The organism is Sphingobacterium kyonggiense, from assembly GCF_039536825.1.
GTDB classification, from domain to species: domain Bacteria; phylum Bacteroidota; class Bacteroidia; order Sphingobacteriales; family Sphingobacteriaceae; genus Sphingobacterium; species Sphingobacterium kyonggiense.
In genome coordinates this window covers 1,808-117,150 of record NZ_BAAAZI010000010.1, presented here as the reverse complement: position 1 = coordinate 117,150, position 115,343 = coordinate 1,808, and the positions used below count along the sequence as shown (strand labels likewise).

The 115,343-nt window shown below is 38.5% G+C and carries 97 protein-coding genes, 1 tRNA gene and 2 pseudogenes (1 of these 100 cut by a window edge); 54 read left to right on the top strand and 46 right to left on the bottom strand.

Annotation, left to right across the window (positions count from 1 at the left end; all coding sequences use genetic code 11):
• The 7 genes and pseudogenes from ABD676_RS12190 to ABD676_RS12170 form a co-directional block, all read left to right on the top strand.
• On the top strand, positions 1 to 326 hold the 3' portion of the coding sequence (locus ABD676_RS12190) for a hypothetical protein (RefSeq protein WP_344674969.1). It extends 145 nt beyond the left edge of the window; 326 of the gene's 471 nt are visible here — the last part of the coding sequence; its start codon lies beyond the left edge, outside the window; the stop codon is at positions 324 to 326.
• A 29-nt stretch (positions 327 to 355) separates the two neighbouring features.
• Positions 356 to 505: pseudogene (locus tag ABD676_RS18245) on the top strand (RHS repeat domain-containing protein); the annotation flags it as partial.
• Positions 506 to 595: 90 nt separating this feature from the next.
• Complete coding sequence (locus ABD676_RS18240) at positions 596 to 1,042, top strand: HNH/ENDO VII family nuclease (protein ID WP_425565290.1); 447 nt, start codon at positions 596 to 598, stop codon at positions 1,040 to 1,042.
• Between the two features lie 3 nt (positions 1,043 to 1,045).
• Complete coding sequence (locus tag ABD676_RS12180) at positions 1,046 to 1,441, top strand: hypothetical protein (protein WP_344674967.1); 396 nt, start codon at positions 1,046 to 1,048, stop codon at positions 1,439 to 1,441.
• Positions 1,442 to 2,073: 632 nt separating this feature from the next.
• On the top strand, positions 2,074 to 2,322 hold the full coding sequence (locus tag ABD676_RS12175) for a hypothetical protein (protein ID WP_344674966.1): 249 nt from the start codon (positions 2,074 to 2,076) through the stop codon (positions 2,320 to 2,322).
• Between the two features lie 284 nt (positions 2,323 to 2,606).
• Positions 2,607 to 2,657 (top strand): annotated as a pseudogene (locus tag ABD676_RS18235) (hypothetical protein); the annotation flags it as partial.
• Between the two features lie 39 nt (positions 2,658 to 2,696).
• Entirely contained in the window at positions 2,697 to 3,293 is a 597-nt protein-coding gene (locus ABD676_RS12170; protein WP_425565291.1) for a hypothetical protein, read from the top strand.
• Positions 3,294 to 3,945: 652 nt separating this feature from the next.
• On the opposite strand, the gene nrdF is transcribed toward ABD676_RS12170, so the two are convergent.
• From nrdF to ABD676_RS12150, 4 genes are all read right to left on the bottom strand, one after another.
• Positions 3,946 to 4,932, bottom strand: a complete 987-nt coding sequence (gene nrdF, locus ABD676_RS12165; protein ID WP_344674964.1) for a class 1b ribonucleoside-diphosphate reductase subunit beta — start codon at positions 4,930 to 4,932, stop codon at positions 3,946 to 3,948.
• Between the two features lie 124 nt (positions 4,933 to 5,056).
• The gene (gene nrdE / locus ABD676_RS12160; protein WP_344674963.1) at positions 5,057 to 7,162 is read right to left on the bottom strand and encodes a class 1b ribonucleoside-diphosphate reductase subunit alpha; all 2,106 of its coding nucleotides are present in this window, start codon (positions 7,160 to 7,162) and stop codon (positions 5,057 to 5,059) included.
• Positions 7,122 to 7,529: a class Ib ribonucleoside-diphosphate reductase assembly flavoprotein NrdI gene (nrdI, locus tag ABD676_RS12155; protein WP_344674962.1), complete on the bottom strand. Its 408-nt coding sequence runs from the start codon at positions 7,527 to 7,529 to the stop codon at positions 7,122 to 7,124. Before nrdI ends, nrdE begins: the two co-directional genes overlap by 41 nt.
• Before the next feature lie 22 nt (positions 7,530 to 7,551).
• Complete coding sequence (locus tag ABD676_RS12150) at positions 7,552 to 7,785, bottom strand: glutaredoxin family protein (protein WP_344674961.1); 234 nt, start codon at positions 7,783 to 7,785, stop codon at positions 7,552 to 7,554.
• Between the two features lie 480 nt (positions 7,786 to 8,265).
• Between ABD676_RS12150 and ABD676_RS12145 the strand changes: the two genes are divergently transcribed.
• Positions 8,266 to 10,659 (top strand): alpha/beta hydrolase family protein, encoded by a 2,394-nt coding sequence (locus ABD676_RS12145; RefSeq protein ID WP_344674960.1) that lies wholly within the window; start codon positions 8,266 to 8,268, stop codon positions 10,657 to 10,659.
• Between the two features lie 109 nt (positions 10,660 to 10,768).
• Here ABD676_RS12145 and ABD676_RS12140 read toward each other — a convergent pair whose 3' ends face one another.
• The 19 genes from ABD676_RS12140 to ABD676_RS12050 form a co-directional block, all read right to left on the bottom strand.
• Positions 10,769 to 11,290 carry a DUF2911 domain-containing protein gene (locus tag ABD676_RS12140; RefSeq protein ID WP_344674959.1) on the bottom strand — a complete coding sequence of 174 codons (522 nt, stop codon included), beginning with the start codon at positions 11,288 to 11,290 and terminating at the stop codon, positions 10,769 to 10,771.
• Between the two features lie 337 nt (positions 11,291 to 11,627).
• Complete coding sequence (gene ilvA, locus ABD676_RS12135; RefSeq protein ID WP_344674958.1) at positions 11,628 to 12,881, bottom strand: threonine ammonia-lyase IlvA; 1,254 nt, start codon at positions 12,879 to 12,881, stop codon at positions 11,628 to 11,630.
• A gap of 56 nt (positions 12,882 to 12,937) precedes the next feature.
• The gene (locus ABD676_RS12130) at positions 12,938 to 14,098 is read right to left on the bottom strand and encodes a 2-isopropylmalate synthase (protein WP_344674957.1); all 1,161 of its coding nucleotides are present in this window, start codon (positions 14,096 to 14,098) and stop codon (positions 12,938 to 12,940) included.
• Positions 14,099 to 14,131: 33 nt separating this feature from the next.
• Positions 14,132 to 15,205 carry a 3-isopropylmalate dehydrogenase gene (leuB, locus tag ABD676_RS12125; RefSeq protein WP_344674956.1) on the bottom strand — a complete coding sequence of 358 codons (1,074 nt, stop codon included), beginning with the start codon at positions 15,203 to 15,205 and terminating at the stop codon, positions 14,132 to 14,134.
• A 3-nt stretch (positions 15,206 to 15,208) separates the two neighbouring features.
• Positions 15,209 to 16,672: an ATP-binding cassette domain-containing protein gene (locus ABD676_RS12120; RefSeq protein WP_344674955.1), complete on the bottom strand. Its 1,464-nt coding sequence runs from the start codon at positions 16,670 to 16,672 to the stop codon at positions 15,209 to 15,211.
• A gap of 6 nt (positions 16,673 to 16,678) precedes the next feature.
• Complete coding sequence (gene leuD / locus ABD676_RS12115) at positions 16,679 to 17,269, bottom strand: 3-isopropylmalate dehydratase small subunit (protein WP_344674954.1); 591 nt, start codon at positions 17,267 to 17,269, stop codon at positions 16,679 to 16,681.
• 34 nt (positions 17,270 to 17,303) lie between these two features.
• On the bottom strand, positions 17,304 to 17,585 hold the full coding sequence (locus tag ABD676_RS12110; protein WP_344674953.1) for an antibiotic biosynthesis monooxygenase family protein: 282 nt from the start codon (positions 17,583 to 17,585) through the stop codon (positions 17,304 to 17,306).
• Between the two features lie 34 nt (positions 17,586 to 17,619).
• Positions 17,620 to 19,017: a 3-isopropylmalate dehydratase large subunit gene (gene leuC / locus ABD676_RS12105; RefSeq protein WP_344674952.1), complete on the bottom strand. Its 1,398-nt coding sequence runs from the start codon at positions 19,015 to 19,017 to the stop codon at positions 17,620 to 17,622.
• A 96-nt stretch (positions 19,018 to 19,113) separates the two neighbouring features.
• Positions 19,114 to 20,595: a ketol-acid reductoisomerase gene (gene ilvC, locus ABD676_RS12100; RefSeq protein WP_344674951.1), complete on the bottom strand. Its 1,482-nt coding sequence runs from the start codon at positions 20,593 to 20,595 to the stop codon at positions 19,114 to 19,116.
• A 44-nt stretch (positions 20,596 to 20,639) separates the two neighbouring features.
• The gene (locus ABD676_RS12095; protein ID WP_344674950.1) at positions 20,640 to 21,110 is read right to left on the bottom strand and encodes a DinB family protein; all 471 of its coding nucleotides are present in this window, start codon (positions 21,108 to 21,110) and stop codon (positions 20,640 to 20,642) included.
• Between the two features lies 1 nt (position 21,111).
• Entirely contained in the window at positions 21,112 to 21,489 is a 378-nt protein-coding gene (locus ABD676_RS12090; protein ID WP_344674949.1) for a glyoxalase superfamily protein, read from the bottom strand.
• A gap of 20 nt (positions 21,490 to 21,509) precedes the next feature.
• Positions 21,510 to 22,100 carry an acetolactate synthase small subunit gene (gene ilvN, locus ABD676_RS12085; protein WP_344674948.1) on the bottom strand — a complete coding sequence of 197 codons (591 nt, stop codon included), beginning with the start codon at positions 22,098 to 22,100 and terminating at the stop codon, positions 21,510 to 21,512.
• 3 nt (positions 22,101 to 22,103) lie between these two features.
• The gene (gene ilvB / locus ABD676_RS12080; protein WP_344674947.1) at positions 22,104 to 23,846 is read right to left on the bottom strand and encodes a biosynthetic-type acetolactate synthase large subunit; all 1,743 of its coding nucleotides are present in this window, start codon (positions 23,844 to 23,846) and stop codon (positions 22,104 to 22,106) included.
• A 184-nt stretch (positions 23,847 to 24,030) separates the two neighbouring features.
• Positions 24,031 to 25,731: a dihydroxy-acid dehydratase gene (gene ilvD, locus ABD676_RS12075; RefSeq protein ID WP_344674945.1), complete on the bottom strand. Its 1,701-nt coding sequence runs from the start codon at positions 25,729 to 25,731 to the stop codon at positions 24,031 to 24,033.
• Positions 25,715 to 26,605 carry a branched-chain amino acid transaminase gene (locus ABD676_RS12070; RefSeq protein WP_344674944.1) on the bottom strand — a complete coding sequence of 297 codons (891 nt, stop codon included), beginning with the start codon at positions 26,603 to 26,605 and terminating at the stop codon, positions 25,715 to 25,717. Before ABD676_RS12070 ends, ilvD begins: the two co-directional genes overlap by 17 nt.
• 368 nt (positions 26,606 to 26,973) lie before the next feature.
• Positions 26,974 to 27,222, bottom strand: a complete 249-nt coding sequence (atpC, locus tag ABD676_RS12065) for an ATP synthase F1 subunit epsilon (protein WP_344674943.1) — start codon at positions 27,220 to 27,222, stop codon at positions 26,974 to 26,976.
• 100 nt (positions 27,223 to 27,322) lie between these two features.
• Entirely contained in the window at positions 27,323 to 28,825 is a 1,503-nt protein-coding gene (gene atpD, locus ABD676_RS12060) for a F0F1 ATP synthase subunit beta (RefSeq protein WP_344674942.1), read from the bottom strand.
• Positions 28,826 to 29,021: 196 nt separating this feature from the next.
• On the bottom strand, positions 29,022 to 30,281 hold the full coding sequence (locus ABD676_RS12055; RefSeq protein WP_344674941.1) for a hypothetical protein: 1,260 nt from the start codon (positions 30,279 to 30,281) through the stop codon (positions 29,022 to 29,024).
• Positions 30,282 to 30,308: 27 nt separating this feature from the next.
• Positions 30,309 to 32,657: a TonB-dependent receptor gene (locus ABD676_RS12050; RefSeq protein ID WP_344674940.1), complete on the bottom strand. Its 2,349-nt coding sequence runs from the start codon at positions 32,655 to 32,657 to the stop codon at positions 30,309 to 30,311.
• Between the two features lie 192 nt (positions 32,658 to 32,849).
• Here ABD676_RS12050 and ABD676_RS12045 point away from each other — a divergent pair, with 192 nt between their 5' ends.
• The 10 genes from ABD676_RS12045 (at position 32,850) to ABD676_RS12000 (ending at position 44,723) form a co-directional block, all read left to right on the top strand.
• Complete coding sequence (locus ABD676_RS12045) at positions 32,850 to 33,971, top strand: alpha/beta hydrolase (protein WP_344674939.1); 1,122 nt, start codon at positions 32,850 to 32,852, stop codon at positions 33,969 to 33,971.
• Positions 33,972 to 33,981: 10 nt separating this feature from the next.
• On the top strand, positions 33,982 to 35,028 hold the full coding sequence (locus ABD676_RS12040; RefSeq protein ID WP_344674938.1) for a YncE family protein: 1,047 nt from the start codon (positions 33,982 to 33,984) through the stop codon (positions 35,026 to 35,028).
• Between the two features lie 129 nt (positions 35,029 to 35,157).
• Positions 35,158 to 36,123, top strand: a complete 966-nt coding sequence (locus tag ABD676_RS12035) for an ABC transporter permease (protein ID WP_344674937.1) — start codon at positions 35,158 to 35,160, stop codon at positions 36,121 to 36,123.
• Entirely contained in the window at positions 36,120 to 37,073 is a 954-nt protein-coding gene (locus ABD676_RS12030; protein WP_344674936.1) for an iron chelate uptake ABC transporter family permease subunit, read from the top strand. The genes ABD676_RS12035 and ABD676_RS12030 overlap by 4 nt, the downstream gene beginning before the upstream one ends.
• The gene (locus ABD676_RS12025; protein WP_344674935.1) at positions 37,046 to 37,828 is read left to right on the top strand and encodes an iron ABC transporter ATP-binding protein; all 783 of its coding nucleotides are present in this window, start codon (positions 37,046 to 37,048) and stop codon (positions 37,826 to 37,828) included. Before ABD676_RS12030 ends, ABD676_RS12025 begins: the two co-directional genes overlap by 28 nt.
• A 1-nt stretch (position 37,829) precedes the next feature.
• Positions 37,830 to 38,786 carry a siderophore ABC transporter substrate-binding protein gene (locus ABD676_RS12020; RefSeq protein ID WP_344674934.1) on the top strand — a complete coding sequence of 319 codons (957 nt, stop codon included), beginning with the start codon at positions 37,830 to 37,832 and terminating at the stop codon, positions 38,784 to 38,786.
• 4 nt (positions 38,787 to 38,790) lie between these two features.
• Positions 38,791 to 39,603, top strand: coding sequence for a siderophore-interacting protein (locus ABD676_RS12015; RefSeq protein WP_344674933.1), 813 nt, complete (start codon positions 38,791 to 38,793; stop codon positions 39,601 to 39,603).
• 435 nt (positions 39,604 to 40,038) lie between these two features.
• The gene (locus tag ABD676_RS12010; protein ID WP_344674932.1) at positions 40,039 to 40,401 is read left to right on the top strand and encodes a hypothetical protein; all 363 of its coding nucleotides are present in this window, start codon (positions 40,039 to 40,041) and stop codon (positions 40,399 to 40,401) included.
• A 901-nt stretch (positions 40,402 to 41,302) separates the two neighbouring features.
• Positions 41,303 to 42,931 carry a M14 family metallopeptidase gene (locus ABD676_RS12005; RefSeq protein WP_344674931.1) on the top strand — a complete coding sequence of 543 codons (1,629 nt, stop codon included), beginning with the start codon at positions 41,303 to 41,305 and terminating at the stop codon, positions 42,929 to 42,931.
• A 13-nt stretch (positions 42,932 to 42,944) separates the two neighbouring features.
• Positions 42,945 to 44,723 (top strand): M14 family metallopeptidase, encoded by a 1,779-nt coding sequence (locus tag ABD676_RS12000; protein WP_344674930.1) that lies wholly within the window; start codon positions 42,945 to 42,947, stop codon positions 44,721 to 44,723.
• Between the two features lie 102 nt (positions 44,724 to 44,825).
• Here ABD676_RS12000 and ABD676_RS11995 read toward each other — a convergent pair whose 3' ends face one another.
• Positions 44,826 to 45,413, bottom strand: a complete 588-nt coding sequence (locus ABD676_RS11995) for a hypothetical protein (RefSeq protein ID WP_344674929.1) — start codon at positions 45,411 to 45,413, stop codon at positions 44,826 to 44,828.
• A 486-nt stretch (positions 45,414 to 45,899) separates the two neighbouring features.
• Between ABD676_RS11995 and ABD676_RS11990 the strand changes: the two genes are divergently transcribed.
• Genes ABD676_RS11990 through ABD676_RS11980 form a run of 3 tightly spaced genes read left to right on the top strand, consistent with a single transcriptional unit; the run spans position 45,900 to position 48,425 of the window.
• Positions 45,900 to 46,622 (top strand): CoA transferase subunit A, encoded by a 723-nt coding sequence (locus ABD676_RS11990; protein ID WP_344674928.1) that lies wholly within the window; start codon positions 45,900 to 45,902, stop codon positions 46,620 to 46,622.
• A complete protein-coding gene (locus ABD676_RS11985; RefSeq protein ID WP_344674927.1) occupies positions 46,615 to 47,793 on the top strand; it encodes an acetyl-CoA C-acyltransferase in 1,179 nt (392 codons plus the stop codon). The genes ABD676_RS11990 and ABD676_RS11985 overlap by 8 nt, the downstream gene beginning before the upstream one ends.
• Positions 47,794 to 47,795: 2 nt before the next feature.
• Positions 47,796 to 48,425 carry a CoA transferase subunit B gene (locus tag ABD676_RS11980; protein WP_344674926.1) on the top strand — a complete coding sequence of 210 codons (630 nt, stop codon included), beginning with the start codon at positions 47,796 to 47,798 and terminating at the stop codon, positions 48,423 to 48,425.
• 108 nt (positions 48,426 to 48,533) lie between these two features.
• Here the strand turns inward: ABD676_RS11980 and lolA1 are convergent, their stop codons facing one another.
• Positions 48,534 to 49,172 (bottom strand): outer membrane lipoprotein periplasmic chaperone LolA1, encoded by a 639-nt coding sequence (gene lolA1 / locus ABD676_RS11975; RefSeq protein ID WP_344674925.1) that lies wholly within the window; start codon positions 49,170 to 49,172, stop codon positions 48,534 to 48,536.
• A gap of 10 nt (positions 49,173 to 49,182) precedes the next feature.
• Positions 49,183 to 51,786, bottom strand: coding sequence for an FtsK/SpoIIIE family DNA translocase (locus ABD676_RS11970; RefSeq protein ID WP_344674924.1), 2,604 nt, complete (start codon positions 51,784 to 51,786; stop codon positions 49,183 to 49,185).
• 202 nt (positions 51,787 to 51,988) lie between these two features.
• Between ABD676_RS11970 and ABD676_RS11965 the strand changes: the two genes are divergently transcribed.
• Positions 51,989 to 52,684, top strand: a complete 696-nt coding sequence (locus tag ABD676_RS11965) for a DUF4397 domain-containing protein (RefSeq protein WP_344674923.1) — start codon at positions 51,989 to 51,991, stop codon at positions 52,682 to 52,684.
• 77 nt (positions 52,685 to 52,761) lie between these two features.
• Here ABD676_RS11965 and tyrS read toward each other — a convergent pair whose 3' ends face one another.
• Positions 52,762 to 54,045, bottom strand: coding sequence for a tyrosine--tRNA ligase (tyrS, locus tag ABD676_RS11960; protein WP_344674922.1), 1,284 nt, complete (start codon positions 54,043 to 54,045; stop codon positions 52,762 to 52,764).
• A gap of 88 nt (positions 54,046 to 54,133) precedes the next feature.
• On the opposite strand from tyrS, the gene ABD676_RS11955 reads away from it, so the two are divergent.
• Together ABD676_RS11955 and ABD676_RS11950 are read left to right on the top strand one after the other, a co-directional pair.
• Positions 54,134 to 54,817 (top strand): ACP phosphodiesterase, encoded by a 684-nt coding sequence (locus ABD676_RS11955; RefSeq protein ID WP_344674921.1) that lies wholly within the window; start codon positions 54,134 to 54,136, stop codon positions 54,815 to 54,817.
• Positions 54,818 to 54,860: 43 nt separating this feature from the next.
• Entirely contained in the window at positions 54,861 to 56,555 is a 1,695-nt protein-coding gene (locus tag ABD676_RS11950; protein ID WP_344674919.1) for an amino acid permease, read from the top strand.
• A gap of 81 nt (positions 56,556 to 56,636) precedes the next feature.
• On the opposite strand, the gene ABD676_RS11945 is transcribed toward ABD676_RS11950, so the two are convergent.
• Positions 56,637 to 58,580: a KUP/HAK/KT family potassium transporter gene (locus ABD676_RS11945; RefSeq protein ID WP_344674918.1), complete on the bottom strand. Its 1,944-nt coding sequence runs from the start codon at positions 58,578 to 58,580 to the stop codon at positions 56,637 to 56,639.
• Between the two features lie 207 nt (positions 58,581 to 58,787).
• On the opposite strand from ABD676_RS11945, the gene ABD676_RS11940 reads away from it, so the two are divergent.
• Positions 58,788 to 59,246 carry a T9SS type A sorting domain-containing protein gene (locus ABD676_RS11940; RefSeq protein WP_344674917.1) on the top strand — a complete coding sequence of 153 codons (459 nt, stop codon included), beginning with the start codon at positions 58,788 to 58,790 and terminating at the stop codon, positions 59,244 to 59,246.
• Between the two features lie 860 nt (positions 59,247 to 60,106).
• On the opposite strand, the gene ABD676_RS11935 is transcribed toward ABD676_RS11940, so the two are convergent.
• Complete coding sequence (locus ABD676_RS11935; protein WP_344674916.1) at positions 60,107 to 61,393, bottom strand: citrate synthase; 1,287 nt, start codon at positions 61,391 to 61,393, stop codon at positions 60,107 to 60,109.
• A gap of 310 nt (positions 61,394 to 61,703) precedes the next feature.
• Between ABD676_RS11935 and ABD676_RS11930 the strand changes: the two genes are divergently transcribed.
• Complete coding sequence (locus tag ABD676_RS11930; protein ID WP_344674915.1) at positions 61,704 to 62,066, top strand: BlaI/MecI/CopY family transcriptional regulator; 363 nt, start codon at positions 61,704 to 61,706, stop codon at positions 62,064 to 62,066.
• A gap of 4 nt (positions 62,067 to 62,070) precedes the next feature.
• Complete coding sequence (locus ABD676_RS11925) at positions 62,071 to 63,837, top strand: M56 family metallopeptidase (RefSeq protein ID WP_344674914.1); 1,767 nt, start codon at positions 62,071 to 62,073, stop codon at positions 63,835 to 63,837.
• A 91-nt stretch (positions 63,838 to 63,928) separates the two neighbouring features.
• Here the strand turns inward: ABD676_RS11925 and ABD676_RS11920 are convergent, their stop codons facing one another.
• From ABD676_RS11920 to pth, 3 genes are all read right to left on the bottom strand, one after another.
• Positions 63,929 to 64,714 carry a prohibitin family protein gene (locus ABD676_RS11920; protein ID WP_344674913.1) on the bottom strand — a complete coding sequence of 262 codons (786 nt, stop codon included), beginning with the start codon at positions 64,712 to 64,714 and terminating at the stop codon, positions 63,929 to 63,931.
• Positions 64,711 to 64,902 carry a hypothetical protein gene (locus ABD676_RS11915; RefSeq protein WP_344674912.1) on the bottom strand — a complete coding sequence of 64 codons (192 nt, stop codon included), beginning with the start codon at positions 64,900 to 64,902 and terminating at the stop codon, positions 64,711 to 64,713. The genes ABD676_RS11920 and ABD676_RS11915 overlap by 4 nt, the downstream gene beginning before the upstream one ends.
• 122 nt (positions 64,903 to 65,024) lie before the next feature.
• Complete coding sequence (gene pth, locus ABD676_RS11910) at positions 65,025 to 65,588, bottom strand: aminoacyl-tRNA hydrolase (RefSeq protein WP_344674911.1); 564 nt, start codon at positions 65,586 to 65,588, stop codon at positions 65,025 to 65,027.
• A gap of 199 nt (positions 65,589 to 65,787) precedes the next feature.
• Here pth and azu point away from each other — a divergent pair, with 199 nt between their 5' ends.
• A complete protein-coding gene (gene azu / locus ABD676_RS11905) occupies positions 65,788 to 66,321 on the top strand; it encodes an azurin (protein WP_344674910.1) in 534 nt (177 codons plus the stop codon).
• 60 nt (positions 66,322 to 66,381) lie between these two features.
• Positions 66,382 to 67,107, top strand: a complete 726-nt coding sequence (gene ric / locus ABD676_RS11900) for an iron-sulfur cluster repair di-iron protein (protein WP_344674909.1) — start codon at positions 66,382 to 66,384, stop codon at positions 67,105 to 67,107.
• Positions 67,108 to 67,330: 223 nt separating this feature from the next.
• On the opposite strand, the gene ABD676_RS11895 is transcribed toward ric, so the two are convergent.
• Positions 67,331 to 67,927 carry a 50S ribosomal protein L25/general stress protein Ctc gene (locus ABD676_RS11895; RefSeq protein WP_344674908.1) on the bottom strand — a complete coding sequence of 199 codons (597 nt, stop codon included), beginning with the start codon at positions 67,925 to 67,927 and terminating at the stop codon, positions 67,331 to 67,333.
• 482 nt (positions 67,928 to 68,409) lie between these two features.
• On the opposite strand from ABD676_RS11895, the gene ABD676_RS11890 reads away from it, so the two are divergent.
• Positions 68,410 to 68,559: a hypothetical protein gene (locus ABD676_RS11890; protein ID WP_344674907.1), complete on the top strand. Its 150-nt coding sequence runs from the start codon at positions 68,410 to 68,412 to the stop codon at positions 68,557 to 68,559.
• Between the two features lie 303 nt (positions 68,560 to 68,862).
• Here the strand turns inward: ABD676_RS11890 and ABD676_RS11885 are convergent, their stop codons facing one another.
• Complete coding sequence (locus tag ABD676_RS11885; RefSeq protein ID WP_344674906.1) at positions 68,863 to 69,819, bottom strand: ribose-phosphate pyrophosphokinase; 957 nt, start codon at positions 69,817 to 69,819, stop codon at positions 68,863 to 68,865.
• A 458-nt stretch (positions 69,820 to 70,277) separates the two neighbouring features.
• Between ABD676_RS11885 and ABD676_RS11880 the strand changes: the two genes are divergently transcribed.
• The 3 genes from ABD676_RS11880 to ABD676_RS11870 all read left to right on the top strand — a co-directional run bounded on the left by ABD676_RS11880 (position 70,278) and on the right by ABD676_RS11870 (position 75,600).
• Entirely contained in the window at positions 70,278 to 70,595 is a 318-nt protein-coding gene (locus ABD676_RS11880; RefSeq protein ID WP_344674905.1) for a hypothetical protein, read from the top strand.
• Positions 70,596 to 70,969: 374 nt separating this feature from the next.
• Positions 70,970 to 74,011: a SusC/RagA family TonB-linked outer membrane protein gene (locus ABD676_RS11875; RefSeq protein ID WP_344674904.1), complete on the top strand. Its 3,042-nt coding sequence runs from the start codon at positions 70,970 to 70,972 to the stop codon at positions 74,009 to 74,011.
• A 5-nt stretch (positions 74,012 to 74,016) separates the two neighbouring features.
• Positions 74,017 to 75,600, top strand: coding sequence for a SusD/RagB family nutrient-binding outer membrane lipoprotein (locus ABD676_RS11870; RefSeq protein ID WP_344674903.1), 1,584 nt, complete (start codon positions 74,017 to 74,019; stop codon positions 75,598 to 75,600).
• Positions 75,601 to 75,880: 280 nt separating this feature from the next.
• On the opposite strand, the gene ABD676_RS11865 is transcribed toward ABD676_RS11870, so the two are convergent.
• Positions 75,881 to 75,951 (bottom strand) — tRNA-Gln (locus tag ABD676_RS11865).
• A gap of 259 nt (positions 75,952 to 76,210) precedes the next feature.
• Here ABD676_RS11865 and ABD676_RS11860 point away from each other — a divergent pair.
• From ABD676_RS11860 to ABD676_RS11815, 10 genes are all read left to right on the top strand, one after another.
• Positions 76,211 to 79,231, top strand: a complete 3,021-nt coding sequence (locus ABD676_RS11860; RefSeq protein WP_344674902.1) for a glycosyltransferase family 117 protein — start codon at positions 76,211 to 76,213, stop codon at positions 79,229 to 79,231.
• A 165-nt stretch (positions 79,232 to 79,396) separates the two neighbouring features.
• A complete protein-coding gene (pyrR, locus tag ABD676_RS11855; RefSeq protein ID WP_344674901.1) occupies positions 79,397 to 79,942 on the top strand; it encodes a bifunctional pyr operon transcriptional regulator/uracil phosphoribosyltransferase PyrR in 546 nt (181 codons plus the stop codon).
• Between the two features lie 21 nt (positions 79,943 to 79,963).
• The gene (locus ABD676_RS11850) at positions 79,964 to 80,899 is read left to right on the top strand and encodes an aspartate carbamoyltransferase catalytic subunit (protein ID WP_344674900.1); all 936 of its coding nucleotides are present in this window, start codon (positions 79,964 to 79,966) and stop codon (positions 80,897 to 80,899) included.
• Between the two features lie 344 nt (positions 80,900 to 81,243).
• The gene (locus ABD676_RS11845; protein WP_344674899.1) at positions 81,244 to 84,273 is read left to right on the top strand and encodes a tetratricopeptide repeat protein; all 3,030 of its coding nucleotides are present in this window, start codon (positions 81,244 to 81,246) and stop codon (positions 84,271 to 84,273) included.
• Positions 84,274 to 84,285: 12 nt separating this feature from the next.
• Positions 84,286 to 85,992, top strand: a complete 1,707-nt coding sequence (locus ABD676_RS11840; RefSeq protein WP_344674898.1) for a TonB-dependent receptor — start codon at positions 84,286 to 84,288, stop codon at positions 85,990 to 85,992.
• Between the two features lie 37 nt (positions 85,993 to 86,029).
• Positions 86,030 to 87,196, top strand: a complete 1,167-nt coding sequence (locus tag ABD676_RS11835) for an SPOR domain-containing protein (protein WP_344674897.1) — start codon at positions 86,030 to 86,032, stop codon at positions 87,194 to 87,196.
• Between the two features lie 35 nt (positions 87,197 to 87,231).
• Positions 87,232 to 87,930 (top strand): MotA/TolQ/ExbB proton channel family protein, encoded by a 699-nt coding sequence (locus ABD676_RS11830; RefSeq protein ID WP_344674896.1) that lies wholly within the window; start codon positions 87,232 to 87,234, stop codon positions 87,928 to 87,930.
• A gap of 33 nt (positions 87,931 to 87,963) precedes the next feature.
• Entirely contained in the window at positions 87,964 to 88,371 is a 408-nt protein-coding gene (locus tag ABD676_RS11825; protein WP_344674895.1) for an ExbD/TolR family protein, read from the top strand.
• Between the two features lie 58 nt (positions 88,372 to 88,429).
• Positions 88,430 to 89,251 (top strand): energy transducer TonB family protein, encoded by an 822-nt coding sequence (locus tag ABD676_RS11820; protein WP_344674894.1) that lies wholly within the window; start codon positions 88,430 to 88,432, stop codon positions 89,249 to 89,251.
• A 12-nt stretch (positions 89,252 to 89,263) separates the two neighbouring features.
• Positions 89,264 to 90,565, top strand: a complete 1,302-nt coding sequence (locus tag ABD676_RS11815) for a bifunctional folylpolyglutamate synthase/dihydrofolate synthase (RefSeq protein ID WP_344674893.1) — start codon at positions 89,264 to 89,266, stop codon at positions 90,563 to 90,565.
• On the opposite strand, the gene ABD676_RS11810 is transcribed toward ABD676_RS11815, so the two are convergent.
• The 5 genes from ABD676_RS11810 to ABD676_RS11790 all read right to left on the bottom strand — a co-directional run bounded on the left by ABD676_RS11810 (position 90,552) and on the right by ABD676_RS11790 (position 97,269).
• Positions 90,552 to 91,574, bottom strand: coding sequence for an asparaginase (locus tag ABD676_RS11810; protein WP_344674892.1), 1,023 nt, complete (start codon positions 91,572 to 91,574; stop codon positions 90,552 to 90,554). The two genes, ABD676_RS11815 and ABD676_RS11810, sit on opposite strands and share 14 nt — an antisense overlap.
• A gap of 3 nt (positions 91,575 to 91,577) precedes the next feature.
• Positions 91,578 to 92,372, bottom strand: coding sequence for a TatD family hydrolase (locus ABD676_RS11805; RefSeq protein WP_344674891.1), 795 nt, complete (start codon positions 92,370 to 92,372; stop codon positions 91,578 to 91,580).
• A 120-nt stretch (positions 92,373 to 92,492) separates the two neighbouring features.
• On the bottom strand, positions 92,493 to 93,470 hold the full coding sequence (locus ABD676_RS11800) for an FKBP-type peptidyl-prolyl cis-trans isomerase (RefSeq protein WP_344674890.1): 978 nt from the start codon (positions 93,468 to 93,470) through the stop codon (positions 92,493 to 92,495).
• A 27-nt stretch (positions 93,471 to 93,497) separates the two neighbouring features.
• The gene (locus tag ABD676_RS11795) at positions 93,498 to 94,505 is read right to left on the bottom strand and encodes a DHH family phosphoesterase (RefSeq protein ID WP_344674888.1); all 1,008 of its coding nucleotides are present in this window, start codon (positions 94,503 to 94,505) and stop codon (positions 93,498 to 93,500) included.
• A 118-nt stretch (positions 94,506 to 94,623) separates the two neighbouring features.
• Positions 94,624 to 97,269 carry a hypothetical protein gene (locus ABD676_RS11790; RefSeq protein WP_344674887.1) on the bottom strand — a complete coding sequence of 882 codons (2,646 nt, stop codon included), beginning with the start codon at positions 97,267 to 97,269 and terminating at the stop codon, positions 94,624 to 94,626.
• A 131-nt stretch (positions 97,270 to 97,400) separates the two neighbouring features.
• Between ABD676_RS11790 and ABD676_RS11785 the strand changes: the two genes are divergently transcribed.
• Together ABD676_RS11785 and priA are read left to right on the top strand one after the other, a co-directional pair.
• Positions 97,401 to 97,790: a DUF423 domain-containing protein gene (locus tag ABD676_RS11785; RefSeq protein ID WP_344674886.1), complete on the top strand. Its 390-nt coding sequence runs from the start codon at positions 97,401 to 97,403 to the stop codon at positions 97,788 to 97,790.
• A gap of 808 nt (positions 97,791 to 98,598) precedes the next feature.
• Positions 98,599 to 101,079 carry a replication restart helicase PriA gene (gene priA, locus ABD676_RS11780; protein ID WP_344674885.1) on the top strand — a complete coding sequence of 827 codons (2,481 nt, stop codon included), beginning with the start codon at positions 98,599 to 98,601 and terminating at the stop codon, positions 101,077 to 101,079.
• A gap of 26 nt (positions 101,080 to 101,105) precedes the next feature.
• Here priA and ABD676_RS11775 read toward each other — a convergent pair whose 3' ends face one another.
• On the bottom strand, positions 101,106 to 101,447 hold the full coding sequence (locus ABD676_RS11775; protein WP_344674884.1) for a cupin domain-containing protein: 342 nt from the start codon (positions 101,445 to 101,447) through the stop codon (positions 101,106 to 101,108).
• A 155-nt stretch (positions 101,448 to 101,602) separates the two neighbouring features.
• A complete protein-coding gene (locus tag ABD676_RS11770) occupies positions 101,603 to 102,259 on the bottom strand; it encodes a protein-L-isoaspartate(D-aspartate) O-methyltransferase (protein WP_344674883.1) in 657 nt (218 codons plus the stop codon).
• Between the two features lie 281 nt (positions 102,260 to 102,540).
• Here ABD676_RS11770 and ABD676_RS11765 point away from each other — a divergent pair, with 281 nt between their 5' ends.
• The 3 genes from ABD676_RS11765 to ABD676_RS11755 all read left to right on the top strand — a co-directional run bounded on the left by ABD676_RS11765 (position 102,541) and on the right by ABD676_RS11755 (position 105,711).
• Positions 102,541 to 103,398, top strand: coding sequence for a DUF4886 domain-containing protein (locus tag ABD676_RS11765; protein ID WP_344674882.1), 858 nt, complete (start codon positions 102,541 to 102,543; stop codon positions 103,396 to 103,398).
• A 69-nt stretch (positions 103,399 to 103,467) separates the two neighbouring features.
• On the top strand, positions 103,468 to 105,288 hold the full coding sequence (locus ABD676_RS11760; protein WP_344674881.1) for a MutS-related protein: 1,821 nt from the start codon (positions 103,468 to 103,470) through the stop codon (positions 105,286 to 105,288).
• A 21-nt stretch (positions 105,289 to 105,309) separates the two neighbouring features.
• Entirely contained in the window at positions 105,310 to 105,711 is a 402-nt protein-coding gene (locus ABD676_RS11755) for an acyl-CoA thioesterase (RefSeq protein WP_344674880.1), read from the top strand.
• Positions 105,712 to 105,726: 15 nt separating this feature from the next.
• On the opposite strand, the gene ABD676_RS11750 is transcribed toward ABD676_RS11755, so the two are convergent.
• The 3 genes from ABD676_RS11750 to ABD676_RS11740 form a co-directional block, all read right to left on the bottom strand.
• Entirely contained in the window at positions 105,727 to 106,791 is a 1,065-nt protein-coding gene (locus ABD676_RS11750) for an NADH:flavin oxidoreductase/NADH oxidase (RefSeq protein ID WP_344674879.1), read from the bottom strand.
• A gap of 289 nt (positions 106,792 to 107,080) precedes the next feature.
• The gene (locus ABD676_RS11745; RefSeq protein ID WP_344674878.1) at positions 107,081 to 107,455 is read right to left on the bottom strand and encodes a DUF779 domain-containing protein; all 375 of its coding nucleotides are present in this window, start codon (positions 107,453 to 107,455) and stop codon (positions 107,081 to 107,083) included.
• Between the two features lie 63 nt (positions 107,456 to 107,518).
• Entirely contained in the window at positions 107,519 to 109,021 is a 1,503-nt protein-coding gene (locus ABD676_RS11740; RefSeq protein ID WP_344674877.1) for an aldehyde dehydrogenase family protein, read from the bottom strand.
• A 181-nt stretch (positions 109,022 to 109,202) separates the two neighbouring features.
• Here ABD676_RS11740 and ABD676_RS11735 point away from each other — a divergent pair, with 181 nt between their 5' ends.
• Entirely contained in the window at positions 109,203 to 110,129 is a 927-nt protein-coding gene (locus ABD676_RS11735; RefSeq protein WP_344674876.1) for a helix-turn-helix domain-containing protein, read from the top strand.
• On the opposite strand, the gene smpB is transcribed toward ABD676_RS11735, so the two are convergent.
• A complete protein-coding gene (gene smpB, locus ABD676_RS11730; RefSeq protein WP_344674875.1) occupies positions 110,116 to 110,571 on the bottom strand; it encodes an SsrA-binding protein SmpB in 456 nt (151 codons plus the stop codon). The genes ABD676_RS11735 and smpB overlap by 14 nt on opposite strands.
• Positions 110,572 to 110,869: 298 nt before the next feature.
• Between smpB and spt the strand changes: the two genes are divergently transcribed.
• The 5 genes from spt to ABD676_RS11705 are packed head-to-tail and all read left to right on the top strand — an operon-like array spanning position 110,870 to position 115,329.
• Positions 110,870 to 112,078, top strand: a complete 1,209-nt coding sequence (spt, locus tag ABD676_RS11725) for a serine palmitoyltransferase (protein ID WP_344674874.1) — start codon at positions 110,870 to 110,872, stop codon at positions 112,076 to 112,078.
• 24 nt (positions 112,079 to 112,102) lie between these two features.
• A complete protein-coding gene (locus tag ABD676_RS11720) occupies positions 112,103 to 113,224 on the top strand; it encodes a hypothetical protein (RefSeq protein ID WP_344674873.1) in 1,122 nt (373 codons plus the stop codon).
• The gene (locus ABD676_RS11715; RefSeq protein ID WP_344674872.1) at positions 113,221 to 114,219 is read left to right on the top strand and encodes an NAD-dependent epimerase/dehydratase family protein; all 999 of its coding nucleotides are present in this window, start codon (positions 113,221 to 113,223) and stop codon (positions 114,217 to 114,219) included. The genes ABD676_RS11720 and ABD676_RS11715 overlap by 4 nt, the downstream gene beginning before the upstream one ends.
• Before the next feature lie 15 nt (positions 114,220 to 114,234).
• Positions 114,235 to 114,939, top strand: coding sequence for a CDP-alcohol phosphatidyltransferase family protein (locus tag ABD676_RS11710; protein ID WP_344674871.1), 705 nt, complete (start codon positions 114,235 to 114,237; stop codon positions 114,937 to 114,939).
• Positions 114,940 to 114,942: 3 nt separating this feature from the next.
• Positions 114,943 to 115,329 (top strand): GtrA family protein, encoded by a 387-nt coding sequence (locus tag ABD676_RS11705; RefSeq protein ID WP_344674870.1) that lies wholly within the window; start codon positions 114,943 to 114,945, stop codon positions 115,327 to 115,329.
• The last annotated feature ends 14 nt before the right edge of the window (positions 115,330 to 115,343 follow it).

The window sequence follows — 115,343 nt, the reverse complement described above, 5'->3', positions numbered from 1 at the left end:
ATGGTAAAATTATGTTTTGGGGATATTTGGGTAGATGTAATGAAGGGTTCAAACTGGTGATATGTAATAATATGTATAATAAGGATTCTGAAAACAATTTCTTGAGCGAGTTAAAAAGTAACACCAATCGATTTCTGCTTATTGATAATCGCAAAATTCCTCTCATTTTTGACTATGATAGTATTTTCTCCACACCTAAAATATCCTCAATAGGAGGCCTGGGACAGCGAGAAGGTAACGTTTTGAGAAATAGATTTATTCTTGATTGTTTTACAATAGTATTTAATGAATATGGAAAGATTGTTCAAATTATTAATAAAAGATAAATAGTCTCTGAAGGGGCTTTTTGTCCTTTCAATGCGATTACGGGGCGAGGTTCTACGACGCGGAGATAGGTAGATGGAATGTCGTGGATCCGCTGGCGGAGCAGATGCGCAGGCACTCTCCGTACAACTATGCATTCAATAATCCCATACGATTCATCGATCCGGATGGTCGAAACCCTATCATTCCTTGGATTCTTCGGACACTTGCTACTCAGAAAGGAAGAGAAATAGCTCTTACTGCCTTGGTAACCGCGACAGGCGTTGGCATCGTGGCTGTTAATTCAGATAATATTCCTGAAATACATCTTCCTGTTAGAAGAGATAATATACCTACATTTGAGTATAATAATCCGATTCTAAAAAATGAGGGTAAATTAGATGGGGATTTATTAAATGGAGGAAATAGGATAGATAATGACAAAATAAAATCTCCTCCATTAGAAAGAGGTAAAGCGCCTACTGGTGAGGATGGGAAACCTGTCGAGCTCCATCACAGGGATCAAACACCGGAAGGGCCAATTGATGAGATGACCAGAAAGGACCATCGTGGGGGTGAAAACTACAAGAAGAACCACTCAAATACGGGTCAGGAAAAATCAAAAATTGATAGAGGGGATTTTAAAAAACAAAGAGAGAGCCATTGGAAAAAAGAATGGGATTCAGGAAGATGGGATAAAATTGTAGATGATTTAATGAAAGGCACGAGTAAACAATAAATAATGGGATATTTTGATCAGTACATCAACGAGGAGGAACCTGCGTTTTCTGTTGTCATTGAGGATGATGATAAAGTGTGTTATGCATATTTATTGGAAGGTGACCAGATCGTAAGTGACGTTTGGCTCTATAATAGCATAGAAACCCCTGAATCGGTAGATTGGAGCAATAAGGAAGATCTCCCTTTTGTAAACCCTAAAGTGTTTGTTAAAAAAAATATCCCACCATTTGACGAATCTACACATGTAGATGTGCGGTGGGGGGTTAACAATAGTAAGATCTATGCAGAGCTCTATTCCTCTGATACCTTATTGGTGAGGCTTGAGGTAGGAGCACTTCCTGGATGGTCCACTCTCGTTGAAAGGGACGGCCCCCTAGCTCTTGTTTATAGGGTGTAGCTATCATTAAAATGGGAAAAGCCCAATCTTTCATCGGATTGGGCTTTGTTATTTATTGCGCATACGTTTTCCTGGCCTTGTATTCCCTTATGAATGCATCGAGTACAAGGAACACCTGTTTTTTGTCATCTTTCGGCATGACGGATATATCCTTTATTCTTCTGAGTGTTGCCCAGTGATACCTCTAGAACTCTTCAATGCTTGATATTTGAACCTAAAATTTTTGAACCCTTAACTTGGGTGTATTTCAATGACAATTCCGATAGTTTCTAATTTTACAATGGCAAGAAATTCCAATTGGAGTTGAACATCCCCTTTTTTACTATGATGCAAAAAGAAAAAGCCCGCTAGAAATGTTCTAGGACTCTTAGCTATTTGAGAAGAAAGGATCTATATTAACAGTCGGAATTATTTGTTATTTTTAGAATGGTAAAGAGTATAATAAATAAAAAAAGTTATCGATGATGGGGACAACAGTGTTTATCAGCATGGAAAGAATGCAGATGGAACTATAAATAATAATATTGATAAAACAATAGGTACAGGTAAGAAAGTGAATAATTCTCCATTCAATTTCGGTAGTGATGCTTTAAGGATCTGGGGCATAGGTGGAACACCAAAAAATTAACAACATGAGGAAGCAGTTTTTATTAGCAGTTTTAATTTTCATATGGTTCAGGAGTTTAGCACAAAATGTGGATAGTATAGTTTATGTTTTGCATTTTGATAGTGTGGAAACTAAAGTTGATCAGCATTTAAGAGCTTTAGAAAGAAGTGATGGTAAAATTATGTTTTGGGGATATTTGGGTAGATGTAATGAAGGGTTCAAACTGGTGATATGTAATAATATGTATAATAAGGATTCTGAAAACAATTTCTAGAGCGAGTTAAAGAGTAACACCAATCGTTTTCTGCTTATTGATAATCGCAAAATTCCTCTCATTTTTGACTATGATAGTATTTTCTCCACACCTAAAATATCCTCAATAGGAGGCCTGGGACAGCGAGAAGGTAACGTTTTGAGAAATAGATTTATTCTTGATTGTATTACAATAATATTTAATGAATATGGAAAGATTGTTCAAATTATTAATAAAAGATAAATAGACTCTGAAGGAGCTTTTTGTGCTTTCAATACGATTACGGGGCTAGGTTCTATGACCCGGTGATTGGGAGGTGGAATGTTGTTGACCCATTAGCCGAGAAGTTCCAAGGGTGGTCACCATACCATTACGTTCATAATAACCCTATTAATATGATCGATCCTACCGGAATGGCGGCTGAGTGGATACCCGATAAGAATGGAAATTTAATAGCTGAAAAAGGGGATAATGCAAAAACACTAAAAACGTATTTAAATAAGAATTACGACAATGCGAAAGTTAGTAAATCTGCTGCCAATACACTTTACGCAACGCTGGAAGATGGCAAGGTTAATATTGACCAACCAAATCCGGAAACATTAAACCAAAACTTATTCGGGTACAATTATCCCGGGCCGGATAATCCAAGAAAATATAATGGTAAATCTGATTATTCAGTTCCGCCTACTGAATTTGAAAAACCGGCCTTTGTGCACGACCAAGATTACGATAAATTGGGAGCAGTCGGCGCGGGCGGTCTTTTCCTTGATAATAAAACTGCCGCTGCAGATAGAAAGTTTGTAGGAAGTATGGATAAATTGGTTACTAAATACAAAGAGTCCGGAGAAATCAAAATGATGATGAAAGCTATAATTGTTAGAGATGGACTTAATGCTGCTTCTCAACCTAAACAAATGATGCAAAATTTAAAGAATACTTTTAAACACGCTATAACGCCACCAACAGGTTTAACAATACCGAGATTTTAGTATGAAAAATAAGATTAAACTTATATCCTTTATAATAAGCCTGGTATATGTACTTATAGGGACTTTTGTTGTAATGGTTAGTTTTCCCAAGTATGAAATGATGGGATTTGACCATAATCACCCTTTGTGGATACCTCTTGTTATAATAACCTTTCCTGTAACCATATTGTTGTTTGGATTGGTAATGGTAGATAATTCTATTTCGTCTATTATTATACTACAAACCATCGTACTTTGTTTGTTTTGGTTTGTTTTGTACAAAATTTTGATTAGAATATATAAACAATAACAAAAAATCCCAGGCTTAACAGCTTGGGCTTTTTTATTTATTGCGCATATGTTTTCCTGGCCTTGTAATCCCTTAAGGAACACCTGTTTTTTGTCATCTTTCGGCATGACGGATATATCCTTTATTCTTATGAGTGTTGCCCAGTGATACATCTAGAACTCTTCAATGCTTGATATTTGAACCTAAAATTTTTGAACCCTTAACTTGGGTGTATTTCAATGACAATTCCGATAGTTTCTAATTTTACAATGGCAAGAAATTCCAATTGGAGTTGAGCATCCCCCTTTTTTATGGCGATGTAGAAAGAAAAAGCCCGCTAGAAATATTCACTAGCAGGCTTTTAATTAACAAAGAGTTTTTTTATTAAATATCCACCACGGCATCCATATTGAAATCTTCGTTCATTAGATGCACGATTTCAGTTGCCTTTTCGTAGTTGGTTGATTTTTTCGAGAAGAAGTCATGTTGCGTAGTTTCCGTATTCAATCCGTTTAATACAATTGGATTTACTTGCTTCACTTCAAAGATCGGTTCAAAGCCTAAGTTCATCAGAGCTTTGTTTCCGTTATAACGCACGTATTCTTTAACCTCAGCCGTTAATCCTACTACGGTGTACAATTCTTCGGTGTATTTGATTTCATTCTCGTACAAGTCATTTAACAGGTTCAAGAAACGTTGCTTCACTTCTTCTTTGTTTTTAAGACGAGCAAATACTTCTTGACCGATTAATCCTACGAATACACCGTGGATAGATTCATCGGCGATAATCTTTTTGATGATATCAGCAGATGCAACCATTTGACCTTGTCCACATAACCATAATGGCAGGAAGAATCCAGAATAGAAAAGGAAAGATTCTAACAATACGGAAGCTGCAAGTGCCATGAATAATTCTTCATCAGACACATTTTCTTTATCGATGGCACGGTAATGCGTATCGATAGTTGCGGCCTTATATTGTAAGAATTTGTTTTGTGACACCCATCCGAATACGTCATTGATCTCATTGGTCGTAGATACAGTCGTAAAGATGGTGGAATAAGACTTCGCGTGGATCGCCTCCATCATACACATGTACGACAATACGGCTTTGTTTTGCAAAGAGTCGATATGATCGATGATCTTAGGCATACCGGTATGGCTTTGTAGGGTATCCAATAAGGTAAGTCCACCTAATGCTTTTTTATAGCATTCTTTCATGTCCCAACTAAGGCCTTTCCAGCTGTCAATGTCTTTTGAAGGGATATATTCTGTATCGATCCAGAATTGGCGGATATTTTGTTCCCAGAACATCAGCGCATAATCATTGTCTGGTGTATTCCAGTTTACGGCTGTAAATAATTTACTCATGAGTTTTAAGTGTCTTTTGGTAAAGAGAGCTGAATTGGAAGGTATTCAATCATGCCCCAATTCAGCTCCTTTAATTTTTATATATTTTTTTCTTTAGGTATATCCTGTATTTAGGTTCTTAGGCTTATGCCGAACAGGAGATACATTCTTCAATTGTCGATTTACGCGTACGGGTATAGTACAATGACTTCAATCCTAATTTATGCGCGTAGATATAGTACTTCGCTAGATCACGTGTAGAATCTTTGGAATTGGTGTGAAGAATAGTAGATACCCCTTGGTCAATGTGACGTTGGATAACCGATATCAATTTCAACACTTTCATTTGATCCATGTCGTAAGCCGACTTGAAGTAGAAGTAATTATCATTTGTCAAGTAAGGCATAGGGTAGTAGGTTGTACTATCTCCATACTCTCTTACTTCGATGATATCCACGATTGGCATCACTGATGCAGTAGCATTCATGATATAAGAAGTGGATTGGTTAGGAGCAATCGCCATACGGTAAGCGTGGTAAATTCCATGTTCTGCTACCTGCGCTTTAAGATTAGCCCAATCTGCACTTGTAGGGATATAAATATCACCGAATAATTCTTTTACTTTATCTGTTTTAGGCGCATACTCACGCTCTAAGTATTTATCGAAATAAGTGCCATCTGCATAAGCTGATTTTTCGAATCCTACGAAAGTACGCTGGCGTTCTTTTGCGATCTCCATAGATGCTTCTAGGGAGTAATAGTTCATCATCATGAAGAAGGTATTGGCGAAATCCAATGCTTCAGTTGATTCATACATGATAAAGCTCTTCGCCAGATAACCGTGTAAGTTCATGGCACCAAGACCTACCGAGTGTAATTCGCGGTTAGCTTTAGCAATGGAAGGAACCATTTCGATGTCCGTTACGTCAGTAACTACTGTTAATGCACGCATAGCAGTTTTTACAGCTTCTTTGACACGCTTGTTGTCCATCACCGTAGCAATGTTTAAAGATCCCAAGTTACAAGATATTCCGTAACGGATAGTATCTTCTTTACCGTAGATGTTGATGTCCGATACTTCGGAGATCTGCATGATCTCTGTACATAGGTTCGAGAATTTCACACGACCTAGACCATTTAATGCATGCGCACGGTTGGTGTTCTCCTTGAAGAAGATGTATGGATATCCCGATTCTTTTTGCGTTTGAGCAATTTTCACCAATAGGTGACGGGCATTGATTTTTTTCTTTTTAACGTTAGGGTTGGTGATTAATTCATCATACATCACATCCATATCCATTTCATCCAAGTATTTACCATACTCTTGCATCACGGTATGCGGGTAGATTAAATAGCATGGTTCGTCTTTTTCAGCCAATTCCATGAATTTATCAGGTACGATGATACCAATAGAAAGGGATTTGATACGCACTTTCTCATCCACGTTGATTTTCTTACAGTCTAAGAATTCCTCGATGTCTGAGTGGAAGATGTTTAAATATACAGCACCAGCACCTGGGCGTTGACCCAATTGGTTAGCATAAGAGAAAGTATCTTCCATGATCTTCATGATAGGCAATACCCCACCAGCACGACCATCGACACCTTTGATTGCTTCACCACGAGCACGGATTTTCGAGATGTTGAAAGATACACCACCACCGATAGATGAAAGTTTCATAGCAGAATCAACCGCATAACCAATACCGTTCAGGTTATCACCGATTTCATCTAAGAAACAGGAAACTAATTCTCCGGAGCGTTTTTTACCAGCATTCAAAAACGTAGGAGTAGCAGGTTGGTATTCCTGAGAGATCATGATTTCGGCATATTCGATAGCTTTTTCTACACCTTCTTCACGAGCTAAGAATAGGGATACAGCAACAACGCGGTCCTCATAGCGCTCTAAGAACTTCTCGCCGGAGTCATCACGTAAAGCGTAACTCTGGAAGAATTTAAATGCAGCCATAAACGATTGGAAACGGAATTTTTTAGAGAATACAAAGTTGTACACCTCTTCCATTTGCTCAAAAGTGAACCATTGGTAGAAATCAATGTAATAGTTGTTTTCGATCAAATAATCGATTTTCTCTTTCAATGTGTAGAAGAACACGGTGTTCTTGTTCACATATTCCAAGAAATAGGCGCGCACAGCCTCTTTGTCCTTATGTAGGCTGTACTCGTCATCATGTTTGATCATGATTTCGTTGTTAAGCAATATCCAATTTTTCGCTACCTCGTTTGCTATCATAGTACTGGTTTTTAATGATGTCAATAAATTGATTGATGTCTTCCAAAGTGCCTGAAAGTTCAAATTTCATGGCCGTTGGTATTTCAAATTCTTCCGTGATTTTATCCGCTGCTACCGCGTAGTTTCTTCCCCAATTGCGGTTTCCACTCGAGGTCACTGAATGAATCAGGTGACTTTGCATGGTTAAGAATTGAGCTGTTTTCTCCGGCACTTTACCAAAGTTAGTGGTATAAGTGATGAGATGACCAGGCTCGGTGATTTCCATGTCTTCTTGAATGCGGATGGCAGTCCATCCGGTAACTTGAGTCACTTTAGTGATAAAGCGGTCAACATTACCTGTTCGAGAATCGTAATATAAATTGATCATGGTCTTCGGTTTTAGTGCAGTTTTACAATGCAATTTGGTCTAATTCCTCAGGTTTAAACCCAATGATCCGATTTTTGATTTCATCGTTGTCAACAACGATGACAGTAGGCACGGTACGAACTTTAAACTTAACGGCTAATTCCGGCTCATCAAAAGGATTGATAGTTTCGTAGGCAATACCTTTATTGTCTAGGTAAGCCGATACCTGTGCGCATGGTGCACAGTCATTTTTTTCGAATTTAATGATTCTTGCCATGTTATATTAAGTTGAGAAAGAAGTTGAGCTGTTTTAAGCCTTGGTTCTTTGTTAAATAAAAAAACGATTGAAATGAGTGGGTGTTTCACTCATGTTGAACAAATATCTCACATTTTTCGGTGGAGCAGGTAATGATACTTTTCCACATTGATGTGGATTAGTTGGTTAAAACACGCTTGGTTAGGGTGATTAATTGCTAAGCTATTCGTTTTCAGTAATCTGCCTATGTGGATAACTTTAAATTACGCTTCTGTAGCGCTTTATTGACAAGCAATTTGATCCTCTTTTTATTGTCAAATTAGGCTATAATTTTTGCTAATTTATAACAAATTGGTTATATATAAAGCTATTCATTTTTTCCATGAATAAATTGTTAAATTTGGGATTGCCAAACATAGGCGTTTTGTAAAAACAGCCCAGTTAACAGTAAAAATCATCCTACATGAGGGTATTCCATACCGAGAGAACAAGCAATTGATTATGAAGTATAAATTTTTAATTCCCTTTTTATTTCTTTGTACGCTTAGGCCAGGCCAAGCTCAAGAAAACCTGACATTTCAAAAACCGCCAGCGGAGATTTTGAAACTTGCCGATTTTCAAAGACCTCCTGTCATCCGTATCAGCCCGGATAAGAAATGGGTTTTGTTTCAATATAGACCTACTTATAAAACCTTATCGGAATTAGGGGTGGAAGAAACCAAATTAGCAGGGTTGCGAATTAATTCCCTAGCAGGTATCTCCAGTACAGAAACCTATTATGATGGGTTAAGCATACAATCCGTTGATGGTAAAGAAACATTTAAGATCAATTTGCCCGTAGAAGCTTTGATCTCCAATATCGAGTTTTCACCAGATTCCAAGAAAATAGCATTTACAAACACCAAAAATTATGGTGTTGAACTGTATGTTTTTGATGTTATAACTAAACAATTGACGAGAGTAGTACAAGAGAATTTGAATGCTGTGCTTCATGCACCTTTTACTTGGTACAAAACATCCGATCGTCTATTAGTAAGCTTTAGAGCATCGACTAAGGTTAGAAAAGATTCGGAAGATATACCTAAGGGGCCAATTATTTCAAGTTCTGATGGTCAGATCTCTCAGTTACGGACCTATCAGGATTTACTGAAGACTCCTGCTGATGAAGAGCAGTTCCAAGAATTGGTTTCTTCTTCCTTAGCTTGGGTAGATTTAAATGGAAAGATTACCAAGTTCAAGGATGAAGATATGTATTTGAATTCTTCCTTTTCTCCGGATGGTCAATATGTGATGATCAGCACCTTGAAAAAGCCATTCTCGTATGTGGTTCCTTTCAATAGTTTCCCGCAAGAGGTAAACGTTTATGACCTTCAAGGAAATTTAGTGAAAAAAGTAAATGAGACTCCACTAATGGAAATTATGCCTAAGGGCTTCTCATCAACTAGACCTGGAAAGCGCTCGATGAACTGGCGCTCTGATAAAGCTGCGACACTGACCTTTGTGGAAGCATTAGATGGGGGAGATGCCAATAAACCTGCTGAATATAGGGATGAGTTATTCGTTTGGGAGGCACCATTCCAAGCAGCTCCTAAATCGCTTATGAAAATTAAGGATCGCTATGCCGGTGTGAATTGGGGAAATGATGAATATGCATTGGTAAACAGCCAATGGTATGATACCCGTAATAGCAAAACCTATTTATTAAATCCTACAACTGGTGCAAACAAAGTAATCTATGATCGTAATAACCAGGATATTTATTCTGATCCGGGATCTCCTTACCGCGACAAGAATGAATTTGGAACTTACAATATGTATATCAAAAATGGTAAAAGTTATTGGGTAGGATCGGGATTTACAAAGGAAGGTGAGTTTCCATTTATTGAGGAGTACGACTTTAAAACAGGTAAGAAGAAACGCCTTTATACAGCAAAGGAATCTGATATGCAAGAGCGTATAAGCTCGATTGTGGATATAGAAAAGGGAGATATTTTAGTTTCTCTTCAGTCAGCTACGCAGTTTCCGAATTACTATACCAAGAACATTAAATCTGGAAAGCAAAAGGCCGTAACGCAGATTGAAAATCCATTCTCTTCTTTGGATAAAGTACATAAAGAGGTGTTGAATTATAAACGTAAGGACGGTGTTGAACTATCTGGAACTTTATATTTGCCGGCAGGATACGATAAAACGAAGAAAGAGAAATTGCCTTTGTTAATTTGGGCTTATCCACGTGAGTATAAGGATAAATCTACAGCAGGACAGAGTACGGCGAATCCGAAAGAATTTACATTCCCAAGTTATGGTTCATTTATCTATTGGGTAACTCGAGGTTATGCGGTATTGGATAATGCGGCATTCCCAATCGTAGGAGAGGGCACGCAGGAGCCTAATGATACCTTTATTCCTCAACTTGTAGCCAATGCAGAAGCTGCAATCGATGCGGTAGATCAATTGGGTTATATTGATCGTAAGAAAGTAGCGGTAGGAGGGCACTCTTATGGTGCATTTATGACGGCTCACTTATTGGCTAATTCCAATTTATTTGCAGCTGGTATTGCTCGTTCTGGTGCTTATAACAGAACATTAACGCCATTTGGCTTTCAATCCGAACAACGTAATTTCTGGGATGATCCACAATTGTACATGACGATGTCTCCATTCATGAGTGCGAATCGTGTTAAAACACCAATCTTATTGATACATGGTGCTGCGGATAACAATCCAGGGACTTTTACACTACAAACAGAGCGTTATTTCCAAGCATTGAAGAACCTTGGCGGAACAGCTAGGATGGTTATCCTGCCTCGTGAATCGCATGGTTATGCAGCCAAAGAAAATATTTTCCATGTACTTTGGGAACAAGATCAGTTCTTAGAGAAGTATTTGAAATAAGACCGCTTTCTGAGTAGTATTTAGTAGAAAGTATTTAGTATTTAGACCTATGTCCTAAATAATTGAGTTTAGGTCCAAATACTAACTACTAAATACTAACTACTATTTTTTATTTCGCCGCCTTCACCATCATGCTTAAGCCGTAAGTACCCCAGATGATTTGAATCTTTCCGGATTTATCAGCGGTTATTTTAAAGCGTTCTTGAGAGGTAGTGCGCGTTTCGTTGTCTACTATAAAGCGTAAAGCATCATCTTTTTCATCGTATTTTGTTCCCCACTGTTTCCAGGTTTTATTGAAGATAATGACTGTTTGATTTTCTCCGGGGATGGTATGAAGACCGTATTTTCCAGCCATTAGGTTTTCCCCATTGATAGTTACATTTTTGTCAAAGGAGATGGTGGTTGTTTCATTCGCACCGGTACGCCATCTTTGACCTACTTGCGCGACGTCAATACCAATTTGGCGGCCTTTTAATGCGGGACTAGAATATTTGATTTCGATGGTTACACCATCTGTGGTGGTTACTTTGCTGCTGTCCGGTGGACTTGCCTTTTGGGTTGGTGCTTTTTCTTGTGCGAAGCCTAGTCCGCCAATAAGTAAAAAGCAAATGAGAATCAGTTGTGCTTTCATGTGTTCTTTATTTGTGTTTACATTGTTTCGTACTAAAAATAAGAAATAGCCAATAAAAAATTTAATGAAGGTCAGGCATTTCAAGATTCTCCATGGCAGATCTCTTTGTTATGAACAATGTTCTTCTTAAAAAGTTAGCTTATTGATGATTATAGTTAAATCCACTGAAAATAAAGGTGAAAGTACTTAGATGTGCAAGCAGTTTATCGTGTAACAAAAGGGAGGTTTTTTATTGAAATGTAACAAAGAATGCCTTGAATTTCAAGATTTAAAAAGCAACGGCCGACCATTTGGTCAGCCATTGCATCTACTTTATTGTGGAGGGTTAGTTGCGTTTTTAAACCAAATATTCAAATAATGTTTGGTCTTTATTGACTTCAATGAAGTCAAATTTGTAAGCTTTTAAGCGTTCTATTAATGAAATATAATCATTTGGATTGTTTAATTCAATACCTATTAACGCTGGACCTCTTTCTCTTTCTGTTTTTTTGATATACTCAAAACGGGTGATATCATCTTTTGGGCCAAGTACTTCGGTCACTAAAAGACGTAATGCACCTGGTCTTTGAGGAAAGCGAACAATGAAATAATGTTTGAATCCTTCGTATAACAAAGACATCTCCTTAATCTCACTCATTCTGTCAATATCATTGTTTCCACCGGAAACAATACAAACGACTTTCTTTCCCTTAATCTCTTCTTTATGGAATTCAAGAGCGGCTATGGAAAGTGCACCTGCAGGTTCTGCAACAACAGCATCTTTGTTATAAAGTTCTAAGATCGTGGTACAGATCTTCCCTTCAGGAATGGATTTTACGCTGTCCAATAACTGCGAACTAATATCATAATTGAGTTTGCCCACTTTCTTAACAGCAGCACCATCTACAAATTTATTGATATGAGCCAATTCTATTGGTCCACCTGCTTCTAGTGCAGCTTGCATAGAAGGTGCTCCTTCAGGTTCCACACCAATGCATTTTACATTAGGAGCATGTTTGTTCAGGTGATAGCTCACTCCAGAAGATAATCCTCCTCCACCAATTGGAATGAAAACCACATCAACCTCTGGCAGATCCTCTAAGATCTCAACAGCGACTGTACCTTGTCCTTCAATGACCTTAAGATCGTCAAATGGTGGAATAAAAGTCATGTTGTTCTGAGAAGTGTATTCCAATGCTGCACGTTGGCAATCATCAAAAGTATCGCCGGTTAAGATGATTTCAATATTGCCATTTCCCCACATTTCTGTCTGTGTGATTTTTTGTCTTGGAGTAGGACCGGGCATAAAGATGACACCTTTAATGTCTAATCTTTTGCAAGATAACGCAACTCCTTGAGCGTGATTCCCAGCACTCGCACAGACAACACCTCTGGAAAGTTCTTCCTCCGATAGACTGCTAATCTTATTAAATGCCCCACGCAATTTGTAAGAACGTACGACTTGAAGATCTTCTCTTTTGAGATAAATCTCCGCATTATACTTCTCAGAGAGATGGATATTGTATTGTAAAGGCGTTCTTGTGATTACGTCCTTTATGCGCTCTTTCGCTTGTACAGAGTCTATGGTTAGGGTAGATAGGTCCAAACTCATCTGTTGTTTTTCAAGTATTTTAGAGATTAAAAAGGCTGGATACCCAGCCTTTTAATTTAATTATTTTCAACTAGGGTCAATAGGTCGTCGTCACAGATGTCTTTTTTAGCATCTGCAAGCACTAAAAAGCGTTGGTAAGTATCAGCTAAGCTGTCCTTGTCCAAATGATAACCTAGGCGCTCTAAATGGTGTTTTAAGGCATGACGACCAGAGCGTGCTGTTAGGATAATATCTGCTTCTTCTAAGCCTACATCTTCCGGACGAATGATCTCGTAGTTTTCGCGGTGTTTAAGGAAACCATCTTGGTGGATTCCTGAACTGTGTGCAAAAGCATTGCGTCCAACAATAGCTTTGTTAGGCTGTACAGGCATGTTCATCATTTCACTTACCTTACGGGAAATGTAAGTGAACATTTTGCTGTCGATATTGGAGCTTACATTTCCAAATGCTTGGTTATGTACTTTTAAAATCATAGCTACTTCTTCTAAGGAAGTATTTCCAGCACGTTCGCCAATACCATTGATGGTACACTCTACTTGTCGAGCACCATTCTGAATGGCTGCAATAGAATTTGCTGTTGCTAAGCCCAAGTCGTTATGGCAATGTGCAGAAATAATCGCTTGATCAATATTCTTCACATTTTCTTTCAAGTATTTGATCTTAGCACCGTATTGATCGGGAAGACAGTATCCATTAGTATCAGGAATATTTACGACAGTCGCACCAGCACCAATAACCGCTTCAATCATCTTTGCTAAGAATTGTAAGTCAGCACGGCCAGCATCTTCTGCATAGAATTCTACATCTTCTACATAAGATTTAGCATGTTTTACAGCTGCAACAGCACGTTCTAGAATCTCTTCACGTGTACTATTGAACTTGTATTGGATATGCATATCTGAAGAGCCAATTCCAGTGTGAATACGTGGTCTTTTAGCATATTTAAGGGCTTCAGCAGCTACATCAATATCGTTTTTGTTTGCACGGGTTAATGCACAAATCATGACATCGTTTACAGCTTTAGAAAGCTCCACAACCGATTGGAAATCGCCTGGACTAGATACAGGAAAGCCAGCCTCAATAATATCTACGCCTAGACGTTCTAAGTCCTTAGCAATTTCTACCTTCTCAGAAGTCGTTAATTGACATCCGGGAACTTGTTCACCATCGCGTAGGGTGGTATCGAATATGTATAAATGATTAGGATCGTGTAACATGGCAATCTATTTTATGTTTATACCTTGGTTAATTTACTTTAAGAATTCTAATACTTTGGCACCCATTTCTTCGGTTCCAAGTATTTTATCACTAGCTGTATCCGCATTGGCAATATCGCCGGTTCTCCAGCCTGCTTTTAGGGTTTCTGCAACAGCATTGGTCACCTCTTTGGCTTCGTCTTGCAAGCCAAAGGCTATATCCAACATTAATGCTGCTGAAAGAATTGATGCTAAAGGATTTGCTTTGTTTTGTCCTGCGATATCATGTGCAGAACCGTGAATAGGTTCAAAGAAACCTGTGCCATCACCAATGGAAGCTGATGCCAACATACCCATAGAACCTGCAATCTGAGAAGCCTCATCCGTTAGGATGTCACCAAATAGATTGGCAGTTAAAACCACATCAAATTTCTTTGGATTCTTCACTAATTGCATAGCAGCATTGTCAATGAACATGTGCTCTGTTTCTACATCTGGAAATTCTTTAGCGATCTCTTGCACCACTTCACGCCATAGCCTTGAGGTTTCTAACACATTGGCTTTATCTACAGAACACAGTTTCTTATTACGGGTTCTAGCGGCATCATACGCTTTACGAGTGATTCGCTCTACCTCGTAACGGTGGTAGTTCATTAAATCGGAAGCAAATGTGTTGTCTTCATTGCGGTTTTTCTCACCGAAATAAACATCCCCAGTAAGTTCGCGGAAGAAAAGAATATCTGTTCCTCTTAATACTTCAGGTTTTAAACTGGAAGCGTCTAATAGCTCATCGAAGAGAAGGATAGGGCGTAAATTAGCATATAGGCCCAGTTCTTTACGTATTTTCAACAAACCTTGCTCCGGGCGTACCTTTGCAGAAGGGTCATTGTCATATTTAGCATGGCCGATAGCACCAAAAAGGATTGCATCAGATGCTTTTGCTTTTTCTAATGTTTCATCAGGAAGAGGGTTGCCGGTTGCCTCAATGGCTGTATGCCCCATAATAGCTTCGTCAAATACAAACTCATGATTGTATTTCTCAGCAATACGGCTTAATACCTGCTTACCCCAGGTGGTCACTTCTTGTCCAATTCCATCTCCTGGAATTATAAGAATGTTCTTCTTCATATATTATAAAACGTTTTCTACTTTATGTTCAATGGCTTTCACTTCGCCATGCGATAATTCAATTCTATGGTCAATGCAACTTGGCAATTGACTTTCATAATGACCTACATAAATGAGGGTTTTGCCATGTTGGCAAAGCTCATCCAGCACATCATTAAAATAACTTGCCTGTTGGCTATCCAAGCCCTGGCAAGGTTCATCCAACACCAATAGGGGAGGATTTTTGATAATGCTTCTAGCTAACATAGCCAAGCGTTGTTTTCCCAGTGGAAGGGTATAAAGAAGTTGATCTTTATGCTCCGTTAGATCAAAGAATGCCATAAGCTCTTCAATCTGTTTCTTTTCATGGAATTTTACATCGATAAACCAACCGATACTATCGTAAAATCCAGATGCTAATGTATGCCACACCGTCGCTTGTTGGTCAAAATACCAATGCATCTCAGGAGATACCATACCTATCTTTTCTTTAATATCCCAGATACTCTCACCCGAACCTCTTTTACTACCGAAAAGCGTAATGTCCAATCCATAGGATTGTGGATGATCTCCATTGATCAAACTCAATAGGGTCGACTTTCCAGAACCATTTGGCCCTTGTAATAACCATTTCTCGCCCACCTTTACTTCCCAGTCAATTCCTTTTAATACCTCTTTCTCACCATATCGAACACGAACCTGATTCATCTTCACCATAGTATCATAGTCGGTTTCAGGTATGGCTTTAAGGAATTCTGGTAGATTCTTTTTTGCTCGAACAGCATCTTTGCTCAAGTCATCTTGGTTGCTTTCCTGCACTAACTTACCATCTACAATATGTGCGTAGCGGTTAATGCAATTAGGCAAATGCTTATCATCACTGATTAACAATAATTGAACACCATCATTTGCTAATTCGTCCAACCATTGGTTTAATACAAGTCTAGATTGCTTATCTAAGCCAGTATAAGGCTCATCAATGATTAAGAATTGTGGTTTCAACCACAAGCCCTTGACCAATTGTAATTTCTTATGTTCACCACTGGAAAGCTCTATCAATTGCGCATCCAATACCCCCTCATAACCAAAGTCTACTAACTTCTGTTGAATAGAAGCTAAATCAAGATTTTCCTGTTTGGCAAAGTGTTCTAACTCTGCACGGACAGTGAGGGTGTCTTGACCTTGATGGCGATTATAACGTTGTTGGTAATAGAAATTACGATCTCCTTCTAGGTTGGTGAATTGATACCAATTCGAGATGTAGGTGGTTTTTGCTGGCAGACTACTGGATGGGTCATATTGAATATGTACCTGTCCAGCAGTTTTCAAATGTCCAGCAATAATTTTTGCCAATGATGTTTTGCCTGATCCACTTTTTCCTGCCAATAGGTAGTTTTCACTAGGTAGGATAGTCCATGAAAGATCTTGCAAGATGCTTTTTCCAGCATATGCTAAGTTCAATTGATCGATATGGACTCGAATCGACATGTTATTTTAGTTGGCTCTATTTTGTTCAAAAGTTTCAATCTCTGCTTTGTGGCTTAGGATGAAGTCGATATCATCATAACCATTTATCAAGCAAGATTTCTTGTAAGGATTGATCTCAAATTCGTAGGAATCTCCAGTCTTAGCAATCGTAACAGTCTGTTTTTCTAGATCCACTAGAATTTCAGCATTGGGATCTTCATAAACCTGTTCAAAGATTTTTTCTAAGAATTCCTCAGGAACTGTAATTGGCAATACCCCATTGTTTAAAGCATTTCCTTTAAAGATATCTGCAAAGAATGAACTGATCACTACATCAAAACCATAATCTTGAATCGCCCAAGCAGCGTGTTCACGTGAGGAGCCACAGCCAAAGTTCTTCCCAGCTACCAAGATTTTTCCATGGAATGTTGGGTTATTCATTACGAAGTCAGACTTTGGCTGATTGTCACTGTCAAAGCGCCAATCGCGAAATAAGTTATCACCAAATCCTTCACGTGTCGTTGCCTTCAAGAAACGTGCTGGAATGATTTGATCGGTATCTATGTTCTCTATTGGTAATGGTACTACCGTAGAGCTTATTTTTTCAAATTTTTTCATGCTACTTTTTATTGTTAACAGTAGGAGTTAAAGATTATTGATAATGCTCAACAACCGGAAAAGGATCATAAAAATGATGTAGAAGAGTCTTCCAATCTTGATAAGCTAAAGAGGTCCTAAATCCAATGTTATGGTCTTCGATGGTCTCCCAATTGACCAAGAGGATATACTTGTCTTCTGCTTCGATACACTTTTTCAGTTGAAGATCGATAAAGCCTTTTTGTGCTTGAATAATAGATTTCGCATGGTCGAAAGCTTTTTCAAATTCAAGAGATAATCCTGATTTGATATGTAAGATAGCGACTTCTAAAATCATATTGATATCAGCAACAAGGACGATAATTTATCTTTTATACAAGTTCCCTAACATCCACTATTTTACCAGTTACTGCAGCTGCAGCGGCGGTCAATGGACTTACCAACATGGTGCGGGCATTCGGTCCTTGTCTGCCTTCAAAGTTTCTATTGGAGGTGGATACACAGTATTTACCAGCCGGAATCTTATCTTCGTTCATACCAAGACAAGCTGAACATCCCGGTTCGCGCAACATAAAGCCAGCCTCTTCAAATACTTTATCAATACCTTCCGATTTAGCTTGTGCCTCTACTTGTTTAGAGCCTGGTACTATCCATACTTCTACATTATCCGCCTTGTGTTTTCCTTTTACAAACTCAGCAACCTGACGAAGGTCTTCAATACGTGAATTGGTACAACTTCCGATGAATACATAATCTACTGGTTTACCAATTACTTGGTCTCCATCATGGAAGCCCATGTAGTCTAAAGCTTTTTGGTAAGATGGTTTTTCGTTCTCCGGTTGTGATGCTGTAGTTGGAATTGCTTCCGTAATACCTATACCCATTCCAGGGTTGGTACCATAGGTGATCATTGGCTGAATGTCAGCTGCATCATATGTCAATACAGCATCAAATTGCGCATCATCATCTGAATACAATGTTTTCCAATAGCTCAATGCCTTGTCCCATTCTTCATCTTTAGGAGCAAATTCGCGTCCTTTTACATATTCAAAAGTAGTCTCATCAGGAGCAATTAAGCCACCACGAGCACCCATTTCAATACTCATATTACAGATGGTCATACGACCTTCCATGCTTAAAGAACGAATTGCAGAACCAGCATACTCCACAAAGTAACCTGTACCTCCGGCTGCAGAAATCTTAGAAATGATGTAAAGGATGATATCCTTTGCACCAACGCCTTTACCCAATTCACCATTGACTTCAATCTTCATGGTTTTAGGTTTCTGCAATAATAAACATTGGGTAGCAAATACCTGCTCCACTTGGGAAGTACCAATACCAAAGGCAATGGCTCCAAATGCTCCATGAGTCGAGGTATGGCTATCTCCACATACCATCGTTTTACCAGGTTGGGTAATGCCCAATTCAGGACCGATGACATGCACTATCCCTTGGTATGGGTGTCCCAAACCATAGAGCTCAATGCCAAATTCTTTACAGTTTTTTGTTAGCATATCCACTTGATAGCGCGATAGCTCTTCTTTGATTGGTAAATGCTGATTCAATGTTGGGACATTGTGGTCAGCAGTGGCTACGGTTTGTTGTGGGCGGAATACCGGTAATCCACGCTTGCGTAGTCCATCAAAGGCTTGTGGGGAAGTCACTTCGTGAATCAAATGGGTGTCGATATATAACATATCTGGAAACCCTTCTTGACTCTTGACGACATGTGCGTCCCAAATTTTTTCTACTAATGTTTTTCCCATTTCTCTCTCTTACGATACTTGGTTTGTTATTTCAAAAGGGTAAAATTACGAGAATCATAATTTTACCCTAGAAATCATCTTCTAATTTACGAAAAATTAAACAGTTTTGATAGCCTTCATAGCAGTCATTGCTTTACGCAACTTTCTACCCACTACCTCAACTTCGTGATTACGTAGTTTTTCGTTAATCTGAACCAATTTTACGTTGTCTACCGCAGCATCTTTTCCCTCATTGTAATTTTTTCCTACCACATCAGTATCGATCTTTTTCATGAAATCCGCTAATAATGGTTTACATGCCTGGTCGAATAAGTAACATCCGTACTCTGCAGTATCCGAAATAACACGGTTCATTTCAAATAATTTTTTACGAGCAATTGTATTTGCGATTAATGGTGTTTCGTGAAGTGATTCGTAGTATGCTGATTCTGGTTTAATACCAGCCTCAACCATCGTCTCGAATGCTAATTCAACACCTGCACGAATAAATGCAGACATCAAAACATAATTGTCGAAATACTCTTGTTCTGAGATTTTAACATCCCCTGCTGGTGTTTTCTCAAATGCAGTTTCACCAGTTTCTGCACGCCATTTCAATAGGTTTGAGTCACCATTTGCCCAGTCTTCCATCATTGTCTTGGAGAAATGTCCTGACATGATATCATCTTGGTGCTTTTGGAACAATGGACGCATGATATCTTTCAATTCTTCTGATAATTCAAAAGCTTTCACTTTAGCTGGGTTGCTTAAACGATCCATCATACCGCTTACACCACCATGCTTTAAAGCTTCGGTGATCACTTCTACACCATATTGAACTAGTTTTGAAGCATAACCTGCGTCAATTCCTTTTTCTACCATCTTGTCAAAAGAAAGGATAGAACCAGTTTGCAATAAACCACATAGGATAGTTTGCTCACCCATTAAGTCAGATTTTACTTCTGCTACAAAAGATGATTTCAATACCCCAGCACGGTGACCACCTGTTCCTACACAGTAAGCTTTAGCTTCTGGCCATCCTTTACCTTGAGGATCATTCTCCGGGTGAACAGCAATAAGGGTCGGAACACCAAATCCTCTTAAGTATTCAGCACGTACTTCTGAACCTGGACATTTTGGAGCTACCATGATTACTGTAATATCCGGACGGATTTGCATACCTTCCTCTACGATGTTGAAACCATGTGAGTAGGATAGGGAAGCTCCTTCTTTCATCAATGGCATAACTGCATTGATTACTGAAGTATGTTGTTTATCTGGTGTTAAGTTGATCACCAAGTCTGCAGTTGGAATTAACTCCTCGTAAGTACCTACGTTGAAGTTATTGTCCGTTGCATTTTTCCAAGAATCTCTTTTTTGTTCAATAGCTTCTTTACGTAAAGCGTAAGATACATCCAGCCCGCTGTCTCTTAAGTTCAAACCTTGGTTTAAGCCTTGTGCACCACAACCTACGATTACGATTTTTTTACCTTTTAAAGCATCTACGCCATCAGCAAATTCTGTGGAGTTCATAAATTCTGCTACACCTAATTGATCTAATTGCTCTCTAAGAGGTAATGTGTTGAAATAATTTGCCATTGTTATACTTTCTTTTTAATATTTTCTTTTCAGAATTGTGTTATTTATTGATTGTTGATTATACGTTTTTGAGCTACAGCATAGCCGAAGTGCATATTGTCATGTCCACTTGTGGTCACTAATACGTCTTCTATGGAATTTAAAGTTGCGAAGTATGTGCCAGTCTCATAAGGGGTAATGATATCAAAAACACCCTCTTTATAGTCTGCTTGGATAGCTTCGATACTTTCAATAGCAATCTTTTTTAACTCGTCAACTTCTTCTTGTTTTACGAAGTATGCCGGTTTAGTTCCTTTAGCATAAGAGTCCACATATTTCACCCAGTTCACTCCTTCGCGAACCCCTGTACGCGTGTAAATAAGTGTCTGTGTACTGACAACGATATGTCCGAAGTTCCAGATGATGTTGTTGTTGAAACCAACTGGTATCTCATTAAGTTGATCTAAGGTCAAAGTATCCAGAAGTTTGATGAATGCTTGACGGCTGTCAATAATGAATTTAAAAACATGATCCATATTAATCCTCCTTTTGTTGAATTGGCTCGTTAAAGGTGATGTTGTTTCCAAAGGGATCAGTTACCTGAACTGCATAGGTCCCATAGAATGTCTTTTCGTAGCCCGGTCTATTGTATTTATAGTTTTTTCTACTCAGTTCTTCGTGGTAAGCTTTTAGATCCGTGCAAATTACATAGGTTCTTGCTCCTGGTGTTGCATCACCATGATGCTCACTTAAATGCAAGGTCATGCCATCTTTGGATACTTGCATATAAATAGGCGAATGATCCTCAAAACGGTGTTCCCAATCGATCTTGAAACCTAGCCAATCGACGTAAAACTCGATGGCTTTGGCATAATCAAAAATGCGGAAAATAGGAGTGACTTGTGTTATCTGCATGGAATTCTATTGTTTAAAGCTTACATGGTGAAAACCTTATCCTGCTGATCGAGGTATTCATTGCCTACCACTTCTTCCGAAGGCTCTTCCTGCTCAAACTGTTTCAGTTTCGAGTGGAAACCTGCGCTATCTTTAATGATAGCGATACGGGCACCGCGAACAAATTCAATAAGCTTATATTTGCCTAATTCTTCTGTTAAACGATCAATCTCCTCTCTATGACCAGCCGTTTCGAATACAATATAATCATTTCTAATCACCACTACATTCGCACCGTATTGACGCAATAAACGTTCAACATATGCTTTTTCAGCAATGATATCAGCAGGAACTTTATAAAGTGCTTGCTCTTGCCAGATCAGTTCATCATTGGTGTTGTAGTATGCTTTCAAAACTTCAACCTGTTTCTCGATCTGACGACATAATTTACGAACCACTTCCTCAGACTCCGTAATTAAAATCGTAAAGCGGTGAATACCTTCCACCTCAGAAGGTGATGTATTTAGGCTCTCGATGTTGATCTTACGTCTGGAGAATATCCCTGAGATGCGTCCAATCATCCCGATGGAGTTTTCAGTATATAGGGTTACAGTATATTCTTGCTTTTCCATTTCTTATTTCAATCTTATTTCTGAAACACTTGTTCCTTGAGCAACCATTGGGAAAACGTTGTTTTCCTTGCCTACCATAACTTCTAATAGATAGGATTTGTCATGATCTAACATGGTCTTTAGGGCGTCTCTTAATTCCTCACGTGCAGAGATTTTATTTCCTTCAATGTAGTAACCTTTAGCCACTGCTACGAAGTCAGGACTGGTGATATTGACAAAGGAATAACGCTTGTCGTTAAACAATTGCTGCCATTGTCTCACCATACCTAAGAACTCATTGTTCAGGATTAATATCTTCACTTTCGCTCCAAACTGCATGATAGTACCCAATTCTTGGATGGTCATCTGTATTCCACCATCTCCGATGATAGCGACTACATCACGTTCAGGGGCACCATACCAAGCTCCAATAGCAGCTGGTAATCCAAATCCCATAGTTCCTAATCCACCAGATGTTACGTTGGATTTAGATTGGTTGAACTTTGCGTATCTACAAGTGATCATTTGGTGCTGACCAACATCCGTAACGATAACTGCATCCCCCCCAGTTAGCTCATTTAAGACCTTGATAACCTCACCCATGGTCATAATGTCAGAAGTAGGGTTTAGTTCATCGTGGATGACTTCCTTAATTTCTTCTTTTTCCAATTCACGGAATTGTTGCAACCATGCCGAGTGATCTTTAACTTCCAATAACTCTGTTAATAAAGGAAGAGTCTCTTTACAGTCACCCCAAACAGGAACTGTCGTTTTAACGTTTTTATCGATTTCTGCAGGGTCAATATCCAAATGGATTACTTTTGCCTGTTTCGCGTATTTATCCAATCGACCAGTTACACGGTCATCGAAACGCATACCTATAGCGATTAATACATCACATTCATTGGTCATAACGTTTGGTGCATAATTACCATGCATACCCAACATACCAACATGTTGTGGGTGGTCTGTTTCCAATGCACTTAAGCCCATTACGGTAGTAGCTGCAGGGAATCCACTCTTTTCAAGGAATGCTCTAAATTCTTCCTCAGCTTTTCCTAGGATGATACCCTGGCCAAATAAAACGAAAGGTTTCTTTGCTTCATTAATCACCTTAGCAGCCTGTTCCACATATTCTTTTCGAACTATTGGAGCAGGACGGTAACTGCGGATATGGTTGCAAGGTTCATAACCTTCGTAATCGAAGAGTTGAATCTGCGCATTTTTTGTGATATCGATTAATACAGGTCCTGGACGTCCAGTACGTGCAATATAGAATGCTTTAGCCAATACACTTGGAATCTCGGTTGCATCAGTTACCTGATAGTTCCATTTAGTGACAGGAGTAGTGATATTGACGACATCAGTTTCCTGGAATGCATCAGTTCCCAATAGTGAAGCAAATACCTGACCTGTAATGCAGACAATAGGGTTACTGTCAATCATGGCATCTGCCAATCCGGTAACCAGATTGGTAGCACCAGGTCCACTGGTTGCAAATGCTACACCAACACGTCCAGATGTACGCGCATAACCTTGTGCAGCATGAATTCCTCCCTGCTCATGTCGTACCAAAATATGCTTCAACTGATCATTGTAATCATACAATGCATCATAAATCGGCATAATAGCACCGCCTGGATACCCGAATACGGTATCCACTCCCTCGTGGATTAAGGCCTCTAAGACTGCTTTAGAACCACTAATTTGGGTCGTCACAGCTGTTGTCTTAGCGTCCTTTGTCTCCGTTGTTTCAAGTGTATTCATTTTATAGTATTTAGTATTGAGTATTTAGTATTAAGACCTTTAGTTCGATAATGGGAGTAATTATTTAGTGATTTTATTAGTTCAACAATAACTCTAATTACTCACTACAATCTCCTTTAGTAGTTTAGAAATTTAATAGCCTGCCAGTAGGTCTAACTACTAAATACTAACTACTATATACTCCTTAAAGATCTGTCACACAACCTTTCGATGCGTTAGCTACGGATTTAGCGTATTTGTATAATACCCCTTTGCTAACTTTTAAAGCTGGTTGTTGCCAAGCTGCTCTGCGGGCAGCGATCTCTTCATCAGAGACTTTCAGATTGATACTGTTGTTAACTGCATCGATTTCGATGATGTCATTATCTTGAACTAAGCCAATTAATCCGCCTTCATAGGACTCTGGGGTAATGTGTCCCACTACAAATCCATGCGTACCTCCAGAGAAACGACCATCGGTAATTAAAGCCACTGAGCTTCCTAAGCCAGCTCCTATGATTAAGGATGTAGGTTTTAACATTTCAGGCATTCCTGGAGCTCCTTTTGGACCTTCATTCTTGATCACAACAACATCTCCCGATTTGATTCTTCCGGTTTCCAATCCTTTTACCAAATCATGCTCCCCGTCAAATACGCGTGCAGGACCTGTAAAACGCTCGCCTTCTTTACCAGAAATCTTTGCAACAGAACCTTCTTCAGCTAAATTGCCGTATAAGATCTGTAAGTGGCCTGTGGCTTTGATTGGATCATTCAATTTATGGATGATAGGTTGATTATAATCGATGATGGATTTTACAGAAGCTAAATTCTCTGCTACCGTTTTCCCTGTAACCGTTATACAGTCACCATGCAATAGGCCTTCGTCCAATAAGTATTTCATTACTGCTGGGATACCACCATATTGGTGTAAATCTTGCATCAAGAATTTACCTGATGGTTTGAAGTCTGCAAGTACTGGCGTCTCATCAGACATACGTTGGAAGTCATCCGGACTAATATCCACGCCGACAGCATGGCCCATAGCGATAAAGTGTAAAACCGCATTGGTAGAACCTCCTAGGATGACGATAATACGCATCGCATTCTCAAATGCCTTGCGTGTCATGATGTCAGAAGGTTTAATGTCGTTTTCTAATAGGATGCGGATGTATTTTCCAACCTCTAAACATTCTTTTTGTTTATCTTCCGAGACAGCAGGATTAGAAGAGGAGTAAGGTAAGCTCATTCCCATTGCCTCAATTGCAGAAGCCATGGTGTTAGCTGTATACATTCCACCACAAGCACCAGCTCCTGGACAAGTATGACGGATAACCCCATCATAATCCTCATCGGAAATAGTACCAGCGATTTTCTTACCTAAGGCTTCAAAGGCTGATACAATGTTCAGTTCTTCACCTTTATAATGTCCTGGCGCGATTGTACCACCATATACCATGATAGCAGGTCTATTTAAACGACCCATGGCAATAATAGCACCTGGCATGTTCTTATCACATCCTGGGATGGCAACAACACCATCATAGTATTGACCACCACAAATTGTTTCTATACTGTCAGCAATAACATCACGAGAAACTAAAGAATAACGCATACCGTCCGTACCGTTGCTCATTCCATCACTCACCCCAATAGTACCGAAGGTTAATCCGACTAGATCCGAGTTCCAAATACCCTTTTTGACGACTGCTGCCAAATCATTCAGGTGCATGTTACAGGTGTTTCCATCATAACCCATGCTAGCAATTCCTACCTGAGCTTTCTCCATATCGGCATCAGTAAGACCAATACCATAAAGCATGGCTTTGGCTGCTGGCTGTGTCTCATCCTGTGTGAAGATGCGACTGTACTTGTTGATTCCCTTTTGGTTATCAGATGATGACTTCATAATTCTCTTGCTCTAATACTAAGTTTTTATATTTTCGTTGGATAGATGATCCGATGCTGTCTTCCCAGTCTTCCTGGAAATGCACATCGTCTACTTGTTTAATTCCGATGATGCCTGCTGCAGTACCGCTTAAAAATGCACTGTCGGCTTCATAGATATCTTTTATGGTTAAGCGCTTTTCGATGATATCGAAATTTAAACTTTTACAGATATCGATTACGGTTTCCCTTGTGATTCCAGGGAAGATGTTTCCCAATGGTGGGGTGTAGATTTTAAAGTCTTTTTCAATGAATAAGTTTTCGCTGGAAGCCTGTGCTACAAACCCTTCTTGATCCACCAATAAGGCTTCATCAAAACCTTTTTGGATAGCATCACTTGATGCCAAAATCGAATTGATGTATTGACCAGACACTTTTGCGTTAATAGGAAAGGACTTCGGATTAGGGCGTTCAATACGTGAGATATTTACGCGTAATAAATTCTGTCCTAAATAAGGACCCCATTCCCATGCTGCTATCATCACGTTGGCAGAGCTGGATGCGGTCAAGTGCATATTGGATCCAGAATATACCAAGGGTCTGATATATGCTGCACGAAGGTTATTTACTTCCAAGAGCTCGTAGGTCTTCTCGATCAACTCGCGGTTGTCCCAAGAATAGGGAAGACCGATAGCCTTACAAGAAAGCTTTAATCGATCAAAATGTTCTTCCGCTTTAAAGATGCGTGTACCGTTGTGGGTACTATAAGCGCGTAGGCCTTCAAATGCACCATATCCATAATGTAAGGATTGTCCGAATAGATCTGCACCGGCGTTATTTGCTTTCACAAATTCACCGTTTAAATAGATCATCGTGTCTTGATTGTAATACTGCATAAAACCTACCTTTTGTTTTGATAATTACACCTTAGCAAAATCCCATAAAAACCATTGGAATTTATTACTTCGTTAAGTTAGCTTGAATAAAAATTCTTTACAATAGCCGAACAAAGTATTTTGATAAAGTTTATTATTTTGAATATTTAATTATTGTAAAATTTTATTTTGTTTATAATAGTAAATTATCAATTTTAGTTTTGATGTTAGTAGACTAAAATTAAAATTGGTATAGTGGTCTGTTTTTGAAGAAATTTCAAAAATCTTGAAAATTCTTCCTGAAATGAGAAAAATCGTGATAAAAGTGCAAAAAAATAGCCCTTAGAACTTTGAAGTTTTAAGGGCTATTTATCTTTTATTTTAGCTATCTAATTCTCTACGATTCCTTCCGCTAAAATGATGATATTGTTGTCCTTTACTTCGACCACACCACCTTTAATAATAATGACTAGCTCATCATTAATATTCTTAATAATGACTTTGCCATCTTCTAGCGTAGACACAATAGCCGCGTGGTCCTTCAGAATCTGAAAGGAACCCGCCGATCCCGGAACTGTAACTGCTGTTACATCACCTTCGTAAGCTAATTTGTCTGGAGTAATTACTGTTAATTTCATTTTTTATTTGTATTTAGTAGTTAGTATAAAGTATTTAGACCCTAAACCAGGTATTTAGTAGTTAGGTCTAATTACTAACTACTAAATACTATCTACTAATTTACACTGCTTCTGCTAATAGTTTCTTACCTTTTTCGATAGCGTCTTCAATAGTACCTACTAAGTTGAAAGATGCTTCTGGGTATTCATCAACTTCACCGTCAATGATCATGTTGAATCCTTTGATGGTGTCTTGGATGTCTACTAAACAACCTTTCAAACCTGTAAACTGCTCAGCTACGTGGAATGGTTGTGACAAGAAACGTTGTACACGACGTGCGCGGTGTACTGTTAATTTATCTTCTTCAGATAACTCGTCCATACCTAAGATGGCGATGATATCTTGAAGTTCTTTATAACGTTGAAGAATTTCTTTTACGCGTTGTGCTGTGTTGTAGTGCTCATCACCTAAAACTGCTGGAGAAAGGATACGTGAAGTAGAATCCAATGGATCCACCGCAGGGTAGATACCTAACTCAGAGATTTTACGAGACAATACAGTAGTTGCATCTAAGTGGGCGAATGTTGTAGCTGGCGCAGGGTCAGTTAAGTCATCCGCAGGTACATATACTGCTTGTACTGAAGTGATGGAACCGTTTTTAGTGGAAGTAATACGCTCTTGCATTAAACCCATTTCAGTTGCTAATGTAGGTTGGTAACCTACTGCTGATGGCATACGACCTAATAAAGCCGATACCTCAGAACCTGCTTGGGTGAAACGGAAGATATTATCGATAAAGAATAATACGTCACGTCCTTGTCCTTCGCCATCACCGTCACGGAAGTATTCCGCTACAGTAAGACCAGATAAAGCTACACGAGCACGAGCACCAGGAGGCTCATTCATCTGTCCGAATACGAAAGTACATTTTGAATCTTTCATCAATTCCAAGTCAACAGTATCCAAAGGCCATTCGCCTTTTTCCATGCCTTCCATGAAATGATCACCATATTTAATAATGCCTGATTCCAACATCTCACGCAATAAGTCATTACCCTCACGAGTACGCTCGCCTACTCCGGCAAATACCGAAAGACCACCGTGACCTTTTGCAATGTTATTAATCAACTCCTGAATTAATACGGTCTTACCTACACCGGCACCACCGAATAATCCAATCTTACCACCTTTTGCGTAAGGCTCTAATAAATCGATTACCTTGATACCTGTGAAAAGTACTTCCGATTCTGTCGATAAATCCTCAAACTTAGGAGGTACGTTGTGAATAGCACGGCCGTTCTCTTTGTTTAATGCTGGAATACCGTCAATTGGATCTCCAACAACGTTAAATACTCGACCTTTGATCTCTTCACCAACAGGCATCTTGATAGGTGCTCCGGTGTCTACAACCTGCATACCACGAACTAATCCTTCGGTAGCATCCATCGCAATCGTACGAACACGTTCTTCACCTAAGTGCTGTTGAACCTCTAATACAATACGTTGTCCATTTTCTTTTTCAATGTACAATGCATCGTAAATCTTCGGAAGATTTTCATTGTCGGCAAAGTTGACGTCGACCACTGGGCCGATAATCTGCGCTATTTTACCAATATTGGGCATATTATAGGGACTAAAATTTATTAATCAATTTAAATACAGCTCGTTTTACATCCTGCATTTCGGAATGCAAAAATAAGTTTTATCTCCTTAAAACCAAAAGGGATATGCATAATAAATAATAATTTTTTTTATAAGCCCATTTATAAGGCTCTGACAACCTCATAAACGGTGCTTTCTATTATAATTTATCCTACTATTAATTCTTTATAGTAACCTTATATAATCCAGATACAGAGCCTCCTGCTGTTACATTAAACAAGGATTTCGCTGTTGTTCCTGTTAATTCATAATAACCATTCTGACTGCCATCTTTCGTGTTTACACGCAATAATATTTTTCCGTCAATTTCTATCGCACAAAAGGCCGCTCCAGGATTTGTAACTGAAGGAATACCAGAAATCTTGGTTTTTACCTTATCCGAAATATTAATGCTGTAAAAATCCCATATATCTTCAAAATTGATGTTACCTGTTGGTCCAATGGTCAAAGCGGTATTTGGAATCACGGTGATGATCTTACCATCTTTGGCAAATACCGAAACAAACTTACCTCCTGCTTGAATATCATCCATATTCAGACTCCAGGTTTTATCGATGTCTGTTTCCGCTGCCTTAATCCGAACAATCTTAGATTTTCCCCCAATCGCTGAACGTCCTTGGGTCACGATGTAGAGGTCTCCATTGGTGTCAAAATCATACATGTTATTATCATTAATGTATGCGATAGAACCAGTTTCTTCAATTTTGATGGTTTTCTCATATTTCTTGCTTGCCAAATCAATGACAGCGATATAAACATCTGGAAAATAATCATCAAAAAATCCCTTTTGTGCAGCATTAGTCTTTGCGTAGGTCACATTGGCATATAGTTTACCACCTTTAATGGCCAAGAACTTTTGTCCAATTGAACGGAATAAGATCTCTGGAACATCCTTTCCACGCTCATTGACAACTGCTGTTAAATCCAACTCACCTGTTCTGGCCATCGTCGCTGGATTGAACGTTTGTATAGCCAATGGTTTTGCACCATCCCAATAATAACCTGAAGAGGCATTCTCGATCACAAAATTACCTGTACCATTAGTCTTATTATCACCAGCAATAAATTTTGCCGAACTGATTTTTCCTTGGGCGTCAACCGTTAATTCCTCAATACCTAACGCGTTGGTCTGTGAGCTGAACATTTTAAATAAACGGTTTTCCTGCGGTCTCCATCCCCCAAAGCCTAACCCTTGAAAACTATTGCTACCCTTATTGTCAATGTTCCCACTTGGCAACTGATCAAAGGCAGTAGCGAATCCTGGCTTATCCAGCTTGTTCTCACTCATTGTAATTAAAACATATTTATCTTTTCCTGTTTCAACAGGTGGAGTAGGTGAGTCTTCAGAGCAACTAACAAATAAACTGATGGCCAAAGCTAAAAGTAAACTGGCTTTTGTTTTTGTGAACATATTCATAGTATAACGTTTTATATTTTTTTGATATTAAAATTGATAACTTAATTTAAGATGAAAGCTTCTTCCAGGTCTTTGAACCCGGTAATAGTCATATAATTCCTGATTTAATAGGTTTCTGACCTCTGCTCCCAATTGCAATTTCGAAGGAGCGAATTTATAGAGTGCTCCTACATTCCATACTTGTTGATTGGGGATGATTAAGTTGGAGTTGAGATTGGCACTTCCTTGAAGTCCCAGAAAGCCTCCTGGTTCTAAATCTTTAGAAATAGTCTCCAAATAGAACTCACGCATAAAATTATAATGCAGGAAAAGTTTAAGCTCATCTTGTTGGGAAAACAGGTTGTCATATTTTGCCTGTGCTGCGAGGTTAGCGAAGAAATAAGGTGTATTACGAAGTCTTGCTTCGTTTTTCCAACTATCTACTGGTTTGCTGATACCAAATAGGCGTAAGTCCTGCCAAGTGGCATTTCCACTTATGCTATAGTTCTTGTTTAGCTGGTAGGCTAAATCTAAATCAAACCCGAATCCTTTTACTTGATCTTGATTTTGATATTGTGCATTTGGTGCTTGAATCGGAACCAAAAGAATTAAATCTTTCGTACGGCGGTAAAATCCATTAAACTCGAATTGTAGTTTATCGAAAAATCGACTTTGATATCCTATACTAGCATTGAAACTACGTTCTGGATTAATCTCAAAATTAGGGACAATGAATACGTTGTTTCCAAAGAGTTCCTCTCGCTCGGGAAGGCGATAGCTGTATTCTATAGATCCCCGGACTAAAGACAAAGGATTGATCTGATATTTTATGGCTTCTGTTACTCCCCAATAATTGCCGCTGACCTCCCTGAAATTATCCAAGGTGATTTCTGTAAAGTACCAAGTATTGTTAATTCCGGAAGCGATATATCGATAATGTTTGGCGATGACCTGATTTTGGAGTTTCTCACCAAAGAAATAGTTTTCCAGTCCCAGGTTAAAGACATGTTTTTGATATTTAGCAGGAAGACTAAGGACATCTTCTCCAGTACCTTGGACTTTTGGACCTAAAGGATCTTTCCCTGAACGGGACACATTGGAAAACACATAATTGAATTCTAATTTACTGAATGGATTCAGTTGATAAGATAAGTTACTTCTGCTTAACCATTGCTTTTCATGAATCTCTGAGTTGGACGCCAATCGGCTTTCTCCAGGTTCTGTTCTGGGGCTAAAGTTGCCATACCAATCGTATCGACCATGTAAGGTGTCAATTCGTTGCGAAATCAGATCATTATATGATCCGTATTGATCAATTTTTAATTTTCCGTCAAAGAAAGTTTTTTGATAACGAATAGATGGGGCAACAGTACGTTGTTTTCCTAAAACAGCACCATAGGCATCCGTCATTAGGGCTGGGTGTTGTTGCTCTTTCTCCAGGTCAAAACCCAATATGGAGAATTTTAATTCATCAGCCCAAGTCCGTTCCCGAATACTAAAGTAGGCCTCCGCAAAAGCATTTCGATACGCATTATGAAATAAAGGCAAGCGTTGCTTTTCCAAGTTCATAGTCTCTGGATTAGGAACCTCCAGCATCGCTATATAGTTATTTGATGAATAATTATAGTTTAAATCTAGACCATAACCCAAACGTCTATCCTTTGAAAAAAAATGACTGGTGACACCTGCACGATGAGTCTGAAATGACCCAATCTCATAATAAGCCCTTAATTGATTTTCAGATGATTGATTGCTGACCAAATTGACAGCACCACCTAAGGCATCTGCTCCCAAATTTACAGGCAATATCCCCTTATAGATTTGAATATGATCCAATAATTCTAGAGGAATAACACTCATATTATATCCTTCACCCAAATAATCGATGGGAATTCCATCCTTGAAATATTTAATCGCTTTTCCTTGAAATCCATTGATGGACAATTCTGGTTTGCTTCCTAAACTGCCATTTTGCCGTACTCGAATACCAGGACTGTGATTCATGATATCCGTTAATGAACTTGCTTGAGCAGATATCGCCCGTGTATCAATAATAATCGAACGGATAGGCTCTTTCTTGGATTTTTCTAAGCGTCCTCTCCCAACAACCTCAATACCCTCTATCAACTCAGCTTCCCGAAATAGACTTATCTCTAGGTTTAAATTTTCACCCGCGTTTTTATTGATGGTATCCCGGTATGTGCGAAAACCAATAGCCTGTACCTCCAAAATATTAGCGCCCGGCTTTACTTGACTGAACTGTGCCAAACCTAGACTATTGCTACTGGATTTATAAGATTCTAAACGAATCGTAGCCGATGAAACAGCCTCATGAGAACTAGCATCAGAAACTTTAATTGTCACTTGACCAGTTTCTTGTGCTATTGCGGTTGACAAAAAAATACTACTAATAAATATGAAAACAATTACTCCACGAAATGTCATTTACGATCCTTTTTCTCTACATGTTCGCTAGCAAATATAGAGTTATTTATAATTATTCTAAATAATTATTGCAATTTGTTTAGAATCTCTCTAAATTAGCGGGGTCATTTAAGTTGAAATAATTATTGCACTAAGGTTAATATCTTGTATCAGATTCAAATAAATATTCTAAATAATAGCGATCGCTATATAGGCGAGCCACTTTACTTAGCGGGTACTTTTAATAATTGGGATCCGGAGCATTTGCATGTTGGTCAGATTCCGGCTCAAGGGGAATGGATTAGTTATACCTTATTTGGAATCCCTGAAGGCGAATTGGATTTAAAACTATCCAGAGGTTCCTTTTCCACTTTGCGTGCTAGTAAAGAAGGAAGTTTATTGGATGCAGCTTCATTTGAGGTTACTCAAGATTTGATCATAGATTTGGAGATCGATGCATGGCGTGATGATTTTCTAGCTTCTACGGCAAGTCCACAAGTTCAGGTTTTGGACAAGCACTTTTATTTTCCAGAATTAGCAGTTTACCGTCGTGTATGGATTTATTTGCCTAAAGGATACGCCGAATCACAAGCAGAATATCCGGTGCTGTATATGCATGATGGGCAACATTTGTTTGATGAGGCGACCTCAGTCGGCCGTGCAGGTCCTGTGGAATGGCGGGTTGATGAAACTATAGATAAAGCAGATCTAGCAAGTATAGTTGTAGCTATTGACCATGCACAAGATTATGATCGCCGGGAACAGGAATACATGATTCACCCCACGGCAGAGATAATTGATCCTCGAGGTCAGGCCTACCTGGAAGATATCGTCAATACCTTGAAGCCATATGTAGATAAGCATTATCGGACGAGTAAAGACCCACAATTAACAGCCATGGTAGGTAGTTCACTTGGAGGATTAATGGCCACTTACGCTGGATTACTTTATCCCGAAACATTCGGTACCATTGGTTCCTTTTCTCCTTCCATCTGGTTGGATAATGAACCGCTTTATGCCTTGACAGATTTGCAGTATTCTATGAGAAAAGACGATTATAAAAATCAAGAAATCTATTTCTATATCGGAGAAAAGGAAAATCGTGTGACTTCATCGTTACAGATGTTTCAAGATTTAAAGGATTACATACAACATATAACAAGCATCTACTCAGGGGAAATTACATTCCATACCCATCCATCTGGTAAGCATAGTGCGCATTACTGGCAATATGCTTTTAAAGAGTTTTATGGGTATTGGCAAGAACGACATTTTTCTAAACAATAATATAATTTATATGAATACACTTGAAACCAACCAACACAAGTTCGTAAATGGCAAAATGTTATTTACGCTAGCTGGATTATTCGTTTTCACTTTCCAAGCTCAAGCTCAAAAGTTAGAAAAATCAGCTCCGGCAGGTACAGGAATATATGAAGCTGTGATCAGTGCTAAGGATGGACATATCTATGTGACTTCTGCCGGTTCTAGAACCAATCCAGGAGGGGCATTGTACAAAATCAATCCAAAGGATCTAGCAATTGTCGATAGCATCTTGTTGAAAGAGAATCCACCATTTGGAATTGGCATCAACAATAAAACACATATTGCGTATACCAGCAATACCAGGACAAATTCGGTAAGCGCAGTAGACTTGCAAACTGGAAAATTGATTGCTACCATCAGTAATGGAGCAAAAGAATCGCATACCAGAGAGGTTTTAGTCGATGAGGTAAATAACCTGATTTATGTATCTGATGTGGGTGATCCAAGTAACATTTGGGTAATTGATGGAAAAACCAATAAGTTTTCACATCAAATAGATAACCTAGGAAAGACAGCCACTGGCATGACTTTCTTAAAGGGAACAGATAAGATTTATTTAACGGTGATTGGTGAAAATGCCATTTATGTTGTCAATACCAAGACAAAAGCAGTAGAAAAGAAATTCCCTTCTGGAGGCGAAGCGCCAGTTAATATCACGACTGACGGAAAAAACCTGATCGTTGCCAATCAAAAGTCTGGTACTGTTACGGTATTATCGGAAGATGGAGCATTATTGAAAAGCATCCCTACAGGCAATGGTGCCATAGGAATTGCTTATGACTCCATCAAAAAACGCATTTATTCAGCCAATAGACAGACTGGAACAACAAGTGTAATCGATGCGCAATCCTATGAGGTATTACAAGAATTGCCTACAGGTTCCTTTCCTAACCATGTTAAAATCGATCCGAATACAGGAACGGCATACGTGATCAATAAAGCTAAAGGTGGTAGACCCGTTGAAGGTCAACCGGTAGTAGTCGATAAAAACGGAGATACCATCAGTAAGATTAACTAAGTCTGTTTTGAAAATTCCATAATGACCTAAGTCAATGGTAATTTATTAACAAGGATTTATTTTTTAAGTATGAAATAATTCTTGGGTTCTAAAGGATCCAAGAATTGCTTTTAAATAAGAACACACAATTTGATTCAAACAAACAAGCATTTTTTCCTTTGGTCCATCGCCATTGTTGCTCTGTTGATATTATGCTGGTTGTCCTTGATTACAGGTGTCAAGGATATTCGCATTTCAGAAGTATTATCTGATGCGGATCAACTTTTATTTCTTTTAATCAGTCGAGTACCTAGAACATTGGCCTTGGTCTTGGTCGGGGCAGGGATGAGTATAGCTGGATTTATCCTACAGCAGCTTTCGCAAAACCGGTTTGTATCTCCAACCACCTCTGGCTCTCTTGAGGCCGCAAAAATGGGTGTATTGGTTGCATTGATATTTTTTCCTACGGCGTCTTTGTTCCTTAGAATGCTGTTTTCGATGATTTTTTGTTTTGGGATTTCTTTACTCTTTATCCTATTCATTTCAAAAGTAAAACTTAGATCTACCGTATTTATACCCTTAATAGGTTTGATGTTCGGAAGTATACTGAGTGCTGCAGCCACATTTTTTGCCTATAAACATGGCATTGTTCAAAACACACAAGAATGGTTGTTAGGTGACTTCTCTGCAGTTCTTGCAGGGCAGTATGAAGCCATATACCTGATTTTGCCTGCAGTAATACTTATTTATTTTTATGCCGAAAAGATTACCATTGTCGGAATGGGGGAGTCCTTTGCTAAAAACTTAGGACTGTCTTATCAACAAGTGCTTTATATAGGTTTATTTACCGTGTCCTTGGTGGTTAGTGCTTCTATGGTAACAGTCGGAGCCATTCCCTTTATTGGACTGATTATTCCCAATTTTATAAGTATATATTTTGGGGATAATCTCAAAAGAACTCTTCCTATTACAGCCTTTGCAGGAGCTATTTTTCTTCTGATTTGTGATATTATAGGAAGACTGCTCGTGTTTCCTTTTGAAATTCCTATTGGGATGATCGTTGGTATTATTGGAGGGATTCTATTCCTAGTACTGATTGTAAGGAGGGATTCATGAAGGCATCGTTAAAACTTTCTGCACTGATTCTCTTGCTGTTGGGCTTAATTGTATTATTTATGAGCTACCAAGTCGGCTGGAACAATGAGTATGTCTTAAGCCGACGTGCCATACGCGTAGGAACGATGCTGGTCGTAGGAATTAGTGTGGCCTTCTCCTCATTGATTTTCCAAACCATCAGTAATAATAGGATTCTAACCCCTTCCATCATGGGCTATGAATCTATTTTTATCCTCTTTCAAACTGTCATTGTATTCTATTATGGCGATAAAGCATTTAAGGTTATTAGTCAAGAGGAAAACTTCTTTTACGCCATTATCCTGATGTTGCTTTTCTCGGTACTGATGTACATGATCATGTTCGGGAAAAACAAAAAGGGAATGTATCAATTACTGTTGCTGGGAATGGTAATGGGGACTTTATTCCAAACCATGAGTCAATTTCTGCATGTCATGATTGACCCGAATGAGTTCTCCATTATTCAGAACTTTATGTTTGTTTCATTCTCAAAAATGAATACCAGTTTATTGGGTATAGCAGCGATAACCCTCATTGGAACTATTGTTTACAGCAGTTTTTATTTTCGGTATTTGGACGTTACTGCCTTAGGTAAGGAGCATGCGATCAATCTAGGTGTGAACTATGACCATATGATTAAACGGTTTATGCTGATCATCTCCTTGTTAGTATCCGTATCCACGGCATTGGTTGGACCGATTACCTTTTTAGGTATTCTGGTTAGTAACCTGACATATGAACTCTTTAAAACGCGAAAGCATCGTCAAATGCTGTGGATTTGTGCTCTTATTTCCTGTAGTTGCTTGCTGTTAGGACAGTTTTTAGTGGAACATGTGCTCCAATTTTCCACTACCGTGAGTATCGTAATTAATTTTATTGGTGGAGCTTATTTTATGTATTTATTATGGATAACAAGGAAAAAAATCAGTTAAGTTTTACGGCAATTTCCAAGCATTATGGAAAGAAAGAAGTGCTGAAAGATTTAAGTGGCAGCATTCCCAATCAGCAAATTACTTCCCTTATAGGGCCAAATGGTGCTGGGAAGAGCACACTCCTTGCCATATTGAGCCGACTGATAAAACAAGATGGGGGACAGGTATCCTTTATTGAAAGAGATCTTCTAAGCTATAAATCCGCTGATTTAGCAAAGAAACTATCCATTCTTAAGCAATCGAATCATTTAGATATTAAACTTACCGTAAAGGATTTGGTGTCCTTTGGTCGCTTCCCATACAGTCAAGGTAAATTAAAGGAAGATGATTGGAAAAAAATCAATGCTGCATTGGCATTCTCAGACTTGGGCGATTTACAAGATGCCTACTTAGATGAACTGAGTGGTGGACAAAGACAAAGAGCATTTATCGCTATGATTATTGCGCAGGATACCGATTACATTTTATTGGATGAGCCATTGAACAATTTGGATATGAAACACTCCGTGCAGGTGATGAAGACCTTGCGTCGCTTGGTGGATGAGCTTGGAAAGACGGTTATCCTGGTTATACATGAAATCAATTTTGCCGCCCAATATTCCGATCATATTATTGCCCTGAAAAATGGTGAAATATGTTATAATGATTATGTTGATAAGGTTATTTCACCTGAGGTGTTGAAAGATATCTTCGATATCGAGTTTGATATCCTCGAAAGAAACAATAGAAAAATATGCAACTATTTTAATTTATAAAATGATGAATACGAAATCGAAATTATTAACTCGCTATACCGGAATGTTGTTAAGTTTCCTGTTCTTACTGAACGCTTGTCAATCTGGAAATAAATCCAACCGCATAGAAGGTAGCCAAGATACCATACAGGTAAATCATAAATTAGGACAAACAACCCTGCAGTTAAATCCCGATCGTGTGGTAGCTATGGACATTGGAGCTTTAGAAACCATGCATGAACTTGGTGTTAAAGCTGTCGGAACTCCGCGTAAATTTATTCCTGCTTATCTATCCACGTTAAAGGATAATCCAGACATTACCGATGTAGGCTCTGTGGTTGAGCCAGATTTTGAAGCAATCGCGGCATTAAATCCAAACTTGATCTTAATCTCCACCAGACAAGAACGGTTCTATGATGAACTCAAGGATATTGCACCAACTGTTTTTGTTGGAACGGATAATAAAAATTACTTCGAATCCTTTGAGAATAATGTGAAACTGATCGGTCGTATTTTTCAGAAAGAAGATCTTGCTTTAGAGAAATTAAAAACCATCGAACAGAAAGTGAAAACGGCACAAGACCGTTATTCTCAAGATCCAAACAAGGGCTTGTTTCTTATTTATAACAATGGGAAATTCTCGGCTTTTGGTAAAGGCTCTCGTTTTGGTTTTATCCATGATGTTTTGCAAATAAAACCACTAATGGATCTGGATGATGAATCAGTACATGGACAACGTGTGTCAAATGAGCTAGTAGCAGAGCGAAATCCGGATTACTTATTCATCGTGGATCGTAATGCTGCGGTGGTAGGAAAAAAGGCCAATAAGCAAGATGTGGAGAATCGTTTGATTCAAGAAACCAATGCTTTTAAAAACAAAAAGATCTTTTACCTGGACCCCGAAGTTTGGTTCATTTCAGGTGGTGGATTGACCTCTGTAAATCTGATGTTAGACGATATTTTAAAATTAATCCCTTAGTTTCATGGAAAACCCTATTATAGCAAAACATATATTTAAAGTAACGGAGAAGACCTATATCACGCCTCATTATATTCGCATAAAGCTGAAATCGGAGGATGATATTGCTTTCGATCAATGTACTCCAGGTGCTAACAATAAAATTTTTATTCCTCCGGCAGGGCAAACTGAGGTGCAATTTGCAAGTTTCGATAGCGAAAAGGGAGAGTGGGTTATGCCAGATGAGTCAGTCAAACCATTAGTGCGTACCTATACTCACCGCGGCATTGATCCACAAAGTAAAGAAATCAGCATCGACTTTGTCAATCATGGCGACAACGGACCTGCCTCAGCTTGGGCAAGAAATGCCGAGTTACAGGATCAACTGGGCGTGGCTATGAAAATCCGTCCCACTAAACTATACACGGAAGCCGACTGGTATTTTTTAATTGCGGATGCGACGGCTATTCCAGTGCTATGCTGTATCCTTGAGAGTTTGCCACTTGAGGCAAAAGGATATATGGTAGTGGAAGTGCCTAGTGAAGCCGATATTCACCCAGAAGTAACACATCCTGGTTTTGAGGTTCATTGGGTCATAAACTCCATGCCTGAAATGGGAAGCCAATTGGCTTCCATCACAAAACAAATCCCAATACCTTCCAATAAGTCAAGATTTGCACACATCGCTTGCGAATACAGCACCGTAAAGGAACTGCGAAGCTATTTTAAAGATGAATTGCAATGGACAAAGGAAGAATTTTATGCCTTTTCCTATTGGAAGGCCGGAATAGCTGAAGATCATTCCGCAAAAGAAAGAAGAGAGGAGAAAAATGCTTAAGGTGTAAAAGTAGTGAGACCGCTGCGCTATTGGAAATGAGATGTGAGAGTACCTCATGAATTCCTTTTCTAGTGCTTTAATTATTATAAAGTATTAAACTATTTCCCTAACCCTTCATTTACGGACTATCTTTTCATTTTTGCAAACTCATAAAAATATTATCGTATATTTAATTCAGCTAACTATTTAAAAAAACCTTCATATTATAAACAAGAAGTATTTTATTTTCTCTGTTGTTGCATACCTGTATTTATTTTTAGGATGAAGTAGACAACCTTTAATCGAAGACCAAATCGATAATTTTAGTAAGTTAAATAGTAGAAATCTTTCAAAACACACTCTTGTATATGGTAGTGAATTTATTAAAAAAGTAAAATGAAAAGATTTTTTTTATATACCATAATTTTACTCTTCATGTCATGTGGTAAGAATCATATGGATGAATTTGCGACAGGCAATAGTCAAAAGGGGATTGTTGGTAAATGGAAGCTGGTTCGGTCAGAAAACGGAATTGGAAACGGTGACGTTAATGTTGTTGATAGAAGAAGTGAAAATTTTATTATAACTTTTGATTCTATAGGCAACACAACTAATCCCAATTTTGAGTGTAAGGGTAAATATAATTTTACTTGGGATGAAGAAGGTAAAAATCACGAGCCCAACATGACCATAAATTTTGATTGTCCTGTTTCAACAGCAGAATATTATGCTGGATTTGAGGATAATAATCATTTATACTTGAGTAATGTACATTGTGACGAACAGTGTACGGATATTTATAGAAGATTAAAAGATTAACCCCAATAAATATTCTTACTTATAGTATTAATAAGTCAAAGCTTATTGCGATGTGTGGAAAATCGTTTTGGAAAATTATTGTCCAAAAACTAGACCTATACATCGTAATAATCTTTTGCTCAACCCTTCCTTTATGGCCTGCCTCCTAGGGTATGGTGATAATAAATTTTAAAATCACGATTGTTTGTAGGCGAGGCATGCATCGCCCGCATCCAATTACATCCAATAAACACAATCAAAAACGTCATAAAATAAGGCAACAAACTTTAAAACTTTGATGACCTTCTTGCATAGTTTGAAGTTCCTCCATCGTCGATGGAGGATGACGAGGCCTTATGTGGGGTAGGAGAGACTCTTCGCTTCGCTCTGAGTTGTAAATGGCAAATTTCCTTTCCCATTTGACCTTTTCCATTTTTACTTTTCTCTCTATATTTTCCACTTTTCCCTTTCTTCTTTTTCCCTTTTTCAATTCCACTTTCTGATGTCTGTAGTCTGTCGTCTGACGTCTATTCAAAGCTGTTTTCTTTGGTACTCCTTCGGATCTCCTTCGGATCTCCTTCGGAACTTGTTCGGAACTCCTTCGGATCTCGTTCGGTTCCGACCGAACGAGATCCGAACAAGATCCATATCAGATCCGAGAAAATTCCCTAAGGGTATCGAACTTATCTAGACCCAATACTTAGCTTAACCTTAATGAAATACGAAGGCTGTATTTCATATACTACTTTTATAGGAAAGGAGAGTGCTTTCAGCTTTAAAACTATGATTGAAATCATCTGATTTCTGTTAGCAGCTCCGGATTGGAAATTAATGAGAATTATAACAAATAAATTACCTGCTGAATATGTTACTTATTACTCATTTAATCCTTATGTTTATAATCTAACTAACACCTATTTTTATGAAATATTGGTTCTTGAGGATTTGCCTTGCGTGCATTCCTTTTACAGTCCATGCGCAGTGGGATTACCCAACCTACGATGCGCTGAAAAGCCAAATCGGAAAAATAAGCTCCCATGCGCTGGTTCAACAGCAGTCCATAGGGAAGAGTTTTGGCGGTGAGGATATTCCATTAATTAAAATCCAACAAGGAAAAACGGCTAAGCCCACCTTATTGATTGTTGCCGGCGTAGATGGAAAGCATGTCTCGGGTACTATTCAAGCACTTTCGGTTGTACAAAATCTATTGGCTCTTTCGGGGAATGAGTTGGATGAACTTTTGGCAAAAAAGGCCATTTGGATCGTTCCTGTTTTAAATGTTGATGCCTATAAACGAAACATCAAAGGATTAGATTGGGCTTCGGGCAATGCTCGTCAGGTAGATAATGATCGTGATGGCCGTGTGGATGAAAATCCCAATAAAGATTTAAACGGGGATGGTATCATCTCACAAATGCGTGTAAAGGTTCCGACTGGTCCCTTCAAGAATCATCCGAATTTAATGGATTTCATGGTTTTGGCTGATCGCACGAAATCGGAATCAGGTACTTATGAAATCTTTAAGGAAGGGGTAGATACGGATTTAGATGGTCAGTATGGTGAAGATGGAATAGGAGGGGTGAATTTGGACCGTAACTTTGCATATGATTATCCGTTTTTTGAACCAGAGACAGGCGATTATGCAGCATCGGAATCAGAGACCAGAGCCATTATCGATCTTATATTTGACAATCCGCAGATAGCATCGGTCTTGCATTTCGGATTGCAGAACAATTTGTCAGTTCCTGAGCAATACGATCAACGTAAGGCGATGGAAAGAATCAGTAAATCTTGGACAAACGAAGATGCAAAGATATCGTCAATGGTGAGCCAACTTTATAATCAAAGCACAAAGGCCTTGGGTGATGCACCAAAAATGCCTGCTGGAAAGGGTAACTTCTCCTCTACGGTATACTACCATACCGGTAAATTTAGCTTTGTAAGTCCGGGATGGTGGGTTCCTGCGACATCTGATACGAGTAAAAACAACAATAGAGCAGCTTCCAATAAAGATAATAAGGATGATGATCGTTTTGTAAATTGGATCAATCAACAACAGATAAAAGGGGCCGTATTACCTTGGGCAAAGATAAATCACCCTGACTTTCCAGGACAAGAGGTGGAAGTTGGTGGACTAGTGGAGCGTTTCAGATACAATCCTCCTGTACAGCATTTGGATCAATCGGCTAAAATGCATACAGACTTTATCGTAAAACTAGCCAAGGCTATGGCTGTATTGGAATTCTCAGAACCTAAGATTACACATGTAGGTGATAATATCTATCGTGTTGAAATTCGTTTGTTCAATACCGGTATGATGCCAACCTATCCGGAGTTTGCCGATAAAATCAAACATGTTTCGAAGATGAAGTCCATTTTAGATTTGGACAAATCGCAGAAATTTTTGAGCGGTAAACGTTTGCAGTTGTACCCTACCTTAAAGGCGGGTGAGTCGAATACCTTTTCATGGTTGATTCAGGGAAAAGGGAAAGCGCAACTGACTGTTGGATGTCCAACAGCAGGCGAGAAAACCATTTCCATTAACCTATAAGTAGACGCTAATTATGAGATTTTCACATAAGATACTTACCCTAGCTTTAGCTTTTAGTGTAGGGACTGCGATGGCACAGCAGAAAAATGATGATGCCCCAAAAGAAATTGCTGGATTACGGGCAGTAGGATCCCCTTCCAATCCGAAAGTTCAAATGAACTGGTCCAGGTATCACGATTTGAAACAGATGGAGCAGTTCTACAAGGACTTGCAAAAGGCTTACCCCAACCTGGTGAAATATGAATCCATTGGGAAAAGCTATGAGGGTAGAGATATTTTCGTATTGACTGTGACCGATTTTAAAGAAGGCGATGCAAAACGGAAACCAGCGATGTGGATCGATGGTAATATACATGCCAATGAGCTGCAAGGGTCTGAGATTTCTATGTACACCGCTTGGTATTTGGCGGAGAACTATCATGCAGTACCCTTTATTAAAGAATTGTTGAAGGATAAGGTGTTCTATATTGCACCGACTATTAATCCTGACTCACGTGAGTATTTCATCTACGAGCCGAATACCATGCACTCATCAAGAACTGGTCGTCGACCGTTTGACAATGATGGGGATGGATTGGTTGCTGAGGATTTGTACGATGATTTAGATAAGGATGGACAGATTGTGATGATGCGTCGCAAGTCGAAGACCGGGCGCTATAAAATTGATCCGGATAATCCGAATCGGATGATTATGGCCAAGGCAGGTGAGGTTGGAGAATACGAGTTGTTAGGCTATGAGGGCATTGATAACGATGGGGATGGTTTAGTTAATGAGGATATAACCGGTACTTATGACCCGAACCGTGATTGGGGATGGAACTGGCAGCCAAATTATGTTCAGGGAGGGGCATTGTACTATCCAGGAACATTGCCGGAGACTCAAGCGGTCAAGAAATTCATTTATGATCATCCAAATATTGCAGGTGCACAATCCTACCATAATTATGGTGGTATGATATTAAGAGGTCCTGGAGCTGCGGATGATGAGCGTTTCTACTCCCGTAAGGATGTGGGTGTATATGATGCGATTGGAAATGTAGGGTCAAAGATGCTTCCGGGATATAATTACATTGTGATTAACTCAGGCTTGTATACCGTATTTGGTGGCGAGATTGATTTCTTGGCTTTAACAAGAGGTATTTTTACCTTCTCCAATGAATTGATGACGAACTATAAATTGTTCAACAATAAAGGCGAAGAAGGATTAAGGCAGAGTGATGAATATTATGAGTTTGATAAATTGCTGATGTTCGGGGATGCTTATGTGCCTTGGAAAGAATACGACCATCCGCAGTTTGGGAAGATTGAAATCGGTGGTGCTAAAAAGAACTATACAAGGAATCACCCAGGCTTTTTATTGATGGAAGATGCGCATAGAAATGCTGCATTCACGATCTACCATGCTTACCATATGCCAAAGTTGGAGGTTTTGGATACCGAGGTGAAATCATTAGGTGGGAATTTATATGAGGTAACTGCCAGCATTTGGAATAGCCGAATCATTCCTACACATTCAGATCATGATGTACGCCATAAGATCGAGCGGCCAAATCATATTCGTTTAGAAGGGGCACAGGTCATCGCTGGTATGCGCGTCATGAATGCCGATTTCAATGAAACTAGGGAGCAACGATTCAAACCCGAGCAGATTGAAGTGCCAACCATTGAAGGTACGACAGCAGTAAAAGTAAAATGGATTGTCAAAGGAAACCCTAGCTCCGCAAAAATTATTGTAGATAGTCCTAAAGGAGGTTATTTGGAGCATAGTCTAAAAGCAAACAACAAGTCTTAGAATCTGTAGAGATTTTGAAAATTTGAATTGGATTACCTATTAGACTTGATGTTTAAGAACGGATATATATAGTAAAAAGCTGCCATTGGGCAGCTTTTTTATTTAGGAGTTTCTTTTTAATTGTTCGTCGAGTAGCTGTCGCTTCAACTGTTGTTCTCTTTCCATAGCTTTCTTACGCAGGGTTTGTAATTCTTCTTGCAATTCATCTACGGTATTTTTAGATTCTACCGTGTCTACTTTCGCTTTACGGAAGGCAACCAAAGTGCCAAAGAAGGCAGCACCTAAAACGAGGATAATTGCCCAAACCATGCTGTGGTAAGATCCTTTAGAAAAAGGAATACCTAAGAAGGAAATACTATCTGTTTTTTCTTGCTCTGCGGCAAGACTTGTTGATAAGGTTTGAACGGAATCCTGAAGTGATTTAATACTTCCTGCTGAGTTATTTGCCGTACCATTCAATTCATTGATTTGCTTTTTGTACTTGCTTAAAGAATCTTTTACGTTTTGACGGATAATATCAAGATTACTTTTTCGAATGATCTTAAAATCAGCATCTTGATTTCTAGATTGCAAATTTAGAACGACAAACTGACTGTCTAGTGAAGTAGTGCGTAGTTTTTGTTGCAGTGTCTGACCATGTACTGTTGGGCTAAGTAGCACAACCAATATTAGAATTGATAATAATCGCATAAGTTTAAGGTGTTTTTCTTACTTAATAGATCAAGTTTAGCAATTTAATTAGATAATGTAAAAAAAATTATAGAAATAGATAAGATTAAATCGCTAAGGTCGTAGACCTCAATTTGTAAGATGTTGCTATTTTTTGTCCTAAAAATGACAAGTAACAAAATATTAATATTGATATTCTTATCAATAAATTCCCATTTCGCTATCATCCTTACTAAAAAGTGGTGGCTTTTTCTGCTAGCTCTCAAAATAATTTGACATTCTATTTGAGGAATGGAAAAACCTCAGCAGCTTCTGAAATTTAATTTTTAATCCTTACATTTATATAAATTATAAACTAAGAAATTACAGCGGGTAATTCAGCGTAAATTATAAGTTATTTACGTGTATGTTGAAATAATATTTGGTTCGAAGATGCTGTTGCAAGAATAGCAGAATTGAGCATATTATCGGAATTTTCAGCTGCTAATCTTAAAAACTACACAATACATGATAGATAAAACAGTTTCCAATGCGCTGGAGGCCGTCAAAGACATTCAAGATGGAATGATTGTTTCCGTCGGTGGATTTGGTCTTTGTGGTATTCCAGAGAATCTAATTGCTGCCTTGATTGAAAAAGGCGTTATGGATCTGACCTGTATTAGTAATAATGCGGGGGTAGATGATTTTGGATTGGGCTTATTACTGCAAAAGAAGCAGATCAAGAAGATGATTGCTTCCTATGTCGGAGAGAATGCAGAGTTTGAACGTCAGATGCTAAGTGGTGAATTGGAAGTCGAGTTGATTCCACAGGGAACCTTGGCGACACGTTTAATGGCTGGAGGCTATGGGCTTCCTGTTATCTACACCCCTGCGGGAGTAGGTACAGAGGTGGCAGAAGGAAAGGAAGTTCGACGTTTTACGTTCCATGGCGTAGAGAAGGATTACCTGATGGAATATGCCTTTGAGCCTGACTATGCATTGGTGAAAGCGTGGAAAGGTGATCGCGAAGGTAATTTGGTTTATCGTGGTACGGCACAGAATTTTAATCATGCTGTAGCCATGTGTGGAAAGATTACCATTGCTGAGGTAGAGGAATTAGTGGAGCCGGGAGAATTGGATCCCAATCATATTCATACCCCTGGGGTATTCGTACAACATATTTTTCAAGGCGAGCGCTATGAGAAGCGTATCGAACAAAGAACCGTAAGACAAAGAGAAAACCATGAATAAAAGTGTATATATCGTAGCTGCCAAGCGAACTCCTATGGGGAGTTTTGGGACAGGATTAGCCAGTGTTTCAGCCACAGAATTAGGTGCAAAAGCCATCAAAGCTGTTTTAGAGGAGGTCGGCCTTAAAGGAGATCAAGTAGATGAGGTTTATATGGGGTCAGTATTGCAAGCGAATTTGGGTCAAGCACCTGCTCGCCAAGCAGCAAAATTTGCCGGATTGCCAGACCATATCCCTGCTACGACCATCAACAAGGTTTGTGCGAGTGGTATGAAAGCTATTTCTATTGGCGTACAACAGATTTTATTGGGTGATGCGCATGTCGTTGTTGCCGGTGGTATGGAAAGTATGAGCCAAGTGCCTTACTATGATACTGCAGCTCGTTGGGGTGCTAAATTTGGAGATCAAAAACTAATCGATGGTTTGATGAAGGACGGCTTAACGGATGTGTATTCCAATCAGGCAATGGGTAATTGCGGGGAGTCATGTGCTGAAAAATATGCTATCTCCAGAGCTGATCAGGATGAATATGCTGTTCAGTCTTATACCAGAAGCAAAATAGCCTGGGAATCGGGTAAGTTTAATACGGAGGTTGTACCAGTAGAAGTAGCTGGTCGCAAAGGTTCCGTAACGATAGCGGAGGATGAAGAATACAAACAGGTTAATTTCGAGAAAATTGGTCAATTGAGACCTTCCTTTAAGAGCGACGGAACTATTACGGCTGCCAATGCTTCCACTTTAAGTGATGGTGCTGCTGCGGTCGTTTTAATGAGTGCACAGAAGGTTCAAGAGTTGGGACTTACTCCATTAGCAGAGGTGATTGCCTATGCAGACGCTGAGCAAGCTCCGGAATGGTTTACTACTACACCTGCCATTGCCACACAGAAAGTGCTTCAGAAGGCAGGAATGACTGTTGATGAGATTGATTATTTTGAATTTAATGAGGCATTTTCAGTCGTTGCCCTAGCAAATGCGCAAATATTGGATCTGTCGCAGGATAAAATGAATGTTTATGGTGGTGCGGTGGCATTAGGACACCCACTTGGTTGTTCGGGTGCAAGAATAATCGTGACCTTAAACTCAGTTTTACATCAGGAGAATGGAACATTTGGTTTGGCTGCTATCTGTAATGGTGGCGGTGGTGCCAGTGCCATGATCCTCAAAAAATGCTAATTATGCTGGATAAATTTGGAATCGCTAAACGGATAGCGAAAGAAATAAAAGATGGTTATTATGTGAATTTGGGGATTGGTATCCCTACATTGGTTGCCAATTATATTCCCGAAGATATCAATGTGGTGCTTCAGAGTGAGAATGGACTGTTGGGGATGGGGCCTTTTCCTTATGAAGGGGAGGAGGATGCGGATTATATCAATGCCGGTAAACAGACCATCACAACCTTGCCTGGCTCCGCGTTCTTTGACTCCGCGATGAGCTTTGGGATGATACGTTCCAGAAAGATCGATCTTACCATACTTGGAGCCATGGAGGTTTCAGAGAATGGCGATATCGCAAATTGGAAGATCCCAGGTAAAATGGTTAAGGGTATGGGTGGAGCAATGGATTTGGTGGCAAGTGCCGAGAATATCATCGTAGCCATGCAGCATGTAAATAAACATGGAGAATCGAAGTTATTGCCTTCATGTACTCTGCCATTAACTGGTGTCCGCTGTGTCAAGAAAATCGTAACGGAATTAGGTGTGTTTGATGTTCTGCCAGAGGGCGGATTCAAAATTGTGGAACTGCATGAAGGGGTGTCTCTGGATATGGTTCGTCAAAGCACTGCCGGGAAGTTGTTATATTAATCGAACTTATAAGTCGACCAAACATTTCTTTATATAGATTTTAATAAAAAAAGCACTTAGATTTTCTATTCTAAGTGCTTTTCTTTTGTGTTTTGTAATGGTATGATTTTATCTTAAATCAACTTCTTCATAGTTCGGATAGTTCTTTTTCTGGTATTGAAAAGTACTTCCTGGGATATTTTGATTTACATATAGCGCATTGATGCTATAAGTATACTTCATTCCCGATTTATCTAAGATCGTTACATCCTGAATATGATCATTTCCATTAATTCGTAAGGTGATCTTCGAGTAGTTGGAAGTTTTATTCTGAGGAGTCAACTCAATGGATTGTATTTTGTTTTTTTCTAATCCCTTAGATCCTAATGATTTGTAATTGAAACCAGATTTGTAAAAAGTAAATAAGTTACTTGGACCGATGGCTTGATTATCATCATCCGCTGGAGATATTTGAATTTCCTTAACCTCTTTATTGACATTCCAGATACTTTGGTTATCTCCAAAAATATCTTGTTGTTGCATATCAATACGGAATTTGTTTTCCGGTTTATTTAAGTAGATTTTACCGGTTTCAGTACCAGGGTTACCAGATTTTGGTTGAATCAATACCTGAAAGTTGGCTTCCATCGTTTTATAGGAGTCATACTTCTTAGATACCTTTTCAAGGGTTTTTTTAGCTGCTGGGTCTTGAGCAAATGCCAATTGGACCATAAAAACAGCAAATACAGCATACACTAATTTCTTCATGTTTTTCATCTTATCTTAACGTTTCCAAATACTGTTCCAAAGAATATTCATCTGGATAAAGTACTTCACGTGCTTTACTACCTTCAAAAGGACCTACAATACCTGCAGCTTCCAATTGATCGATGATTCTTCCAGCGCGGTTATAACCTAATTTTAACTTACGCTGGATTAAAGATGTTGAGCCTTGTTGATGCATAACAATCAGGCGAGCAGCTTCTTCGAACATGGAATCACGTGAATCCATATCAAAGTCTGATGAAGCACCACCTTCACCGCTTTCACCTACATATTCCGGTAGGAGATGTGCTGAAGGATATCCACGTTGACCACCGATAAAGTCAGATATCTGATCGACCTCTGGTGTGTCTACAAAAGCACACTGGATACGAATCAGGTCACTTCCTGTCGATAAGAGCATATCCCCACGACCAATTAACTGGTCAGCACCACCGCTGTCTAAGATTGTCCTTGAATCGGTCTTAGATAATACGCGGAATGCTAAACGTGCCGGGAAGTTAGCTTTAATGGTACCAGTAATGATATTCACGGATGGACGCTGAGTTGCAATCACCAAGTGAATACCAATAGCACGGGCTAACTGCGCTAAACGAGCGATCGGTGTTTCTACTTCCTTGCCTGCCGTCATAATCAAATCGGCAAACTCATCAATAATAAGAACTATAAACGGTAAGAATCGATGACCCTCCTCAGGGTTTAATCGACGGTTGATAAATTTTGCATTATATTCCTTTAAATTACGAACCTGCGCATTTTTTAATAGATCATAACGTTGATCCATCTCAATACAAAGGGAATTTAAAGTGTTTACTACATTTTTAGTGTCGGTAATAATAGCTTCATCTTCATTTGGAAGTTTCGCTAAGAAATGACGCTCAATCTTCTTGAAGAGTGAAAGCTCTACTTTCTTAGGGTCAACCAAGACAAATTTCAGTTCTGCTGGGTGTTTTTTGTATAAAAGGGAAGTCAGAATAGCATTAATACCAACCGATTTACCCTGTCCTGTAGCACCAGCTACCAATAAGTGAGGCATCTTCGCTAAGTCTGCAATATAAACCTCGTTAGAAATCGTCTTACCTAAAGCAATTGGTAAGTCCATATCGGTCTTTTGGTACTTCTCAGTAGCCAATATAGAGCGCATAGAGACCATCTCAGGGGTACTGCTTGGCACTTCAATTCCAATAGTTCCTTTACCTGGCATTGGCGCAATAATACGTATACCCAAAGCAGCTAAACTTAAGGCGATATCATCCTCCAGGTTCTTGATTTTAGAAATACGAACTCCTGGCTTAGGGATAATCTCATATAAAGTAACTGTAGGACCAATAGTCGCTTTAATATGCTCAATCTCGATGCTGTAGTTACGTAAGGTTTCTACAATTCGATTTTTATTGCCTTCTAATTCTTGTTGGTTAATGGTGATTTTACCTGATCCATATTCTTTCAACAAGTCCAAGGTCGGGTATTGGTATCCTGAAAGATCCAATTTAGGGTCATATTCACCGAATTTCTCTACCAAATCGTTTGCTGAAATGGGTTTCTCTACGATAGGTTGTTCAACGATCAATGAAGGTTCTTCAGCAACTTCGCTTGCTTTAGGTTGAGGTGTGGGCGGTTCTATACTAAATTCGATTTCCTGACCTGCCTGATGTTGAACATTATTGTTGGTAGGTTTTGGGGTATTGACCTGTAAAGGCATACTCATACTAAGTTCCTTTTCTTCTTCCGTCAATTCCTCTTCTTCTTCAACCTCTTCAGAAGCCTCTGGGTAAGAATAAGTATGGCTAGCAACTTCATTCTGTTTATTGCTACGAATTTTGTTGATGGTATTACCATCTATTGATGGCTCATCTTCTTCTAGAAGCTCATCATCTTCCAGGTCTTCATTCTTATTCGAACGGAAAGATAATCTTAAGTCGTAATTGTAAATCAATACTAATGCGGTTAACACCAAAAAGATTAATAAACCAGCTGTTCCGACTTGACCAATTTGAGATTTCAAGATCTGATTTGTCCAGAAACCAAATTTACCTTCTAAGATATGTGGCGTGTCTGCAATGAAATCTTGAATAAATCCAAAAGTTATGGACAATAGAATAATAGCGATCAACGAATATACCCAAGTCTTCCACATGGGAAGAATGGAGCGTTTATATAGAAATTTATAGCCTGTAACAAAAAGAATCAGTATAAATAGAAAAGACGCCACACCGAACCACTCATAGATAAATTGATTGGCCAATAGGGCACCAAATTTACCAAGCTTATTCTCTACAATAGGAAGGTCGACTTGCTCATCATGAATTTCCTCGGTAGTCTTAAATAGGGTAGACCAGCCACCATTGGTGCTGGAAATATAACTTTGATCAGCTTTCCAAGTAAATAAATAGGATACAAAAGCTACTGTAAACAATCCTGCAAGGAGTAATAAAAATAACCCTAGGATTTTAAGTGCTTTACGTTGCCCTTCGGAGAAGTTAATCTGGTCAAAGGATTTAGTTGTTTTGGCTCGTTTTTGATAGGATAGTGTGGTGTTTTTAGTCTTCTTTCCCGCAGCCGTGCCAGCACTATTCTTAAATGTATTTAGTTTTGCCATTCAAATGACGCTATTTTTCGTATTACAAACTTAAAAAAAAACCTTCATGCATCCAATTGTAACTATAGGTTGAAGGCATGGTAAGTTAAGGATATTTTTGGAATTCAAATGCTATACTTAACTTCATGTCGATTGATTTGATGAATCAGTTGTAGCAATAAGTCGACCAAGCTCGTTGTACTAACAATAAAAAATAATCCCAATGAAATTTACACAACTCAAGGTTGTCATCATAAGTATCTTAAGCTTGACTTTTCTATTCAGTTCATGTGCGAAATCGGATATGAACAACTTTGATAATCCAACTGACGGATTTGCTGCTGTATCCGCTTTTAATGGAATGGGTTATGGTGCTCCATTAGAAATGATGATTGATCAAAAAATGGTGAATTCTGGAGATGAACGTTTAACCTCCGGAGGATATATTGGATTTAAAACAGTATTTCCTGGGTCTAGAAAAGTAGAAATACGCTTTGCTGGTGGTTCATCTTACCTTGTTCAAGAACAAGTAGACTTTAAATCAAAAAACTTTTATTCCTATTTCTTTTATGGATTAAAGGAGTTTAAATACTTGGTTTCAGTGGATGATTTATCCGTTCCGAGACCTGGTATGGCCAAGGTTCGTATAGTTAATTTGATCGAGAATCAACCTGTTGTTGTTAATTCAGTTCAAGGAAATAGTCAATCTAGGTTTACACCAAAAGTGGAAGTGACCAACTTCATGAACATCCCTTTAGGGAAAATAAAATACGATATTCAGATTACAGGCACTCATGGAGGTAGTTTATCCTTTGAACTTGATCCTTCAGATAAAAAGCTATATACCATTTGTTTGTATGCTGTAATGGATGAAGCTTCTAAAACCAGCACTTGGAAACACAAGATTATTCAATTTTAATTTATTTTTTTTCCATTTAATAATAAAGCCCTTCAATTCTTGAAGGGCTTTATTATTATGTCTGCTGTTTTGAGCAATTATGCAACAGTAATCAAGTAGTAATTCTTCTTGCCACGTTGAGCAATAAGGTACTTGCCGTTGATCAATTGATCAGCATTGATGTTTGCTTCGATATCTGTAAGCTTTTCACGGTTTAGAGAAACACCACCACCTTGCAACATCTTACGAGCTTCACCTTTGGAAGGGAATACTTGTGTTTCCACAGCCAATAAATCAAGAATGTTGATTCCAGAAGCTAATTTTTCCTTAGCTAGGTTAAATTGTGGAACACCATCAAAAACTTCCAATACCGCCTCATGGTCAAGATTAGATAAGAAGCTTAGGTCACCATTTCCAAAAAGGAATTCGGATGTTTTAACCGCTGTTTCATAATCTTGTTCCGAGTGCGTGCGGATAGTGATATCTTTCGCTAATGCTTTCTGTACAATACGTAAATGTGGTGCTGCATCATGTTCTGCTATGATGGCATCAATTTCTTCTTTTGGTTTTAAGGTGAAGATCTTGATCCAGCTCTTACTATCATCATCGGTAGCATTTAACCAGAATTGATAATACTTATATGGTGAAGTTTTCTTTGGATCTAACCATACAGCGCCAGATTCGGTTTTACCGAATTTCTGACCGTCTGATTTCTTGATCAATTGTGTCGTAACAGCGAAGGCAGAGCCTTGGTCAATACGACGGATCAATTCACTACCAGTAACGATGTTACCCCATTGATCGGATCCACCCATTTGTACTTGGCAGTTGTGGTTCTTCCAAAGATAATAGAAATCATAACCTTGAATTAGTTGATAGGAGAATTCAGTGAAGGAAAGTCCACTTTCACCTTCCAAGCGTTTCTTTACAGAATCTTTGGCCATCATGTAATTCACGGTAATCAGCTTACCTATATCACGGATGAAATCTAAGAACTTGAAGTCCTTGAACCAGTCGTAGTTGTTGACCATTTTGGCATCGGTAGCACCGTCGCCAAAGCTCAAGAATTTTGCAAGTTGACTCTTCAATGCATTCACATTGCGTTGAAGTGTTTCTTCATCCAAGAGGTTTCTCTCAGCTGATTTAAATGAAGGGTCCCCAATCATTCCTGTAGCACCACCTACTAAAGCAACAGGCTTGTGACCAGCATGTTGGAAGTGGATTAATGTCATGATTTGGGTTAAATGACCAACATGTAGCGAATCGCCTGTAGGATCAAAGCCGATATAGCCCGCCACCTTTTCTTTGTTTAACAATTCTTCTGTTCCTGGCATGATGTCTTGAAGCATGCCTCTCCAGCGTAGTTCTTCTACAAAGTTCATAGTATACCCTTTAAGATTTTTATTTAAAGAATTGCAAAGATACGAGATTATAATGTATCTTACAGATAATTTGTATGGTTATTGGTTTATGAACTTCCTTTCACATTTTTATTTTGAACGTTATGCAACCCAACCTGAACGTGTGCTCGGCGCGCTGTTGCCTGACTTACTCAAAAATGTCGATAAGAGCTATGTCTTTCATCCTCAGAAGTTCGAAGATCAACTATTCATACATCCCTTAAGCATGGCAATTTCTGAAGGATGGTACCGACATGTTGAAGTCGATAAACTATTCCATAGCTCAGAATTTTTTCTACAACATTGCCATGTTCTCCGTAAAAAGTTAGAACCTGTTCTCAAGGATTTGCCCATTCGCCCTTCTTTTATGGCGCATATAGCAGTCGAGTTAATGCTAGATCATTTACTCATTGAGTATGATTTGGTCAATGTGGCCAGATTGTATGAACACTTAGAGCAAGTCAATCGGCCATTATTGGTGAGTTACCTAAAGACCATAGGTGTAGAGGATACTGATGGTTTTCTAGCTTTTTATGATCAATTTTTACAGTGGAGGTATATATTTGATTACAAGGATATCGACCGTATAGCCAAACCACTGTTCAATATTTCCAAGCGTATTTGGGAATTCCAGACCAATCAAGAACAACAGGAAGCACTTACTGAAGTGCTGATTCAATATCGTGATAATCAATTAAGGGATTTCAAGGAGATTTATACATATATTCAGGATAATATGACATATTTGTCATAATTTTTTCCACTTTTGTAGCCTTGACCCAATAATTTAACTTAATATGGCAAATAGACTTTTTCGAAAGAAAAGCGTCGATCAGATTCTATCCGACGCCGAGAAAGGCGGATCAGGATTAGCTAAAATCTTAGGAGTTCGGGATTTAATATCCTTAGGTATAGCAGCTATTGTAGGAGCAGGAATCTTCAGTACCATCGGCTTGGCAAGTTATAACGGTGGACCTGCAGTATCCTTACTTTTTGTATTTGTTGCGTTCGCCTGTGTGTTCACTGCATTATCTTATGCGCAGTTTGCGAGTACGGTTCCTGTTTCTGGTTCGGCCTATACCTATGCTTATGTCACCTTTGGCGAGCTCTTCGCTTGGATAATTGGTTGGGCATTGGTCTTGGAATATGCTGTTTCTAATATGGTAGTAGCCATATCTTGGTCGCAGTATTTCGTATCCATGCTCGACGGTTTTGGTATCAATGTCCCCCGATGGATGACTATGGCTCCAGGATATGCTATAGAGGCTCACCAGAAGTTTTTAGAAGTCGGACTTGATAAACTGGAAGGCATTGATAAAATTGCACTCCAAACTTATGAAACAGCACCTCGAATTGCAGGTATTCCTATTATCCTTGATATACCAGCAGGATTAATCACTGTGTTGGTAACATGGTTAGTTTATATCGGTATCAAGGAATCCCGCAAAGCCTCTAATATCATGGTTATCATCAAGATTGGAATTATATTAGCTGTTATCCTTGGTGGTATTTTCTTTGTGAAACCTGAGAACTGGACGCCTTTTGCACCGAATGGCATGGCAGGAGTAATGAGTGGTGTAGCCGCCGTATTCTTTGCATTCATAGGTTTTGACTCTATATCCACTACGGCAGAAGAATGTAAGAATCCGCAACGCGATTTACCAAAAGCCATGATCTATTGTTTATTGATCTGTGCTGTGCTTTATGTAGCTATAACCTTAGTTTTAACAGGTATGGTGAACTACAAAGAACTGAATGTAAAAGATCCTTTGGCCTATGTGTTTTCCTATGTCGGCTTTGATCATATGGCAGGTATTATCTCGGTGACTTCAGTTATTGCAATTACTTCGGCTTTATTGGTGTTCCAATTAGCTCAACCAAGAATCTGGATGACTATGAGTCGCGATGGTCTTCTTTGGAAGAACTTCTCTAAGATTCACCCGAAATACAAAACACCATCCTTTGCTACGATCGTAACAGGGATTGTAGTAGCTATTCCAGCTTTATTCTTCAAGATGGATTTTTTTGTTGACCTTACTTCCGTAGGTACTTTCTTTGCTTTCATCTTGGTGTGTTGCGGTGTGCTTTATATGGATCATACCGGTATATCCAAGAAATCAAAATTTAAGGTTCCTTACATTAACGGAAAATACATTGTAGGATTAGGCTTTTTCATAGGGCTTTTCCTTACGTATAAGTATGGTGGTGAATCCATAGAAGAATGGATGAGTATGGGTTCTACAGCCATTTTATTGCATAAATCCTTACTAATTATATTTTGGTTGGTATGGGCCGTTATGAGTGTGTTAAGTTTTAAATACAATTTCTCTTTATTGCCGGTTACAGGGGTTCTGATCAATCTTTATTTGATGTCCGAGTTAGGTGCAAGTAACTGGATTATCTTTATTGCCTGGTTATTGATTGGACTGGTAATCTATTTTGCTTATGGCTATAAGCATTCGAAATTAAGAAATGTAGAAGCAGGCGAGTAAGCCTCTTCGTACCATAAAAAGAAAAAAGCTTGCTGAATACAATTTATTCAGCAAGCTTTTTTTATAGCCTTATGGATTTACCTAATCTAGGCGTTTTAATTTAACTTCTTCGGTATTTGGGATGGTTAATGGAACTCGTTCTAAAGTCACAAAACTACTATCCAATCCAAATCCCTTTTCTTCAGAAAGACTGAATTTCTTCAAGATCTTATAGATTTCTAGGATAATCTTCTCATTCATTTTCAAGAAGTGCGTCTTAGAAATCACCTTCTCTAATACGACGAAGTTGAAATCACCTGGAATATTATATTTCTTTAAGGTATCGTAATTACTGGTGATGTCAATTTCACCATTCTTAACCATATCCTCTACCACTTTACGGAATAATAAGCTGATTTTCTGTTCCTCACGGAAACCTAAATGAAAATCAATTCGGATCACCTTACCAGGTACTAGCTGAGTAACTTTATATTCGCGTGTATGCGGATTATCCATGACATCTACGTGTGCCAGCCAATACACATCAGCTCGTTTTGGCTTTTTATTGATGATGGAATAGGTAATTTTAGATTCTACCTCATGTACATTGTTTGCACTTGTTAAGTATACCAAATGCGAAGAGAATAAAGGAACAGTTTTATCCTCACTCAATTCGGATAGGATAGGGTAGTAATCTCGAACATCGACGAATTTAACGAATCTGTTTTTGATTTTCCTGGCTCCAAACCAACTGAACATTACTATAAATAAGGCAATAGCCAATAATAAAGTCAACCAACCACCATGCGCAATCTTACTGATATTTCCAATTAAGAAGGTAACCTCAATTATGGAATACACTAAAGCAAATAATCCCACCAGAATGATGTTGATACGCTTTCTCAACATAAATACCGTCATTAATATGGTTGTTGCCAGGAAGGTTAAGTTGATGGCAAGTCCATAAGCAGCCTCCATATTACTGGATTCTCGGAAGATCAAAATGATCAACATACAGCCTAAATAGAGGATTAAGTTCACTGAAGGCACATATATTTGCCCTTTATGATCACTCGGATAACGGATAGCTACCTTAGGCCAAATGTTCAAACGAACAGCTTCAGCAATTAATGTAAAGGAACCCGATATCATAGCCTGACTGGCAATAACAGCTGCCATAGTCGCTATGGTAACTCCCCATATCACAAACCAATCTGGCATAATCGCATAAAAAGGATTGACCTCACCAAGGATAGTGCCTTGATGCTCCAATAACCAAGCACCCTGACCAAAGTAATTGAAGATCAACATTAACTTCACAAAGATCCAACTGATGCGGATGTTCGATTTTCCACAGTGCCCCATATCGGAGTATAATGCCTCTGCACCCGTTGTACACAGGAAGATTGCACCAACGATAAACCACGCATTAGGATAGTTAGCTAATAGCTGAACTGCGTAATATGGGTTTAAAGCTTTCCAAATTTCTGGAGAGTGACCCAAATACGACATCCCCAATATTCCAATTGTTGAGAACCAGATAAACATCAAAGGACCGAATACACGGCCTACGATATTGGTTCCGAAACGTTGAATAATAAAGAGGAGGGAGATAATGAGGACAACTACAGGGATGGTTGGGAAGTTTGGTGTTTTAATGGCGAGACCCTCAACGGCTGAGGAGATCGTGATGGCTGGTGTAATCATACCATCTGCCAACAAGGTACTGGCTCCTATAATGGCTGGGATGATGAGCCATTTCGCCCGTTTTCGCACGAGGGAAAAGAGCGATAAAATACCCCCTTCACCTTTGTTATCTGCATTTAGGGTGATTAAAACGTACTTTACTGTGGTCTGTAAAGTTAGTGTCCAAAAAATACAGGATAGACCACCAAAGATGACCATTTCTGTGATTTCGCCTTTATTGAAAATGGCTTTGAAAACATAAAGTGGAGAAGTCCCGATGTCACCAAAAATGATTCCCAAACTAATTAATAACCCCGCGGCACTAAGCTTTTGAAGATTATGTTTATGGTCTGTTGACATATACTAAAGTTAAGTGTTTCTTATAGTTAAAACGGTGCGAAATTACAGAAATTTATGGGACAACGTAATTTCCTGTTAAAAATTGTTAAAGGATATTGAATTTACCATAAAAAAATCGAAAAATAACTACATTTGTTTTAGGTTTTAAATGAATAATGTTTACATTTGATTAAACCAAATCAAAGAAAAGAGGCTCTAAGTAATACCATGAAATTAGGATTTAGAAAATTAGCACAGTATATTCTAGTCAATATCGCCTTAGGGGCAACATTGCTGAGCTATACCTATGCTTCTAACACTTCTAAATTTATCCTCGAAAATTCTCCAATTAAGGATATTGAAATTGTATCATCTACAGCTATTAACGTTGGAACTTCCAATTTATTGGCTGAGGAGAATGATAAAATTATCAATAACGTAAAAGTTTATTACAATCCGATCGCTGAACAGATCTCTGTAAACTTTAAATTGAGCAAAGAGTATAACGTAGTGATCAAGGTAATGGATGCCCTAGGAAATGAAGTGTTAAACCTCCACAACGCTAACCTAGAAGCTGGATTACAAAACTTGAACTTCGATACCCAACAAAAACTTTCCGAAGGTTTCTACTTCGTACGTGTAGGCGCAGGTACTGAATCTGTCGTTAAACGTATTTCTGTCAGATAATTTAATTAGTATTTAGTAATTAGTATTTAGTATTTAGACGTATGGCGGCTAAATGTTATTATTGTTTATAACTCAGAGCGAAGCGAAGAGTCTTGAGCCTTATGGGTAGTATTTAGTAATTAGTATTTAGTATTTAGACGTATGGCGGCTAAATGTTATTGCTGTTTACAACTCAGAGCGAAGCGAAGAGTCTCTATTGCCCCCTTAAGTACCCGTCATCCCAAATCGAAGGTTTGGGAACTTTGAACTATATTGGAAATCTGCATAATTAATAACAATTTAATTCATTACTAGTTCTAGATAACTATTGGGCCGAAGCATGCTTCGACCGCATAACCTGTTCTATCTCATATCACATGTCTCACATCTAGTAGTGCATCGGTCTATCAATAGCAACTATCTAGGTAGTGCGTCTGGTAGGGGCGGTACTGAGTGAGTTTGAGGAAATGGGTTTTATCCCTGACGAGAACGAACGGTATGTCCGCCCGATTATTGATTTGAAAGACAACAGACGACAGACAAAAGATGGGAGACAATGGCTTTTTTCACGGGCGATGCTAGCATCGTCCCTACGGATAACATGATTCCGCCATAACTGTAGGGTCGAAGCATGCTTCGACCGCATTTTACCTAAGGCCATTTCAACCTATTTACTTATTCTTATGTGAGTAGTTTGAAGTTCCTTCATCTTCGATTCAGGATGACACGATTTTTTGGGGGAGAAGCTGAGACTCTTCGCTCTGCTCTGAGTTGTAAATAGCAGATTCTTTATCCCGCCAATAGGTCTAAATACTCTCTACTAAATACTAAATACGCACAAAAAAACCTGCTTCTTTAAAAGCAGGTTTTTTTGTGTTCACTTATCTTTTGGAGATATCTACATAAGGTCTGTAGGTTTCGCCGATATAAACTTGTCTTGGACGGCCGATTGGCTCTTTGTTGTCGCGCATTTCTTTCCATTGAGCGATCCATCCTGGAAGACGTCCCAATGCAAATAATACGGTAAACATATCCGAATTGAATCCTAATGCACGGTAGATAATACCGGAATAGAAATCCACGTTAGGGTATAATTTACGGTCGATAAAGTATTGATCGCTTAAAGCAGCTTCTTCTAAGCGTTTTGCGATATCCAATACTGGATCATTCACACCTAATTTTTCTAAAACATCGTCACATGCTTTTTTAATGATCTTAGCACGTGGGTCGAAGTTTTTGTATACACGGTGTCCAAATCCCATTAAGCGGAAAGGATCGTTTTTATCTTTTGCTTTTGCTAAATATTTGTCGGCATCACCACCATCATCTTTAATGGCTTCTAACATCTCGATAACCGCTTGATTAGCTCCACCATGTAATGGTCCCCATAGGGCATTGATACCAGCAGAGATCGAAGCATATAAGTTGGCGTTAGAAGATCCTACCATACGAACAGTAGAAGTAGAACAGTTCTGCTCGTGATCAGCATGAAGAATCAATAACTTGTGCATCGCATCGATAATCAATGGATCAAAAGTTTTCTCTTGATTCACTTCACCAAAGATCATGTTTAAGAAGTTCTCGATGTATCCAAAGTTATTCTTAGGATAAACTACCGGATGTCCTAAAGATTTCTTTTGGATCCATGAAACGATTGTAGGCATTTTAGCCAATAAATTGATAATCGTTTTGTTTTCTTCCTCTTCGGTTTGATTTGGATTTAAGGATTCTGGATAGAAGGATGACAATACACCAACTAAACAAGAAAGCTGACCCATTGGATGTGATTTGGACGGAAAACCAGTAAAGAAATTCTTCATGTCTTCGTGGATCATCATCTGGGCACGGATATCTGCACGGAATTTCTCTAGGACCTCTTTAGTCGGTAAATCACCATAGATTAATAAATAAGCAACTTCTAAAAAGGTAGATTTTTCCGCTAATTCTTCGATCGCATAACCTCGGTAGGTCAATACGCCCTTTTCACCATCAAGGAAAGTAATCGCACTCTTTGTCGATCCTGTATTCTTGAAGCCAGGGTCCAATGTAATATATCCAGATTGGTCTCTTAATTTCGAAATATCTAGGGCTTTCTCATTCTCTGTCCCTGTGATAACAGGCATCTCAAAGGTAGATCCATTTAAGTTAATAGATGCAGTTTCAGACATAATAAAATTTCTAGTATTAAATGTTTTATAACAAACTCGTATTCTACAAATGTATAAAATTGATTTCTATTTTCAGATGCTAATTCCGAATAAAAATAACACGGAATCGTCATTTTAAGACAGTTTTAATCCCCATTTTATACTTTAAACGTTTAGACAAGGACTTATCCTATTTTTGCACTTATTAAACCTATTTTTTTACTAAACCACACATGTTTAGTCTGTTAATTCTTCCTTATTATTAAAAAAATGTTAAATAATATGATATATCTACGAAAGTATCGTAAATTAGTGAAAAGAAAGTAGCGCTATGGAAAAATTAACAATTCAGGAAGAGGAGGCTATGCTCTCCATTTGGCAATTAAACGGTGGTTTTATCCGTGAAATATTGGATAATATCAAAGGCTCTGAAATGCCTTATACCACTTTGGCATCAACGATTCGCAACTTGGAACGTAAAGGCTATGTGAAGCCTGTAAAGTATGCCAATGCCAAACGTTATGAGCCACTAATCAGTTCTGAAGAATACAAAGCTAAATTTATGAATTCCTTTGTAGGTGATTATTTCCGCAATTCTTATAAGGAGATGGTTTCCTTCTTTGTCAAAGAAGAAAAGCTTAGTCCATCGGAATTAGAGGAGATAATGGATATGATCCAGAAAAACAAAAGCTAACACTATGGAAGCGATACTAACCTATATACTCCAAGTAAACCTCGTTATTGCTTTAGTCTTTCTAGGCTATCAATTGCTATTAAAGGGCTTGACCTTTTATAAATTAAATAGAGCCTATTTTGTTATCGGTGTGCTTTATGCCTTCGTCTATCCATTCTTGGATATCAAGGAGTGGTTTTCCAAGCAATTGGTTATTCCGACAGCAGAAGTCTTAACCTATCTGCCTTTTGATTTCCAAGAGAAACAAAGCAGCATTACCCTGACTGATTTGTTGTTGATTATAGCCATGATTGGAGCAGTTATCTTTGCCGGGAAACTGATCCTTCAATTAATCAGTTTGTTTCGCATCCATTGGTATTCAAAGCCGGCCCAATGGCGCAATTTTTTATTCCGAAACGTGATATTTCCTATCACGCCCTTTTCTTTTTTCAATAAAGTCTATGTGCACCAGCAACAACATGAGGAGCTGGAGCTTAGCGATATCTTTAAACACGAATACATCCACGTGAAAGGCCAACACAGTGTAGATGTATTATTGTTTGAGTTGGTATTGATAACCTGTTGGTATAATCCTTTCGTATGGCTCATGCGCAGAGCAGTACGTCAAAACCTAGAATTCCTGACTGATCAACAGGTTCTGGATAAAGGGGTGGACCGACAGACTTATCAATATTCCCTACTGCATGTCAGCAAGCAAGGAGCGCATGTTGGTATCAGTAACCAGTTTAATTTTAAAACCCTAAAAAAGCGCATTATGATGATGAATAAGAAAAGGTCATCCAAATTGGAGTTGAGCAAGTATGCATTTATACTCCCTGTATTGATCATGGCAGGCATCACCCTTTCCGTAAACCAAGCGGAAGGTAAAATCGAAGATGCTGTCCACAACATCCAGAAAACAGATCTAACCCAACTTGTCCAAAAGGTGTCACCTATTGACTTGTCCTTGAAGGGAAGTGCTGATACAGTACGAGATAGCATTAAAATAGTCAAAACGAAAAAGACAATCGTAGTTGTCGATACTGTGGGGAACAATTCCGCCGTTAGCAATAATCATGGTCAAGCATCCGAAAAGGAAGTCAAAAGTGTTGTTATAGTAGCAACTAAAAACACTAGTTCCATTGATGAAGGTGGAAATAGGGCGTCAAGTCCCAAAGCGGAAGTAATCAAGGGGACTGGAATTTTAGTAGTCCGCGACACGATCATTAAGCCAAATGATCCAAATACGAAATCTGGTTTTTCTATAGCTGCATTTGAAGGTAAAGGCACCATTCAAAATGTCATTCTTCGTGGGCATCCGGCCAAAGGAAAACCGTTGATGCTTTTGGATGGTAAAGAGGTTGTCGATATGTCAAAAATCAACCCAAATGACATTGAAAGTGTTACAGTATTAAAGGATAAAGCGGCCACAAGTATTTATGGGGAGAAGGCTGAAGATGGTGTGGTTTTAATTGTGTCTAAAAATAAAAATACGAATGTCACGGATAAATTAGTAGAAGAGGTTGTCGTAAAAGGGTATCGAGCATCAGGAAAAAGCGATCCGATTAAGATTAATCGTAGAATCATCTATCCGGATGCGTATTCGAAATTCTTAGAAGATATGCCTAGCGTATCGGTTTATTACCTGAATGGCAAAGCTGTAAAGGCAAGTAAAATTAGCAGCTTAAGCCCTGATAAGATAAAGGAGATTGCTCATTTTCCGGACGATTCAGCTACGAAGATGTTTGGTGATGATGCAAAATTAGGTGCGATATCCGTTCTTTTAAAATAGACAATTGCTGATTTTTTCATGTCGTATTTAGTGGAAATTATGACTTATTAAACTGACGGTCTTTCCACTAAATACGAAATGTAATGGATGACTATTTCAATTCTTTAAAGATCACGGGACTATTGCCATAGAGCGGCGTAGAACCGTCCCATTTTTCAATAAATTGTTGTTGTATTAAAAGCGGAGATAGGGTAGACTGTCTCAATTCATTGGCACGGGCTTCTGCCTCGGCCTGAACGATCATCTTTTTCGCATCGGCTTCCACCACTTTTAATTCATTTTCCGCCTGCTGTGCCTTTTGAATGGCCGCATTCTTGGCGTTTATAGCTAGCGTAATAGCTTCCGGATATTGAATACCACTGGTAAGCTGTTCTAAATAAAACCCTTCTTTCTCTAAAAAGGCAATCATTTTCGATTGTACACCCTCTTCAAATTTTTCTCTTTTACTGATGATGGAGTCGGTGGTATATTTATTGAACTCTATACGATATACATCTTTGATGTGGTTTACCAATGTGTTTGATAGAATTTCCTCAATTTGCTTACGGTATTTGATGAAAATCTTTGGGGTACTTCCCGGAGAGACTCGCAAAGAAATCGTCGGGTCAACAGTAAATACAGATCCATCTTTGGCATTCACCGTAAACTTATCGTAGTTAGCAGTCTGTACATAGGTCGGGAATTCATATATGGATTCAGTAATTGGATTGTACCATACCCGTCCGGTAACCAAACTTACATCCTGAACTCCTTTGTCGGAACCATATAATTTTACCTTAATTCCTTCATATCCCGCATCGATGCGTTCGGTACAAAAGATCCATACCAATAGGGCGACGAATAGGGTCGCTCCTAAAGCAATCATGTTTTTCTTCATTTAATTGGTTTGTTAAAGATATATTCAAACAATTTATACACTACTGCTATCAGTAAGATAACCAGTATCACACCTAGGAATACCCCAATATCCGATCGCTCACTTAACAATTGAAAAGCTTCTGTCGATCCTAGAATCAACAAAAACAAGACAACAGGAATGGCAATATATGGATTGATTTTTCCCATGGGTAGTTTATTTGAATTGTTTCGAAAATATACGAAAAATTTAGCATTTTCCCCTTATGTAAAAGGAGGAAATTACCCTTAATTTCCTCCTTCAATACGTTTTTTATAGAATCTAGCCCTTTTTATTTAGTATTCAAGTTGGTCATGGTCAATTCTATTCCAATATTGATGAAACTATGCACCATTTTGACAGAATGTTCAATCAATGCTGGAAGTTCTTTTTGTTCCTCTGGGTCAAAAGGACCTAACACATAATCTACCTGCCGACCTTTTGCATAATTATCGCTTATTCCAAAACGCAACCTAGGATAGGCCTGAGATCCTAAACTGGCTTCAATAGAACGTAAGCCATTATGTCCTGCTGCCGAGCCCTTAGGTTTAATGCGTAAGGAACCAAAAGGGATTGCCAAATCATCAACGATGATTAAAACATTTTCTACAGGCACCTTTAATTCCTTCATCCAATAGTTGACAGCTTTACCGCTTAGGTTCATATAAGTCGTTGGCTTAATCACAAACACATTGTGCCCACGTTGCTTAAACTCTGTATAATAAGCATGTTTTAAGGTAGACCAAAATGTACCCGCTTGATTGGCTAACTCATCGGCAACCATAAAACCAATATTATGACGGGTATCCGCATATTCTTTGCCGATATTTCCTAATCCTACTATCAGATAATTCATGTCTGCAAAAATAGGGATTTGAAGCCATTTTGAACCATCCTTTCTCCTGAAAATCTATATTTTAATAAATCCTTCGGAACAGAATAGTTATCTGCAAGCCTTATTTTCCGAATATCTGCAATCTCATCTAAAAAAGTGACCAATGTTACTTTTTTATTCCTTAATAAAAGACAATTTTGTCTTAAATAGAAACATAACAATGAAAAAAATATTTTCGTATTCAGCAATCGCTCTAGCAGGTTTAATTATGGTATCCTGCGGTTCAGGAGATAAAAAAAGTGAAAGTACTGTAGATCACAGCAACCACAATACAGAAGCTCCAGCTATGGAGAGTGCAACTACAGAAGCTGCTCCAGCATCTGCTACTTCCAATACCGTAACTGTGGAAAGTAATGACCAGATGAAGTACAATGTCAGCGAACTAAAAGTTAAAGCTGGTGAGCCAGTAAGTTTGACATTGAAACATGTTGGTACCATGAAAAAAGAAGTGATGGGTCATAATCTGGTGATTTTAAAAACCGGAACAGATGTAGCGGCCTTCACCGAATTGGCACTTAAAGCAAAAGACAGTGAATACATTCCAACCTCTCAAGATATTATTGCACACACCAAATTAATCGGTGGAGGAGAAGAGGATAAGATTGAATTTACATTAGAGCCAGGTACCTACGATTTCATCTGTACATTCCCTGGTCACTCTGGTATTATGAAGGGTAAGATCATTGCTGAATAAAGTAGGCTTTTTGCCGCAACATGGGTAATGAATTAAGGATAAGATTTAAGAATAAAGATTATGGAAACGTTAGAAAAGATTAAGATTGGCGATGTGGTTGCGAAGAACTTCAAGACTGCCGCTGTATTCTCTAAATATGGATTGGATTTTTGTTGTGGTGGTCAACGAAGCATCGAAGATGCTGCAGCAAAGAAGAACATTAAACTGGAGCCTTTGCTCATCGAATTGAATCAAGTGCTTAATGAGCCATCTTCTGAGCAGATTGATTTCAACTCATGGCCATCGGATCTTCTGGTTTCCTATATAGTGAAGACGCACCACCGTTATGTACGCGAGAAAACTCCAGTATTACTAGCCTACCTGAACAAAGTGGCTCGCGTGCATGGTGATCGTCATCCAGAATTACATGAAATCAATAGACTCTTTGAAGAGTCGGCTGTGGACTTAGGTCATCACTTGCAAAAGGAAGAGCAGATATTATTCCCCTTTATTGAACGTTTGGAGGAATCAAAATCAGAACAAGAGGTTCCTGCTGCTCCAGCTTTTGGTACCGTGAAGAACCCGATCCAGATGATGCTTCATGAACATGAAGCGGAAGGTGATCGCTTCGAAAAAATAAGAGAACTAACCTCGAATTATACTGTACCTGCTGATGGCTGTAGTACCTATAAAGTAGCCTTTGAAATGTTGGAAGATTTTGAAAACGATCTGCACAAGCATATTCACCTGGAAAACAATATTCTGTTTCCAAAATCCATTAAACTGGAAGAAACCCTGAATAATTAAGTTCCAGTCCTGCTGTACAGTGCAGGGATTTACAACGATCAACGTTGAACATTTGTTTATATATTCTAATCGAGATGCAGGCGTCGGGAGATGTCTGCATTTTTTATTGGAATCTTTAGAAGAAAGCACAAAAAAAGAGGTATTGCTAACAATACCTCTTTTAATCTTTGGGTTAGAATTCCACTTTTGGAAAGTTTGCACTTTCCTAGAAGCTGATCTATCCTTATTTTTTACCGCCTTTAGCTGCTTTCGCTGCTTCTTGCTCTGCTTGACGTAATGCACGAGACATAACTACAGAAACGATCGTATCATCGCTGTTGTTCAATACTGTTGCATTCTCTAAGCTTACTTGTCTTACACGGTAAGATTTACCAACTTCTAGACCTTCCATCGGAATTTCGATTTCTTGAGGTAAGTTGTTAGGTAAAGCTTTAACACGAAGCTTACGTAATTTCTGAACTAGTTTACCCCCCATTTTAACACCTGGAGAAGTACCTACTAAAGCTACTGGAATGTTTACAGAAACTTCTTTGTCATCAAATAACTCCAAGAAGTCAACGTGTGTAACTACGTCAGTTAATGGGTGGAATTGAGCTTCTTGAACGATAGCTTTTGCTTTTTTGCCATCGATTTCCAATTCTACGAAAATCACTTCTGGAGTGTATAGAACTGGTTTCAAATCAGCTGCGGATACCGAAAAATGCGTTTGCTCTTTACCTCCGTAAAGAACTGCAGGAACTTGTCCTTCGTAGCGCAATTCCTTCGATTCTCTTTTCCCTACGTTCTGTCTTGCAGAACCGCTAATAGCAATTGATTTCATTGTTTATGAATTTTAAAAATATGAGGTGCAAAGATATTGATTTGTTTTAATTAATTGAAGGATTTTTTGTAAATAATGTTTCCCCTTAATTCCTATCCCTCAGCTATTTCCTTAATTTCATACCCCAACCATAGTTTAAACCTTAAACGAAACAGAAATTACGCTATTTCATTGTTATACGATAATGTTGAATTTATAGCAAAGTCAAGTGGAAAAGTCACCAACAAACTAGTGTCACAATCTGAAACCCATGTAATACTTGAATCCCTTTCCAAATATATTCTGTGTGAAGTAAAGATTTGGCTTTATACTGACTAAATATTGACTACATATTGCTTCGAGACTCTAAGGGAATTTCTAAGGATCTGATAGGGATCTTGTTCGGATCTCGTTCGGTCGGAACCGAACGAGATCCGAACAAGATCCGAACAAGTTCCGAAGGAGATCCGAATAAGAGTCAAAGAAAACCCTTGTAAGAGACTATGAGACTACTGACAAAAGACATCAGAAATAGATGGGAGATAGGAGACCGCTACGCTATTAGATGTGAGGCAATAGGTGGTTTGATAACAGACGATAGGCACCAGATTTTAGACCTATTGGCGGGTTGGAATTTGTTGAATTATGAATAACGGTCGAAGCATGCTTCGACCCTACAGTTTTGGAAAGAATTGCCAATATTTTCACAATTGTTTGTAGGGTCGATGCATGCATCGACCGCCATACACCTAACTACATCAACCTACATTAAAGATGCAGAAACTCCAAACTATAAGGTTAACTTTTTTGAGATATTGATAAAAGAACGCAAAGAATAAAACAATAAGATAACTCCTTGATTTTATTATTCAATAAGAACTTGTTTCCTAACAACCATTCATAAAAAAAGCCATCTAGTTAAGATGGCTTTTAAGGTTAAGAAATAACCTAAAATATTATTTTACATCAAATAAGTCGGAGATCGATCCGTGCTCATTGACGTTTTTAATAGCACTAGCGAATAAATCAGCAGTAGAAAGCACTTTGATTTTTGTCGATTGTGCTGCTTTTTCCGGGTTTAACTGAATAGTATCTGTAACGATCATTTCAGATAATACAGAGTTTTCAATGGTTTCATAGGCTTTACCAGAAAGTACCGCATGCGTACATACTGCACGAACAGACTTAGCACCATTTTCCATGATAAGGGCAGCAGCTTTAGAAAGCGTACCTGCAGTATCACAGATATCATCGATTAATACAACATCCTGTCCAGTAACATCACCAATGATGGACATGGATTCGATTTCATTAGCACGCTTTCTACGTTTATCACAGATCACAACTTCCGCATTGAAGAATTTTGCGAAGGTACGAGCGCGGTAAGAACCACCCATATCTGGAGAAGCAATCATTAAGTTCTCTAATTTCAAAGATTTGATGTAAGGAACGAAAATGATAGCACCGTCTAAGTGATCAACCGGGATATCGAAGAAACCTTGGATTTGAGCAGCGTGTAAATCCATGGTCATGATACGGTGTGCGCCAGCTGCAGTAATTAAATTAGCGATTAGTTTCGCGCCAATTGCAACACGTGGTTTATCCTTACGATCTTGACGTGCAAAACCGAAGTAAGGAACAACAGCTGTAATATAGTGTGCTGAAGCACGTTTTGCAGCATCGATCATCAATAATAGCTCCAACAAGTTGTCGGTAGGTTGATTGGTCGATTGAATAATGAAAACGTCACTTCCACGAACAGACTCGTTGTAGAATGGTTGAATTTCGCCATCGGAGAATTTAGACAAGGTCTTATCGCCAAGTGGCTTTCCGTAAGACTTAGAGATTTTTTCAGCAAGTTCTTGAGTTCCAGAACCTGCGAATAATTTTACGGTGTTGAATTGCAAAGGCATGGTGAAATGATTTATTTGGAGTTTTTGTTTTGATATTGTTTCCTGTCCTTAATCATGTGTTAACGCGATTAGCTCTGTTAACTAATTGTAGCCGCAAAGTTATGTAAATGTTTTAAAATTTAAAATTACTTTGCTGAACCGTAGTTCTTTAATTTGAATTCCGCTTTGAAGTGCTCATTTCTTTAATTCTTCTTAACAAAATGATAACCTTAAATTCTTATTCTTCTCCTTAAATTTGATTTCGTAAAGGTGTCATGGTTTTTTAATTTCTATATCGTCATGAAAATTCCGATGTCAGAATTTATACCTCATCAAGACTATGTATATACCTAGCTAAATTAATAAACGGTTGATTGTCAAGGCAAATTATTGATGGGATATCTTTTTAAGCTGATAATAATCAGTTAGTTGTGGTAGGTGATTGTGTTAAAAATTAATTGACGTTTAAATTCGGAATAATGCGAGGGATCAATGCTATTAAACATGCGGAATTAATTCGATTAATACAGGAGGTTGAAGCAATTTATATAGATCATGATGTCAAAGATGACCTGGAGAAACTGAAGCTACAACATCAAAATATTTTAGAATTATTTCAAGAGTACCAAAGAACCTTAATTCGAGTTGAGGATCTTATACAACAATATCAAAGCTGTGCTCACAATATCCGGAAGAATTGCGTATCACAACCTATCCGAAAACTCCGTCTCGATCAGCATGATCCTGAACAACATCGAAAACTCATCCAAGGAATAAATGCTTCATCCATGAAATAAACGAATAAAGGTTCCTTATGAGCTTTTGTTTTAATTCAATAAAAATTGTTTGAATTTTTCTCCTTGTTACAATTCCTTATAATCCCTCTCATGCTAAATGAAAACAAAAAATATAATTTATTTCTTTTGTTTATTGTAAAATGTCTTTACGATTAAAATATTATCTCTTGAATATCGTGTAAGTATTCTAATATCCATAAAAATTATTTTCTGTCTACAAAATTAGCTTGGGAATAGATGTGATTCCTATTCGTTTTTTTGATCATAATGTTGCTGTAGATGGCAATGAGTGAATTTTTTGTACAATTGTGTTGTCTATTTTATGATAACCAATAGATAAGCTAACACAGTATTATTCACAAAAAGTCAAACAAATGAAAAGAAGATTTTTACTTACTTTTTTCGGGGTGGCATTGTATGCATCCTGTTTGATGGCACAGCAAAAAGCGGTAACTGGAAAGGTTACTTCCGCCAATGGGGAAGTTCTTTCGAATGTTACGGTAATGGTTAAGGGGACCAATCGGGTTGTTCAAACGAATGCCGATGGTTCGTTTAGCATTCAAGCTGCGCCAGGCGAAACATTAATTTTTCGCCTGCTTGGTTCTGGGGAGAAGGACCAAGTGGTAGGTACAGGCAATGTCTACAACATTGTACTGCAAACTACCGATGAGAAGATTGATGAAGTCGTTGTCACCGCGATGGGAATCAAGCAACAGGCCAGAAGTCTGGGCTATGCCGCTCAGAATGTGAGCTCCAAAGAGATCACAGAAAGTAATCAGCCCAATTTAGTGAATACCTTACAGGGTAAGGTAGCAGGGGTTCAGGTTACGAATTCCGGGGGTTCGCCAGGGGCATCATCTAACATCTTAATTCGTGGAGGAAGTTCGTTGAGTTTAGAGAACCAACCCTTGATTGTTGTTGATGGTATTCCTATCGACAATACAACACCGGTATCTCAAGGGGGATTAACTGCAGGAACTGCACCGGCATCAAACCGCGGGATTGATATCAATCCGGAGGATATTGCCAGCATGTCTGTCTTGAAAGGTCCAGCAGCAGCTGCCTTATATGGATTGCGCGCAGGAAGTGGGGTTATTATCATCACCACTAAAAAGGGTGCTGGAAAAGGTAGAGTAACTTATGGCAATACCTTTTCCTTTGATAATGCCAATAAATTACCTGAATTGCAGTCTAAATTTAAGCAAGGGCGCTTGGGCGTATATGAGGACAATAGTTATCAATCATGGGGACCTGAATTTTCGAGTAATGAAACCATTTATGATAACTTAGGTCAATTCTTTCAAACGGGATTTGGTCAAAATCATGATGTATCCTTTAGTGGAGGATCAGATAGGACCACCTTTTACGCATCAGGGAATCTCCTTCAACAAGAGGGTATAGCGAAGAATACCGAATTTGGACGTCGTTCTTTTCGCATGAATGCCGATCATAAAGTTTTCGATAACCTTAAGATCGGAGCTAACATGACCTATATGAATACGGCAAGGACCTATTTCCCGCAAGGTTCTGAAAATGGTGTCATGGGTGCAATTTATTGGCCAAAGAATCTGGATATGACCAATTACCTCAATGACAATGGAACACAATTGGTTATTTCTGAAGGTTCTGAAACGGCAATTGATAACCCCTATTGGACCATCAACAAAAAACCAATCACTAGTAAGGTGAATAGAGCCATCGTTGTTGGTGATATTTCCTATGACCCAGTAGAATGGTTAAACCTGACTTATCGCTTAGGAACGGATTTCTATGGGGATACCTTCCAGAGTTTAACCACACCGACTTCGATTACAGGTTTGACAGGATATTTAGCAACTGCAAAGACACAGAACCAAATTACGACGTCGACCTTCTTGGCTTCGGCGAAGAAATCAGCTGGTGATTTTAATTTCTCCCTACTTTTGGGGAATAACCTAGAGTCTTCTTTCCGAGAAACAGAGACAGCAACAGCACGTAATTTCGTTGATCCGGACTTTGTGGGTATTAACAATACCGCGCCTAAGGATCGTACAGTTGCCAATACCATTACGAGAAGAAGAATATTTGGTGTATTTGGTGATTTTACCGCAGATTGGAAAAACATCGTGTTCCTAAATTTCAAAGCTAGAAATGACTGGTCCTCTACACTTCCAAAAGCGAACAATTCTTTCTTTTATCCAGCGATCAGTACCTCAGTGGTGTTGACTGACTTAATGAAGGAATTGTCAGGGAATGAGGATACAGGATTCTTAAGTTATGGTAAAATACGTGCAGCCTGGGCACAGGTTGGTAAGGATGCACCAGCTCACCGTTTGCAGACTACCTTGGGAACTTATATTAACGACTTCACCATTAATCCTCGTGGTTTTATTGTCAATATGAATGATTTCTATGGTAACCCGGTTTTGAAGCCACAATTTGACAACTCATGGGAAGTAGGAGCAGACCTTCGCTTCCTAAATAGTCGAATAGGTTTAGATGTAACTTGGTATAAAAACGGTTCATCAGATCAAATTCTAGCGACACGTACGCCTCCATCATCTGGATCTTTCTTGGCCTTCCTGAATGGAGGTAGTATTGAAAACAAAGGGTTTGAAGGTATATTAAATGTTCAGCCTGTGAAGAAGCAAGATTTCTCATGGACATTTGATGTGAATTTCTCCACTAATAAATCGAAGGTTATTAGTTTACCAGGGTTCTTGGATCGGGTTGAACTATCCGATGCATGGGTAAAAGGAGATGCAGCACAAGGAGCAGCATTTTTGAATTCAACGCTATTTGGTATTAATGGTCGTGTGTGGAAAACAAACGATAAAGGGGAGTACCTATTGGATAACAATGGTAACCCGCAAGTAGCTGCTAATTTGGAAATGATTGGTGATCGTAATCCAGACTGGATTGGCGGTATTACTAATAACTTCCAATATAAAAACTTAGGCTTATCCTTTATGTGGGATGTTCGTCAAGGGGGAGATGTATTCAATGCAACTGCCTATACTTTGGTGCTGTCTGGTTTAAGTCCAATGACTTTAGACCGTGGTACAGCAGTTATACCAGGGGTAATCGAGTCTTCCGGTGCTGTTAATGATAAAGCTATTCCAATGGGACAGGATTATTACCAAACTAAGTTTGCCAATAATTCTAGAAACTTTGTGGAAGATGGAAGTTGGATTCGCCTGCGCTATGTGAGTCTGTCTTATAAGGCACCAGCGTCATTTACGGAGCGATTGAGGTTGTCCAATCTGCAATTCACATTGACCGGTCGTAACTTGTTGTTATTTACAGATTATTCAGGTGTCGATCCAGAGGTTTCAGGGTCAGGAGCAGGTGTTGGTGGTTCAGGATCCTTTGGTTTTGATAACCTAGGTGTACCAGCCACTCGCGGATTTGATTTAGGTTTAAAATTTTCATTTTAAGAGCCATGAAAAAGATTATAAGAAACAGTATATATACAGCACTAGCGGTTGCAGGGCTTAGCATGAGCTCATGTGACAAGTTTTTAGATGTTAATGATGATCCAAACAATCCTTCTAAGGTGGAAGCAGCGAGCCGTATTGCAGGTGCTATTTCAACGACTAGTGGTGCTGCACAATGGCGTGCTACTCGTGAGCTCGCCGGAGTCATGCAATATGGTGGATTGCAAACTGCCTCTTCTGGAGGTTATGCAGCTGCCAATTGGCGATTTACAGCTAGTTATTTCGCTTGGCAAAATGCCTATGTGATCACAATGCCCAATGCGGTAGATTTGATCGTATTAGGCGAAGAGGAGGGAAACCCACATTTTGTTGGTGTAGGTAAGACTTTATTGGCATTAAACTTTGGGTTATTAACAGCGCAATATGGCGATATTGTGGTTGATGATTTTTACGATGGAAAAGGGATGATTTCCCTAGTGCCAAAGTTCAATACGCAAAAGGAGGTGTATGAACGCCTTCAAAGTATGTTAGATGAAGCCATAGCTGCATTTGAGCGCACGGACAATAAACGTGATCTAAATGTTAAGAATGGTGATATCCTATATCAGGGAGATGTTGCCAAGTGGAAGAAGTTTGCTTGGGCATTAAAGGCTCGGTATTATAACCATTTAAGTAAAAAGACAGGTTTATATGATGCAGATAAAGTAATCACGGCTTGTCAAAATGCTTTTAATGGTGATGGAATGGATGCAGAGTTCCCATACCTTGCAGATGGCTTATTAGTAGATCAAAACCCTTGGTCAAGTTGGGGAGGATTTGAATCACTTACTAATCCACGTTATTTCGCTTGGACACAGTTCTTTGTGAATATGTTGACTTCCTTTCCGGTGACCAACAACCTATATGAGGATCCTAGGATTTCAAAAATCATGAAACCAGCGGAATCTGATGGTCAATATAGAGGGCCAGGTTCAGGGGCATTCATTAGCAATGGACAAGGTGTTTTAGCCAATGGAAGTCCTGGAGATGCAACGAAAACTAAACCGGAGGATTATGGTCGTTTTAGTAAAAGTGGTTTTTACACCAATACTACTTCTCCATTTGGTTTTATCACGTATTCTGAAGTGAAATTGATCGAAGCTGAAGCGCGTTTAAGAAAAGGTGATAAGCCGGGAGCATTAGCCGCTTATGAAGAAGGGGTGAAATCGAATATGCGTAAATTGGGCGTTACAGGTGCAGACATCAATGCATATTGGGCAGCTCAGGTAGCCGATAATTTATCAGGACACTTTGATCAGTTAAAGACAGGACTTTCACATATCATGCGTCAGAAACATATTTCGCTATGTCTAAATCCAGAGACATGGATGGACATGCGTAGAATGGACTACAGCGCAGATATCTATGGTCCAAGTCTTAAAAGACCAGCAAACTTGAATACTACGATTTTTGATCCAGCGAACAACAGTCAATGGATTCAAGCAATGGTCTATGAAACAAATGAACAAAATAGAAATCCTGAAGCTGTAGGTGATAATACCGAGAAGTATAGGTTACTAACACCGCTGTGGATACATAAGCCGGAGTAGTAGTATTTAGTAATTAGTATTTAGTAGTTAGACGTAATTTGGCTAAGATTTAAAGCTTGTAAAGATAGGGAAGTGTGTATAACTGCTTTATAATAAGCGGTATGTTGCTGAAATTTAAAAGTCTTAATATGGCGCCATAGGTCTAACTACTAAGTACTTTACACTAAGTCGTATTAAGTTTTAAAGGATTTAATATTGCGCCATAGGTCTAACTACTAAATACTCTATACTAAATACTACAAAAAAAGCTCAGCAAATTATTTGCTGAGCTTTTTTTATGTTGCCCGACCAGGATTCGAACCTAGACAAACAGAACCAAAATCTGTCGTACTACCATTATACTATCGGGCAATCTTTCAATGATGTCTGGGGCGTTCCCCCTTTTGACGATGCAAATATACGTCGTCTTTTGGTTTATGCAAATAAAATATGGGTAATTTTTTTAGATATGCTGATTTTCAAGTGGATATTTTTTGCTTTTAAGGCTCATTAAGGGCAATTGAAGAGTAAAAACGGATTAAAGGTAGATTAAATTCTAAAGTAATTACCCAATTATTCATAGGAATCCTTATTTTCGAGCAGAAATATTAGATAACCTTCTGTTACAAGTATGAACTATAACAAGATTAATAACCTGTTGGGTTGGGCCTGTGGTATTATAGCAACCATCGTTTATCTCCTGACATTAGAAAAAACAACGAGCTGGTGGGATACAGGTGAGTTTATTGCTTCGGCTTATAAAATGCAAATTGTGCACCAACCGGGTGCTCCATTGTTCCTGATGCTACAAAATGTTTTCTCCAATTTAGCCATGGGTGATCATACCAAAATAGCTTATTGGATGAACGTAGGATCGGCCGTGTGTAGTGGATTAACAATTACCTTTTTATTTTGGACCATCTCCGCCTTGGCGAAGAAGGTATATGGACGAATTGTAAATAATGAAGGTCTTTCTAATACAGCAACCATCAATATTATGGGTGCAGCTGCAGTTGGAGCATTAGCTTATACTTTTTCAGATACATTTTGGTTTTCTGCTGTAGAATCTGAAGTTTATGCCATGTCTTCTTTATGTACAGCCGTGGTATTCTGGGCGATATTGAAATGGGATGCACATGCGGATGAACCTCATGCCAATAAATGGTTGGTGTTAATCGCCTACGTCATGGGACTTTCCATTGGTGTCCATTTATTGAACTTATTGGCTATTCCAGCATTAGCATTAGTAATCTATTTCCGCAAGTCTAATAAAGTAACAACCGCCGGTGTGTTCAAAACATTACTGTTAGGTGTGGTTGTTTTAGGCTTTGTTCTTTGGGGTATCATTCAATACTTGATTAAATTCGCCGCGCATTTCGATCGCTTATTTGTAAACTCTTTAGGTTTTGGGTTTGGATCAGGTGTTGCTTTCTTTGCACTTTTGGTATTAGGCGTTTTAGTTTGGGGTATTTGGTACTCACATAAGAAGGTGAAACCAGTGATGAACATTGCGTTCATAAGTGTTGCTTTCATCATTTTAGGTTATAGTTCTTTCTCGATGATTTTAATTCGTGCAAAGGCTAACCCGACTTTAAATAACTCGGATCCTGATAATGCATTTTCATTCTTAAGTTACCTGAACCGTGAGCAGTACGGTGATGAGCCTTTGTTTAAAGGACGTTACTTTGATGCAAAGCCTACGGATATGTTCGAGACCGGAAAAGTGTACCGTAAGGATGCAGACCGTTATAATGTTGCTAGAAAGAAATATGATTATACATTTGATAAAACGACTTTATTCCCTCGTATTTATTCCGAGAAACATGAGTCATTTTATCGCGACTATTTAAAACTTCCTCCGGGAACTTCGCCTACGATGGCTGATAACTTGAAGTTCTTCTTTGGTTACCAAATTGGCCATATGTATAGCCGATACTTTATGTGGAACTTTGTTGGAAGACAAAATGATTCACAAGGTCAAGGTTCTTTAGTAGAAGGGAACTGGATTTCAGGAATCAAACCAATCGATAATTTATTAGTAGGTGGACAATATGCATTACCGGATTCTGAAAAAGAGAATGCTGGTCGAAATACTTATTTCTTCTTGCCTTTGATATTAGGTATCCTTGGTGCTGTATGGCACTTTAAAAAGGATCAGAAGGATGCTACAGTGGTGGCATTGTTATTCTTCTTCACCGGATTGGCGATTGTAATCTACTTAAACCAAACACCAATGCAACCCCGTGAGCGTGATTACGCATTTGCAGGATCATTCTATGCTTTCTGTATTTGGGTTGGTATGGGTGCTTTATGGATTGCTGATTTCTTAAGTAAGAAAATCAATGCCAAGAATGCTGCTTTAGCAGGTACAGGTATTTCACTTCTTTGTGGACCGGTATTATTAGCTAGTCAAAACTGGGATGATCATGACCGTTCGGAGAAATTCTTAGCACGTGATATGGCTAAGAATTATCTAGAGTCATGTGCTCCAAATGCGATCCTATTTACATACGGTGATAATGATACTTATCCGCTATGGTATGTTCAAGAAGTAGAAGGTTACCGTACGGATGTTCGTGTGGTGAACTTAAGCTTATTGAGCTCTGATTGGTATATGAAACAAATGATGCAGAAAGTAAATAATGCCGATGCATTACCAATTAATATTGATCCAGAGTTGATTAAGGATGGTGTTCGTGATGTAATTTATTACCACGATTTACAACTTCCAGGACATATTGATATTCAAGATTTGATGGGTTTGATGTTATCCGATGATCCTCAAGCAAAGATTCCTTTGCAAAGTGGGGAATCAGCAAACTTCCTACCTACTAAGAATATGCAATACAAGGTAGATAGACAAGCTGTTCTTGCGAATAAAGTTGTTCCAAAAGAATGGGAAGATGCGATCGTAGATACCATGCAATGGACTTATGGTGGTAACATTGTCAGTCGTGCGGATCTTTCCATTATGGCTATTTTAGCAAATAACAATTGGAAGCGTCCTGTTTACTTCACGACAACTACACCTGAAGAGAACTATATTGGTTTAGATAAATATTTGGTGTCAGAAGGTTTTGCCCTTCGCCTAATGCCAGTGGCTATTCCTTCGGAAGGTGATGTGAATACACCAATCGCTGATGTGGAAGGTACCTACAATAATATTATGAACAAATTTACATGGGGTAATATTGCACATGCTAAATATTTGGATCCAGATTCTTACCGCTACATCAGTATGTATGCTGGAAGTATTTTTGGGGAAACTGCACAAGGTTTAATTGGTATTGGTAAGTCTGCTGAAGCTAAGAAATTAGTAAATAATGCTTACGAAAACTTGCCTAAGCGTACCTATTTAATGTCGGAAGTATATGGTTACTCGAGCTTAATCGATGCGATGTACAAGACAGGTGAGAATACGAAAGCAAATGAGATTGTGAAGCGCAACTTGAAGTTTGTTCGTGAAAACATGGCTTACTACATGGCTGTTGCCGAGACCAAGCCAAATCTGGAAAGTCGTAACATGCGTTTCGCGATGGCATCCTTACAGAACTATCAACGCATCTTAACAGATGCGAATCAGAAGGATCTGTTAGCAGAAACAAATCAAATCTTCAATTCCTATAAAGGATTATTTGAAGGAGGAAATTAAAAATATAATTTAAAACAAGAAGAGCTACAACATTGTAGCTCTTCTTGTTTAGTAGAAATTAGCGCAAAAGGTGAGGTAATTTCAAGCTTAAGAAGTCCAAGTATTGGGGGAAAGGATTACGATTTTTGGAAAAAATGCCTTAAGTTTGCCTAAATAAATCCTTAGATGAAACAATCGATATTATTAGATGGTCCTAAGTTTCAGATAACACTGAAGCGATTGTCTCAGCAATTAATTGAAAATCATGGTGATTTCAGCAATGCCGTTATCATTGGTATTCAACCTCGAGGGACCTATTTAGCAGAACGTTTAGTAGAAGAGATCAAATCCATGACCGGGGTAGATGTACCTAAAGGTATTTTGGATATTACTTTTTATCGCGATGATTTCCGGATGAAAGGAGCTAGCCCTTTGGCAGCGAACAGTACGGTAATCGACTTTATCATTGAGGGCAAAGATGTGATCCTAGTGGATGATGTTCTATGGACAGGAAGGACAATCCGTTCTGCTATGGATGCTATCCAAGCATTTGGGCGTCCAAACCTCATCGAGTTGATGGTCTTAGTGGACCGTCGATTCTCTAGACAGATTCCTATTCAACCGGATTATATCGGTATTCAAGTCGATTCCATCGATTCCCAAAAGGTTATCGTCAGTTGGAAAGAAGTGGATGATCAAGACAGTATTGTTTTGATTACCGAGAAAAAATAATGATTATATTTTGTTTAACACATGTCAGCATCTGAACAACTTAGTACCCGTCATTTATTAGGCATAAAAGATTTAAATAGCAACGATATCCAATTGATCTTGGATACTGCAGCTAATTTTAAAGAGGTCCTTAATAGACCGATCAAGAAAGTGCCTTCCCTTCGGGATATTACCATTGCCAACGTTTTCTTTGAAAATTCTACCCGAACCAGACTTTCTTTTGAATTAGCCGAGAAGCGTCTGTCTGCCGATATCGTTAATTTTGCAGCATCTTCTTCATCAGTAAGTAAGGGAGAGACCTTAATTGACACGGTAAACAACATCTTAGCCATGAAAGTGGATATGATCGTTATGCGACATCCTTATGCTGGCGCAGGTGTTTTCTTGAGCCGTCATGTCGATGCGCAAATTGTCAATGCGGGTGATGGAGCGCATGAGCACCCTACGCAAGCCTTGTTGGACTCTTTCTCCATTCGTGAAAGATTGGGTGATGTAGCTGGAAAAAAGGTGGCCATTATTGGTGATATCTTGCACTCTCGTGTTGCCTTATCCAATATCCTGTGTTTGCAAAAACAAGGAGCAGAGGTGATGGTTTGTGGACCAACAACCTTGATTCCAAAATACATTGCTTCCCTAGGAGTGAAGATTGAACATGATTTGATGAAGGCTTTAAATTGGTGTGATGTAGCAAATATGCTTCGTATTCAATTGGAGCGTCAGGATATCGCATATTTCCCTTCTCTACGAGAATATTCCATGTTATATGGATTGAATAAGCAGATCTTAGATTCCTTGGATAAGGAAATTGTGATCATGCACCCAGGGCCGATAAATCGTGGAGTGGAAATTACATCGGATGTGGCGGATAGTGATCATTCCATTATCTTAGATCAGGTGGAAAATGGAGTAGCTGTGAGAATGGCTGTTTTATATCTCCTAGCTGGACAAAGAGGATAAAAATGAATAAAATATCATAAAGAAAACGAGATTGCTAAAAACAGTCTCGTTTTCTGCTTATATGGATTCGTGTAAGAGTTTTCTAGAGGAAGATACGAGGACGATAATAATTGCGTTTTAGAATCGGAAATTTTTGATTTTAAATTCAGCGAATCAGTCTTAGGAGTACATACTGTTAAATTACGTTAAAAACAGGTGGTTATTAACAGGTGTTAACAACTTTTGCGGAAAACATTGAAGTTATCCATTAATTTCGTAAGTTGAAGTAAGTAGTGTTCTATTCCCAAAAAATGGGGTATGCACATATCATAGAAGAGCAATCAATAAAAGGAGTATTCGATCGTATGTATAAAAAAATTTACCAGGTAGGTGTGGCGATGAGCTTATTGAGTACACCAGCATTGGCACAACATTCAGCTTGGCAGGAGGTAAATAAAGCTTATAAAGAGGGCTTAGAATTATTTGAAAGAGGGAAGTTTAGTTCTGCATCTAAGCAGTTTGATTTAGCAGAGCAAATCCGTACCAAATCGACCTTGCAACTGGATGAGACTGAAGAGTTAAGTTTATTAAAGGAGAATGTACGTTATTATCAGGCGGTTTGTGCGATTGAGTTAGGTGAATCTGATGCAGAAAATCAGTTTCTGAAATTTATACGTGATTATCCGGCAAGTGCCAATTCTAAAGCAGCTTATTTTCAGATTGGAAAATCTTATTATGCAAAAAAGGATTATCCAAAAGCGATTGAATGGTTTGAGAAAATTGACAGCAAGAACCTAGCAGGTGCAGAGAACTTAGAATACCGTTTTAAGTTAGCATATGCTAAATTCATGACTGGTGATTATGAAGCCTCAAAGCCAGTATTTACAGAGCTTAAGGATCAACGTAGTCCTTATCAGGAAGCTTCCATTTACTATTATGCTTACTTAAGTTACTTAGATCAAGAGTACAAGACAGCTTTGAATGAGTTTGAACGCCTAGAAGGTTCAAAAACTTATGAAAACAGTTACCCATATTACATCACCGCGCTTTATTTCTTAGATAAGCGTTATGACGATGTTCTTAACTATGCACTTCCGAAATTAGCATCTACAAAACAAGAGAGCGAAACGGATATGTTCCGCATTGTTGCAGCTACATATTTCATCAAAGGGGATTTAAATAAATCGAAAGAATATTACGATAAATTCCAAGCACAAGACCAAGGAAAGACACAAAATAACCAAGATAGCTACCAAATTGGTTATATCAACTATAAGTTAGGTAACTACGAAAAGGCTATTGAGGAATTCAGTAAACTGGAAGAACCAGATGCTTATTATCAAAGTGCGATGATTAGCTTAGGGGATGCTTATTTGAAAACGGGCAACAAACAAGGTGCTCGTAATGCGTTCTTTAAGGCTTCTAAATTGGAGTTTGATCCAGAATTAAAAGAAGAAGGTTTATTCAATTACGCTAAATTATCTTACGATTTAGAATTTCACCAAGTTGCATTGGATGCGGTACAGGAATATATCAAGACTTATCCGCGTACGAAACGTAATGAAGAAGCGAAGACTTTACTAGCTGAGGTATTATTAAGCACCAAGAACTACCGTGCTGCGGTGGATGTATTGGAAGACTTAAAGAATCGTGGTAAAGAGGCAAATGCAGCTTACCAAAAGGTAACTTATTACCGAGGATTGGAATATTATAATGAACGTGCATTTGAGAATGCGATCTCTATGTTTATGCGTTCAGAAAGTAATCGTTATGATGAGGAAATCTATGCCTTATCCGTTTACTGGAAAGCAGAGGCAATGTACGAGGTTCGAAAGTTCAAAGAGGCTGTTGCTAACTTTAACAAGTTCTTAGCTTTACCTGCAGCTCGTAAAACAGATGTTTACAACTATGCGAACTATGCTTTAGCTTATGCAGCATTCCGTAATGACAATTACAGTACTTCTGCCAATTACTTCGAGCGTTTCTTAGCTGGTGGTGGTTCAGAAGGTATTGATTTGAATACGCGTAATGATGCTATGGCACGTGCAGCGGATTCCTATTTAGCAATTAAGAATTACAGTAAGGCAGCAAACTATTACGATAGATTAATTGCTTCTGGTGCGCAGAGTCAAGATTATGCGCTATTCCAAAAGGGTATCCTATTAGGGTTACAAGGTGATAACAATGGTAAAGTCGCTACTTTGCAATCGGTAATGGTGAAATATCCGAAATCGAACTATGCAGATGATGTGGCGTTTGAAGTACCTTATACCTATTTCTTAATGGGGCAACATGATCAAGCGATTGCCGGATTACAGAAAATGGTGGAGCAATACCCACGAAGTTCCTATGTGCCTAGAGCATTGGTGACTATTGGTTTGGTTCAATACAATAAAGATGAGAATGATGCTGCTTTGAAAACATTCCAACGTGTGGTTAATCAATATCCAACAACAGACGAAGCAAAACAAGCATTAGGATCTATTGAGAATATTTATTTGGATAAAGGAGATGCTTCAGGGTATATCCGTTATGCAACTAGCACAAATATTGGTGATTTAAGTACTGCAGAGCAAGATGCACATACCTTTGCGATTGCTCGAACTTTATTTGATCGTGGAAACTGGCAAGCAACGGTAGAGGCTGTGAATGCTTACTTCGATAAATTCCCTAAACCAATTCAAGAAAAACACGCTCGTTTTATCCGTGCAGAGAGTAATGCTAATCTAGGTAAAGACAAAGAAGCTCTTCATGATTTCAATATCATCATGAACGATTGGACTTCAGCTTATACTGAACGTACTTTAATTTCCGTTTCAAAATTGCACCTCCGCAATAAAGCTTATAACGAAGCAGTACAGGTCTTGAAAAAACTGGAATTGACTTCTGAGTACAAAGAAAACTATGGCTGGGCAATCAACAACTTGCTAGAAAGTTATTTTAATATTGGCGATTATACAGAAACCTTAACCTATGCTAATATCATTAAGAAGTATGAAAAAGCTTCTGAAGAGGATATTGCAAAAGCACACTTATACGCAGCTAAGGCTTACTTATCAACGAGTAGAGGTTCTGAGGGTATGAAAGAGTTGAACCTAGCAGCTTTGAAGTCGAAAACAGAGACTGGTGCAGAAGCACGCTATTTAGTGGCTGAACAACAAGTGAAGAATAAGAATTATGACGGAGCAATTAAGTCTGCGTTAGATATTTCCAACTCGTTCTCTTCCTATGATTATTGGGTTGCTAAAGGATTTATCTTGATGGCACAAGCATACGAAGGTAAGGGCGATAAGTTCCAAGCGAAATCTACTTTGGAAAGTATAATAGAAAACTATGAGACGAAGGATGATGGTATCCTTGACTCAGCGAATAAAATGTTGGAGAAATTAAAATAAGAATAGGAAAAGATGAAGTTGAATACAATTTTTAAACAATCTACCATATTAACCTGCTTATTGGGATTAGGCTTTGCAGCTCATGCACAAGAGCCTGACCGCCCAGTAACTTTAGATTCTTTTGATATCGTTCGCGATTACCGTCCTATTCTTGCTGATGCAGTGAAAATTCGCCGTAGTCCAGATATGACCAATAAAAGGGCATACATGCCGAAGCTAAACTATGGCAATGTTCCTGATAAGAAGTTGGATATCAATACTGGTCTTAAGGAATTGAAAATCATGGAAACCCCATTTTCTCAAATATTCGACTTAAAGAGTAATTATGCCAAATTGGGTATCGGTAATTTCAATACCATCCTTGGTGAAGCTTATTTTGCGGTGGAAGATTATGAGGATATCCGTTACGGTGGATATGCAAAACACTTAAGTCAAAAGGGAAACTTAGATGATCAGAAATTCTCAAGACAAGAGGTAGGAATATTTGGAAGACGTATTTTTCCAAGATTTACGGTGAATGGTTTAGTAGGTTATAACGGATTTGGAACACGCTTTTATGGTATTCCAACTGATGTAAATGGACAAACTTTAAACCCTACTCGTGAAGCACAACGCTTCAATGATATCTTCCTATCAGGAGAATTGACCAGTAATTTTGATCCAAATAATGAAGATGCATTTAGCTACTCTTTAAAAGCAGACGGCTATATCTATAAAGATAAATTCGATGCTAAAGAGAATTCTATAGCATTATCGGGTTATTTAAATAAACGTCTTAAGGCGTTCAATGTTGGGGCAAATGTAGCGGTAGACGTTAATTCAATCGCAGGTGCAAGTACGCCAGATGGGAAAATGAACAATTCATTGGCTCACCTAAATCCTTACATTCGCTTTAAAGGTGAAAACTACAATATTACCTTAGGTGCGAATATTGTATCTGAATTTGGTGATAGCTCACGCTTTAACATCTTCCCAGAAGCAGAGATTGATTTCGCTTTAGTTCCTGAATACTTCTATATTTTCGGGGGTGTTAAAGGTGGAGTTGATAAAGGATCATTCCGTAATTTCACGAAGACAAATCCTTATTTAGGTCCTGATTTTAATATCCAAAATACCGTTGAACGTATGAACATCTACGGTGGTATTAAAGGAAATGCTGGAGCTACATTTGGTTACAAAGTAAAAGGCTTCTATAGAAAAATTGAAGGATTACCATTGTTTGTAAATAGCATGGAGACACCTTTTACCTTTGACTTGGTATACGATGGTGATGGAGACAAAGCAGTTAAGCATGTCGGTATTGAGGGAGAAATCAATATGCGTCTTTCAGCTTTAGTTAACTTAGGTGGTCGATTGAATCTTGACAACTACACCATGGTGAATCAAGATGAAGCATGGCATATGCCTAAAATGCGATTAGCTGCAAATGCCCGATTCAACATTTCAGAGAAATTATATATTGATGCAGAAGCTTTATTCCATGGAGTAAGTTATGCAAGAGAATATAAATATACTGATGCTACTACCCCTCCAACATCATATAATAAGGCTAATGTTGCTTCATTCTTTGATTTGAGTGGTGGTGCTGAATACAAAGCGACCAAACAATTGGGAATCTTTGTAAAAGCGAATAACATTTTGAATACAGATTACCAACGCTACTTATATTATCCTAAATTAGGCTTCAATATATTAGGTGGTATTAATTTTTCATTTTAAGGTCTACAAACTTTAAATTTGCACGGAAATAGGATTCATGGATTTAGGTAGATATATTTTTCAGGTATTAAAGCATAGAAATGAAGTATATGTGAAAGGTTTGGGTGTTTTCAAGCGAATTCATACATCTTCAGTTTATGATGAACAAAAAGCTGTATATCTGCCACCTTTGACTTACTTGGAGTTTGACTCTAAAGCAGTTGATGGGGTTGACCTTGCAGATTATATACAACAGGCTAATCAGGTTTCGCGTACGGATGCTGAGGCATTGGTACAGGAGGCCGTTCTCAATCTATTTGATCAGATAAGAGATCATGGTCAAGCAAGCTTACATCATTTAGGACACTTAATTCGTCACGGAAACTCTTTAGTCTTTAAAGCGGAAGATCTGAGTGGATTTCAATTGCAACCGGTAGATGGAGGGGAAGTTCGTCCTAAGGTAGATGAAGAAGTTGTTTTCACTCAACAAGAGGAAGAGCCAATTCAACCTGAGGAGATTATTGAACCTTCATTAGAGGAAGAACCTATTGATGAATTGACGGAGGAAGAAAGTCCAGAAATAGAAGAGGAGCCCGTTCAAGAAACACTTCAAACGGATGATGTTGCTCCAGTAATGGGTAACCCGGAAGAAGAAAATAGAACTGAAGCTAACTCAACAGAACAAGTAGAACCTTATTATTACGAGGAGGAAGAACCGGCTAAGTCGAGTAAAGCAATATGGTATATTGCTGCGGCATTGATTGGTTTGTTGATTGTTGGAGCTTTATATTATTTTAATCGTCCTGATCAAGGTGAGGTTCTAGACCTAACAAACGATAAGAATATTCAACAGACGGTTCCTCTGGACTCGAATCAGATAAAGACTGATTCCATTGCAGCAACCGATAGTACCCTGAGAATTCAAGACAGTATTCCTGTTGCAGATACAGTAGCAAAGGCTCCGGTTAAAAAACCATTGATCCCTGAGGGGCATCATTATTATATCATTATAGGTAAGCACAGTACACTAGCTAAAGCTTATGAGCAAGCAGAAGCATTTAATAAGGATGGAATACCTTCTGTACGTGTAATCCCTAGTAAACTAGCTAAAAATAAGAAAACCGTAATTTGGGATTCTTATGCTACCAAGGCTCAAGCTGATTCAGCAAATGCCATAGTACAGAAAAGATATGTATCCGATGCATGGGTGCAGAAAATTAATTAAATCAATCAAAACAGCATAAACTTTTAATATCTATCATGTCATTAGTACAGAACCCAGGACTAGCAGATTCTTTAAATCAAGTTCAACAACAGACCGTAGCTTTAGCTACTCACGAAGATCTTAATTTACTTCAACTTTTAATGAAAGGTGGATGGATCATGATCCCCATCATTTTATTGTTTTTCTTAGGCTTAGTAATCTTCTTTGAAAGATACATTACCATCTCTAAAGCTGGTAAATCTGAGGGTGGATTATTGTCACAGGTTAAAAGCAATGTATTAGCCGGTAAATTGGATGCTGCAATGGCCGTTTGTCGTTCTAGTAACTCCGCTTTATCAAGAATGTTGCAGAAAGGATTGACTCGTGTTGGACGTCCGATTAAAGACATCGAAGGTGCGATTGAAAATCAAGGTAAATTAGAAGTTTCTCGCTTAGAGAAAAACATTAATATCTTGGGTATTATCGCTGGTATTGCACCAATGCTTGGTTTCGTAGGTACGATCTTTGGGGTAATCCAGATCTTCCGCGATGTGGAAATTGCAGGTGGTATTGATATTGGTTCGGTATCTGGAGGTCTTTATGTAAAAATGATTGCATCGGCTTCTGGTTTGACCATTGGTATCTTGGCATATATTGGTTACCATATTTTAAATATGATGGTAGAGCGTTTGATTCTTCGTATCGAAACTGATGCCATCGAGTTTATCGATCTATTGGATGAGCCTAGCTTATAATAGGTGTTCCACTAATCTTTAAATTTTAAACACATGAATTTACGTAATAGAAGAAATAAACCCTCCGCTGAAGTACATACCGCTGCGTTGAACGATATCATGTTCTTCTTGATGTTGTTTTTCCTATTGGCTTCTGCGGTTTCAAATCCACAAGTGGTAAAGCTGTTATTACCGAAGTCTTCTTCGGGAGAGCAGTCTGTGGCTAAAAAGACAATGACCATTTCCATAACAAGTGATTTGACTTATCATGTAGACAAACAAGCTGTTCCTTTGGAAAGCTTAGAGTCGATGATTCAGTCCAATATGGCAACAGGAGAGGAGTTAACCATTATGTTATATTCTGATGGTACAGTTCCTGTTCAAAACATCTTGCAGGTCATGGATATTGCCAATAAATTGAAAATAAAATTAGTCTTGGCTACAGAGCCTAAAAAGGATTAATCATTGTTAGAATTAAACGATTGATAAAATAAATAGTCGTAAGTAAGAGGATTAGGATATGTATTATCATCAAATTCAGGAAGAAAACAATCTCCCAAAGGCATTAGGAATCTCTTCAATAGTAATGGCCGCTTTAGCAGCCATCGGATTCTTTATTGTTTTTACCCAAGATATTCCAGAATACGGAATGGGTGGGATTATTGTCAATTATGGTACCTCAGCAGAAGGTATGGGTGACGATTATATGAGTGTGGATGAGCCTTCGATGGATGAGAATGCCAATAATGTGAAGCCTGATAAAATCGATCCTACTTCAACACCGGTTCCTACGCCTTCTCAGCAAGTAACCGATCAATCGGTGCAAACCCAAGATATGGATGATGCACCTGTTGTCAAAAAGAATGAGAAGCCTGTACAGGCCAATGCTGTAGAAGCGACGACAGAAAAGAAAAATGCTACTCCTGCTGTTAATCCAAATGCTTTGTACAAGGGCAAGAAGAATAATGCACAGGGTACCGGTGATGGTACAGGAAGTACACCTGGTAACCAAGGTTCAGAATTAGGTGATCCTTTGGCTTCAAACTATGGTGAAGGTGGTTCAGGTTTTGGTAATACCATGTTGGACCTTAAGAATCGTCGTTTTGAAGTTCGTCCAAATGTTGAAGATAATGGTCAGCAAACGGGCGTTGTAAAAGTAGAATTTACGGTCGATAAGAGCGGTCGAATTATCTCTGCAAGACAGGCAAAAGGTACTACTATTGCCGATTATCGTCTTGTTGAAAAGTGCCTTAGTGCCGTTCGCCGAGCACGATTAAATTCCTTGGCTAATGCTCCGGACACCCAAACCGGACTTATCACCTTCAGATTTAGAGTAAGATAATCTTTTTCAGATATGAAAACATATACAGCGGTAATCGAGTATTTATTTGCTCGATTACCAATGTTTACCCGCGATGGCGCTTCGGCTTTTAACCCTGATGTCGATAAAACACTTCTGCTTTGTGAAGCATTAGGAAACCCCCACAAAAAATTCAAGTCTATTCATATTGCCGGTACCAATGGTAAAGGCTCTAGTTCCCATATGTTGGCTTCTGTACTTGCCAATTCTGGTTATAAGACTGGATTATATACTTCGCCACATTTGGTAGATTTCAGAGAGCGTATTCGAATTGAAGGAAACATGGTGCCCGAGCAACATGTGGTGGAATTTGTTAATACGCATCGGGAATTAATAGAAGATCTAAAGCCATCCTTTTTTGAAGTAACCGTGGCAATGGCCTTTGATTATTTCGCACAACAGCAAGTGGATATTGCCGTTATTGAAGTAGGACTTGGCGGAAGATTGGATAGCACCAATATCATCTCACCTGAACTTTGCCTTATTACCAATATAGGCATGGACCATATGAATATTCTTGGTAATACCTTGGTTGAAATAGCCGGTGAAAAGGCAGGGATTATTAAACAAAATACGCCTGTCGTCATATCTGAAAAACAAACAGAAATACAGCATGTGTTTGAAGACAAAGCAAAGAGTTTAAATGCTGAGCTTATGTATGCTACGGACCGCTATACTGTGCTTTCCTCAGAAAGGCTCGCAGAAGGGCTTAAAATAACGGTAGAATCAAAAGCTAATCATGTCAAGAATACTTGGTTATGTGATTTGACAGGTTCTTATCAAACCAAGAATATCTTGGGTGTACTAACCTGTATTGACGAATTACGTAAATTGGGCTTCCAACTTCCGAAGGAAAAAGTACAATATGCATTAAGTCATGTTCAAGAATTAACTGGCTTACGCGGACGTTGGCAAACCTTACAAGCAAATCCTTGGGTGATCTGTGATACTGGACACAATGAGGATGGAATAAAAGAGGTTCTAAAGAACTTAGCAAGCCTACAATATCATCAATTGCATTTCATCTTTGGTGCTATGCGTGATAAGGATTTATCACATATTCTACCTTTGCTACCAAAGGATGCTCATTACTATTTTGCTGCTCCTGATATGCCTAGAGCAATGCCTGCCGACCAATTGACAGAACTAGCAAATAGCCATGGATTAAAAGGGACCTATTATTCTAGCATAGAAGCTGCATTTGATGCGGCACAAGATCTATACAAGGATGGAGATCTCATCTTTGTTGGGGGAAGTACTTTCGTTGTAGCGGAGTTGTTGACTAATCGTTTTTAGTCAACTCTCCACGAATTGGTTGTTGAATCCAATAAGCAACTTCCTGTTGACTTTCAAATTCTCCCTGTAAGTACATTAGCTTTGTTACAGCGGTCTCAAAGGTCATGTCATAACCATTGAGTATACCAATGGCTTGTAGGCCTTGTGAAGTCTCATAACGGCCTAATTCTACAGAGCCTACCTTACATTGGGAAATGTCTAAGATATTCTTTCCAGATTTAATAGCATCTGCCAATAAATCCAAGAACCAAGCATCGGTCATGGTATTTCCTGAACCAAATGTTTCCATAACGATACTGCGTACATCTGAGTTTAGAACCGCTTGAATGGTTTCGGCACTTATTCCTGGAAATAACTTCAATACTCCAACACGGTTGTCGATATGATAATGACAAATAAAATCCTTATCGGTATTGTCTAATAAAACTTCTTCGTTATATCGGATATGTATTCCTGCTTCTGCCAATACCGGGTAATTCGGTGAGCGGAATGCTTCGAATTTATCGGAGTTGTATTTAAAGGAACGGTTTCCACGGAACAACTTATTATCAAATAGAATACATACTTCCTGCACTAATGAACGACCATCTTTCTTACCGGATGCAATTTCTAATGCAGTCATTAGATTTTCTCGTGCATCGGTACGTATTTCTCCAATTGGCAATTGTGATCCTGAAAACACAACAGGCTTCTGCAATCCTTCCAATAAAAAACTTAACATGGATGCTGAATAAGCCATCGTATCCGAACCATGCAAGATGACAAATCCATCATAATGAGCATAGTTATCCCTAATGATTTGTGCCATCTCTAACCAGATGCTTGGACGCATATTGGATGAGTCAATAATTGGCTCAAAGGAATGCACGGTTAACTTGTAATTTAAACGACTTAAATCAGGTAAATTCTTTTCGATTAATTCAAAGTCAAATGGAATAAAGGTGCCCGTCTCGGGGTCTTTTACCATGCCTATGGTACCACCAGTATAAATGATGAAGATGTTATACATGGATTATATATTAAATACTTTAATGGAATTATTGGTTGTTATTTCTGCTAATTTCTCAATGGAAATCTCATGTAAATCAGCTACTTTTTGAGCAACATGAAATAAGTAACTGCTCTCGTTTTCTTTTCCACGGTAGGGAACTGGAGCCAAATATGGCGCATCTGTTTCTAAAACTAAGTGTTCAAGTGCGATCTCTTTTACGACAGCATCTAAGCCGGCCTTTTTGAACGTTACGACTCCACCTATGCCTAAGACAAAGTTTAAGGCGATAGCTCGTTTAGCTTGCTCTAAAGAGCCCGTAAAGCAATGGAAGATGCCAAATAACCTTCCATCTTGTTCAGCATCCAAGATTTCAAATACCTCATCAAAAGCCTCACGACAGTGAATGCTAATTGGAAGACCTAAATCCTTAGCCCAATTAATCTGCCTGCGGAATGCTTCTTGTTGCCAAGCAAGCGTACTTTTATCCCAATATAAATCAATCCCAATTTCCCCAATGGCATAGATTTTATGTTTTTGGATCTCTTGTTCTATGGTGTCCAAGACTTGCTTATAATCTTCACCGACACTGCAAGGGTGTAAACCAAGCATAGCAAAGCAGTTTTCAGGATAAGCCTTAACCGTATCCATTACTTGAGGAATGGACTCTAAATCTACATTAGGTAGGAAAAGTCGTTTGACAGAATTTTCAAAACAACGATTCATCTGTTCCGCTAAATTTGGTGTTCCTGCTTGATAATAGATATGGGTATGGGTATCGGTTAAAGTAAAGCCACCGATTACATTTTCTGCTTGCATGGTGCCAAAGTTAATATATTGTTAGTTAAACTACCTCTATAGAATGAAAAATCGCAGTTCTTTTAACAAAAACTGCGATTTATTATAAATATTGCAAAATTTTATTCTTTGTCCAATAGATTATGGAGTTGGAACTGGTATTGTAGGTTGTGCTGGAGTAGGTTCCTCTTTAGGACCCGCAATAACTTCTACAACATCAACATCAAATACTAAAGGTGCATAAGCTGGAATTAAGTTTCCTTGCTGACGCTCGCCATATCCTAATGAAGAAGGAATAATGAAAGTAGCTTTAGAACCTTTTTTCAATAATTGAAGTCCTTCAGTCCATCCTTGAATTACTGGAGTATGACCAATACGTACGCGTAATGCTTCGTAAGGTCTCATTGGATTGAAAACATTATTTTTCTTAGCCACCTCAGGAAGGTTAGTATCAAATACTTTTCCGTTAGTTAATGCACCAGTGTAGTTTAATACTACCGTATCACCAACGACTGGGTTGTTTCCTGTACCTTCGTTTTTAACTACATACTGTAAGCCAGAAGCAGTTTTCTTAGGTGTCAATTTGTTTTTCTCTACATAAGTAGCAATTTTACCATCTTCAGCTTTCTTCATGCCTTCCATTTCAGCCATGTAGTATTTGTTTACTTGGTCGTAAAGAGCTGAGTCAGTTAAATTACCTTTTTTGAAGTGTTTTTTGACTTTGATAGTAAATTGGATGTATTTATCAGCAAACTCTGGTTTTGGTTGACCAGTTTTTGCTGCCATTGTATCTAAGTTCAAACGGAAAACGGCGCTATCACCTTCTCCTAACATTTTCAAAATGGAGTTATTATCACCAGCATAACCACCTTGCATCATAGAATCAGGAATTACGGGTGCAATTTGCGACATACCTAAATCATAAGTACTAGCTAATAATGAGTCGCGATCTGTTTCAACGATCATATCCATTGCTAAGATATCACCTCCAACAGCTTTGTCTGTTCCAGCGTCCTTGATGAATTTATATTCAAGGCCACCGTCACCTTTTTTAAAGTTTTGGCAAGACGCAAATACAAGACTCGCTAATGCCGTTAATACTAAAATCGATTTTTTCATTTTTCTATTTATAACGCTTAAAATATGCTATGTTAAATACGCTTTATATTCTGGAAGAATAGATTTAAAGCGGTTGACCACTTCACTCAATTCCTCCGTAGAATTGCCACCGGCAGCATTTAAATGCCCACCACCATTGAAGTGTTTCTTGCAGATCTCATTACATGGAATATCTCCAATGGAACGCAAAGATAATTTAATTAATTCAGTTCTATCAACAAATAAACCTGCCAATCGAATACCTTTTATCGATAAAGCATAATTTACTAAGCCTTCTGTATCGCCAGTGGTCACATTAAACTTCGCCAAATCCTCTTTACTCAGTGAGAATAAGGCCGTATGATACTCTGGAATAACCTCTAAACAGTTTAATAAGCTGTAACCTAAAAACTTTAAACGATTTTCAGTACTGCTATTGTATATCTGCTCATGGATTTCCCAGTTTCGAGCTCCAGCTTCTAATAATGCCGCAATGATATGGTGAACCTCAGAAGTTGTTGACTTAAATCGGAAAGAACCAGTATCTGTCATGATACCTGTGTACAAACAAGTTGCTATCTTCTCATCAATTGCTTCTTTATCATCAAAGACCTCGGCAATAAATTTGAATACCAACTGTGCTGTCGCTGCCGCATTGGAATCCCAATAACACACCTGTGCAAAATCTTCAGGCTCTAAGTGATGATCGATCATCCATTTTGGCGCCTTAGCATTTCTGATAACAGGTTCTAATATGTTGGTTCTGGAAAGCGCGCTGTAATCCAAACAAAAGATGATATCTGCTGTATCAAATAATCCTTGACATTGACTTGGATCTTGAGGATAGAATAACAATTCTTCACGTCCTGGCATCCAATCTAAAAATGTAGGAAAATCAGATGATAATATCACATGTACATCATGACCTTTCTTCTTGAGCCAATAATATAGACCCAAAGATGAACCTAAGGCATCGCCATCAGGTTTATGGTGCGTGGTAATGATTATCTTTTTAGGTCTGGATAGTTCTACTAAATATTCTTCTCCTGTCAACATACGTCTTTTGTGATTGCAAACCTAATGAAAAAAAATCGGCAATGAAAACTTTTTTAAAGCCTCATAAGCAATGATTTCTCCATTTATTTATTCGCTAAACTGATTGAATATGAAATGCTTAATATCTAAAGGCATAAAGTTTAAAGTCTCTACGTGTACAAATCAAGAAATTTCCTGAATTGTAATTGATTTTTCCATCATAAAATAATGGCTGGGCCTCCACAGGATAACCATCAACTATGCCTCCAGTCTCTGTAAACAAGTAGATCAAGTTGGTGCCTTGAGGAGCTATTCCCATTTTACTCAAACCTGAACCTGCAGGGAAATAATATGGACTATTCTCTATCTTTTTGGTAAAGGTATAATCAAATAAAGGTTTCACCGTATTACCTAATTCCAATACTTGAAGGTAAGAACCGTCCAAGATAATTAGCTCTGGACTGCTAGTGCCTGCTAAATTGACAAAGTCAGCGTGGTAATTCTTTTCCCATTTACCTTCATAAATCACCTTACTGGAACCGTCTTTTTTAATTTCATAAACTTTTCCAGTATCGTCCGTCGCATAGAATACAGTCTCTGTTTCTCGTTTTACAACTGCTACAGGACTTACAAATACTACATCACCAGGAATATCAATTTCCTTGGTTTTATTACCACCCTGATCAAAGAAATATACTCGACCATATGTAGTGCCAACAACCAATTCATTATCTACTAATTGTAGTGGACCAGTGATTTCTCCTTCGAGATTTACATCGTCCCAACCGTCAACTTTTCCACCCTCCATGGTAAATGCCATCAGCTTATTCTTTCCAGGAACTAGGATATATTGCTCACTCCCCCAATCGATATAACTTGGCTCATATATAGGTTCTGCAGACAATCCCGTTGAAAAACCCCGAACCATCTTACCTTGCGGATCGAAGCGATATAAACGTCTACGGTCAGTAGCCAATAATAAACTGCGGTCCGGCAATTGTTTCACTGATCCAACGATACGTCCAGAGAATACAGTAGACCATAACTTATTTCCACTAGGATGAATGGCATGTACCGTATGATCTTGCTCTTGGGCTAAAATAAATTGTGCCGTATCCGAATGTTCAAAGACATAGGGACCATTAATCAATCGACTTTCCATACTATAAGTCCAATCTGCATTGACACCTAAGCGATTTTTACTCTTGTAAATGGCATAAAAACGACTAAGGAAATTTCCAGAATTTCCTGCCAATTGTAATGACCAGGAATAAAATTCCTGATAACCATACTCATCCTTATTTCGGAAATTCTTGCTATAACTATTGTTCAGTGAGTTGATCAAAAAGTTACTTGCATTCTTGGTGTTGATGAAGAAAGTAACATTTGCTTCATTGCCTTGTATTTGTTCATAGTTTTTAAAGCCAATTCCACCAATTAATAAATCTTTTCTTTTCCATTTTCTAATATACTCCTGAATAGTGGATTGCTGATTCGCTAGGACAATAAGATTATTTACACGGACAAAATAAGGCCTAGAGAATGCTTTCAACCCCTCACCATAAAAACGATATGGAATCTGAGCATAACGAAATCTATAAATGCTATCTCCTGCAGATTCTGCCATGGAATTTAAAACAGAATCAAACTTGCTGCTGTCTTGAATGCTAATAAAACCTAAATAATCTGAATTTGTCTGTTCTACAACTGCAAAGTCAGATCCTAAAGCAGCCTGTATATCAGTTAACAACTGTGGCTTTTCTTTATTTATTACTTGCTCCTGATCACTTAATTGCTTTGCACCATCTTGTTTTGCCTGCCATGTTTTCAAATCACTTGCCCAGGAGGCTTTATCTGAAAAGGAATATTCCACAAACATCATACTGCTTGATGGAAAATAATTGTACAAACGCTGAACGGTCTTATGCTGTTTAGCAAAGATGGAGAGGTACTCACCATCAGCATCTTCCAACTCACTTTCCCCAGAAAGCATCAAAGCATCCTGCTTATAATTGATATTCCAAACTGTTTGTCCCTTAAGGTTGATAAACTGCTTTAAGAAATCACCAGCTTTGTTTTTCTTATAATTGGAAACCATGCCATTCAAGTTCTGCTGCGGTAAGTAAACCGTAAATGGAGAGTTCCGATTTGAATGGTCGTTAAAATAACTGATCTGTTTTTCTTCTAGCTTAGGCTGCTTCTTATCCAATACATGGAACAGTAAACTTTTAGAATAACTACCAAAGAATATATTCGCTTGATAAGCAACGTAAAAGATAGAATCCTTAGTTTCTGTATTAGAAGAATCAGTTTTTAAAGCCTTAAACGAATATAAGGCAGTACCAGCTGTATCTGTTTTCTGTACTTGTAAGGTAGAAGAAAGACTGGTTAGAACTTGATCCAGCTCTTCATTTTTCACCTTTTCCATTAATGGAATGCTGAAAAGCAATTGTGTTTCTTCTTTTCCCGGGTGTAAGGATATGAAAATATCCGAACCAACTAAATAGCTGTTCAGGTTTTTATTCCTTAGAAGTTGTTGTTTCAGATTGCGTAATTGATGGATTTCCTGATGACCAAGCATCGCTTCAAATATCTCGAAATCCTTAAATATATTATCTGTAGTTTCATCATTCACGAAGGAGGCGATCAGATAAGTATCCTTCGGCAAAAACGCTATAGGCTTTACAGATTCTTTCTTTTCTTGATCCAATCCACTAAAATAATAGACCGAAGCCACAATTACCGCCACTAATAGCAGGATGGAAACAATTATTGTATTTCTCATGTTAGAAAAACTTTCCGATTAAAAGTTTAAAACTCAATATATACAAATTTGCAAAAATAGGAGTGCTTTTTAAGAAGTTATTTTATACATTTATAATCGAAAAATAATCTATTCTTATTTTAAAGGCAAAAATGAACAAACAAATTATTCTAACAGCCTCGTTTTTCGGATTGTTAGCCGTCATTCTAGGTGCTTTTGGTGCACACGGATTGGAAGGTAAGATTTCCGACAAACAGTTGGAAACTTGGCATACAGCAAATCAATATCAATTTTATCATACCCTAGCTTTATTGTTCCTTTCAACATTTTCAAGAGCAAAAAGCCAATCAATTAAAGTATCCTACATCATGTTTACCCTAGGTATTCTTTTGTTCTCCGGATCATTATACCTGTTAAGCACCAGAAATCTACTTGGTATTGAAAATATATCCATCATTGGACCAATTACCCCACTCGGTGGTGTCTGTTTCATTATAGGTTGGATAGCTTTATTTATCGCAGCAATGAAAAATCGAGCCTAAGGCTCCATATAAAAACAAAACAGCTCCAAATCTTCACTTTGGAGCTGTTTTGTTTTTATAGCTCCCCTAAAGCACTGTTTTTTGGTTTTTAGACCGCTTCATATTAGATGTGAGATATGAGACCGCTTCGCTGTTAGATAGAATTTCTAACACATTAGGAATTTGGTAATCCATAGGTCTTTATACTCACTACTCATTAATAACTACTATTTTAAATCGGGCAGACATTCCGCTGCGCTAAGTGCTGCCCCTACGTGTGGCGTATTATTATCGCCTAATAACCCATTATATGGGTAGCACGTTAGGTAGGGGCGGTACTGAGTGAGTTTGAGGGAAGGGGATTAATCCCCGACGAAAACGAGCGGAATGTCCGCCCGATTTTAATTATTATATAATAGATAATAGATAATAGATAATAGATAATAGATAATAGATAATAGATAATAGATAATAGATTTCAAAGGTTAGCTGTTTTTTAGTTTAATATTAACGGTCGAAGCATGCTTCAACCCTACATTTTGGATGGTAAGGAACAATAAAAATCACGATTGTTAGGGGCGATGCATGCATCGCCCGCATTACAATATTCTTCCCACAGGTCCATTAATACAGTTTTGATTTACATACGAATAGTTTCTTCGGCAAGCCTCACATTGATGGCGTCCTGTGCGGGAAGCTCAGTATATTCTCTCTATTCCTAGCTGGAAATGACCTAACCCACTTTCTATCTCATATCTAACAGCGAAGCGGTCTCACATCTGACATCTCAAATCTCAAAACTTACCCTTTATTTCCTTACTTTTGTTATATGTCTCAAGCAGAATTATTGCCCACTGATCGTAACACTTATTTTGTCGAGGTAATCTTACCATTAGCAATTGCTAAGAACTACACCTACCGTATCCCATTAGAGCTGAATGCTAAAATAGGAATTGGAAAGCGTGTCATTGTTCAATTTGGTAAGAACAAGATTTACTCCGCCTTGATCAGCAGTATTGGAACGGAAGCCCCACTGCAATATGAAGCTAAATATATCCTGGATATTGTGGATGATGATCCCATCATATTTCCAAATCAATTGGAAATGTGGAATTGGATATCCGAATACTACATGTGTTTTGTGGGGGATGTTATGCAGGCAGCATTACCTGCTGCACTGAAAATGGCTTCCGAAACCAAAATAATGGCAGCCAATGACCCTACACTTGATCGCTCATTAGTGACCGATAAAGGGTATATGATTCTTGAGGCATTGGACCTGGCAGGTGAATTAACCGTCAATGATGTCATCAAAATTCTAGGCCAAAAAACTGTATTCCCCTTATTAAGAAGCTTGTTTGATAAAGGATATATCTTGATTTCCGAAGAAATCAAAGAGCGTTATAAGCCGAAAACCAAAGCATTTCTTCGATTGGCATCCATGTTCAATGATTCAGATGGTAAACGAGATTTATTGGATTCCTTAAACCGTGCTCCAAAGCAACAAGATGCAGTATTGGCGTATATGCAATTGCAGAAAAATAAATCTGATATCAGTCGCCAGGATGTGATGGAAGCATCTGGTTGTGGTACTGCTGCTATCACGGCGTTAATTGATAAAGGTGTATTTGATGTCAAGGAGAAGGTGGTAAACCGATTCGAAGGAACCGATGTATTATTATCACCGGATTTTAAATTCAGCCCTGCTCAGCAAACAGCATACGACCAGATTAAAGCAGAATTTGAACTGAAGGATGTTGTACTTTTTCATGGAGTAACTGCTTCAGGGAAGACCCAATTGTATATTCGACTAATCGAGGAAGCATTAGCTCAAGGAAAGTCTGCTTTATACCTCTTACCAGAAATTGCCTTAACAGCGCAAATTACAGAACGTCTAAAACTACACTTCGGAGATAAATTAGGCGTATATCATTCCCGATTCAATGATAATGAGCGTGCTGAAGTGTGGCATCGTGTCAGAAAGGGAGAGTTCCAAGTCGTTATTGGTGCTAGGTCTTCTGTATTCTTGCCTTTCTTTGATCTTGGATTAATCATAGTAGATGAAGAACATGAAAATTCTTACAAGCAATATGATCCAGCTCCAAGATATCATGCCCGTGATACAGCCATCTATCTAGGACATCAACATCATGCAAAGGTGCTATTAGGTTCTGCTACCCCTTCTGTAGAGAGCTATTACAATGCTAAGGCTGGTAAATACGGCTTGGTGGAACTCTTGGAACGCTATGGTGATGCAAAACTTCCCGAAATAAAAATTATTGATATCGCAGAGGCTGCCCGCAAGGAAGAAATGTTCTCTTACTTTTCGGCTGAACTCCTGCAGGCTATAGCAACAACAGTTAAGAACAAGGAACAAGTAATCCTATTCCAGAACAGAAGAGGGCATACACCTTTTCTGCAATGTGGTACTTGCGGATATGTGGCGAAATGTGTCAACTGCGATGTGAGTATGACATATCATAAAACCAGTAATCTTTTGCATTGCCATTATTGTGGATTTTCCGAAGAGATGCCTCAAACATGTCCTGGATGCGGTATGCCAAATCTCCAAAGCAAAGGCTTTGGAACAGAAAGGGTAGAAGAGGAACTGGAAATTCAACTACCTGATCTTCGTATCGGTCGATTGGATCTTGATTCCACAAAGGGAAAACATGGTTTCGACCGCGTAATTGCTGCTTTTGATAATCAGGAATTTGATGTCCTCATTGGAACCCAAATGGTCACCAAAGGCTTAGATTTCGGAAATGTCACCCTTATTGGTATTATCAATGCCGATGGTATGATTAATTTCCCTGACTTTAGAGCATATGAACGTGCCTTTTCTTTATTTTCTCAAGTAGCAGGTCGTGCAGGTAGAAGACAGAATCCTGGAACCGTAATCGTTCAAACCTATACCCCTAACCACCGTATCTTAGAGCAAGTCAAAGAACACGATTATAATGGGATGTTTATTACAGAAGTTACGGAGAGAAAGAACTACCAGTACCCGCCATTTTATCGCCTAATAAAGTTAGATGTAAAAAATACGGATCAGGATTTGGTGAATGATGCGGCTAATCGATTAGCAAGCTTACTTCGTCAACAGTTAGGTGCTCGCGTTTTAGGACCTGAACCACCATTGATTTCCCGAGTAAGGAATAATTTTATTCAGACCATTACCCTTAAAATTGAGAGGAAAAATATCTCCATCAGTAAAGTCAAGGATCTCATAAGGCAATCCATCCTACATTTCGATCTCGATAAGAAGAATAAAGGCGTGAAGATTCAAATTGATGTCGACCCTTATTAAAGACTTGGTAATATTTAGAAATACTATTATAAATCTATTCGGTCCCCATGTGCCATGGGCTGAGAAATCACTATAAATTCCAAGTCTTCATTGGAAAGATTACTTATTCGGTGTTTTTCCAAAGGCTTTACATGGAATCCCTGCTTGGCTTTCACCTCATAGTGTTTGCCTTCTTTCTCGAATATGGCTTCACCTTTTAGGATATAGAAAAATTGTTCCGATTTATCATGATAGTGAAGACGTTCGGCTGTCTTGGCGGGCATTCGCTCCTCAATAACACTTAAACCCATGCTTTTGAGTAAATGCCAACCATCACATTGATCCCCCCAAGTATAATGTTCAACCAGGTTCTTACGAATTATGCTCATTTTGTTTAATTATGTATTTGATCGGATTGAATATCTGAACCCTACCCAAATATGCTTAATTCTTTAGGGATAAGCAATATGAGCCAATAAGTTCACAAAAACTTAATAAACAATAACAAATACAATTTTCTGCTAAACCTAGTTTCCTTGGAATATTACCAGGCTTGGTCGCCTACTAAAGGAACAAAACGAAAGGTATCCAATTCTATTCGCTCAAAATCATTCTCACCTACGCGTAAAATGGTCACCATCTTTTGGAATTTTTCATCTCCTACTGGAATAACCATTAATCCGCCAAGTTTTAATTGTTTGAGCATTTTTTCCGGTACAAAGGGGGCACCAGCAGTCACGATGATCCGATCATATGGGGCATGTTTCGGAATCCCCATTGAACCATCACCTAGAAAGAAATGTGGCTTATAGCCCATGTATGGTAAGACTTGAATAGTACGCTGATATAAATTCTCTTGCCTTTCGATGGTGAAAACCTCTGCGCCCAATTCTAATAAGATACAAGTCTGATAACCTGAACCTGTGCCTATCTCCAATACCTTATCACCTTTATTAATATGGAGTAATTGACTTTGATAAGCTACCGTATAAGGTTGTGAAATGGTTTGCCCATCGCCAATCGGAAATGCAATATCACGATAAGCTTGATTCCAAAAAGTCTCATCGAAAAAGAAATGCCTAGGCACTTTCCCGATCGCAGCCAACACTCGCTTATCCTCTATACCTCGCTTCTCCAAGTGTCGAACCAACTGCTTTCTCGCTCCTTGTTCCCGATAATTATCAATGAATTTATACGCCATACCTTCCAAAAATACCCTTATTTTGCCATATATGTATGCCTAATTTGCAATTCATTCTGTCTCAATATCCTTGCGTTTTTATTCGCATTAACGCTTTTAAATGTCCCATTATTTAACTATCAGAATCGAATTTTAGCCTTTAGCCATTATTCCTTTTTAAACTATATTAACTTAATTTTTCGTACTTTTAGTCTGTTAATGCAAAATGCCTATAACTCTACTTTCTTCTTATTTGGAAGAATAGCCATGTAAATAATCACAGATTAAAAAATATTCGAAAAATGAAACAGATCAGCCTTCTTTTTTTCTTTATATCCTTAAATTTCCAATTGATCTTTGCGCAGCATGCATCCCCTAAGGATGATGATGTAACCAAAGTATTGGCAATAGGTAATAGCTTCTCAGAAGATGCTATTGAAAATTATTTATATGACCTAGCAAAAGCAGATGGTAAGAAAATGGTCATCGGAAATTTATATATCGGTGGAGCGCCATTGGAATTACATTTAAAAAATGCTCATAACAATGTTGATGCATATTCCTACAGAAAAGTAGGAGAGGATGGTGTGAAAAACACGACGCCAAAGGTAAGCATTGAAAAAGCCCTAGCCGATGATAACTGGGATTTTATCAGCTTACAACAAGCAAGCTCTTTTTCCGGTCAGTATAATGTAGTGATGGCTTCACTGACAGATTTATGGACCTATGTCTTCGCGCATATGAACCCAGATTCTAAAATGGTGTACCACCAAACTTGGGCTTACCAGCAAGATTCAAAACATGAAGGTTTTAAAATCTATGGTCAAAACCAACAGACCATGTATGATAGTATCATGAATGTCACCAAACATATAGATAAAACTGGTGACTTTGAATTTGTGGTACCTTCAGGTACAGCTGTTCAAAATGCTAGAACCAGTTCCATTGGCGACCATATGACACGTGACGGCTATCACCTGAACTTAGATTATGGCCGTTTCACTGCTGCTTGTGTGTGGTATGCCAAATTATTTAATGCAGATCCTAGAAAGAACCCCTATAAACCAGAGAAACTAACAGATGAACAAGCGAAAATTGCAAAAGAAGCAGCTTGGAAAGCAGTGAAAAAACCTTTCAAAGTTTCGAAGGTTAAAAAATAAGAAAACATCTTTTTCATATACCACAAAAATAGCTCGGCATCACCGGGCTTTTTTATTTATTTTAGCGACATGAGTACTGCATTTTACCAAGCCAATGTAAAAAAGGCTAAAGAAAATATCCAAAAACTGGAAAAAACCATTAATCGTAATTCATTACTTCGTCTCGCCATTATTCTAATTGGTGGAATCGTCATTTTCCAATTGTTTAAAATCAACAATGTTTTTGTGGTTCTCGGAACCATGATGTTGATTATGCTCCTATTCGTGTATTTGGTTTTTCGCCAAAGTAGAGTAGAAAGACAATTGCAAGAAGCCAAGATATATCTTCAGGTAAATGAAAACGAATTAGCCATCAAAGAAGGACATGCGAATATGTATGCCGATGGTGCAGAGTTTGATGATGGAAAACATCCTTATGTTTCCGATTTAGATATTTTTGGTAGCAACTCCTTATTTGCTTTAGTAAACCGTTGCTCCAGTAAAGACGCTGTGCTACAATTGAAGAATTGGTTTGCTTCTCCTGCCAGCAAAAAGGACATCTTGGAAAGACAAGAAGCTATTCAGGAATTAAAAAAAGACCCAGAGCATCTACAGGCATTTCAAACAAAAATGCTCTTTAACCTGGGGTCTAAAATTAACCTGAGTTCCTACATAGCAAGTTATTTTCACGATCAGAGTTTCAAGTTTGGCAATGCCGCCTTGAAAGCCTATGTTACTATCGTACCGTTTATTTTCTTAGCCGGAACCTTATTCTCCATTTTTGTACACAATATCGGTTCATACTTGATTTTTCTTGCAATTGCACATTTATTGTGGACCATCGCTATGGCGGGTAAAATCTCTCAATTCTCCAATAAAATCGATAAAGTAGGTGCTTCCTTATTAGGATTTGCAGATGGTATTAAACTTATTGAGGATAAAACCTTTCAGGCAACACTGTCCAAGAATATACAACAACAGATTAAAGTCGAAAAGCAAGATAAAAAGCTCTCCAGCATTATTGCTGAACTAGGTAAGCTTATTGACAAGTTGGATGCTCGTAATAATATGCTAGTTGGAGCCATTTTGAATATGCTATTCCTATGGGATTTCAAACAAGTCATGGCCATTGCAAAATGGAAAGATCAATATGAAGATTCTATCCTCAATGGATTCGAAGCCGTTTCTGTCTATGAATGTTTAATTTCCTTAAGTGTACTCAGCTATAACAATCCTGAGTGGGCTACTCCCGTTATTCTGGACAACTATGCTACAGATAAAATCATAACAGAGGAAATTGAGCACCCTTTGATTAAAAAGGATCGTTCAGTAGCCAATGATTACAATGCTACCGATCACCAGATTGCTCTAATTACAGGTTCTAATATGGCTGGTAAAAGTACCTTCCTCAGAACAATTGGAATAAATGCTGTTCTAGCTTATACGGGTGCCGTGGTTTGTGCAAAATCCCTAAGGCTTCCCATTTACTGCCTGGTAAGTTATATGCGTATTAAAGATTCCCTCAATGAAAGTACATCGACCTTTAAAGCTGAATTGGACCGTATGAAGTTTATTCTGGATCAAGTAAGCAATCAAAAAGATACTTTTTTCTTGATTGATGAAATGCTAAGAGGAACAAATTCGGTAGACAAATACTTAGGGTCTAAAGCAATCATAAAAAAATTAATTGGTTTGGACGGTCGTGGGATGTTAGCAACTCATGATTTACAGCTGGCAGATTTGGCGCAACAATATCCACAAGTCATTAGAAATTATCATTTTGATATTCAGGTCCGTGCTTCAGAAATGCTTTTTGATTATAAACTAAAGGATGGAGCATGTACCATTTTTAATGCATCAATGCTCTTAAAGGGCATTGGAGTAGTCGTTGAAAGCGAAAAAGATGCTTAACTTTGCGCCTTTATTACAACAATGACTATTCAAGAACGCATCGATCAAAGCGAAACTCGTATTACCATGACTGTGTTTCCTTTCCTCACCAATCACCACGATACCCTATTTGGCGGTAAAGCCATGGCGATGATGGATGAGGTTTCCTTTATGTGTGGTACTCGCTTCTGTAGAAAACAATTAGTAACTGTATCAACCGACAAAATCGACTTCCATAAGGCTATCCCTTCAGGAAGTATCGTTGAAGCTGTCGCACGCGTAGAAAGCGTAGGCCGTACCAGCTTAAAAATATTCGTAGAAATATTTTTAGAAAGCATGTATAAAGATGGTCGCGAAATGGCTATTCAGGGTAGATTTACCTTTGTAGCATTGGACGACAACAAGAAGCCTATTCCAGTATTGGAAGGTTTGGATGTAAATTAATCCCTTGATTTTTTCCTATTGAGCCTTTGCTCTTTCATATTGAACTGGCCATGCAATGGGTACATCTAAATCTTTTGCCCATTGCAAGACCAGATGTGGATTCCTTAAAAAACTCCGTCCAATAAGGACAAAGTCTGCAGCGCCTTGTTCCAAGATCTCCTGCGCTTGACCCGCATTTGTAATAAGGCCTACTGCGCCTGTTACAATACCAGTCGATTTCTTGATCGCTGTAGCAAATGGTACTTGATATCCTGGACCCACATTTATCCGCTGTTCCCGAACAGCGCCTCCTGAGGAAATGTCCATCACTTCAACTCCTAAGCTTTGTAACCTTTTTACGAGCTCAATACTTTGATTTTCATCCCATCCACCAGCTGCCCAATCAGTCGCTGAAATACGAACCCACAAAGAATGTGAGTCCCCTAAAACAGCTTTAACCGAACGAACAATTTCTTCTAAAAACCGAATTCGATTATCAAAGGAACCACCATATTCATCCGTTCGGAAATTACATAATGGCGATAGAAATTGATGAATGAGGTAACCATGGGCGGCATGCAACTCAATAATTTGAAAACCTGCTAATACTGCTCGTCGCGCCGCATCCTGAAAAGCTTGAACCAAATCTTTGATTTCAGCAATCGTTAATTCCTTCGGTGCATGCTCATTCGGATAGTAAGGAATAGGAGAAGGGGCGACCGTCTGCCAACCATGCTCCTCATTCGGCTTAAACTGATTCTTACCAATCCATGGTTTATCCGTACTTGCCTTTCGACCAGCATGTGCTAATTGTATACCCGGAATTGAGCCTTGGCTTTTAATAAAGGCAGTGATTTCTCTCAATGGTTCTATTTGTCCATCTTCCCATAATCCCATGTCGCCATAGCTTATTCTGCCCTCTGGACGAACGGCTGTCGCTTCTTGTATCACAGCCCCTGCTCGTCCTATAGCAAATTGTCCCAAATGAGCCAAATGCCAGCTGTTCGCATAGCCATGCTCTGCTGTATATTGACACATAGGGGAAACCACAATGCGGTTCGGAATAACGAAGTTCTTCAAAGGAAGTGGTTCAAATAACATAATGGATTTTTTATTTCTTTATCTACAAACGCTTTAACTGTATAAATGGTTGGCGATTAAATATACTGATGTTATAAATTTAAGGTTATTTCGATAATAATTACCCGAACATCAAGAGATACTGACATATTCGTGACCCGTGATAATAGAACTGTTGATGATGTGCTCTAAGTAGATTTAAATAACAAAAACCAGCCTATGGGAAAGACTGGTTTTATTTGCTTTATTTTTAAAATGAAGCTTATTTGGTAAAAAGATAAAATTGTTATCTCCGTAAGTAAATAGCTTTTTATTCGTTTCGAATGACTGGACTTAGATCTTGTCGTTCTTCGTCTGTAAATAATCGATAATGAATCTTAAAGGTTTTTCCTAATGGAGTCTCTAAAGAAAATCCACCTGGACCAAATCCATCCAAAACGTCAAGCGTAAAATGGGAGTACTGCCAATATTCAAATAAATCTCGGTCAACCCAAAATTCAAACCCTTCCACTAATCCGATCATGGCATCATTCATCCTTGGATAAAACCCGCCCTTCTCAAAACATTGCGGTTGAGTTCCTTCACAGCACCCACCTGCTTGATAGAACATCAGATCTCCATGTTTTTCCACCAATTCTCGAATTAATTCTCGGGCAGCATCTGTTACGTCAATTCTTGAAACCATAGCTGTTTTGTTTTATTAAGGGCATACCGAAATATGCCCTTTTGTTCTGTTTATTCGTGTTCCTTAAAAGAACCCTAATTTTTCCTTGCTATACGATATCAGCAAATTCTTTGCTTGACGGTAATGAGCCAACATCATTTTGTGATTCTCGCGTCCGATTCCTGATTGCTTGAAACCACCGAATGGTGCTCCGGCAGGATAGCTATGGTATTGATTTACCCATACACGACCAGCTTGTATAGCTCGAGGTACTTGATATAATTGATGTGCATCACGTGTCCACACACCTGCTCCTAATCCATATATGGTGTCATTGGCTATAGCAATTGCTTCAGCCTCATCCTTAAACGTGGTTACGGCTAGTACAGGACCAAAGATCTCCTCCTGAAAAATACGCATCTTGTTATGACCTTTAAAGAGAGTTGGTTTAATGTAGTACCCTTCTTCTAATCCTGAACCTACAACATTCTCATCTCCTCCAGTTAATACTTCGGCACCTTCTTCTTTACCCAGTTTGATATAAGACATGATCTTATCTTTCTGAATTTTTGAAGCTTGAGCACCCATCATAACCTTAGGGTCTAATGGATTACCTACTTTTATTTTATTGACACGGTCTATTACACGCTCAATAAACTTTTCATAAATATCCTCTTGTATTAGCAAACGGGATGGACATGTACAGATTTCACCTTGATTTAAAGCAAACAAAACCGCACCTTCGACTGCCTTGTCCAAGAAAGAATCATCGGCATCCATGACAGAACTGAAGAATACATTTGGTGATTTACCGCCCAACTCTAAAGTAACTGGAATAATATTTTCCGTTGCATATTGCATCACCATTCTTCCTGTTGCGGTCGACCCTGTAAAGGCTGCCTTGGAAACTTTAGGATGGGTTACCAAATGGCGACCTAATTCCGATCCAAATCCATTCACCACATTGATCACACCTGCCGGAATCAGGTCACCAATAAGTTCCATAAGAACCATAATAGATGTAGGGGTACTCTCCGCTGGTTTTAAAACCACCGTACAGCCTGCAGCTAGGGCAGGTGCTAATTTCCAAACGGCCATTAAAATCGGGAAATTCCATGGGATAATCTGTGCCACAACACCGATCGGTTCATTGACAATCAAGGATACCGTGTTGCTGTCCAGTTCTGATAAAGAGCCTTCCTCTGCTCGAATCACGCCCGCAAAATAACGGAAATGGTCAATCGCTAATGGAATATCCGCATTTAAAGTTTCTCGAACCGCTTTACCATTATCGATAGTTTCAACAGCTGCAATCTTCTCCAAGTTCTCCTCAATTCGGTCAGCAATCCGAAATAAAATATTGCTTCGCTCTGTCGCCGAAGTCTTACTCCAGGTCTCAAAGGCTTTCGCTGCTGCCTCCACCGCCAAATCAATGTCTTCTTTGGTAGAATGGGCAACCTTTGTAAATACTTTCCCGTCAATAGGAGAGATGTTGTCAAAATAATTTCCCTTGCTTGGTGCCACAAATGCACCGTTAATATAGTTGTCATATCGCTCGTTGAACGACGGTCTCGCAATTGTACTCATAGTCTGTAAAATTTGATCGTTAGAATTTATGAATTCGTTATTATCCAAATTTAATTAAGCACAAGTTGAAGATATAGCACTATTGTCTCTTTGTGTAGCACAATATTTTCACACAAGGAATTTATTTTTAATCAGCCTTTTTCATATATTTGGTAAGCCACCGATTATAAATTAAAAGCATATGGAGAAAGTAAATTTGATCCGCGAGTTACCTTATGCGGCTGGAAAGGAGTTATCTACCCTCGTTGAAAATCGTAAAGCTTATACCCTCAATAATTTTGAACTAAATGTGTTTGAAACCTATGAGGTAAGCAATATGGTGCCTTTGAAGTTCGACGATATCGTCATTATCAATATGCTGAAAGGCAAAAAGATAATGCACCTGGAAGATGTGCCCGCTTTTGACTATATGCCCGGTGAAACATTAATACTTCCTGCTTCTAAACCCATGGAAATAGATTTCCCGGAGGCCAGAATGAAAGACCCTACACAATGTACGGCCCTCGTTATTTCCTCCGAAAAGATCAATGAGAGCTTAAATTTCCTGAACGATAATTATCCTAAAACAGAACATAAATTAAGTTGGGATTTTAGTTGGGATAAATTCCATATCTCAAACACCTCCGAATTAGCAACCATAACCAATAAACTCTTTGCTGCAATGATCAGTACCGATCCTTTTAAGGATGCGCTTTCTGATCTGCTATTCAAAGAATTGCTCATTCGTATCATTCAACAACAGCAGTTCGAAAGACTGAAAGAGCCCGAATCAGATAACTTAATTGGTCCAATGGGCCCAATTAAAAAGTATATCCAGGAACATTTAACGGAAAAATTAACTGTGGATGTCCTTTGTCAACAAATGGACATGAGTAAGGCTGGCTTATTTCGATTGTTTAAAGAGGAATACGGAATCAGTCCAATGGAATTGGTGATTCAAGAACGATTAGAAAAAGCAAAAGATCTGCTGAGAACTAACCTTTCCGTGAAAGAGGTATGTTATGCTTGTGGATTTAATGATGTGAATTATTTTGTGCGATTGTTTCGAAGTAGAACAGGCATTACACCTGGTCTATATCAAAAGGATGTTCGATTTAACGCTTCATAGCTCGATCCATCTCCCGCTTGGAGTCGCGCTCCTTAATACTATCACGCTTGTCAAAGTCTTTTTTACCTTGCGCTAATGCAATTTCTACTTTTGCATAGCCTCGCTCATTTATGAAGATGCGTAAAGGAACAATCGTAAAGCCTTTTTCTTCGCCTTTTTCCTTTAATTTCTTTAGCTCTCGCTTCGTTAATAGCAGTTTACGATCGCGCTTAGCTTCGTGGTTATAAAAGGAACCATAGGAATATTCCGCAATATGCATGTTACGAATGTAAAGACCGTCCTCAAAAAAAGCACAGAAACTATCGTTGATATTTGCCTTCCCTTCCCGGATAGATTTGATCTCGGTACCTAATAACCCTAATCCCGCAACATACTTATCCAGTAGTTGGTATTCAAAGCTTGCACGTTTATTTTTAATATTAACCGATGATGAAATCGCCATGTTTTATTCCCTTTTGAATCCACAAAGGTACTAATTCCTGATTTTTAGCAAAATCATATCTGTTTTTATCGTAAACTTTATGTTAATATTAATTTAATTTTATGATATTTATATGTCAAAGCACAAACAATTTGAACTTTAAGTTTTGTATGTTTGCATCGATTTTTTGTAAATAAAGGTAATTATTACGTTATTTATTGACGTGAATAGAAGTAGTTTTGTACCTTTGTAGGATTTTTGACGATTTTTGTTAAAAGTTCAAAAAGTAAATATTGTTGAGATTATAGATACCTGTCGAATGAGCAAGGGAAAATTAAATGAAAGAACTGCGCGGTTTTTAGATGGCGAGTTAGGAGATATTAAATCTAAAAACTTATATGCCTTTTTTAGGCCGATTCAATCCAAGCAAGATACCGAAGTGAAAATCGACGGTAAGCGTGTTTTGATGTTTGGTTCTAACTCCTATTTAGGATTAACCACCGACCCACGTATTATTAAAGCCTCCCAAGATGCGCTAGAAAAATACGGGACGGGATGTGCCGGTTCAAGATTCCTTAATGGAACCTTAGATATTCACGTTGAACTGGAGGAAAAACTTGCTGATTACGTTGGTAAAGAAGCAGCCATCCTTTTCTCAACCGGATTCCAGTCTAACCTTGGTCCGTTATCTTGTCTTACTGGTAGACATGATTACATCCTTTTGGACGAACGCGACCATGCTTCCATCATCGATGGTAGCCGACTGTCTTTCTCAAAAGTCATCAAATATGCCCATAATAACATAGACGATCTACGCGATAAAATGGCACGTTTGCCTGAAGAAAGCTTCAAGCTAATCGCTACTGATGGTATATTCTCTATGGAAGGGGACATTGTTAAATTACCTGAACTTGTTCAAGTAGCTAACGAATTTGATGCAGCAATATTGTGTGATGATGCACACAGTTTAGGTGTTATCGGTGAAAAAGGCGCAGGAACAGCTAGCCATTTCGGATTAACTGATCAGGTTGATCTGATTATGGGAACTTTCTCCAAATCTCTAGCTTCACTAGGTGGTTTCGTGGCTGCCGATAAAGACACCATTGAATTCTTAAAACACAGAGCACGCTCCTTAATGTTCAGTGCTTCTATGACCCCTGCTTCTGTTGCTTCTACCTTAAAAGCTTTGGAAATTATCCAAACCGAACCAGAACACATTGAAAAACTGTGGGCAAATACAAACTATGCGAAGAAATTATTGTTAGATAGTGGATTCGACTTAGGTGCAACCGAAAGCCCGATTCTACCGGTGTTTGTTCGTAATAACGAAAAAACATATATCGTGACCAAAATGTTGCAAGATGACGGAGTGTTTGTGAACCCTGTAGTGGCCCCTGCTGTCCCTACAGAGGAATCTCTAATCCGCATCTCCCTAATGGCGACGCATACCTTTGACCAAATCGATGAAGCTGTCGAAAAAATGGCCAAAGTATTTAAATCGCTAGAGGTAGAAAGTTTTATTAGTTAATTCTTCAACTAAATTCTATTAAACGTGATAACGATTGTTCCAGTAGAGACGAAAAAGCAGCTCGCTGCATTTATTGACTTTCCTCATTACTTATATGCGAACGATCCGAATTATGTTCCAGAACTCTTTTTGGGACAAGAGGATTTATTAAGTCCGAAAAAACACCCTTTCTACAAACATTCTATCGCGCAACCGTTCTTAGCGTATAGGAATGGAGAAATCGTGGGGCGAATCGCTGCGATTTATAACAGAAATCATAACGCATTTAATAATGTGAATGAAGGGCAATTCGGCTTTTTTGATTCCATTAATGATCAGGAAGTGGCCGATACGCTGTTCAAAACCGCTGAGGATTGGGTAAAGGATAAAGGGGCTAACTTAATTGTTGGACCCATCAACTTAACAACAAACGATACAATTGGCCTTTTAGTTGAAGGATTCGACCGACCACCAATGGCTATGATGCCTTACAATTCTCCTTATTATATGGACCTATTGACCAACGCTGGATATGCTAAAAAAGTAGATCTTCGCGCTTATTTAGTCAATAAAGCTAATGCAAATCACCGTTCTGTTCTGCTTCTCGATAAACTTGAAGCTCGATTAGAACGCTCTGGTATCAAGTTGCGCCATATAAACCTGAAGGATTTTAAAAACGAGGCCGAAAGAATTAAAAAGGTTTATAATAAAGCTTGGGATAAAAACCTCGGTTTTGTCCCGATGACGGATGATGAATTCAACCATGTTGCAAAAGACTTGAAAATGATCGTCGACCCTAGATACTGCGTTCTTGCTGTAAAAGGGGATGAGGTTATTGGTTTTGCACTGGGTATTCCTAATGTCAACGAAATACAAATTAATATTAAAAAGGGAAGATTATTCCCTACTGGTATTTTCAAACTACTTTTCGGTAAAAAGAAAATCAAATCCCTTCGTGTATTAATGTTAGGGGTATTGGAGAATTATCGAAAACTAGGCATTGAAGCTTGCCTTTATGGTCGAATCATTAAAGAAGCACTTCCTTCGGGTATTGTCGAGGCTGAATGCTCTTGGATGTTGGATCATAATTACATGATGAATCACGCTATTGAACAAATCAATGCTGATTTCTATAAAAGATATCGGCTGTACGAAAAAGCGGTATGAAAAAGAAAATCTTCATTACGGGTGCTAGCGGATTTGTAGGTTCTCACCTGACTGAAGCTGCTCAATCATTAGGACTGGAAGTCCATGCCGCCGTTCGAAATTCCAGTAAGACAACTGATATTGAACCCTTTGTCGATAAATTCGTGTACCCAAATCTAGGGAATACTGAAGACCTCCTAAAACTTTTTGATCAAGAGAAATACAGCTACATCATTCATGCAGCCGCAATGACCAAGACAAAAAGCGAGGAATTGATGAAGAATGTCAACGTAGGATATACCGAAGCTTTGTTGCATGCGGCATTCAAGGCAGATATGCCTTTGGAAAGAATTGCCTATGTCAGTAGCTTGGCAGCAATTGGACCTATTCCGTATGCTAATGAAGGTTTAATTGACGAATCTTTTCCATATCATCCGCTTACCGTTTATGGCCGAAGTAAAAAAGAGTCTGAAATAATGATTCAGAACAACTTCACCGACGAACGAATTTCCATATTCCGCCCCACAGCAGTGTATGGTCCTCGTGAAAAGGATATCTTTATTCTTTTCGATACCATGCGCAGAGGTTTGGACCCTTATATCGGTACCAATCCGCAAAAACTAAGCTTTATCTATGTGAAGGATTTAGTGGATGTTCTTCTGAAAGGTGTCATGACACCTCAAGAAGGCATGCAATTTTATAATATCAGCGATGGTCAAGTCTATTCCAGATATGCCATGGCCGAAATATATAAGGATATATTCCAAAAGAAACTATGGAGAATGCATGTGCCCCTAGGTTTAGTGAAGGGAATTGCACAAATATCACAGTTTCTGTATAGAAATTCCCCCAAAACGCCTGTCATTTATCCCGAACGTCTCGGTGAATTGACTGCCGAAAACTGGGGTGTGGATATCACACATGCCCAATCCCAATTGGGTTTCGACCCGAAATACCTGCTTGAGGATGGCCTCAAGGAAAGCCTCCTTTGGTACAAGGAAAATAAATGGCTATAATATTTTTTCAAGATCATGAGTGAACAAAAAATAAATAAAAAGCTTTTTCAAGACAGAAAGCGAACAAACATATTAAGTAATCCAGAACAGAAATTCATTTCTTACTTGGTACCACGTATACCAGAATGGATTACTTCTGATGGATTGACTGGGATCGGTTTCTTTGGATCTTTGATGATCCTAGCAAGTTTCTTGCTTGCCGAGTATGTCAGCATCTATTTCTTGTTGCTGGCGGTATTGGGCTTCTTTATTCAATGGTTTGGTGACTCTTTGGATGGACGTATTGCTTATTACCGTAATAAATCAAGAAAATGGTACGGCTTCGCCCTTGATATTGTAATGGACTGGGTGTCCACCGTTTTTATCGGTCTCGGATATGTTTTCTATACCACTGGCGATTTTAAATACCTTGGATTTACCCTCGTGTCCCTATACGGTTGGGCAATGATTATTTCCCAATTGAGATACCGTATAACCGATCAATACACCATCGATGCTGGTTTATTAGGCCCTACGGAAATTCGCGTAATCATCTGTTTGGTACTTATCCTGGAGGTTATTGTGCCGGGTTCTATCAACTACAGCGTCTTGTTAATCTGTATCGCCTTATTCTTTATTAATATTGGCGATACCAAAAAATTGTTGGCAGTTGGGGATTTGAAAGATAAGGAAGAGAAAGCAGCTAAATTACAGAAGGAATCCAATCAAGAGCAACCATAAGTAATGTCCTTTAAGTGGAAAGAATTTTTTAAAGCTCAATTCTCCGCCTTTTTAGGTGGGCTGGCAGATTTTGGAATCTATACTTTCTGTTATAAAATTCTGCTTTTTACTGCCCCATTTTCCAATGTGGTCAGTGGTAGTCTAGGGGCGATCGTGAATTTTACCATAAACCGGTATTGGTCTTTTAACAATACAGCAGTACCCCTGGCGAGTCAACTCTGGAAATTTATTCTTGTGGTGGTTGGAAGTATTACCCTAAAATCTTTGGGAATTCACTTGCTGGTCGATATATGGCATTGGCATTTCCTGCTGTCCAAACTTATCCTCGAAATTGTAGTCTCCCTCGGATTTAATTTTACACTTCAAAAATATTGGGTATTCCGCAAATAAGGTTAAATAAATAT

Bases quoted from the DNA above. Each gene is read 5' to 3' on its own strand.
- ABD676_RS11715 (WP_344674872.1), top strand. From the start codon at position 113,221: ATGAAAAAGAAAATCTTCATTACGGGTGCTAGCGGATTTGTAGGTTCT.
- azu (WP_344674910.1), top strand. From the start codon at position 65,788: ATGAAAAAAATATTTTCGTATTCAGCAATCGCTCTAGCAGGTTTAATT.
- leuB (WP_344674956.1), bottom strand. From the start codon at position 15,205: ATGAAGAAGAACATTCTTATAATTCCAGGAGATGGAATTGGACAAGAA.
- ilvD (WP_344674945.1), bottom strand. From the start codon at position 25,731: ATGAAGTCATCATCTGATAACCAAAAGGGAATCAACAAGTACAGTCGC.
- ABD676_RS11920 (WP_344674913.1), bottom strand. From the start codon at position 64,714: ATGAAGAAAAACATGATTGCTTTAGGAGCGACCCTATTCGTCGCCCTA.
- ABD676_RS11885 (WP_344674906.1), bottom strand. From the start codon at position 69,819: ATGCCTTTGCAATTCAACACCGTAAAATTATTCGCAGGTTCTGGAACT.
- ABD676_RS12015 (WP_344674933.1), top strand. From the start codon at position 38,791: ATGGAAAACCCTATTATAGCAAAACATATATTTAAAGTAACGGAGAAG.
- ABD676_RS11935 (WP_344674916.1), bottom strand. From the start codon at position 61,393: ATGTCTGAAACTGCATCTATTAACTTAAATGGATCTACCTTTGAGATG.
- ABD676_RS11990 (WP_344674928.1), top strand. From the start codon at position 45,900: ATGATAGATAAAACAGTTTCCAATGCGCTGGAGGCCGTCAAAGACATT.
- ABD676_RS11860 (WP_344674902.1), top strand. From the start codon at position 76,211: ATGAACTATAACAAGATTAATAACCTGTTGGGTTGGGCCTGTGGTATT.
- ABD676_RS11980 (WP_344674926.1), top strand. From the start codon at position 47,796: ATGCTGGATAAATTTGGAATCGCTAAACGGATAGCGAAAGAAATAAAA.
- ABD676_RS12110 (WP_344674953.1), bottom strand. From the start codon at position 17,585: ATGATTTTAGAAGTCGCTATCTTACATATCAAATCAGGATTATCTCTT.
- ABD676_RS11850 (WP_344674900.1), top strand. From the start codon at position 79,964: ATGTCAGCATCTGAACAACTTAGTACCCGTCATTTATTAGGCATAAAA.
- ABD676_RS11870 (WP_344674903.1), top strand. From the start codon at position 74,017: ATGAAAAAGATTATAAGAAACAGTATATATACAGCACTAGCGGTTGCA.
- ABD676_RS11875 (WP_344674904.1), top strand. From the start codon at position 70,970: ATGAAAAGAAGATTTTTACTTACTTTTTTCGGGGTGGCATTGTATGCA.
- ABD676_RS12025 (WP_344674935.1), top strand. From the start codon at position 37,046: ATGGATAACAAGGAAAAAAATCAGTTAAGTTTTACGGCAATTTCCAAG.
- ric (WP_344674909.1), top strand. From the start codon at position 66,382: ATGGAAACGTTAGAAAAGATTAAGATTGGCGATGTGGTTGCGAAGAAC.
- ABD676_RS12040 (WP_344674938.1), top strand. From the start codon at position 33,982: ATGAATACACTTGAAACCAACCAACACAAGTTCGTAAATGGCAAAATG.
- ABD676_RS11890 (WP_344674907.1), top strand. From the start codon at position 68,410: ATGAGACTACTGACAAAAGACATCAGAAATAGATGGGAGATAGGAGAC.
- ABD676_RS11760 (WP_344674881.1), top strand. From the start codon at position 103,468: ATGAGTACTGCATTTTACCAAGCCAATGTAAAAAAGGCTAAAGAAAAT.
- ABD676_RS11740 (WP_344674877.1), bottom strand. From the start codon at position 109,021: ATGAGTACAATTGCGAGACCGTCGTTCAACGAGCGATATGACAACTAT.
- ABD676_RS11965 (WP_344674923.1), top strand. From the start codon at position 51,989: ATGAAATTTACACAACTCAAGGTTGTCATCATAAGTATCTTAAGCTTG.
- ABD676_RS11820 (WP_344674894.1), top strand. From the start codon at position 88,430: ATGTATTATCATCAAATTCAGGAAGAAAACAATCTCCCAAAGGCATTA.
- ABD676_RS11835 (WP_344674897.1), top strand. From the start codon at position 86,030: ATGGATTTAGGTAGATATATTTTTCAGGTATTAAAGCATAGAAATGAA.
- ABD676_RS12030 (WP_344674936.1), top strand. From the start codon at position 36,120: ATGAAGGCATCGTTAAAACTTTCTGCACTGATTCTCTTGCTGTTGGGC.
- leuD (WP_344674954.1), bottom strand. From the start codon at position 17,269: ATGAAAAAATTTGAAAAAATAAGCTCTACGGTAGTACCATTACCAATA.
- ABD676_RS12170 (WP_425565291.1), top strand. From the start codon at position 2,697: ATGATCGATCCTACCGGAATGGCGGCTGAGTGGATACCCGATAAGAAT.
- pyrR (WP_344674901.1), top strand. From the start codon at position 79,397: ATGAAACAATCGATATTATTAGATGGTCCTAAGTTTCAGATAACACTG.
- ABD676_RS11810 (WP_344674892.1), bottom strand. From the start codon at position 91,574: ATGTATAACATCTTCATCATTTATACTGGTGGTACCATAGGCATGGTA.
- ABD676_RS11825 (WP_344674895.1), top strand. From the start codon at position 87,964: ATGAATTTACGTAATAGAAGAAATAAACCCTCCGCTGAAGTACATACC.
- ABD676_RS12180 (WP_344674967.1), top strand. From the start codon at position 1,046: ATGGGATATTTTGATCAGTACATCAACGAGGAGGAACCTGCGTTTTCT.
- ABD676_RS11775 (WP_344674884.1), bottom strand. From the start codon at position 101,447: ATGAGCATAATTCGTAAGAACCTGGTTGAACATTATACTTGGGGGGAT.
- ABD676_RS11880 (WP_344674905.1), top strand. From the start codon at position 70,278: ATGCGAGGGATCAATGCTATTAAACATGCGGAATTAATTCGATTAATA.
- ilvC (WP_344674951.1), bottom strand. From the start codon at position 20,595: ATGGCAAATTATTTCAACACATTACCTCTTAGAGAGCAATTAGATCAA.
- ABD676_RS12150 (WP_344674961.1), bottom strand. From the start codon at position 7,785: ATGGCAAGAATCATTAAATTCGAAAAAAATGACTGTGCACCATGCGCA.
- ABD676_RS11950 (WP_344674919.1), top strand. From the start codon at position 54,861: ATGGCAAATAGACTTTTTCGAAAGAAAAGCGTCGATCAGATTCTATCC.
- ilvB (WP_344674947.1), bottom strand. From the start codon at position 23,846: ATGAATACACTTGAAACAACGGAGACAAAGGACGCTAAGACAACAGCT.
- ABD676_RS11805 (WP_344674891.1), bottom strand. From the start codon at position 92,372: ATGCAAGCAGAAAATGTAATCGGTGGCTTTACTTTAACCGATACCCAT.
- ABD676_RS12140 (WP_344674959.1), bottom strand. From the start codon at position 11,290: ATGAAAGCACAACTGATTCTCATTTGCTTTTTACTTATTGGCGGACTA.
- ABD676_RS12020 (WP_344674934.1), top strand. From the start codon at position 37,830: ATGATGAATACGAAATCGAAATTATTAACTCGCTATACCGGAATGTTG.
- ABD676_RS11745 (WP_344674878.1), bottom strand. From the start codon at position 107,455: ATGGTTTCAAGAATTGACGTAACAGATGCTGCCCGAGAATTAATTCGA.
- ABD676_RS12090 (WP_344674949.1), bottom strand. From the start codon at position 21,489: ATGCAGATAACACAAGTCACTCCTATTTTCCGCATTTTTGATTATGCC.
- ABD676_RS11955 (WP_344674921.1), top strand. From the start codon at position 54,134: ATGAACTTCCTTTCACATTTTTATTTTGAACGTTATGCAACCCAACCT.
- ABD676_RS11970 (WP_344674924.1), bottom strand. From the start codon at position 51,786: ATGGCAAAACTAAATACATTTAAGAATAGTGCTGGCACGGCTGCGGGA.
- priA (WP_344674885.1), top strand. From the start codon at position 98,599: ATGTCTCAAGCAGAATTATTGCCCACTGATCGTAACACTTATTTTGTC.
- ABD676_RS12055 (WP_344674941.1), bottom strand. From the start codon at position 30,281: ATGAATATGTTCACAAAAACAAAAGCCAGTTTACTTTTAGCTTTGGCC.
- ilvN (WP_344674948.1), bottom strand. From the start codon at position 22,100: ATGGAAAAGCAAGAATATACTGTAACCCTATATACTGAAAACTCCATC.
- ABD676_RS11845 (WP_344674899.1), top strand. From the start codon at position 81,244: ATGTATAAAAAAATTTACCAGGTAGGTGTGGCGATGAGCTTATTGAGT.
- ABD676_RS11800 (WP_344674890.1), bottom strand. From the start codon at position 93,470: ATGAAAAAATCGATTTTAGTATTAACGGCATTAGCGAGTCTTGTATTT.
- ABD676_RS11945 (WP_344674918.1), bottom strand. From the start codon at position 58,580: ATGTCAACAGACCATAAACATAATCTTCAAAAGCTTAGTGCCGCGGGG.
- ABD676_RS11925 (WP_344674914.1), top strand. From the start codon at position 62,071: ATGGAAGCGATACTAACCTATATACTCCAAGTAAACCTCGTTATTGCT.
- ABD676_RS11985 (WP_344674927.1), top strand. From the start codon at position 46,615: ATGAATAAAAGTGTATATATCGTAGCTGCCAAGCGAACTCCTATGGGG.
- ABD676_RS11940 (WP_344674917.1), top strand. From the start codon at position 58,788: ATGAAATTAGGATTTAGAAAATTAGCACAGTATATTCTAGTCAATATC.
- nrdE (WP_344674963.1), bottom strand. From the start codon at position 7,162: ATGATAGCAAACGAGGTAGCGAAAAATTGGATATTGCTTAACAACGAA.
- ABD676_RS11735 (WP_344674876.1), top strand. From the start codon at position 109,203: ATGGAGAAAGTAAATTTGATCCGCGAGTTACCTTATGCGGCTGGAAAG.
- ABD676_RS12005 (WP_344674931.1), top strand. From the start codon at position 41,303: ATGAAATATTGGTTCTTGAGGATTTGCCTTGCGTGCATTCCTTTTACA.
- ABD676_RS11915 (WP_344674912.1), bottom strand. From the start codon at position 64,902: ATGGGAAAAATCAATCCATATATTGCCATTCCTGTTGTCTTGTTTTTG.
- spt (WP_344674874.1), top strand. From the start codon at position 110,870: ATGAGCAAGGGAAAATTAAATGAAAGAACTGCGCGGTTTTTAGATGGC.
- smpB (WP_344674875.1), bottom strand. From the start codon at position 110,571: ATGGCGATTTCATCATCGGTTAATATTAAAAATAAACGTGCAAGCTTT.
- ABD676_RS11750 (WP_344674879.1), bottom strand. From the start codon at position 106,791: ATGTTATTTGAACCACTTCCTTTGAAGAACTTCGTTATTCCGAACCGC.
- leuC (WP_344674952.1), bottom strand. From the start codon at position 19,017: ATGGGAAAAACATTAGTAGAAAAAATTTGGGACGCACATGTCGTCAAG.
- ABD676_RS11790 (WP_344674887.1), bottom strand. From the start codon at position 97,269: ATGAGAAATACAATAATTGTTTCCATCCTGCTATTAGTGGCGGTAATT.
- ABD676_RS12175 (WP_344674966.1), top strand. From the start codon at position 2,074: ATGAGGAAGCAGTTTTTATTAGCAGTTTTAATTTTCATATGGTTCAGG.
- lolA1 (WP_344674925.1), bottom strand. From the start codon at position 49,172: ATGAAGAAATTAGTGTATGCTGTATTTGCTGTTTTTATGGTCCAATTG.
- tyrS (WP_344674922.1), bottom strand. From the start codon at position 54,045: ATGAACTTTGTAGAAGAACTACGCTGGAGAGGCATGCTTCAAGACATC.
- ABD676_RS12120 (WP_344674955.1), bottom strand. From the start codon at position 16,672: ATGTCGATTCGAGTCCATATCGATCAATTGAACTTAGCATATGCTGGA.
- ABD676_RS11705 (WP_344674870.1), top strand. From the start codon at position 114,943: ATGTCCTTTAAGTGGAAAGAATTTTTTAAAGCTCAATTCTCCGCCTTT.
- ABD676_RS11830 (WP_344674896.1), top strand. From the start codon at position 87,232: ATGTCATTAGTACAGAACCCAGGACTAGCAGATTCTTTAAATCAAGTT.
- ABD676_RS11785 (WP_344674886.1), top strand. From the start codon at position 97,401: ATGAACAAACAAATTATTCTAACAGCCTCGTTTTTCGGATTGTTAGCC.
- ABD676_RS12130 (WP_344674957.1), bottom strand. From the start codon at position 14,098: ATGTTACACGATCCTAATCATTTATACATATTCGATACCACCCTACGC.
- ABD676_RS11795 (WP_344674888.1), bottom strand. From the start codon at position 94,505: ATGTTGACAGGAGAAGAATATTTAGTAGAACTATCCAGACCTAAAAAG.
- ABD676_RS11770 (WP_344674883.1), bottom strand. From the start codon at position 102,259: ATGGCGTATAAATTCATTGATAATTATCGGGAACAAGGAGCGAGAAAG.
- ABD676_RS11765 (WP_344674882.1), top strand. From the start codon at position 102,541: ATGAAACAGATCAGCCTTCTTTTTTTCTTTATATCCTTAAATTTCCAA.
- ABD676_RS12070 (WP_344674944.1), bottom strand. From the start codon at position 26,605: ATGCAGTATTACAATCAAGACACGATGATCTATTTAAACGGTGAATTT.
- nrdF (WP_344674964.1), bottom strand. From the start codon at position 4,932: ATGAGTAAATTATTTACAGCCGTAAACTGGAATACACCAGACAATGAT.
- ABD676_RS11755 (WP_344674880.1), top strand. From the start codon at position 105,310: ATGACTATTCAAGAACGCATCGATCAAAGCGAAACTCGTATTACCATG.
- pth (WP_344674911.1), bottom strand. From the start codon at position 65,588: ATGAATTATCTGATAGTAGGATTAGGAAATATCGGCAAAGAATATGCG.
- atpD (WP_344674942.1), bottom strand. From the start codon at position 28,825: ATGCCCAATATTGGTAAAATAGCGCAGATTATCGGCCCAGTGGTCGAC.
- ABD676_RS12145 (WP_344674960.1), top strand. From the start codon at position 8,266: ATGAAGTATAAATTTTTAATTCCCTTTTTATTTCTTTGTACGCTTAGG.
- ABD676_RS11995 (WP_344674929.1), bottom strand. From the start codon at position 45,413: ATGCGATTATTATCAATTCTAATATTGGTTGTGCTACTTAGCCCAACA.
- ABD676_RS11895 (WP_344674908.1), bottom strand. From the start codon at position 67,927: ATGAAATCAATTGCTATTAGCGGTTCTGCAAGACAGAACGTAGGGAAA.
- ABD676_RS12095 (WP_344674950.1), bottom strand. From the start codon at position 21,110: ATGGATCATGTTTTTAAATTCATTATTGACAGCCGTCAAGCATTCATC.
- ABD676_RS12000 (WP_344674930.1), top strand. From the start codon at position 42,945: ATGAGATTTTCACATAAGATACTTACCCTAGCTTTAGCTTTTAGTGTA.
- ABD676_RS11815 (WP_344674893.1), top strand. From the start codon at position 89,264: ATGAAAACATATACAGCGGTAATCGAGTATTTATTTGCTCGATTACCA.
- ABD676_RS11930 (WP_344674915.1), top strand. From the start codon at position 61,704: ATGGAAAAATTAACAATTCAGGAAGAGGAGGCTATGCTCTCCATTTGG.
- ABD676_RS12010 (WP_344674932.1), top strand. From the start codon at position 40,039: ATGGATGAATTTGCGACAGGCAATAGTCAAAAGGGGATTGTTGGTAAA.
- nrdI (WP_344674962.1), bottom strand. From the start codon at position 7,529: ATGATCAATTTATATTACGATTCTCGAACAGGTAATGTTGACCGCTTT.
- ABD676_RS11710 (WP_344674871.1), top strand. From the start codon at position 114,235: ATGAGTGAACAAAAAATAAATAAAAAGCTTTTTCAAGACAGAAAGCGA.
- atpC (WP_344674943.1), bottom strand. From the start codon at position 27,222: ATGAAATTAACAGTAATTACTCCAGACAAATTAGCTTACGAAGGTGAT.
- ilvA (WP_344674958.1), bottom strand. From the start codon at position 12,881: ATGAGTTTGGACCTATCTACCCTAACCATAGACTCTGTACAAGCGAAA.
- ABD676_RS11840 (WP_344674898.1), top strand. From the start codon at position 84,286: ATGAAGTTGAATACAATTTTTAAACAATCTACCATATTAACCTGCTTA.